Source organism: Lacrimispora sp. YZC11 (assembly GCF_057543815.1).
The window spans coordinates 519,044-634,386 of the sequence record NZ_BAAJYQ010000020.1 but is presented as its reverse complement, the minus strand read 5'-3'; the positions used below and the strand labels follow the sequence as shown (position 1 = coordinate 634,386).

General features: G+C 42.8%; 95 protein-coding genes and 1 pseudogene (2 of these 96 running past the window's edge). 27 read left to right on the top strand and 69 right to left on the bottom strand.

The features are described 5' to 3' along the window. The 4 genes in view from AC27IJ_RS24375 to AC27IJ_RS24360 are tightly spaced (at most 54 nt apart) and all read right to left on the bottom strand, a layout consistent with a single transcriptional unit that may run on beyond the window. Positions 1 to 418: the start of a carbohydrate ABC transporter permease gene (locus AC27IJ_RS24375; RefSeq protein WP_312441313.1), read on the bottom strand. The gene continues 422 nt to the left of window position 1, outside the view; the window shows 418 of its 840 coding nt (coding positions 1-418); it begins with the start codon at positions 416 to 418; the stop codon falls past the left edge of the window. After that, positions 418 to 1,353 (bottom strand): carbohydrate ABC transporter permease, encoded by a 936-nt coding sequence (locus tag AC27IJ_RS24370; protein WP_313256676.1) that lies wholly within the window; start codon positions 1,351 to 1,353, stop codon positions 418 to 420. The genes AC27IJ_RS24375 and AC27IJ_RS24370 overlap by 1 nt, the downstream gene beginning before the upstream one ends. 54 nt (positions 1,354 to 1,407) lie before the next feature. Then, positions 1,408 to 2,811 carry a carbohydrate ABC transporter substrate-binding protein gene (locus AC27IJ_RS24365; protein WP_312441310.1) on the bottom strand — a complete coding sequence of 468 codons (1,404 nt, stop codon included), beginning with the start codon at positions 2,809 to 2,811 and terminating at the stop codon, positions 1,408 to 1,410. Between the two features lie 32 nt (positions 2,812 to 2,843). Continuing rightward, entirely contained in the window at positions 2,844 to 3,860 is a 1,017-nt protein-coding gene (locus tag AC27IJ_RS24360; protein WP_312441308.1) for a LacI family DNA-binding transcriptional regulator, read from the bottom strand. A gap of 291 nt (positions 3,861 to 4,151) precedes the next feature. Between AC27IJ_RS24360 and AC27IJ_RS24355 the strand changes: the two genes are divergently transcribed. Further along, on the top strand, positions 4,152 to 6,587 hold the full coding sequence (locus AC27IJ_RS24355) for a glycoside hydrolase family 94 protein (RefSeq protein WP_487151169.1): 2,436 nt from the start codon (positions 4,152 to 4,154) through the stop codon (positions 6,585 to 6,587). Positions 6,588 to 6,872: 285 nt separating this feature from the next. Here AC27IJ_RS24355 and AC27IJ_RS24350 read toward each other — a convergent pair whose 3' ends face one another. The 5 genes from AC27IJ_RS24350 to AC27IJ_RS24330 form a co-directional block, all read right to left on the bottom strand. Beyond that, entirely contained in the window at positions 6,873 to 8,813 is a 1,941-nt protein-coding gene (locus AC27IJ_RS24350; RefSeq protein ID WP_487151167.1) for a vWA domain-containing protein, read from the bottom strand. A 13-nt stretch (positions 8,814 to 8,826) separates the two neighbouring features. Then, positions 8,827 to 10,062, bottom strand: a complete 1,236-nt coding sequence (locus AC27IJ_RS24345; protein ID WP_487151165.1) for a hypothetical protein — start codon at positions 10,060 to 10,062, stop codon at positions 8,827 to 8,829. A 1-nt stretch (position 10,063) separates the two neighbouring features. Then, positions 10,064 to 12,166, bottom strand: a complete 2,103-nt coding sequence (locus AC27IJ_RS24340) for a P-loop NTPase family protein (RefSeq protein WP_487151163.1) — start codon at positions 12,164 to 12,166, stop codon at positions 10,064 to 10,066. A gap of 288 nt (positions 12,167 to 12,454) precedes the next feature. Further along, entirely contained in the window at positions 12,455 to 14,248 is a 1,794-nt protein-coding gene (locus tag AC27IJ_RS24335; RefSeq protein ID WP_487151161.1) for an oleate hydratase, read from the bottom strand. A gap of 463 nt (positions 14,249 to 14,711) precedes the next feature. After that, positions 14,712 to 15,284 carry a TetR-like C-terminal domain-containing protein gene (locus AC27IJ_RS24330; RefSeq protein ID WP_487151159.1) on the bottom strand — a complete coding sequence of 191 codons (573 nt, stop codon included), beginning with the start codon at positions 15,282 to 15,284 and terminating at the stop codon, positions 14,712 to 14,714. A 625-nt stretch (positions 15,285 to 15,909) separates the two neighbouring features. Between AC27IJ_RS24330 and AC27IJ_RS24325 the strand changes: the two genes are divergently transcribed. Beyond that, entirely contained in the window at positions 15,910 to 16,848 is a 939-nt protein-coding gene (locus AC27IJ_RS24325) for a hypothetical protein (RefSeq protein ID WP_487151157.1), read from the top strand. Between the two features lie 159 nt (positions 16,849 to 17,007). Here AC27IJ_RS24325 and AC27IJ_RS24320 read toward each other — a convergent pair whose 3' ends face one another. Beyond that, positions 17,008 to 18,963 carry a collagen-like protein gene (locus tag AC27IJ_RS24320; RefSeq protein ID WP_487151155.1) on the bottom strand — a complete coding sequence of 652 codons (1,956 nt, stop codon included), beginning with the start codon at positions 18,961 to 18,963 and terminating at the stop codon, positions 17,008 to 17,010. Positions 18,964 to 19,340: 377 nt separating this feature from the next. Between AC27IJ_RS24320 and AC27IJ_RS24315 the strand changes: the two genes are divergently transcribed. Then, positions 19,341 to 19,976 (top strand): peroxiredoxin, encoded by a 636-nt coding sequence (locus tag AC27IJ_RS24315; protein WP_487151153.1) that lies wholly within the window; start codon positions 19,341 to 19,343, stop codon positions 19,974 to 19,976. A 72-nt stretch (positions 19,977 to 20,048) separates the two neighbouring features. Here the strand turns inward: AC27IJ_RS24315 and AC27IJ_RS24310 are convergent, their stop codons facing one another. The 10 genes and pseudogenes from AC27IJ_RS24310 to AC27IJ_RS24265 form a co-directional block, all read right to left on the bottom strand. Continuing rightward, positions 20,049 to 21,245, bottom strand: coding sequence for a dicarboxylate/amino acid:cation symporter (locus AC27IJ_RS24310; RefSeq protein WP_025230137.1), 1,197 nt, complete (start codon positions 21,243 to 21,245; stop codon positions 20,049 to 20,051). Between the two features lie 2 nt (positions 21,246 to 21,247). Continuing rightward, positions 21,248 to 21,962 (bottom strand): annotated as a pseudogene (locus tag AC27IJ_RS24305) (L-serine ammonia-lyase, iron-sulfur-dependent, subunit alpha); the annotation flags it as partial. 226 nt (positions 21,963 to 22,188) lie between these two features. Beyond that, on the bottom strand, positions 22,189 to 23,628 hold the full coding sequence (locus AC27IJ_RS24300; protein ID WP_313256684.1) for a carbon starvation CstA family protein: 1,440 nt from the start codon (positions 23,626 to 23,628) through the stop codon (positions 22,189 to 22,191). 145 nt (positions 23,629 to 23,773) lie between these two features. Beyond that, positions 23,774 to 24,517 (bottom strand): LytR/AlgR family response regulator transcription factor, encoded by a 744-nt coding sequence (locus AC27IJ_RS24295; protein ID WP_312441287.1) that lies wholly within the window; start codon positions 24,515 to 24,517, stop codon positions 23,774 to 23,776. Beyond that, positions 24,514 to 26,262, bottom strand: a complete 1,749-nt coding sequence (locus AC27IJ_RS24290) for a LytS/YhcK type 5TM receptor domain-containing protein (RefSeq protein ID WP_487151150.1) — start codon at positions 26,260 to 26,262, stop codon at positions 24,514 to 24,516. The genes AC27IJ_RS24295 and AC27IJ_RS24290 overlap by 4 nt, the downstream gene beginning before the upstream one ends. A 133-nt stretch (positions 26,263 to 26,395) precedes the next feature. Beyond that, the gene (locus AC27IJ_RS24285; RefSeq protein WP_487151148.1) at positions 26,396 to 27,430 is read right to left on the bottom strand and encodes a LacI family DNA-binding transcriptional regulator; all 1,035 of its coding nucleotides are present in this window, start codon (positions 27,428 to 27,430) and stop codon (positions 26,396 to 26,398) included. A 22-nt stretch (positions 27,431 to 27,452) separates the two neighbouring features. Then, complete coding sequence (gene malQ, locus AC27IJ_RS24280; protein WP_487151146.1) at positions 27,453 to 28,931, bottom strand: 4-alpha-glucanotransferase; 1,479 nt, start codon at positions 28,929 to 28,931, stop codon at positions 27,453 to 27,455. 127 nt (positions 28,932 to 29,058) lie between these two features. After that, a complete protein-coding gene (locus AC27IJ_RS24275) occupies positions 29,059 to 29,928 on the bottom strand; it encodes a carbohydrate ABC transporter permease (protein ID WP_487151144.1) in 870 nt (289 codons plus the stop codon). Then, positions 29,928 to 30,770: a carbohydrate ABC transporter permease gene (locus AC27IJ_RS24270; RefSeq protein WP_312441280.1), complete on the bottom strand. Its 843-nt coding sequence runs from the start codon at positions 30,768 to 30,770 to the stop codon at positions 29,928 to 29,930. Before AC27IJ_RS24270 ends, AC27IJ_RS24275 begins: the two co-directional genes overlap by 1 nt. A 194-nt stretch (positions 30,771 to 30,964) precedes the next feature. Further along, positions 30,965 to 32,362 (bottom strand): ABC transporter substrate-binding protein, encoded by a 1,398-nt coding sequence (locus AC27IJ_RS24265; protein WP_312441279.1) that lies wholly within the window; start codon positions 32,360 to 32,362, stop codon positions 30,965 to 30,967. A gap of 467 nt (positions 32,363 to 32,829) precedes the next feature. Between AC27IJ_RS24265 and AC27IJ_RS24260 the strand changes: the two genes are divergently transcribed. Beyond that, positions 32,830 to 33,582 (top strand): SIMPL domain-containing protein, encoded by a 753-nt coding sequence (locus AC27IJ_RS24260; RefSeq protein ID WP_312441278.1) that lies wholly within the window; start codon positions 32,830 to 32,832, stop codon positions 33,580 to 33,582. Positions 33,583 to 33,782: 200 nt separating this feature from the next. Here AC27IJ_RS24260 and AC27IJ_RS24255 read toward each other — a convergent pair whose 3' ends face one another. From AC27IJ_RS24255 to AC27IJ_RS24245, 3 genes are all read right to left on the bottom strand, one after another. Next, positions 33,783 to 34,694 carry a mechanosensitive ion channel family protein gene (locus tag AC27IJ_RS24255; RefSeq protein WP_312502543.1) on the bottom strand — a complete coding sequence of 304 codons (912 nt, stop codon included), beginning with the start codon at positions 34,692 to 34,694 and terminating at the stop codon, positions 33,783 to 33,785. A 71-nt stretch (positions 34,695 to 34,765) separates the two neighbouring features. Continuing rightward, positions 34,766 to 37,099: a 1,4-alpha-glucan branching protein GlgB gene (gene glgB, locus AC27IJ_RS24250; RefSeq protein ID WP_487151140.1), complete on the bottom strand. Its 2,334-nt coding sequence runs from the start codon at positions 37,097 to 37,099 to the stop codon at positions 34,766 to 34,768. 81 nt (positions 37,100 to 37,180) lie between these two features. Next, positions 37,181 to 38,230 (bottom strand): DUF3810 domain-containing protein, encoded by a 1,050-nt coding sequence (locus tag AC27IJ_RS24245; protein WP_312441275.1) that lies wholly within the window; start codon positions 38,228 to 38,230, stop codon positions 37,181 to 37,183. Between the two features lie 176 nt (positions 38,231 to 38,406). Here AC27IJ_RS24245 and lepB point away from each other — a divergent pair, with 176 nt between their 5' ends. Further along, on the top strand, positions 38,407 to 38,973 hold the full coding sequence (gene lepB, locus AC27IJ_RS24240) for a signal peptidase I (protein WP_312441274.1): 567 nt from the start codon (positions 38,407 to 38,409) through the stop codon (positions 38,971 to 38,973). 52 nt (positions 38,974 to 39,025) lie between these two features. Here the strand turns inward: lepB and AC27IJ_RS24235 are convergent, their stop codons facing one another. The 4 genes from AC27IJ_RS24235 to AC27IJ_RS24220 form a co-directional block, all read right to left on the bottom strand. Continuing rightward, a complete protein-coding gene (locus AC27IJ_RS24235; RefSeq protein WP_312502547.1) occupies positions 39,026 to 39,889 on the bottom strand; it encodes an NAD(P)-dependent oxidoreductase in 864 nt (287 codons plus the stop codon). Positions 39,890 to 39,914: 25 nt separating this feature from the next. Then, positions 39,915 to 40,358, bottom strand: coding sequence for a ribose 5-phosphate isomerase B (gene rpiB / locus AC27IJ_RS24230; RefSeq protein ID WP_312502549.1), 444 nt, complete (start codon positions 40,356 to 40,358; stop codon positions 39,915 to 39,917). A gap of 121 nt (positions 40,359 to 40,479) precedes the next feature. Continuing rightward, a complete protein-coding gene (gene aroC / locus AC27IJ_RS24225) occupies positions 40,480 to 41,610 on the bottom strand; it encodes a chorismate synthase (RefSeq protein ID WP_312441271.1) in 1,131 nt (376 codons plus the stop codon). 66 nt (positions 41,611 to 41,676) lie between these two features. Then, the gene (locus tag AC27IJ_RS24220; RefSeq protein ID WP_312441430.1) at positions 41,677 to 42,732 is read right to left on the bottom strand and encodes a lactonase family protein; all 1,056 of its coding nucleotides are present in this window, start codon (positions 42,730 to 42,732) and stop codon (positions 41,677 to 41,679) included. A 315-nt stretch (positions 42,733 to 43,047) separates the two neighbouring features. Between AC27IJ_RS24220 and AC27IJ_RS24215 the strand changes: the two genes are divergently transcribed. Genes AC27IJ_RS24215 through AC27IJ_RS24195 form a run of 5 tightly spaced genes read left to right on the top strand, consistent with a single transcriptional unit; the run spans position 43,048 to position 47,381 of the window. Next, positions 43,048 to 43,581, top strand: coding sequence for a helix-turn-helix domain-containing protein (locus tag AC27IJ_RS24215; RefSeq protein WP_312441270.1), 534 nt, complete (start codon positions 43,048 to 43,050; stop codon positions 43,579 to 43,581). Between the two features lie 17 nt (positions 43,582 to 43,598). Then, on the top strand, positions 43,599 to 44,675 hold the full coding sequence (locus AC27IJ_RS24210; protein WP_312441269.1) for an ABC transporter ATP-binding protein: 1,077 nt from the start codon (positions 43,599 to 43,601) through the stop codon (positions 44,673 to 44,675). Further along, positions 44,668 to 45,480 carry an ABC transporter permease gene (locus tag AC27IJ_RS24205; RefSeq protein ID WP_312441268.1) on the top strand — a complete coding sequence of 271 codons (813 nt, stop codon included), beginning with the start codon at positions 44,668 to 44,670 and terminating at the stop codon, positions 45,478 to 45,480. The genes AC27IJ_RS24210 and AC27IJ_RS24205 overlap by 8 nt, the downstream gene beginning before the upstream one ends. Beyond that, positions 45,480 to 46,271 carry an ABC transporter permease gene (locus AC27IJ_RS24200; protein WP_312441267.1) on the top strand — a complete coding sequence of 264 codons (792 nt, stop codon included), beginning with the start codon at positions 45,480 to 45,482 and terminating at the stop codon, positions 46,269 to 46,271. The genes AC27IJ_RS24205 and AC27IJ_RS24200 overlap by 1 nt, the downstream gene beginning before the upstream one ends. 12 nt (positions 46,272 to 46,283) lie before the next feature. After that, a complete protein-coding gene (locus tag AC27IJ_RS24195; protein ID WP_313256690.1) occupies positions 46,284 to 47,381 on the top strand; it encodes an ABC transporter substrate-binding protein in 1,098 nt (365 codons plus the stop codon). A gap of 159 nt (positions 47,382 to 47,540) precedes the next feature. Here AC27IJ_RS24195 and AC27IJ_RS24190 read toward each other — a convergent pair whose 3' ends face one another. Beyond that, the gene (locus AC27IJ_RS24190; protein ID WP_487151134.1) at positions 47,541 to 48,701 is read right to left on the bottom strand and encodes a tyrosine-protein phosphatase; all 1,161 of its coding nucleotides are present in this window, start codon (positions 48,699 to 48,701) and stop codon (positions 47,541 to 47,543) included. Between the two features lie 387 nt (positions 48,702 to 49,088). Between AC27IJ_RS24190 and AC27IJ_RS24185 the strand changes: the two genes are divergently transcribed. From AC27IJ_RS24185 to AC27IJ_RS24170, 4 genes are all read left to right on the top strand, one after another. Continuing rightward, a complete protein-coding gene (locus AC27IJ_RS24185; RefSeq protein ID WP_312502555.1) occupies positions 49,089 to 49,619 on the top strand; it encodes a GNAT family N-acetyltransferase in 531 nt (176 codons plus the stop codon). A 195-nt stretch (positions 49,620 to 49,814) separates the two neighbouring features. Continuing rightward, positions 49,815 to 52,247 carry an HAD-IC family P-type ATPase gene (locus AC27IJ_RS24180; protein ID WP_487151132.1) on the top strand — a complete coding sequence of 811 codons (2,433 nt, stop codon included), beginning with the start codon at positions 49,815 to 49,817 and terminating at the stop codon, positions 52,245 to 52,247. A gap of 67 nt (positions 52,248 to 52,314) precedes the next feature. Then, complete coding sequence (locus AC27IJ_RS24175) at positions 52,315 to 53,028, top strand: DUF1232 domain-containing protein (RefSeq protein ID WP_487151130.1); 714 nt, start codon at positions 52,315 to 52,317, stop codon at positions 53,026 to 53,028. A 201-nt stretch (positions 53,029 to 53,229) separates the two neighbouring features. Next, on the top strand, positions 53,230 to 55,746 hold the full coding sequence (locus AC27IJ_RS24170; RefSeq protein WP_487151128.1) for a cation-translocating P-type ATPase: 2,517 nt from the start codon (positions 53,230 to 53,232) through the stop codon (positions 55,744 to 55,746). A gap of 141 nt (positions 55,747 to 55,887) precedes the next feature. Here the strand turns inward: AC27IJ_RS24170 and AC27IJ_RS24165 are convergent, their stop codons facing one another. The 4 genes from AC27IJ_RS24165 to AC27IJ_RS24150 form a co-directional block, all read right to left on the bottom strand. Further along, a complete protein-coding gene (locus AC27IJ_RS24165) occupies positions 55,888 to 56,736 on the bottom strand; it encodes a DNA adenine methylase (protein WP_312441257.1) in 849 nt (282 codons plus the stop codon). Beyond that, positions 56,727 to 57,776, bottom strand: a complete 1,050-nt coding sequence (locus AC27IJ_RS24160; protein ID WP_487151125.1) for a DNA adenine methylase — start codon at positions 57,774 to 57,776, stop codon at positions 56,727 to 56,729. The genes AC27IJ_RS24165 and AC27IJ_RS24160 overlap by 10 nt, the downstream gene beginning before the upstream one ends. Before the next feature lie 81 nt (positions 57,777 to 57,857). After that, a complete protein-coding gene (locus tag AC27IJ_RS24155) occupies positions 57,858 to 59,090 on the bottom strand; it encodes a sensor domain-containing diguanylate cyclase (RefSeq protein ID WP_312441255.1) in 1,233 nt (410 codons plus the stop codon). 3 nt (positions 59,091 to 59,093) lie between these two features. Next, positions 59,094 to 59,639: a 4-vinyl reductase gene (locus AC27IJ_RS24150; protein ID WP_312441254.1), complete on the bottom strand. Its 546-nt coding sequence runs from the start codon at positions 59,637 to 59,639 to the stop codon at positions 59,094 to 59,096. Between the two features lie 411 nt (positions 59,640 to 60,050). Between AC27IJ_RS24150 and AC27IJ_RS24145 the strand changes: the two genes are divergently transcribed. Further along, positions 60,051 to 60,380: a metal-dependent transcriptional regulator gene (locus AC27IJ_RS24145; RefSeq protein WP_312441253.1), complete on the top strand. Its 330-nt coding sequence runs from the start codon at positions 60,051 to 60,053 to the stop codon at positions 60,378 to 60,380. 66 nt (positions 60,381 to 60,446) lie between these two features. Here the strand turns inward: AC27IJ_RS24145 and mgtA are convergent, their stop codons facing one another. Further along, positions 60,447 to 63,083 carry a magnesium-translocating P-type ATPase gene (gene mgtA / locus AC27IJ_RS24140; RefSeq protein WP_331667105.1) on the bottom strand — a complete coding sequence of 879 codons (2,637 nt, stop codon included), beginning with the start codon at positions 63,081 to 63,083 and terminating at the stop codon, positions 60,447 to 60,449. A 99-nt stretch (positions 63,084 to 63,182) separates the two neighbouring features. Continuing rightward, a complete protein-coding gene (locus AC27IJ_RS24135; RefSeq protein ID WP_312441251.1) occupies positions 63,183 to 63,305 on the bottom strand; it encodes a hypothetical protein in 123 nt (40 codons plus the stop codon). A 206-nt stretch (positions 63,306 to 63,511) separates the two neighbouring features. On the opposite strand from AC27IJ_RS24135, the gene AC27IJ_RS24130 reads away from it, so the two are divergent. Next, positions 63,512 to 64,681, top strand: a complete 1,170-nt coding sequence (locus AC27IJ_RS24130; RefSeq protein WP_312441250.1) for a tyrosine-type recombinase/integrase — start codon at positions 63,512 to 63,514, stop codon at positions 64,679 to 64,681. Between the two features lie 86 nt (positions 64,682 to 64,767). Here the strand turns inward: AC27IJ_RS24130 and AC27IJ_RS24125 are convergent, their stop codons facing one another. The 3 genes from AC27IJ_RS24125 to AC27IJ_RS24115 are packed head-to-tail and all read right to left on the bottom strand — an operon-like array spanning position 64,768 to position 67,163. Further along, positions 64,768 to 65,340, bottom strand: coding sequence for a DUF1697 domain-containing protein (locus tag AC27IJ_RS24125; RefSeq protein WP_312441248.1), 573 nt, complete (start codon positions 65,338 to 65,340; stop codon positions 64,768 to 64,770). Positions 65,341 to 65,368: 28 nt separating this feature from the next. After that, the gene (locus AC27IJ_RS24120) at positions 65,369 to 66,934 is read right to left on the bottom strand and encodes a diguanylate cyclase (RefSeq protein WP_487151121.1); all 1,566 of its coding nucleotides are present in this window, start codon (positions 66,932 to 66,934) and stop codon (positions 65,369 to 65,371) included. 16 nt (positions 66,935 to 66,950) lie between these two features. Further along, the gene (locus AC27IJ_RS24115) at positions 66,951 to 67,163 is read right to left on the bottom strand and encodes a nucleoside triphosphate pyrophosphohydrolase (RefSeq protein WP_312441246.1); all 213 of its coding nucleotides are present in this window, start codon (positions 67,161 to 67,163) and stop codon (positions 66,951 to 66,953) included. 465 nt (positions 67,164 to 67,628) lie between these two features. On the opposite strand from AC27IJ_RS24115, the gene AC27IJ_RS24110 reads away from it, so the two are divergent. Then, positions 67,629 to 68,597, top strand: coding sequence for an SIS domain-containing protein (locus tag AC27IJ_RS24110; protein ID WP_487151119.1), 969 nt, complete (start codon positions 67,629 to 67,631; stop codon positions 68,595 to 68,597). A 71-nt stretch (positions 68,598 to 68,668) separates the two neighbouring features. On the opposite strand, the gene AC27IJ_RS24105 is transcribed toward AC27IJ_RS24110, so the two are convergent. The 6 genes from AC27IJ_RS24105 to AC27IJ_RS24080 all read right to left on the bottom strand — a co-directional run bounded on the left by AC27IJ_RS24105 (position 68,669) and on the right by AC27IJ_RS24080 (position 74,529). Then, entirely contained in the window at positions 68,669 to 69,568 is a 900-nt protein-coding gene (locus AC27IJ_RS24105) for a PfkB family carbohydrate kinase (RefSeq protein WP_312441244.1), read from the bottom strand. Between the two features lie 27 nt (positions 69,569 to 69,595). Beyond that, complete coding sequence (locus AC27IJ_RS24100; RefSeq protein WP_312502569.1) at positions 69,596 to 70,402, bottom strand: histidinol-phosphatase HisJ family protein; 807 nt, start codon at positions 70,400 to 70,402, stop codon at positions 69,596 to 69,598. Next, the gene (locus tag AC27IJ_RS24095; protein WP_312441242.1) at positions 70,399 to 71,238 is read right to left on the bottom strand and encodes a carbohydrate ABC transporter permease; all 840 of its coding nucleotides are present in this window, start codon (positions 71,236 to 71,238) and stop codon (positions 70,399 to 70,401) included. The genes AC27IJ_RS24100 and AC27IJ_RS24095 overlap by 4 nt, the downstream gene beginning before the upstream one ends. Positions 71,239 to 71,252: 14 nt before the next feature. After that, positions 71,253 to 72,128: a carbohydrate ABC transporter permease gene (locus tag AC27IJ_RS24090; protein WP_312441241.1), complete on the bottom strand. Its 876-nt coding sequence runs from the start codon at positions 72,126 to 72,128 to the stop codon at positions 71,253 to 71,255. A gap of 70 nt (positions 72,129 to 72,198) precedes the next feature. Next, positions 72,199 to 73,557, bottom strand: coding sequence for an ABC transporter substrate-binding protein (locus tag AC27IJ_RS24085; protein ID WP_487151116.1), 1,359 nt, complete (start codon positions 73,555 to 73,557; stop codon positions 72,199 to 72,201). 264 nt (positions 73,558 to 73,821) lie between these two features. After that, positions 73,822 to 74,529: a GntR family transcriptional regulator gene (locus AC27IJ_RS24080; RefSeq protein WP_487151114.1), complete on the bottom strand. Its 708-nt coding sequence runs from the start codon at positions 74,527 to 74,529 to the stop codon at positions 73,822 to 73,824. Positions 74,530 to 74,788: 259 nt separating this feature from the next. Between AC27IJ_RS24080 and AC27IJ_RS24075 the strand changes: the two genes are divergently transcribed. Then, positions 74,789 to 75,385, top strand: coding sequence for a hypothetical protein (locus tag AC27IJ_RS24075; protein ID WP_487151112.1), 597 nt, complete (start codon positions 74,789 to 74,791; stop codon positions 75,383 to 75,385). A gap of 82 nt (positions 75,386 to 75,467) precedes the next feature. Here AC27IJ_RS24075 and hydE read toward each other — a convergent pair whose 3' ends face one another. Then, the gene (hydE, locus tag AC27IJ_RS24070; protein WP_312441237.1) at positions 75,468 to 76,505 is read right to left on the bottom strand and encodes a [FeFe] hydrogenase H-cluster radical SAM maturase HydE; all 1,038 of its coding nucleotides are present in this window, start codon (positions 76,503 to 76,505) and stop codon (positions 75,468 to 75,470) included. Positions 76,506 to 76,558: 53 nt separating this feature from the next. Beyond that, entirely contained in the window at positions 76,559 to 76,921 is a 363-nt protein-coding gene (locus AC27IJ_RS24065) for a VOC family protein (RefSeq protein ID WP_313258479.1), read from the bottom strand. A 302-nt stretch (positions 76,922 to 77,223) separates the two neighbouring features. Between AC27IJ_RS24065 and AC27IJ_RS24060 the strand changes: the two genes are divergently transcribed. Further along, a complete protein-coding gene (locus AC27IJ_RS24060) occupies positions 77,224 to 79,395 on the top strand; it encodes a glycoside hydrolase family 88/105 protein (RefSeq protein ID WP_487151109.1) in 2,172 nt (723 codons plus the stop codon). A 168-nt stretch (positions 79,396 to 79,563) separates the two neighbouring features. Here AC27IJ_RS24060 and AC27IJ_RS24055 read toward each other — a convergent pair whose 3' ends face one another. The 13 genes from AC27IJ_RS24055 to AC27IJ_RS23995 all read right to left on the bottom strand — a co-directional run bounded on the left by AC27IJ_RS24055 (position 79,564) and on the right by AC27IJ_RS23995 (position 93,858). Then, complete coding sequence (locus tag AC27IJ_RS24055) at positions 79,564 to 81,195, bottom strand: putative bifunctional diguanylate cyclase/phosphodiesterase (protein WP_487151107.1); 1,632 nt, start codon at positions 81,193 to 81,195, stop codon at positions 79,564 to 79,566. A 34-nt stretch (positions 81,196 to 81,229) separates the two neighbouring features. Continuing rightward, on the bottom strand, positions 81,230 to 81,355 hold the full coding sequence (locus AC27IJ_RS24050; protein WP_312502577.1) for a hypothetical protein: 126 nt from the start codon (positions 81,353 to 81,355) through the stop codon (positions 81,230 to 81,232). Positions 81,356 to 81,417: 62 nt separating this feature from the next. After that, a complete protein-coding gene (locus tag AC27IJ_RS24045; protein ID WP_487151105.1) occupies positions 81,418 to 82,575 on the bottom strand; it encodes a GGDEF domain-containing protein in 1,158 nt (385 codons plus the stop codon). Positions 82,576 to 82,665: 90 nt separating this feature from the next. Then, positions 82,666 to 84,003: a GGDEF domain-containing protein gene (locus AC27IJ_RS24040; protein ID WP_487151103.1), complete on the bottom strand. Its 1,338-nt coding sequence runs from the start codon at positions 84,001 to 84,003 to the stop codon at positions 82,666 to 82,668. Positions 84,004 to 84,133: 130 nt separating this feature from the next. Continuing rightward, the gene (locus tag AC27IJ_RS24035) at positions 84,134 to 86,680 is read right to left on the bottom strand and encodes a bifunctional diguanylate cyclase/phosphodiesterase (protein ID WP_312502584.1); all 2,547 of its coding nucleotides are present in this window, start codon (positions 86,678 to 86,680) and stop codon (positions 84,134 to 84,136) included. Positions 86,681 to 86,874: 194 nt separating this feature from the next. Beyond that, on the bottom strand, positions 86,875 to 87,051 hold the full coding sequence (locus AC27IJ_RS24030) for a helix-turn-helix domain-containing protein (RefSeq protein ID WP_312502586.1): 177 nt from the start codon (positions 87,049 to 87,051) through the stop codon (positions 86,875 to 86,877). A 318-nt stretch (positions 87,052 to 87,369) separates the two neighbouring features. After that, a complete protein-coding gene (locus AC27IJ_RS24025; RefSeq protein ID WP_312502588.1) occupies positions 87,370 to 88,071 on the bottom strand; it encodes an MBL fold metallo-hydrolase in 702 nt (233 codons plus the stop codon). A 23-nt stretch (positions 88,072 to 88,094) separates the two neighbouring features. Then, on the bottom strand, positions 88,095 to 88,283 hold the full coding sequence (locus AC27IJ_RS24020) for a hypothetical protein (protein WP_487151100.1): 189 nt from the start codon (positions 88,281 to 88,283) through the stop codon (positions 88,095 to 88,097). Further along, positions 88,280 to 90,460, bottom strand: coding sequence for a HelD family protein (locus tag AC27IJ_RS24015; protein ID WP_487151098.1), 2,181 nt, complete (start codon positions 90,458 to 90,460; stop codon positions 88,280 to 88,282). Before AC27IJ_RS24015 ends, AC27IJ_RS24020 begins: the two co-directional genes overlap by 4 nt. Before the next feature lie 246 nt (positions 90,461 to 90,706). After that, positions 90,707 to 91,372 carry a class I SAM-dependent methyltransferase gene (locus AC27IJ_RS24010; RefSeq protein ID WP_312441225.1) on the bottom strand — a complete coding sequence of 222 codons (666 nt, stop codon included), beginning with the start codon at positions 91,370 to 91,372 and terminating at the stop codon, positions 90,707 to 90,709. An 11-nt stretch (positions 91,373 to 91,383) separates the two neighbouring features. Further along, the gene (locus AC27IJ_RS24005; RefSeq protein ID WP_312441224.1) at positions 91,384 to 91,914 is read right to left on the bottom strand and encodes a PadR family transcriptional regulator; all 531 of its coding nucleotides are present in this window, start codon (positions 91,912 to 91,914) and stop codon (positions 91,384 to 91,386) included. A 98-nt stretch (positions 91,915 to 92,012) separates the two neighbouring features. Then, the gene (locus AC27IJ_RS24000) at positions 92,013 to 92,897 is read right to left on the bottom strand and encodes a VOC family protein (RefSeq protein WP_487151095.1); all 885 of its coding nucleotides are present in this window, start codon (positions 92,895 to 92,897) and stop codon (positions 92,013 to 92,015) included. Positions 92,898 to 93,231: 334 nt separating this feature from the next. Beyond that, on the bottom strand, positions 93,232 to 93,858 hold the full coding sequence (locus tag AC27IJ_RS23995; protein ID WP_312441221.1) for a flavodoxin family protein: 627 nt from the start codon (positions 93,856 to 93,858) through the stop codon (positions 93,232 to 93,234). Between the two features lie 258 nt (positions 93,859 to 94,116). Between AC27IJ_RS23995 and AC27IJ_RS23990 the strand changes: the two genes are divergently transcribed. From AC27IJ_RS23990 to AC27IJ_RS23980, 3 genes are all read left to right on the top strand, one after another. Then, positions 94,117 to 94,539 (top strand): MerR family transcriptional regulator, encoded by a 423-nt coding sequence (locus tag AC27IJ_RS23990; RefSeq protein ID WP_312441220.1) that lies wholly within the window; start codon positions 94,117 to 94,119, stop codon positions 94,537 to 94,539. Between the two features lie 186 nt (positions 94,540 to 94,725). Continuing rightward, complete coding sequence (locus AC27IJ_RS23985; protein ID WP_487151092.1) at positions 94,726 to 96,141, top strand: PQQ-dependent sugar dehydrogenase; 1,416 nt, start codon at positions 94,726 to 94,728, stop codon at positions 96,139 to 96,141. A gap of 32 nt (positions 96,142 to 96,173) precedes the next feature. Further along, positions 96,174 to 96,599, top strand: a complete 426-nt coding sequence (locus AC27IJ_RS23980) for an acyl-CoA thioesterase (protein ID WP_312441218.1) — start codon at positions 96,174 to 96,176, stop codon at positions 96,597 to 96,599. Positions 96,600 to 96,708: 109 nt separating this feature from the next. Here AC27IJ_RS23980 and AC27IJ_RS23975 read toward each other — a convergent pair whose 3' ends face one another. The 4 genes from AC27IJ_RS23975 to AC27IJ_RS23960 all read right to left on the bottom strand — a co-directional run bounded on the left by AC27IJ_RS23975 (position 96,709) and on the right by AC27IJ_RS23960 (position 103,449). Then, positions 96,709 to 100,437, bottom strand: a complete 3,729-nt coding sequence (locus tag AC27IJ_RS23975; RefSeq protein WP_487151090.1) for an SdrD B-like domain-containing protein — start codon at positions 100,435 to 100,437, stop codon at positions 96,709 to 96,711. Positions 100,438 to 100,729: 292 nt separating this feature from the next. Beyond that, positions 100,730 to 101,722, bottom strand: coding sequence for a hypothetical protein (locus AC27IJ_RS23970; protein WP_487151088.1), 993 nt, complete (start codon positions 101,720 to 101,722; stop codon positions 100,730 to 100,732). A gap of 109 nt (positions 101,723 to 101,831) precedes the next feature. Further along, positions 101,832 to 102,092, bottom strand: a complete 261-nt coding sequence (locus tag AC27IJ_RS23965; RefSeq protein WP_487151086.1) for a hypothetical protein — start codon at positions 102,090 to 102,092, stop codon at positions 101,832 to 101,834. 43 nt (positions 102,093 to 102,135) lie between these two features. Further along, the gene (locus tag AC27IJ_RS23960) at positions 102,136 to 103,449 is read right to left on the bottom strand and encodes an FAD-binding oxidoreductase (protein WP_487151084.1); all 1,314 of its coding nucleotides are present in this window, start codon (positions 103,447 to 103,449) and stop codon (positions 102,136 to 102,138) included. A 372-nt stretch (positions 103,450 to 103,821) separates the two neighbouring features. Here AC27IJ_RS23960 and AC27IJ_RS23955 point away from each other — a divergent pair, with 372 nt between their 5' ends. Beyond that, positions 103,822 to 104,691 (top strand): LuxR C-terminal-related transcriptional regulator, encoded by an 870-nt coding sequence (locus AC27IJ_RS23955; protein WP_487151082.1) that lies wholly within the window; start codon positions 103,822 to 103,824, stop codon positions 104,689 to 104,691. A 141-nt stretch (positions 104,692 to 104,832) separates the two neighbouring features. Here the strand turns inward: AC27IJ_RS23955 and AC27IJ_RS23950 are convergent, their stop codons facing one another. Continuing rightward, positions 104,833 to 106,083 carry an oxidoreductase gene (locus AC27IJ_RS23950; RefSeq protein WP_487151080.1) on the bottom strand — a complete coding sequence of 417 codons (1,251 nt, stop codon included), beginning with the start codon at positions 106,081 to 106,083 and terminating at the stop codon, positions 104,833 to 104,835. A gap of 386 nt (positions 106,084 to 106,469) precedes the next feature. Here AC27IJ_RS23950 and AC27IJ_RS23945 point away from each other — a divergent pair, with 386 nt between their 5' ends. Next, on the top strand, positions 106,470 to 107,459 hold the full coding sequence (locus AC27IJ_RS23945; protein ID WP_313153190.1) for a sugar phosphate isomerase/epimerase family protein: 990 nt from the start codon (positions 106,470 to 106,472) through the stop codon (positions 107,457 to 107,459). Positions 107,460 to 107,472: 13 nt separating this feature from the next. Beyond that, on the top strand, positions 107,473 to 108,624 hold the full coding sequence (locus AC27IJ_RS23940; RefSeq protein ID WP_487151078.1) for a Gfo/Idh/MocA family protein: 1,152 nt from the start codon (positions 107,473 to 107,475) through the stop codon (positions 108,622 to 108,624). Between the two features lie 221 nt (positions 108,625 to 108,845). Here the strand turns inward: AC27IJ_RS23940 and AC27IJ_RS23935 are convergent, their stop codons facing one another. Together AC27IJ_RS23935 and AC27IJ_RS23930 are read right to left on the bottom strand one after the other, a co-directional pair. After that, positions 108,846 to 109,226 (bottom strand): VOC family protein, encoded by a 381-nt coding sequence (locus AC27IJ_RS23935; protein ID WP_487151076.1) that lies wholly within the window; start codon positions 109,224 to 109,226, stop codon positions 108,846 to 108,848. A gap of 46 nt (positions 109,227 to 109,272) precedes the next feature. Continuing rightward, the gene (locus tag AC27IJ_RS23930) at positions 109,273 to 109,599 is read right to left on the bottom strand and encodes a cupin domain-containing protein (protein WP_312441208.1); all 327 of its coding nucleotides are present in this window, start codon (positions 109,597 to 109,599) and stop codon (positions 109,273 to 109,275) included. A 189-nt stretch (positions 109,600 to 109,788) separates the two neighbouring features. Here AC27IJ_RS23930 and AC27IJ_RS23925 point away from each other — a divergent pair, with 189 nt between their 5' ends. Next, positions 109,789 to 110,130: a winged helix-turn-helix transcriptional regulator gene (locus AC27IJ_RS23925; protein WP_312441207.1), complete on the top strand. Its 342-nt coding sequence runs from the start codon at positions 109,789 to 109,791 to the stop codon at positions 110,128 to 110,130. Between the two features lie 74 nt (positions 110,131 to 110,204). Here the strand turns inward: AC27IJ_RS23925 and AC27IJ_RS23920 are convergent, their stop codons facing one another. Continuing rightward, complete coding sequence (locus tag AC27IJ_RS23920; protein ID WP_312441206.1) at positions 110,205 to 111,488, bottom strand: MFS transporter; 1,284 nt, start codon at positions 111,486 to 111,488, stop codon at positions 110,205 to 110,207. Between the two features lie 906 nt (positions 111,489 to 112,394). Between AC27IJ_RS23920 and AC27IJ_RS23915 the strand changes: the two genes are divergently transcribed. After that, positions 112,395 to 112,595 carry a cold-shock protein gene (locus AC27IJ_RS23915; RefSeq protein WP_312441204.1) on the top strand — a complete coding sequence of 67 codons (201 nt, stop codon included), beginning with the start codon at positions 112,395 to 112,397 and terminating at the stop codon, positions 112,593 to 112,595. Between the two features lie 280 nt (positions 112,596 to 112,875). Here the strand turns inward: AC27IJ_RS23915 and AC27IJ_RS23910 are convergent, their stop codons facing one another. The 3 genes in view from AC27IJ_RS23910 to AC27IJ_RS23900 are tightly spaced (each overlapping or abutting the next) and all read right to left on the bottom strand, a layout consistent with a single transcriptional unit that may run on beyond the window. Further along, positions 112,876 to 113,625 carry an iron ABC transporter ATP-binding protein gene (locus AC27IJ_RS23910; RefSeq protein WP_487151073.1) on the bottom strand — a complete coding sequence of 250 codons (750 nt, stop codon included), beginning with the start codon at positions 113,623 to 113,625 and terminating at the stop codon, positions 112,876 to 112,878. Further along, positions 113,622 to 114,662 (bottom strand): iron chelate uptake ABC transporter family permease subunit, encoded by a 1,041-nt coding sequence (locus AC27IJ_RS23905; RefSeq protein WP_312502616.1) that lies wholly within the window; start codon positions 114,660 to 114,662, stop codon positions 113,622 to 113,624. Before AC27IJ_RS23905 ends, AC27IJ_RS23910 begins: the two co-directional genes overlap by 4 nt. Continuing rightward, positions 114,659 to 115,343, bottom strand: partial view of an ABC transporter permease gene (locus AC27IJ_RS23900; RefSeq protein WP_312441201.1) — the 3' portion only. It continues 329 nt past the right edge of the window; the window shows 685 of its 1,014 coding nt (coding positions 330-1,014); the start codon falls outside the window, past its right edge — the gene reads right to left on this strand; the stop codon is at positions 114,659 to 114,661. The genes AC27IJ_RS23905 and AC27IJ_RS23900 overlap by 4 nt, the downstream gene beginning before the upstream one ends.

Sequence of the window (115,343 nt, the reverse complement as noted above, 5' to 3'; positions counted from 1 at the left end):
AACTGTCCATCAGCCCCATTTTGCTGATCAACCTTAAAAAACCAAGGGTCGTTACCTGATTGGGAATCATCATAATCAGAACAATAAACAGATAAATCACATTTCGCATCCGGAATTCATAAGCATGGATGGCGTAAGCAGTCAGAGCCGAAACATATACCGCAAGTGCCGCAGAGCTTCCGGCTATCAAGAGGCTGTTGACGATCCCATAAATGACCGGAAGATTCTTATTATGAAGTACGTTATGTAAATTTGTGCCAAAAGACTTACCCGGTATAATTGAAAATCCCTTTGAAATCTCCGGATGAGACCTGGTGGCATTTATGATCAGACAATAAAAGAAGAAGAGGCATAAAAACGCCAAAAGGGATAAAAGCACATACGCAACGGCCTTCTTTATATTCATCATCTTACCCATTACCTTCCTCCTCCCCTCTTTTTCCCGGCACTGGTCAGTACAAAGAATACCACCAGGCTGAGTGCAGCCGTAATGACAAAGAGTATTACCGATAAGGCACCTGCCATGCCATAATTTTTACTGTAGAGATGGTTGTTTAAAAACATAATCAGGGTAGTACTTGTTCTGTCCGGGCTCCCCTTTGCATTTGTCAGCACCTGGGGCACATCAAACATCTGCAGACCGCCGATCAGGGAGGTGATCAGAACATATATGAAAATGGGTTTAATGGTCGGCATGGTTATCTTTGTGAATATCTGCAGAGATTTTGCACCGTCAATGGAAGCCGCTTCAAACAAGGAGGCATCCACACCAAGTATCGCAGCCATCAGAAGAATCGTTGTATTTCCAAACCACATCATAAAATTCATGAGACCGATCAGACCCCTGGTCCCCCAGACGGTTGCCAGAAAACGGATAGGACTGTTCAAAATCCCCAGCTTTATAAGCAGGTTGTTCATGGGGCCGTCATCTGAGAACAGAGCAAAAAACAGCATGGCAAAAGAAGCTGCCATGATGACATTGGGCAGATAGATAATGGTCTTAAAGAAAGTGCTTCCTTTTAACCTTAATCTAAAATCCGCAAACCAGACTGCCAGAATCAGAGAAATGATGATCTGGGGAATAAAACCGATGATCCAAAGGATCATGGTATTGCCCAGATACTTAAGCAGGTCACTCTGAAAAATAGATTCATAATTTTGCAGTCCTACAAAGTTGGGACCGATCTGTGTTAATCCGGAACGATAATTTTCAAACAGGCTGTTATAAAATGTATTTACCAGGGGGATAAAGGAGAATATCAAATATGTGGCAAAAAATGGTATCAGAAAAATATATCCCCATTTCGCATAGCTGATTTTTTTTCTGGTCTTTGCCTTTTTTTCTTTTACCATAGCAAAACCTCCTGTATTACGCAGGGCGGGATACCCCCGCCCTGCAGATCACAACTATTCTGTCTTTAATTCCGGATACTTCTCAGTAATTGCGGTGTGAAAATTCTTAATTGCCGTATCTTTGTCAACGGTACCATTAAAGTAATCGTGCATCGCTGTCTGGAATTCTTCATTAAGACCCTGGTCATAAGGGGAGATTTTACTCATATCAATTTTTTCAGCCGCATCACAGAACATCTGAAGAGGATTCTGCCCTCCAAGGAATTGGGACTTGTAATCACTCTTTGCCAATTCTTCCATGACAGCCTTGTTATTGGCAAAATCATTCTTTTCCTCTACGATCTTTTTCATCGTGGCATCATCACAGCAAATGGTTCTCATAATGTCCGCCACGATATCCGGATTATCGGTTCCGTTGGCTGCACAAAGCCAGGTACCGCCCCAGTTATAGGACTCCGGGCCAATGGTTGCTGCCCAGTCGCCATAGCAGCCATTTCCCACTTCCTGTTTTCCTCCATCCGCTTCTGCTGTTGCAAGGGAGTTCCCTGCCATTACAAAGTCCACGCCCCATGCAGGCATGAAGTATCCGAAAACTTTTCCTTCCGGTCCCTGGCCAGCCGCCCATTCTGCTGCCCAAAGGATGGTCTTCTGGTTATATCCCTTATCCGTATAATTTTTTGTCTGCTCTACCCATTTTTCCAGGTTAGGATCAATAGCCACTTTATTTCCATCGACCCACGGAGCGGAAACATTATTGGAGAAGGTACGATAGGTGTCATCAAAACCAGATACCATATAATATCCTTTTTCTTTCATCTTTTCCGCGGTTTTGTCAAAGGAATCCCAATCATTGATTGACTTCTGAACTTCTGCCGGGTCATCTGTTCCAAGCACAGCCTTAGCGATGGAACGGCGGTAAATGTAAAGTCCCGGGCAGCCCTGCCAGGAAATCCCCTTCTGCGCACCGTTTGCATCCTGGGCGATCACCTTGGTATAGTTATATTGTTTGGACATATCCTGGTCCGTAATGCCGATTCCCTTTAAATCAGTAGTGCTGTCGGAATTCACATATTTCAGGATATAATCCGCCTCTACCAGGAACATATCAACTTTATCATCTGCTTTTGCATCAGCCTGGTTTAACAGAGCCTCATCAAGAGCATTCTGATAGGCATTGTTTTCACTGGGAGTCGTTACAAAGTTCACCGTATATCCCGCAGGCAGCTTGGAGGCATAATAATCCTCATATCTTGCCTTAAATTCATCATTCCAGACATAGATATTAACGACTTTCCCCTCCGTGCTGCCGGTCCCCGTTTCCGCAGCCGCTTCCTTACTGGTAGTCTCCGGAGTTCCGCTTCCGCTCTGAGTGCTTTGAGTACTCTGGGAGCTGCAACCTCCAATCAGTGATGCTGCCATTGCAGCACACAGCAATCCACTTACTACTTTCTTCCTCATATTACCCTCTCCTTTTCTGATATGAACTATCATTAAATATTTGCACTTCCAACCGATTCCCCCTTTAACAGCTCTCCTTCCACAATGATCTGTTCTGTAAAAGTTGTCTTGGGTTTATCGATGGTGCTTATTAATTTTTTAGCGGCCTGCATACCAATGGTGGCCGTATCCTGGCGTATGGTGGTCAGTTTGGGATTCAATAACTGTGAGATCCGGCTGCCATCATATCCGGCAATGGAAATATCCTCCGGGACCCTTAAGTTCCTCACCCGGATTTCATTTAACCCGCCTATTAATGCCGTATCATCCGGATACAAAATACAGGTGGGTGGATCCTTTCTGTCAAGCAGTTCCCTGGTGTATGCCATGGCCTGGCTGACATCCAGATAATCTGCTTCCAATACATAATTGTCCGGTATATGCAGATCGTGACTCTCCATAAACCGGTAAAAGCTGGTCAGTCTTGCCTTTGTAACGGCCGTATTCATCTGTCCGTGGATATACGCAATCTTTCTGTGCCCATTTTCATAAATATACTCCATCAGGCACTGGATTCCCTTAATGTTATCGGATAAAACTGAGGAACAGTTTTCATGTAAGTGGTCAATGGTAACCACGGGAATATCGCCTCCCAAAAGGTCTATTACCTCCGGGTTGTCAAAATTTACACAGGCGATTACCACTCCATCCACATTTCTGTATTTGCAATGATCATAATAAGAGACCTTTTTCGTTCCTATCTGACTATTGATAAACGTGATATCATACCCCTGCTTCTCCGCTTCAACTTTAAAGCCTTCCAGCACCGCTGCAAAATACTCGTGAGTCAAGCCGCTGTTTGCCTCGTCAACAAACAAAACGCCGATGTTGTAGCTTCTGTTTGTCTTTAAAGATCTTGCAGCTGCGTTGGGATAATATCCCAGCTTTACTGCCGCTTCTTTGATCTTGGTTTTTGTACTCTCCCCGATGTCGCTCTGATCATTGAGTGCTTTGCTTACTGTGGCAACGGATACTCCGCAGTGTTTTGCCAGTTCTTTCATAGAAATCATATGTGTCATCCTTCTTACTTAATCGTTTTCGTAGTTCCAATATACTCCTTTCTTATAGATAAATCAATATAATTTTGTTTTTTATCTAATTTATATAAATTAACTTAACATTTTTTATGCATTATAACTAATTTCTAAATAGATGGACATTTATTTTTTTAAATACCTATTGTAATTTAAAAATGAATGAGTTATTATGGCGCTATAACTCCCTAATCCTTTACTTAATCGTTTTCGTAAAATATCGATTTTAGTAAGTTGGTTATCCAATCAGAAAGGAGTTATTTAATTATGAAATATGGATATTTCGATGACCAGGAAAAGGAATATGTCATTACAGCCCCTGATACTCCGCTTCCATGGATCAATTATATGGGCAGTGAGGATTTCTTCTCGCTGATTTCCAACACAGGAGGCGGTTACAGCTTCTATAAAGATGCAAAGCTGTTAAGACTGACACGGTACCGCTATAACGACGTCCCTCTGGACAGCAACGGACACTACTATTATATCAATGAAAACGGCACCATCTGGAATCCTGGATGGCAGCCCACCCAGACACCCCTGGATTTTTACGAATGCCGGCACGGGCTGGGAGTCACCCGCTACCAGGGAATAAAAAACGGCTTATCTGCCACTGTTACAGCCTTTGTTCCTTTGCATGACACCTGTGAAATCCATAAGGTGACCTTAAAAAATGAAAGCAGGGAACCAAAAGATTTTACCCTGTTTTCCTATGTGGAATTCTGTTTATGGAACGCCGTGGATGACATGACCAATTTTCAGCGGAATCTAAGCACCGGAGAAGTGGAAGTAGAAGGCTCTGTCATCTACCATAAGACAGAGTACAGGGAACGGCGTAATCATTACGCTTATTATGCTGTGAATGCAGACATTCAGGGCTTTGACACGGACAGAAATACATTTGTAGGGGTATACGGCTCCAACCAGCTGCCGGTTATGGTGAAAAATAACACCTCAGGAAATTCCATGGCAAGCGGCTGGTCCCCTATCGGCTCTCACCGTTTAACACTGCATTTAGAACCTGGGGAAGAGACAGGATTCATTTTCGTATTGGGCTATGGGGAGAATTCAAAAGATCAAAAATGGACCGCTCCCAATGTCATCAACAAAGAGCCGGCCAAGGCTGTTCTGTCAAAATATCAGACAAACCAACAGGTTGATGAAGCCCTTGCCGCATTAAAGCATTACTGGGAACAGCTGCTCTCCAACTATTCTGTTACCATGGCTGATGAAAAAACAGCACGCATGGTAAACATCTGGAACCAGTATCAGTGTATGGTTACCTTTAATATGTCCCGCTCTGCCTCCTATTACGAGTCCGGTACCGGCCGGGGCATGGGCTTTCGGGATTCCTGCCAGGATCTGCTTGGATTCGTACATATGATTCCGGAAAGGGCCAGGGAACGGATCATTGACATTGCTTCCACCCAGTTTGAAGATGGAAGCGCTTATCACCAGTATCAGCCTCTTACAAAAAAGGGGAATATGGACATTGGAAGCGGCTTTAATGACGATCCTTTGTGGCTCATCGCCGGTGTTTCGGCTTATATTAAGGAAACCGGGGATTTAAGTCTTTTGGAGGAATCCATCCCCTTTGATAACGACCCGGAGAAAAGCCAGCCGCTTATGGAGCATTTGAGACGGTCCTTCCGCTTTACCCGGACCCACTTAGGACCTCACGGTCTGCCTCTGATTGGTCGGGCTGACTGGAATGACTGTCTGAACTTAAACTGTTTTTCCACAGAGCCCGGAGAGTCCTTTCAAACTACCGGTCCCTCAGAAGGACCTGTGGCAGAATCCTTAATGATCGCAGGTATGTTTGCAAAATACGGAATAGAGTATGCTAATATTTGCCGCAAAATGGGATTGGAAACCGAAGCAGAGGAAGCGGAAGCTTCTGTACAGAAAGTGTACGATGCCGTGATTCAGTCCGGCTGGGATGGCAGCTGGTTTTTGCGCGCCTATGATGCATTCGGCCAGAAGGTTGGATCCAAAGAATGCAGGGAAGGACAAATATTCATTGAACCTCAGGGCTTTTGCGTCATGGGCGGCATCGGAATTAAGGAAGGCCATGCAAAAAAAGCTTTGGACAGCGTAAAAGAAAAACTGGATACCACCCATGGGATCGTCCTACTGCAGCCGGCATTTACCAGCTATCAGGAAAACCTGGGTGAGATTACCTCTTATCCCCCTGGCTACAAGGAAAACGCAGGCATCTTCTGTCACAATAACCCCTGGATCTCCATTGCGGAAACCATGATCGGAAGGGGCAACCGGGCTTTTGAAGTTTACCGGCGCACTTCACCGGCTTATACAGAGGACATCAGTGAAATCTACAAAGCAGAACCTTATGTTTATGCACAGATGATTGCCGGAAAGGATGCACCCCATTTCGGAGAAGCCAAGAACAGCTGGCTGACCGGAACCGCTGCATGGTCATTTGTATGCATTTCCCAGTATATTTTAGGGATCCGCCCTGGTTTCAACGGGTTAATCATAGATCCCTGCCTGCCGGATTCCATCAAGGAATTTTCCGCAGTCCGTAAATTCCGGGGAGCAAATTATTATATCCATGTGAATCATACCAAACAAAACGATAATGGAATTCTTTCCATTCTGGTGGATGGGAAACCTTTGGAAGGAAAGGAAATTCCTTATGTGGAAGGAAAAAAGGAATACCATATTTCCTTAACATGGGACTAAAGCTAAGGGGTTGTTTATGATTATAATTGATAATAATTCTGAAACACATCATTTATGCAGTCATATTTTATGAAGGAGTACTTTAGCTCCATCAGTTAATTCTTCATAATCGTTAATATAGCAAGCGCAAAAAGGAAGTCAATAAACTGGCTTCCTTTTTGAATTATCAATCCATCTGCCAAGGATCATCCTTTTCGTCTTTTTCTGGTTCTGCAAAGTATCCGCTGTAGGCTGCCTCCAAGTTCACCATGTCCTGACGTTTGATTTCTACTATAAGCTTATCCGTCAGCCCTTGAAAATAGACTGCATATTCTTTTTTACGGCTTTCAGCAGTTCTTTAGGAAGCTTCTCCACTTGTTCTCCTAAAATTATGCCGTGAGGCTCCTTGTAGCCGTCATTCCATACAAAGTTAAATGTGCTTTCGCTGGCTGTACTGTTCTTTCCGATTTGAAAAGCGTAAAGGGCAACATCTTTCGATAAAAGCTCTTGGACAGCATTCTTAGCCAGGCCGGGAAAACTGGAGGCTCCGTCAGTAATTTCAAAAATTATTTTTATATGCTTTCCCATTTTAAGCTGCCTTTCTTCTGCGGGAGTGATGCTCCCTGATATTTCTTTCAAGCAGCTTGCATCGTCTGTAGCGCCATCGGTGGAATTAAGCCTTACGATGGAACGGATTATATCCGCCGATTCTTTCTCTCCGGAGGTTTTGTCGTTAAATTCTTTCATATGATAATATTGACTTCCGAAAAACCATGTTTCGCTTAAGACTTCTATTTTCTGGTTTAATTGTTCAGCATTTCGCTTAAGATATCTGTTCAAATCATCAATTGACAGCAACGTTACGGCCAGCGCTTCTCTTGCAGATTCAATCTTTGCAGCATTCATGGAGCCTGAATTATCTATAACAAAAGAAATTTCGATTCGTTCCGGCAATTTATCTGCCTGGGTTTCCAGCAAATATCTGCTGAACACGGGAAGATTTTTATAATTTCCTTTTTTCTCCGCTTCTACAAAATCCGGATAGGCGGCAATAAAGCTGTTAACGTCTAGCTTGCCTTTTATTTGCCCGTCTTTTTTTACGCTGATTTCTTTTTTCGCATCTCCAATAAGTTTACTCCAGAATTGACGCATCTGCTCTCTTTCCAGCTTCATTTTATTTGAATAATACTGAAAAAGCTGCTGATCATTCTGGTTGATGCCGTAAGATGTTAAGTCGATCTTTCCAGTCATTATATTTTGAACTATTTCATTGTTTTTCTCCTGCTGGTCCAGCAGTTCTTCAAGGATCGTTTTTTCTTCTTCCTCCGTGGATTCCAATGCATCCCTTTTTTCTTTTTCCGATTGTTCAAAAGGGCTTTTTCTTTCACTTACCTGTTCCTGAGATGCGCCTTGGGATTTAAAAAAGTCCATTGCATCTATTTCTTCTTTCCATAATTGCTCAAATACAGGATAAATAAAAGAACGAATAAGGGAATCTCTTTCTAAAACACCCTCTTCGCTGTTTATCTGCCTTACTAATTGAGAATGAATGAAATCCAAAAAAGGCTGATTCAATATCCTTTTGCTGAATGGATTCTCACCCCATCCTTTAATATCAGGCGTTGTTTTATAAATTTCCTTAAGGATAAAACTATTGATAAATGCCTTGTGCTTCGGCATTTCTTCAATAGCCTTCATTTTATTGCCTGTCTGCTCCATATATGCAGCTATCTTTTTAAAATTAGCTTCATCTCTGTAAACAGGGCACATTTGCAGTACCCTTAAAAAGGAAGTCAGCTTATCCAGCCTGTGCAAAGCATCTAGTATTTCCTTTTTAACATATCCGGTTATAATATCCGGCAGATATGCGCGATCTTCTCCAAGGCCTTCTTTCTCAATGCGATGAAGGATATATCCGGTCATTCTGTCTTTTTCTTTCTCCCATCTTTTGCCTCTGTACAGATAGGCTTTCGTTTGTTTTTTCCAATCGGGATACATGGCAAGCTCATAATAAATATGCCATAAAATCTGATTTTCGTCTAAGTCCCTGTCCAAAAAGGCCGCCAGCGGAAGATATAATATGCCCTTGGACGGATTTAACAAAAATCTTTCAAGCTTTGGATCAGGCATATACATCAGGCTGGAATCCCCTGTAAACGTAGCTAACGTACGCTGCTCTCTCTGCAAAAAGGATTCCACATGTTTTGTTGACTCTTCTATCAGCTTCTGTTCATCATAATTAAGCAAGCCCATTCCCCTCCTACTGGTATAACGGCAAATCCCACAAAGCTTGCGGGGTATCGATTCTGTTAATATTTAGTGTGCATAATCCGCCTTCTACCCCCATCAGCAAATACTTTGATGGATAAAGCTTCAGCACGTCGGTTAAAAAGACCCCTTCCATAATTGAATCCTTATTGATATGCCATTTTCCGAAATTTTCCTCCAACAAATATAGAATTCCGTCTTCGCTTAATATTACGGCTGTTCCTTTTGAAGACTCTGCATCAAAAAGATTCCCTTTAAGGAAATTTCCTTCATCAAGAATGTTTATATCCGCCCCGTCAAGAGAAATGATATGAAGCTTACCATTATTCCCTATGGACAAAAGAGTATCCTTCTGCCCCTTTTCATTTTCGAGGCAATGGATTTTGCGTATTTCGCAATCTGGAATTTTAATTTTATTTACTATAGAAAGATTATGATAGTTCCGTTTTATAAAGTATATTTCTCCTGATTTGGTGCCGACGGCAAATTCATCAGCTCCTGTTTTCTCCATTCCGATTATGTTTGAAATTGGAAGAGAAGCGTCTTTATGGAGTATCAGGCGGTATTCTTCTTTTTCTTTAACAATTTCCAGCAAAACCAGCTCTTCCTGCTCTTTTTCCGCGGCTATTAAATTATTGCTTACGGACAGGCATTGACCTAACCAGCTCATTCCTGTTTCTGTCTCTATCTTTTTTATATGCATCTCCCCGCTTCCATTAGGGATTTGTTTAAAATTGCTGCATGATAATAAATAGCAGCCGCCTTTGCTTCCCAAAAGCAGAATTTCATTCTTATTAAGCCTGTGAAAGGCCGAAATTTTTTCTTTAATATCTTTAACAGGCGGACTCCATTCCTCCTGAATCCTTTCCTTGCCGGAAGGTTCCGTTCTTTTGCTTATCTGAAAAAACTGCAATGCACAATCTGTATTTCCGGCAACAAACATATCCTCGGAAAGCCTTAGAACACTTTGAAAAAATCCTTCAAAGCCACAGGCTCCCAGCCTTGTTATAGATTCTGTTTTTATGGCGTCTTTTGAATTTCCTGCATATGCCCTGTAATGGGGAATCATCTCCGTAAGAAGCTTTTCCTCCTTAGCTGAAAGCACATCAAGGCATTTTTCGAAATCATCTTCTAAAATGCCCGTTTCCCGAATTTTATTTAGTTTTTGCCTTAGGTCTTTTACCTGTTTTTTAAATTCTTCCTCATCAACCGATAAATTCAGCTTCATTTTAGCCTCCATTATTCTCCAAATGCTCAAGGAGAGCTTTTGAATGTTCTAAATGGGATAATTTCTGATCCAGCAGCTGATATTTTTTTGCATCAATCCTCAGCGTATCTTCCAGGTCCGATTGAAAAATATTTTTTAATTCTTCCGGTATATTTTTTCTTTGGGTACCCTTTCCAAAAAGAATATGAACTACATCCAAATGGCTCAAGGTCTGGGTTTTTGGGCGTACATAGCGATAAGGGCGGGTTCTGATTTCGTCGTAAGTGGTGGTTGATTCTCCTATGCCTTTGGTTTCAATCTTCCAGCCTTCCTCTGCCGGGAAAAAGCCAAAGCGCACCGCCTGAGAAAGAATATAATTCTGATCGTCGGAATAAGTGATAGAACTTATAAATCCGTCCCACAGGGCCTTGCTTAAATCCTTTTCTTCTCCTTGATTCCAATTGTCCAAAACGTGCAGAATATTTCTTATGGACAATACGGATTCTCTAAGCTCTAGCTCCTCGCCGGAAATTTCCTTCTGCTCTTCATCCTTCCATTTGCCCATAAATACATTTTGGGTAACACGGCAGAGCTGAGAAAACCGAAACAGCTCTTCAAGGGTCCGTTTGGGATCGGGAATTTGAATTGTTCCGTTGGCATTTGAAAGCCTTGCAATAATAACCCTGAAAAGTTCATTTTTTTCCGGGTCTGCCTGTTCTTCCATAGAGCCTTTGGTATTCTGGGAAACGTAATTATATTCGATAGTTACAAACCGGGATTTAAACGCAGAGTTAAGCTCATTTGTACCTTCGTAATTAACCATCTGGGTAGACAGATTTCCTGTTCCTATAAATGCAAACCCCGGCTTAATTAATACAGGGCCTACCCCTGTAATATAAGCCGTATGCCCTGCATGGCGCTGCAGTATATCGTTTAATCCAATGAGATTCTGCATTGCGATGGTGTTAATCTCGTCAATAATTACAGGCCGGCCTTCTTTTACCGCGATTAATATTTCCTTCTCAATTTTCTTGATTTCCGTACCGAAGGCACTGTTGCTTGCAACCAATAAATCGGAGAAGCTGTTCCATATCTGTATTTTAAGCTGAAGCTTTTCTTCTTCCGTCATCTGCTGAAGCTTATCTTCGTTTTCATGCAGCCACTGATAAAAATCTCCGATGATCATATCCAGATAATCATTATAGGATTTTTGAGAAAAGCTATGTTTGAGCGTCAGTGTCTTCTCCACAAACATATCTTCATAGGTCAGATTGTGAGAACCGGATATAAAGAGCGGCTGCAAAGATTCTATTTCTTCTTGCGTTCCATTTGTCAATATTTCCTTATAATACTGCTTTCGGTGTGTATATATCTCCTTGAATTTTTCAATAGCCTCTTTTTCCCCGGCCTTTGGATTGGCACAATACCATTTCTCCAATTGATCTTCAAGTTCTGCCTGAATTTTATTCTGTATTGAAAAGTCCATGGCGGCTTCCGTGGCAAGCTGGGTCTTTCCGCTTCCTAAATGCCCTACAATATAAACCGGCATTCCAAGGTTTAAAGAATCTATTACCTTTTCCTTTGCTTCCATTACATAAGGAGCCGTTACTAAGCGCTGCTGATGCTGAGTTTTTATATCACTCAGCAATTGACGGGTATGATAAAATTCCCATGCTTCGGCAGAGCTGTCCAAAAGCTTTTCTATCTCTTTTTTTAAACGCTCTATACGGTAAACCCTGTATCTCGTAGCGGAATTACTTCTGTGATGGGAATAATTATTGCTCTCATAGCTAACCCGCCTTTCCCATTTAAGAAAAAAAGTCTCGTACTCAATAAGAGTTTCAATTTCCTCTATTGTCAGACCCTGATTTGCTGTTTCCTTTTCAACATAGGCCCTGTATTTTTCAAAATATTCAATGTCTGTATTTTCATCTGCCACAGAGCTTTCGCTTATCTGTTCAAATCTTCTAAAGGCCTTGAAAAAGCTTTCTTGCCCGTCTGTAATTTTATTGTGCTCATCCTCTAATAACCGAGAAGCTTCCTTTCGCAGCTGCTTTTCATACTGCTCCTGCATGGCTTCAATAGAGGGAATACAGTGCGGTTCAATGTCGTGTTTATCCTTCATGGAAAATTCCCCTTTGCACGATATTTATAGTCAAATAAATTCAAATAAGTAACAAAAGCCTGTATTCACAATTCATCATCCCGGTTCCTTGGGAAAGGTCCGTTTTGATAAAGGCTCCTGTTACTTTTATTTGTACAGTAAACGAAATTGAAAACCGTTATAGGATTTTAGAACCTTTCTTACACGGAATCTGTACATTTTTTAACTTGACTGGCTATAAATTAAAATCCCGGCTTTTAAAAAACCGGGATTTTAACCTTTTTATCTAATTTCACAACTTTGGTTATTTTATAAAACCCCACAATCTTTCAGCATTACCTCAATGTCCGTTCCTGCTAATTGCTTCATAATCTTGCTTTTTTTAAGAGGGGGCAAGTCTATTTCCAGTTTTTCTCCGTCAAGCAGACATACGCCTGCGCTGAGAAGATAACGAATATCGTAACGGGAAGCAAATACTTCGGGAACACCCTTTTCCACTCCGGTTAAAACATATACGGCTTCCATAGCTGTACGTCCGGAATATTCAATGGTAAATACTGTATCGCGGCCGGGATCATCCAATGTTTCAGCGAACTGTCCAAGGAAAGCAAAGTTTACTGCATTCTTAGGCACTACAAAAGGACGGTCACCAGATTCACGTGGCATAAATTGAGAAGTTATGAACGGCATCATTACTGGGATAGCTGTACATGTATTGGCTAACTCCTCTATTTCATCAACAGGCACTCCTATATGATACAACCATTCTTTTGTGATTTCCTTGCCGGTACAGTCTCTCATGGGCTTTTTAATATAGTCTCCCGGAACATCGGAGAATAAACCGTATACCCAAACTACAACGTCTTTTTCAGGCTGTCCGTAGTACTGTTCCTGACGGTTTATTGTCCAGCTCATAAGCCATGAAGAATCCAATGCGGTAACTATACCGCCTGTTACTGTACGGCCAGTATAAGGTGAGCGTTTTGTAATCTTTTCAATATATTTGGGCACGCTTTCGTCATGGCATGTTACAGTACAGGATTCCCAATTAGATTTTTCAGGCTCTCCGCAGAATTTATCTGGTCTTCCGAATTCATCGCATTGATCAGCGATATTTTTCCAAAGTGTCCAGCATCCGCCAAGCTCTTTATTGAAAGGAGCAGGCGTATTGTCATCACCGTATCCGGAGCCTTCTGTCATGGAACCGTTTGTAATAAATACTAAATCATTTTCCGACAAGTCCACGGAAATGTCTGTTCCTTCTTTATCTACTGCAACAATCTTTGTAGCAACCTTCTTTTCTTGAGAAATTGCAAACTCTACATTGTTTACGGTAACTCCATATCTGAATGTTGCTCCATTTTCCTTCAAATATTTAACCATAGGCATTACGAAGGAAGTATACTGGTCATGGCGTGAAAACTGCAAAGCTGAAAGGTTAGGTAAACCGCCCACATGATGTATGAAACGGTTCATGTAAAGCTTCATTTCAAGTGCACTGTGCCAGTTTTCAAAGGCAAACATAGTTCTCCAATATGTCCAGAAATCACTGTCAAGAAGCTCGTCGGAGAATACGTCTTCTATGGTTTTGTTTTCAAGCTCTTCATCGGATGTTGCTACAAACATAGCAAGTTCTTTTGCAAGTTCCTGGCCTAAATTGAATTTACCGTTGTCATAGCGAACGCCGCGTTCTTTTGTAATACGGCAATTGCTGTAGTTGGGGTCTTCAAGGTTTGTATAATACAGATGATCCAATACAGTCATATTCGGATCCTCTGTGGATGGTAAAGAGCTGAACAAGTTCCAAAGGACCTCGAAGCACTGGCCCATTTCACGGCCGCCGCGTGCTACATAACCTGTGTTTTGCATAACTGCACCGTCTAAAGAACCACCGGGAATGTCAAGCTGCTCTAAAAAAACAATTTTGCTGCCGTCCATATGGGCGTCCCGAATCAAAAAGCAGCCTGCAGCCAAGGCACCGATGCCTGTACCGATTAAATAGGCTTTCTTATCTTCGATTCCTTTCGGCTTTCTTGCATGAACCAAAGCATGATATGTGCCGTTTGTAAGAGTAAGTCTTTCATCATGAGTTTTAATTTTCATTCTTAGCCCCTCTTTCAAGATTTTAATTTTAAATGTTAACTGAAGTAATGTATAGCAAAATAGAATAATAACAGCAACAAAATCCGTATATTTTAATGACTAAAATATAGAGGTTTTATATATTTAAGCCGTTTATGAAAAACAGGCTTTTGTTACTCCCTTCATGTTATTTTGCTGTAATAGAGTTTTGAGCGTTCACCTGGTCTTAACAATAGGCAATACCCCTTTAATTTTATGAACGCCGGCAACCTTATTTCCTACATCATATAACTTTTTTCACAACTTTTCATTAGACAAATAAGCCCCAGTGTTCAAAAATCGAACACTGGGGCTTATTTGTCTAGCATTTAGACCTTAAAATAATCAGATTCCGTAAGCGGCAAATGCTTCAGAAAAATCAGCTTGCCTATTTGCTTATTCTTAAGTTCGTTTACTTTAATTAACCATTTGATTTGGCAATATTTTAAATATTTAGTTTTCCACTCCTTTTAAGGGACAGTGTGATATGACCGTCAAAAAGCTCGCCGATGCGTCTGATGATTACATTGGGATCTTCTTTCATTCCTGAGCCTATCCAGCGCAGCACCATTTCAGTAAGAGCGCATTGATAGAAAGAGGCTATGAGTTTTTTATCTTTGGTGGAGGCTTGAATCCCTTCGCTTTCGCTTTCTCTTTCAACATAACGGTACATAACATTTCCGGCAACGCTGAAAATATAATTTTCCAATTCCTCTCTCTGCATGGAATTATATACATGATAAACGGCTCTTCTGTTTTCCATTGCAAATTTAGCCGCAACAAGAAAGCCTTCCTCCCATGAAAGGGTATCGTTATATTCATCAATGGCATTTTGAAGCTCCGACTGAAAAATTTCCGATAAAATTGCATATATATCTGGATAATGGTAATAAAAAGTATTTCTGTTAATATCACAGGCTTTAACAATATCTTTTACTGTGATTTTATTCAAGGGACGCTCATTCAGCATATTAATGCACATATCCCGAATCATCTTTTTTGTATATTGTTTTGCCAAATTATACCTCCAAAACCCAATATTTCACTTAATATTATAACATGAAAGCTAATATTTGCAAATATATTAAGCCTCCCCAATAATATTGCTCACGTAAGTTACAGCCACTAATTTTTTATACTTTGTATTTATAAAAATCAGATTGTAACACAATAAAATCCAGCTAGAATAAGGATTTCCCTAATAATGGACATTCTTTGTAACACTCAGGTATGTAGAAAACTTCATTTGTTACATACGAAAATCTTTGATAGTTGCAGACTTTGCCTGCAATCTGCGGCACGACGTGTTACGCCCTATTCCTGCCATAAATTCTGCAAGGGTTTATGGTAGCAAGGGAAGGCGTCCCTTATCGGGTGAGCGAAGCGTGGGGGTGAATACCTATCCATTAATTCATAGACTTTGTGGTAGGGTCAAGAGAAGGCTGTCCCTTGTCGGGTTTGGAAGCGGGGCGGAAACCGTCATCGGCATTGTGGGTATGTGGGTAAGAGACTGTTTTTAGAAGTGTGGAGAAATTGTTTTGTCTTAGTTCGTTCAGCAAAAAGTAATGTTGTATAATTCCAAGCCACTGCCAATATACATATAATTAAATACTATTACCAGAAAGAGCACGAGGTGCTGTTCTATGAAGCTTTTCAACTTTCCAGGCTTGAATTGCTATTACAGCAGTGTTGTAAGTGCAGCAAATGCTTTTGGTATTCCTATTATTGACGCATTTGCAACTTTGTTTTCGGAAACCGATTTTGATTTTAATCCCTGTAGTAAGTCGTTTTCTTCCAAACGCCTACTTACAAACCTGAACCATCTGGGCGCACATTCGGAAGTTTTTGCCTGCGGTATGCCAAAAGAAAACAAAAGCAGTTTCCTACAATGTGACAAAGAAATGTATTTCATCATTGGAATGGACCCGTTTCACATTCATTGGACCCCGTCTTTTGGCAGGTTCAACGGCTATCACTATTTTCTTGCCAAGCCTGCGGGCGGCAATGACTTTTTGTGCTACGATCCGACTTACGGAAACCAGAAAGAACCAATGACACAGGAGGTAATTGTTACACACGCATTTGACATTACTAGCTTTTGTCGTTCCCAGAAGAATTCTTTGGAAACAGATGATTTGGCCGAGCTTTTAAATGTTGCAGAGGGAGATACTCTCTCATTTTGGCAGTTGCTTTCCCAAATGGAAGCGGGTAAAATACCACCCGATGGAGTGAAAGACTATAGTACATATTCCATTGCACCTCCTAGCGGAAACAAACCAAACACTGACCGCAGGGTTGCCGAAAAAGCGGCCAGATATGTGGATTGTCTGATTCACAGCCGGCTGCTTTATGAATATTACCTCCAAAATCGCAAGCTTTTCCTTTTAAATGAGCTTACAATTTTTAACGCCGACTATTTCAACCGTTGGCAGGCAGTGAAAAACGGCCTGCTCAAGGCTTCCGTCCTCAGGAACAATGCCGCAGTGCTGGAGAAAACAGAGGAGCTGTTTTCCAACCTGATACATTGTGAGAGGGAAGCGGCAAAAGCAATTTGCCAAAAGAACGGGAAAAACACGTCTTGAATGGACTTTCAAAGCCCGTTTCAAGACGTGTTTTATTTATTATTTGTTTAACCTCATGATTAGCAGAGCTTTAACAAAGTCTTTGATGAGGTCATTGATGAAGCCTTTAATAAATCCATTGGCAAAGCGTTTGGGAGATGCCTCCCGCTTTGTATGCCGCTAAAGATTTGTCATGTCCATAGCTCCGACGCAGGGAGCGGGAATGACCTGTATGGATGTTCCATTTGGATTTAAGATTAGTACTCCATTGCTATAGGTTGATTCATATACATTTCCGGTCTCAGGGTTGACCGTTGCCCCGCCCGGAAGCCCTCCGTTATATTGGAACGGACCAAAAAGATTAAGCAGGTTTCCGTTCTCATCAAATAGCATCGAAGATCCGCTGTAATTGCTTCCGTTTACAGTAACTTGATGATTAACAGGGTCTACGGTTAAATCAGCATTATACAGGCTCGTTGCCGGAAAAGCCTGTTGAGTTAAAATTGTGTTGGTGTTTCCGTCCAAAGTGGTCAACAGTCCCAGGTTGCTTGGCTCAGTAGAATTAGGATTATGGCTCAGGATATAGACTCTGTTTGTGACTGGGTCTACCGCTACTTTTTGCAGTTCCGTAAATCCAGTAAGTGTTTGAACTATCTGGTTTGTGGAAGCGTCAATTACCTGTACATCGCCTGAGGCTGCTTCGGCAACATAGACCAGATTGGTAGTCGGATTCACTGCTATGCTGGTCGCCGGCGACGCCAATGGGATTTGTGTGATTAACTGATTGGTGGCGCCGTTGATGACATTTAGAACGTCACCGCTATCTCCGACATAAACGAGGTTTGTATCGGTATTTATAGCAGGAGAGCCTTCGAAGGTTCCCGGTATGGTAGCAATAATTTGGTTAGTGAAAAGATCAATCACCTGAATTGAGCCATCTTGTTCTGTGACATATGCAGTTTTAGTAACTTGATTGATCGTTATCTTCTGTGGTGTTGAGCTCAGTTGAATGGAACCCAGTTCTTTTCCGGAGGCTCCACTCCAAATATCAATTGTGCCATTGCATTGGTTGACCGTATAGAGGTTGGCGTTTGATGGTTCATTATTTACGGCAGTTCCTCCAGCCGGTCCGGTTGGTCCTGTTGGTCCTTCTATTCCCTGCGGTCCGGTTGGGCCAGTTGCTCCGGTAAGTCCGGTGGGACCAGTCGGACCAGTTGCTCCGGTGAGTCCTATGGGGCCAGTAGGTCCGGTCGGACCAGTCGGGCCAGTTGCTCCGGTGAGCCCGGTGGGGCCAGTCGGGCCGGTTGCTCCTGCAGCTCCGGTCGGGCCAGTCGGGCCAGTTGCTCCTGCAAGACCACTAGGTCCGGTCGGGCCGGTTGCTCCGACAGCTCCGGTCGGGCCAGTAGGACCAGTCGCTCCGGTAAGTCCTATAGGGCCGGTCGGGCCGGTTGCTCCGACAGCTCCGGTCGGGCCAGTAGGACCAGTCGCTCCGGTAAGTCCTATGGGGCCGGTCGGGCCAGTTGCTCCAGCAAGACCGCTAGGTCCAGTCGGGCCGGTCGGACCAGTTGCTCCAGCAAGACCACTAGGTCCGGTCGGGCCGGTTGCTCCGGCGGCTCCAGTCGAGCCAGTCGGGCCAGTTGCTCCGGTAAGTCCTATGGGGCCGGTCGGGCCGGTTGCTCCGACAGCTCCGGTCGGGCCAGTCGGACCAGTCGGGCCTGCAAGACCACTAGGTCCGGTCGGGCCGGTTGCTCCGGCGGCTCCAGTCGGGCCAGTCGGGCCAGTTGCTCCAGCAAGACCGCTAGGTCCAGTCGGGCCGGTCGGACCAGTCGGGCCCTGAGATCCTTGGGCGCCAGTTGCACCAGTTGGTCCAGTAGGTCCTTGTAGTCCCATCGGTCCCCGGGCACCAGTCGGGCCAGTCGGACCAATAAATCCCCGTGGTCCCATTGGTCCCATCGGTCCAACAGGTCCTTGTAGTCCCATCGGTCCTTGAGCGCCAGTTGCTCCGGTTGGTCCAGTAGGTCCGGTAGGCCCTGGTACACCTTGTGGTCCTGTTGGTCCCACGCAGCATCTACAGCCTTGCGATTTATCAAAACAGCAATTTTCATTATGACTCCTACAATTACAAAAATTACTCATTAAAATATCCTCCTATAATGGTGCAAATTATACTTTTATACTTATAAACCATCTGTATAAATTTAAAGTATAAATTTAAGGTATAAATATAAAGAGCTTTTCCTCTCTTTATATATTAATATATGCATTCCCTCTCTCTTCGATAAGACAGATCCCTTTCATGAACGGATCTCAGTTCCACTCATTCGTTTCCTTCTCTCTTCGATAAGGCCGATCCCACTCATGAACGGAACTCAGTTCTGCTCACACGCTTCCCTCCCTTCGATAAGGCCGATCCATTCATGAACGTTACCTAGATAAATGATAATTCTCTATGACTTCATATTTTTTTACACTTATTATATGAGCCAGATTCGCTCCCCAAGTGTTACCAGCACTTGTTTGATGGACTGTGTTTTTATCTATCCGAAATGTTAGGTATAAAAAAGAGACCTAACATTTTTTTAGGTCTCTTTCACTCTTTTCTATATTTTCCATCCGTAAGCAATGTATTTACGCCTGTATGCACGACCGAATTTATCGCTTTTGCACAGGCGAACGACCAGTTTGAAGCATTAAATGCAAAACTGATAGGTTTAAGCATAGACAGTAACCCTTCCCATCTGGCATGGGTAAATCAGATCCGTTTATTAACCGGCGTTCAAATTCCGTTTCCAGTCATCGCCGACCGTATGGCTGAAGTTGCAAACCTTTATGGAATGATTGCCCCGGATGTTAATAAGCAGGAAACCGTTCGAAATGTTTTTTTCATTGACCCGAATCAGATCATACGCGCAATCCTGGTTTATCCTCTAACAAACGGCAGAAACATTTCTGAAATACGTCTGTTAACTGCTCTTCAGACAACAGACAAATGCGGTGTAGTAACTCCTGCAAACTGGATGCCTGGCAATTCTGTAATGGTACCTCCGCCTGGTACTTATAGTCAATCGTTGGAGCGGCTCAATGAAACCGGAACATCGGAACTAAATTGTATTGATTGGTTCTGGTGCTATAAAAATGAGCCTTGTTAATTATGCTGTAAAATAGTTCAAATACCCCCTGCAGCCAGGAAACGGCTGAAGGGGGTATTTTATGAATTGTTTTTATGAAATTCCTGATTCTATTTTTTCTCTTTTTATTCCATGCTTTTCAGCGAATCCGGTCAGAATCATGGTCAATGCACCGTCACCGGTTACGTTGCAAGCTGTGCCGAAGCTGTCCTGCAATGCGAAAATGGTCAGCATAAGGGCTGTTCCTGTTTCACTGAAGCCTAAAACTCCTGTTATAAGACCAAGAGATGCCATAACTGTTCCTCCTGGAACGCCCGGGGCACCAATGGCAAATACACCTAATAAAACGCAGAACAATACCATGGTTCCGTAGGATGGAAAGGCTCCGTATAGTATTTTTGAGACAGTCATTACAAAGAATACCTCTGTTAAAACGGAGCCGCACAGATGAATGTTGGCAAACAGCGGAATGCCGAAATCCACCATATCATCACGTAAAGTAGGCTGAGACTTTTTTGCACAGCGGAGTGCCACGGCCAGGGTAGCGGCCGATGACATAGTACCTACGGCGGTGATATAAGCAGGTCCGTAATTTCTGATGACATCCATAGGATTCTTCCCGGAATAAATACCGCCGATTGCATAAAGCAGTGCCAGCCAGATAAAATGGCCTATCATGACGATAAGGACAACCTGAAAGAATACTGGAAGCTGCTTGGTAATGGTTCCCTCGTAGGAGAGGGCACAAAAGGTAAATGCGATGAATACAGGCAGCATAGGGATAACAATTTTTGTTACAATGGAAAGCACGATTTCCTGAAATTCTTCCAATGCTTCGGTAATTACCTTTGCCTTTGTCCAGGTTGCGGCCAGACCCAGGAGCAGGGAAAATACCAATGCGCTCATTACCGGCATGATCTGCGGAATATCCAGCTGGAACACGATTCCAGGAAGTTCCTTGAGTCCGTCTACATCGGTAGCGATGGACAGATGGGGAATCATGATATAGCCGGCCGTCATTGCGAAAAATGCCGCCCCAATGGAAGATATATATGCAACGGTAACTGCTACGCCCAGCATTTTGGAAGCATTATTACCCAGCCTTGTGATCGAAGGAGCGATAAAGCCAATGATAATGAGAGGAACACAGAATGTAATAACCTGATTTAATATGTATTTCACTGTCACGACAAAATTCATGACATGTTCGCCTGCTACCTGTCCAATCAGAATCCCCAGAACTACCCCCAGAAGTAATTTAAAAGGTAAACTACTTATTATTTTTTTCATACCTATTCTCCTATCATGATTTTAATAATTTCCTCGTTGGTTTCCTTCATACCCTCTTTCCCCAATCTACCAACATTTTTATGCCTCCACACCTTTGGTAACGATGCCGTCACCATCAAGAAGCTGCTGCCCCTGCATGTACATGCTGTAACCGAAAATACCGGCATCAATGGAAGAAGCGATCTTTGCTGCACAGGAGGCCTTTGCCCCATCGCATACAATACCTGATATAATTGCAAGTGCATTAACCATCGTATGTATGACTTCCTTATAGCCCCCTCCGCATAAATAAGCAATAGCTAAAGCCCTTCCTCGGCAATGGCCCAAAATGTTTCCGTCTTTCTCAATGAGAACGATATTGGTATGGAAATTGGCAATGCGAACTTTACTGTAAGAAGAGTCTTTATACAGAGTGACTATAATGTCAAAGGTAAGTCCGCTTTTAATGTGTTCTATCCTGACCTCCGTTCCTTCCATAAATTCTTTCATCTGCATGATCTGTTCCTGCGTTACTGCCCCAATGACCTCCAGCTCTTTCTCTGGCTTCCCTGCCACGCTACCGGCTGTCACTACAGCAGGAATTCCCTTTAAATGGCCTGTGTTAGGAACAATCACAGATTTCACATTTTTTATGATGCTTCCACTTACCCCTACTACCACTCTGTCTGGCATTTCCCCCAGCGTTCTCCTTGCTACGGCAGCAGCATAGGCCAAAGCGTTTTCTAAGTAACTTTAATGTACCATAAAAACATATGTATGTATAATTTAATTATTTTATGATAATGTTTAAAATTTATAAATCAACAGAAGAAAGGGTAAGTTATAAGAGGGCTATCTGGAGTCTTTCTACTTAACATTAAAAAGAGAGCTTATTCAAGATGCAAATTTCTCTGCTCTTAAATAAGCTCATATGGAATTATTAATTCTCTAACCCCTTAAAAGATTATGCCGTGGCCTTTTCCTCTTCTGAGGCATTGGAAGTATCTTTGCCTTTGCCAAGAATACAGGTATAAACGAATACTCCAAAGCATACCGCTGCAAACAGGATGCCTGCCGGATAAGCAATGCCGGTGGAAAGCTGGAACCCTTCTTTCGCGATCAGAATGTAAGTGAAGGATACTGCGGACATAAAAGTTGCCGGAAGTACTGTGATCCAGTAAAAACGTTTCCTCTGGTATAAATATACGCTTGCGGACCAGAGCGCAATCATGGCCAGGGTCTGGTTGCTCCAGGAGAAGTACCTCCATACAATCTGTACATCAAACTGAGTCAGAACGGAGCCGACTGCAAGAAGAGGAATGGTAAGAATCAGCCGGTTTTTTACAGGCTTCTGGTCCATCTGGAACCAGTCGGCCAGCGTCAGCCTGGCACTTCTATAAGCGGTATCTGCTGAAGAAATGGGACAGGCAATGACTCCGATCATGGCGATGACCGCACCCACAGGCCCCAAAAGTTTGAAGCAGATTTCATAGACCACGCTGGATTGTCCGTTTCCCAGTGCAGTTAAAAGACCACCGGTACCGTCGTAAAATGCAACACCTGCAGCCGCCCAGATCAGAGCGATCACACCTTCTGCCACCATTGCACCGTAAAATACCTTACGGCCATCATTTTCATTGGTAAGGCAGCGTGCCATAAGCGGAGACTGGGTTGCATGAAAGCCGGAAATAGCACCGCATGCAACAGATATGAACATGGTCGGCCAGATGGGAGTTTCTGACGGATGAAGGTTTGACAAGGTGATCTCAGGAATATGGTAACCTTTAAAAAGAATGGCACCTCCTACCCCCAGCGCCATAACAATCAGACAAATGCCGAAAAACGGGTAGATCTTGCCGATGACCTTGTCGATAGGGACAAATGTCGCAATAAAATAGTAAATCAATACTACAGCAAGCCAAAACCGAGAATCAAGTATATCCGGTGTCAGCATGGCTAAAAGATTTGCGGGACCGGTTGAAAAGGCAACCCCAACCAGAACCAGAAGGATCACGGAGAACACCCGCATGACCTGCTTCATGGTATTTCCCAAGTATGTACCCGTAAGCTCAGAAACACTGGCTCCTTTATGGCGCATGGACATCATGCCCACCATATAATCATGGATGCCTCCTCCAAAAAGGGTGCCAAGGGTGATCCACAGGAATACGCTGGGCCCCCAGCAGGCTCCGGCCAGAGCACCGAAAATTGGCCCAAGACCTGCAATGTTTAAAAGCTGGATCAGGAAAATCCTGGGTGTTCCCATTGGTACATAATCACTCCCGTCTGTCATAGTCAGAGCAGGGGGCTTTCTGTCATCCGGGCCGAAAACCTTTTCAGCCACCTTGCTGTAGGTTAAGAATCCGATGATCAGCAGTGCCAGACACGCAAAGAAACTTATCATATTCATACCTCCTGTAAAATATTATGAAAACCATTCCTATTACCGATTATACAATAATATGTACAAAAATAAATGATATTTGCATGAACGTAAGTGCTAAATGCACAAAAAGCAGAATGGCTGTCATAAACCGGATGGAAGTATTTTATATTCCGATAAGCTGTCTTAAATGTTTGACCTTTTCCCTGCCTACAGGAAGGATATTTTGTTCAAAACCCTGCATCTTAACCGCCATACTGTTGCCGGCCCAGGGAAACATTTCTGCGATGTAGTTTAAATTTACCAGATAGCTCTTATGGATACGGCAGAAGCTGTAGGGCACCAGACGTTTTTCGTATTCTCCCAGCAGCTGGTTTTCCGTGTAATCCTTTGAGACGGTATGTATGATACAGCTTCTTAGGCAGGTTTCAATATAAACGATCTGGCTGATGTCCAGCAGTGTGATAGTACGGTTCACGCAGATTGGCATCCGGTTGGCTGGAAAAGGCGGGAACCTGTCTTCCAACTGGATTTTTTCTTTTTGCAACCTGGCCAGATCCCGGCTGCATTTTTCAAGGACCAGCCGTACTCTTTCCGGATCAAAGGGTTTAAGGATATAATTACTTACCCCCAGTTCAAATGCCTTCACCGCATATTGGGAGTAGGCCGTAGCAAAAACAATCTGTGCCTCCGGCAGCATGCACTTTACTGCCGATGCCAGTGTAGTTCCTTCCATGTCATTTAAGTTAATGTCCAAAAACAGAAGATCAAAGGACTGGTCCTCAAGAAGTTCCAGAGCTGCTGCTCCGCTGCCGGCCTCTTTTATCAGACTGTCCGGCAAAATAGATAAAATCTGATGAATCAGCTCTTTTCGGGCAGGACGCTCGTCATCGATCACTGCAATTTTCATGATGATTCCTCCTTTCCATTGTTCTTATGACTTATGGTTGCAGCAAGCTCTTCCACATACCTGGATTCTGAAACCGCCGCTGGGATTAGAAAATAGACCTTGGAGCCATTCTCCGAGCTATGTATGTGAAGTCCGTTCTCCTGCCCGTAGATGCTCATTAACCGCTTATGGACGTTCTCCAGGCCCACCCCCCCATAGCTCTGTCCTGCATACAGCCTTGTAAGAATTTCCTGGGGAAATCCCGTTCCATTGTCGGAAACCGCTATTTCGATCTGGTCGCTGTTTGCATGGGCCTGAATGGACACCAGACGGTTTCCCATTTGATCAGCACCGTAACGAACGGCATTTTCCACCAGCGGCTGAAGAATAAAGGCGGGAACCATACAGTTTAAGTCCTCCTTAATGTTGATTTCCACACATAGTTTTTCTTCAAACCTCGCTTTTTCAAGATCCAGATAGCTTGAGATGTGATAAAGTTCCGTATGCAGATTCAGCATATACTGGTCATTTTCCAGGGTCTGCCGGTAGTAGGTAGAGAGGGAGCGGAGAAGTTCCCTTGCCCTGTCCGGGTTCTCCCGGCTGACGTAAGAAATTGTATTGAGCGCATTGTATAAAAAATGTGGGTTTACCTGGGACTGCAAGGCCTTAAACTCCGCCTTGCGCCGCAGCTTTTTCTGGTATTCCAGATAAGAAAGCTCCAGCTGAGTGGAGAAAAGCCTGGCCAGTTCAGAAGCAAGACTTAAGTCAGATCGTGAATTATGCCAATGCTTTTTGACCACCATAGTCAGGCTGCCGATAATATGATCCATTTCGATCAGGGGAGCGGCCACAATCATGTGGTTTTTTAATATGGGATAAAAGGGATCGTCTTTTTCTGCATAATCAAAAATAGTGGAATTCCGGTCATGTAAAGATGCAAGAATAGGAGCCAGGATGGAATCTCCTTTTAAGGCGCATAACCCTGCATCGGATTTCATAGCCAGAATCTTACGGTTATCCGTGAGCAATATAGCGGCACAGGACGTGGAGCGGTAAATAATTTCCGTGGCAGCCTCCATATCCTCTGTACTGTATAAGCCCTTACGCAGATGGGGCAGGCTTTGCTCCACAATTCCCAGAGCAAGGCGCATTTTTTCCGCAAACTGGCTGTCTTCCTCCATAAATACCATGTTAAAGGTTCCTAAAAAGATGATCATGCCCAGGGCATTCATGATGATCATTGGAAATGCGATCACCTTCACCAGCTGTATAGCCGCCGGAAAAGGCCTCGAGATCAGGAGGATAATTGCCATCTGTCCCGTTTCGACAATCGCGGTAAGCAGAAAGATTCCGGCACTGTCTATTTTTCTCATTTTAAAACGGCGGGAGAAAATACAGCCTGCAAGGCCTTCCATTAGAGTAGATAAGGCACAGGAAACGGCTGTAAATCCGCCAATATCAAAAAAGTAGCGGTGCAGCCCTCCGATCAGGGCCGCCCCCATACCGACCCAGGGCCCCCCTAACAGGCCGGCCGCTAATACGCCGATCACACGGGTGTTAACAATGGCTCCCTGTTCATGCACTCCCGTATAGGTGGAAATAATGCTGACGAGACCGAATATGGCTGCCAGGGCTGCCGTGCATCCGGCAGAATTTTTATCATACAAAAGCATGCTGCGTACGATGGGTATTTTGGTCAGCAAAGTGGCGATGAGCACCAGGAGGCCAATATTTAACAGGAGACTGAAAAACATGGTATCAGGCATGGAAAATCCCTCCTTGATCAAATGTGAGATATAATAAAATTATATCAAATAATAAGTAAAAATGCAGCACAATTGACAAATTTACTCATAATCTTGCATTTAATCTGGAGGGATTGCTTATTGATATGGAAAATTATTTTACTCTTCTTGTAGACTCTCCTTCTACCAGCTCGGCCCTAAAAACCTTTTTCTGATGCTCTGCCTTATTCTTGATCACATCAAATAAGATCTTGATGGTGGCCTTTGCCATCTCTTCCACCGGCTGGCGGATGGTGGTGATGGACGGGTTATAATAGCGGGCAATATCAAGACCGTCATAACCGGCCATACAATAATCTTCCGGTATCCGCATGCCATGCTCAAAGATGGCTTTGCAGGCACCGATGGCAATGCTGTCTGAGATCGCATAAACAGCCGTAAATTCCGGCTTTTCATTCAGAACACGGTTCATCATCCGGTACCCGTTGTCCATGGTATAGCATTCCTCACATTCCTCTGAAAATATGATCAGAGATGGGGAAGGGGTGATGCCGTTATCTGAAAGAGCCTTCTTGTATCCTTCCAGACGGAGGCGGCCGATGCTCTCATCATCAGAAGGAGCGGTCAGGATAAGGATTTTTTCATGACCAAGTTTACATAAGTAATCCGTCATTTTGTAGCTTTCCGCGTAGTCATCTACGGATACGCAGGAAAAATCAGGAGATTCGCCCAAGTACTCTGTCATTCCGATGGTACTTAACACATAAGGAACGGTTAGCTGTTCCAGCTCTTCTCTGCTGTGGGAAAAATATCCTCCAAGGAACACGATTCCCCTTGGCTTCTTTTCCTTGATCAGTTCCAAAGCCACATCAACCTCGTCCTCCTGCTCATCGACCCTCTGCAGGATGAATGAGTATTTCTTTTTCTGGATCTCCTCCTCGAAGATACGGATCATCTTGCTGAAAAAGGGATTGCCGATACCCTTGATCAGCACCGCAATAGCCCTGGAATCGGTACGTTTTAAATTCCGCGCGCTGTTATTGGGAATATAGTTGTTTTCCTTAATCACCTGCATGATCATGTTCTTTGTCTCTGGATTGATATCCGGATGGTTATTGATGGCCCGGGATACGGTACTCACACCTACCCCGCACAATCTGGCTATATCCTTTATATTAATGGAGTCCATCAGAAATACTCATCTCCTTTCGTCACGCCCTGCCGTAAAGCCTGGCAATTTTTCTGCATTTTTCCGCAAGCTCTTCTGTTATTTCCCCGGAAACCATACGCCATCTCCAGTTTTTCCCCAGGGTGGAGGGCACATTGATCCTGGCCTCCCCGCAAAGACCCAGATAATCCTGAACCGGTATCACCGCCAGTCTGGCAACACTTGCAAGGGCCAGACGGACAAAATCCCAGTGGATCTCTTCTCTCGGCGTTCTTTCGTTATTCATATAGTCAATGGAAAGCTGGCGGTCCTCCGGGGACAAGTCTTCATACCAGCCCCTGATGGTATTATTGTCATGGGTTCCCGTATATACCACGCAGTTCTGCGTATAGTTATGAGGCAGATAATCGCTTTCCTCTCTGGAGTCAAATGCAAATTCCAGCACTTTCATCCCTGGGAAGCCTGTATTCTTAACCAGTTCTAAAACCGATGGGGTCAAAAAGCCAAGGTCCTCCGCTATGATATCCAGTATCCCGAATTTCTCCCGCATCTTGTTGAAGATATCAATTCCAGGGCCTTTTTCCCAGGCACCATGAACGGCATTCTCACTTCCTGCAGGAATGGAATAATACTCATCAAAGCCGCGGAAATGATCCACCCTCACCACATCGTAAAGGCGGAAGCTGTATTCCATTCGCTTCATCCACCATTCATAGCCCGTTTGTCCATGGTAATCCCAGCGGTAAAGGGGATTTCCCCATAACTGCCCGGTGGCGGAAAATCCGTCCGGCGGACAGCCTGCGACCGCAACAGGCTCACAGTTTTCATCAAACTGGAACAGCTCCGGATGAAACCAGGAATCCGCACTGTCAAATGCCACATATATAGGAATGTCTCCGATGATCCTGATGCCCTGTTCTCCTGCATAGGACTTTAACCGGCTCCACTGCTCCTCAAATTTTATCTGAAGGAAGCCATAAAATCCGATCTCATTTAACAGCTCCTTTTCATACCTGGAAACTGCATCTTCTCTTCTGAGGCGGATATCCTCATCCCAGCAGATCCAGCTTTTTCCTTTAAAATGATCCTTAACTGCCATGTAAAAACAGTAGCCGGCTGTTTCTTCCCCAAGAAGCTTCCCCGGCTCATCTGACGTATGTCCCTGCTCCTTCCACCGTCCATAAGCCTTTCTTAACAGGGGAAAACGGTTATAATACATTTTCTCATAGTCAATATCTCCCGGATCATCTCCAAAATCCACGGCCTCGCATTCTGCTAAAGTAAGCAGTCCCTCAGCAACCAGCTCATCTAAGTCAATAAAATACGGATTTCCCGCAAATGCGGAGAATGACTGGTAAGGAGAATCCCCATAACCTGTGGGCCCCAGAGGCAGTATCTGCCAGTACTGCTGACCTGCTTTTTTTAATAGATCAATAAATTCATATGCCTCTTTTGAAAATGCTCCGATCCCGTATTTTGACGGTAGGCTTGCAACCGGGAGCAACATACCACATTCCCGCATAATCAGTCTCCTTTTTCTGTTTATTTCTGCAAGCAATGAACCAGGTGCAGGGATGCTTGCATTCCTGCATCCGGCGAATGCTGCAGGGGCCAAATACTCCGTAATTTGCTGCGGGATATTTGACTTCCTAGCCCTTTACCGCACCTGCAGCTACGCCCTTTATGATATATTTCTGACAACTTAAATAAAATACAATGATAGGAAAAATCGCCAGAACCAGCATTGCCATCATGGCTCCCATATCAATGGAACCATATCCGCCTTTTAAGTTCTGAATAACCATTGGTATTGTACCTTTTTCCTGGGGAAGAATCAAGCTTGGAAGTAAATAATCGTTCCAGATCCACATGGCATTTAAGATGGCAACGGTCACTGCCGTAGGCCTTAACATGGGGAATACCACATGAAAATAAGTCTGAACGGGGGAACAGCCGTCGATCATAGCCGCCTCTTCGATTTCAAGGGGAATGGCCTTAACAAAACCGCAGAATAAAAATACCGCCTGCCCGGCGCCAAAGCCCAGGTAAAGAAGCACAAGGCCGTACATGGAGTTTAAATACAAGTCATTTGCTGTCTTTGACATGGTGAACATGACCATCTGGAACGGCACGATCATGGCAAATACGAAGACGTAGTATAAAATGTTTGTAAATGCGGATTTCACTCTGGTTAAAAACCAGGCCGTCATGGAGGTGAACAGGATGATCACTGCCACAGAGGTTACCGTAATAAACAGGGACCTGCCAAATGCCGGGAAAAGCCCTGTTTTCCGGATGCCTTCCGCATAGTTGGTAAGCCCCACATAGGTGCCTGCCTTTGGAAGCTGAAACGGTGCATCGCTGATAAACAGCTTGCTCTTAAAGGAGTTTATGAAAACCAGGACAATGGGGAACAAAAATGTCAGGGAAAGAACTGCCAAAGCGGCCGTTAAAAATGCTCCTGTGGTTTTTCCTACTTCCATCTGCTGAATTTCTGTATTTCTTCCCTTTCTGCTCATCAGTTCTCCACCTCCTTACGCCTTGTTAATGAAAGCTGGGTCAGGGATATGACCGCAACCATAAGAAAGAACACCGTGGCCTTTGCCTGGCCCACCCCTTCCCAGCCAACTCTGCCGTAAAAGGTATTGTAAATATCAAGGGCCAGCATGCTGGTCTGCCTTCCCGGTCCGCCTGCCGTCAGCGCAAGGTTCTGGTCAAACAGCTTAAAGGAATTTGTCAGGGTCAGAAACAGACAGATGGTAAAAGACGGCATGACCATGGGGATCATGATGCGTTTTAATATCTGGAATCCGGTAGCCCCGTCGATCCTGGCGGCCTCAATCAGTTCTCCAGGAACATTTTGAAGTCCGGCAATGTAAATGATCATCATATACCCGATCAGCTGCCAGTTCATTAAGATCACCAGACCCCAAAAGCCGTACTTGGCACTAAAAGAAAGGGTAACGCCAAACCTTGCAAGAATACCGTTTAACAGAAGCTGCCAGATATAACCCAGCACAATGCCTCCGATTAAGTTGGGCATGAAAAATACGGTCCGGAACAGGTTGGTTCCCTTAATACCTCTTGTGAGGACATAGGCCAGAAGAAACCCCAGGGTATTGATGGTCACCACCGACACAAGGGTGAACTTCACGGTAAATACCAGCGCATTGAGAAAATTCCTGTCCATAAATATTTTCTTATAATTTGAAATCCCCACCCATGACGCATCCTTTACCGTAGTGAATTCCGTAAAGGATAAATAAATGCCCATGATAAACGGGTACAGGAATGCAATGGTAAATGCAGCCAGTGTGGGAAGAACAAATATTGGAAAGTACCGTTTCATTGACTTTTGCATAGCAGATCTCCTTTCTTTATTACTGTCCATGCTTTTTGGACAGGGCCCGCCCCGCTTTATCGGGCGTAAAGATATACCCGCAGGGTATTCAATAATCCCCCGGGTGAGCTGAGGGTAGTTGAATTTCTTATATAAAAATGGGTGAGGCATTTCCCCCGCGCTCACCCATTTCTTTTAAAACTATTTTAATTTTATTATTTTGTCATAGCTTTTTCGTTTGCCCAGTCGGCCTTCATTTCATCCACCACTGCCTTCCATTCCTTGCCTCCCTGAGCATATTCAAGAAGGGATGCTCCGAAGTTATCCTTAAAGGTCTGGCTTGGGAAAGAGGTAAAGTTCCAGGACACAGAATATAAGTCTTTGTTGTTCATATACCGGTCGATCTCCTTTGCCAGAGGATCGGTTGGCTTTTCATCTGCCGCAAAGGTATCAAAAGGAGCGATAAAGCCCAGCTTGTTGGTCACATAATCTTTACCTGTATCAGAAGTGAATAGCCACTCCAGGAAGTCAAGAGATGCCTGCTGGTCCTCTTCCTTTGCCTGGCTGTTGATGGAGAAGAAGTTTTCTGTTCCAATACAAAGTCCCTGTTTCTCCTCACCGTTTACTCCGGTATAGATAGGAAGGAATTTCACATCCTCTTCCTTTACAGTGTTTCCGTCAACACCAGACACCTGTCCCCAGCCCCAGTTACCGTTCTGAACCATGGCAACCTTGCCCAGAGCAAATTCCGCCATGGAATCCTCAACGGTCTTTGCGCCTACCATTTTCGGATCTGTACAGGAGTTGTTAATGTATAAGTCAAAAATATTCTTGTAGTTGTCTGCATACTTAAAGTCAAGAGCATCCTTATCGGATACGTTGTCATCCTTATATTCATAGTAAACCGGAAGGTTTGCCAGATGGGTCTGCCATCTCCAATCCTCGCCAGGAGCAAAGGAAGTGGAAGCAAATACGCCTTCGATTCCAAGATCTGCTTTTCTTGCCTGCATATCTTCTGCAACTGCTTTAAGAGAAGCAAAGCTGTTGATCTCATCCATGGATTTTGCTTTTGCGCCGTCAAGGGCAAAATACTTCTTCATGATGGCATCATTATATATAATTCCATAGCCTTCCACTACGTAAGGAATGCCGTAAACTCCATCTCCATCCTTTACAGCCATATCTTTATCAACCAGATGTCCATAGATTGTGGAATCCTTTAAATCCTTGCAGTATTTTGCCCAGGACTTATAGCCGATAGGTCCGTTGATCTGGAACAGTGTAGGCGGTTCCTTCTTAGCTACTTCTGATTTTAATGTCTGCTCATAAGTGCCTGCTGCCGCTGTCTGAACCTTCATGGGAACGCCGGTTTCCTCTGTATACTTCGACGCAAGCTCCACCCATGTGTCTGCAACCTCCGGCTTAAAATTCAGATAGTAAACCTGGCCTTTGGCTACTGATGTATCACCGGCCTTTGCAGCAGTGGTTTCCGCTGCCTCGGTTTTTTGTTCTGTCCCCGATGTTTCCGCTGCCTTGTTGGAAGAACATCCCATAAGTGTTCCGGCCGCCATTGCTGCAGCCAGGGTAAGTACTGCCAGTTTCTTTAATTTCATAATATCCTCCTTCCGTGCATATGCACCTTCCGGTTGATGGATCGTCCACTCAACCCCCAATTTTTTCCTGCATGCCTCCCATACAGAAACTTGTTGCACCTGCTTGTTCCCAGGCTTTATCTTTCCTGATCATTGGAAACCAGTTTGTTGGTAACGATATCGGTAACGTTTCCAATAACCTTATGGCTATAAGATATCACAATGCACAAAAAAATGCAATAGATTTAGCGAAACTTTCTCTTTTCGTTAATACATTGCATTTTTATTTATTTTTTTATGCACTTTGTACAAGTTATGTCAGCCTATCAGCATTTTCCCATCATTTTTTAATCTTTATGCCTATTTTTTCCATTGTCATATTTTCGTAAATAAAACCTAGGAAATTCGACCTGGAATGTTAAGAGAAAAGAAATACTAATTCCTCATTTTTCCTGTAGAATATAAAATATGAAAAGGAGGAAATATTTATGAGAAAAATGAATAAGCCATTGGCGGCCGCTCTCGTTGCCGCAACCGTACTAAGCATGACCGCATGTGCCCAGACAGGAACCGCTTCCGTTCCCGGGACCAATGTGACTACCATTAGCAATAAGGAAACCAATACCATACAGGTAAGCAGCACAGAGGGATTAAAGGTAGTTCCCGATATGGCCCAGGTTAATTTTGCAGTGCTCACCCAGGCCGGAGATCCCAAAACCTGCCAGGAAAAAAACAGTGGAGATACGAGCAGCGTCATAGCATTTTTAAAGAATTCCGGCATTGACGAAAAATCTATCCAGACCTCCAGCTATGGCCTTGAGCCGATCTATGACTGGAGCAACTCCACCCAACAGATCACCGGATATCAGATGCGCACAAGCATAACCTTATCCGACCTTCCCCTTGACCAGGTGAGTGCGATTCTTTCTTCCAGTGTAGATGCAGGTATTAACTGCATTGACAGCGTAAACTATCTTTCCAGCAAATACGATGAGAATTACAGGGAAGCTCTTAAAAAGGCCGTTGATGCAGCCAAAGTTAAGGCAGAAGCAATTGCAGCCGCCAGCGGAGTTACCCTTGATGGGATCGCTCACATCGAGGAGCTTAATACCTATCCAAATATCAGATACTCTTCCACCGTTGCAAAGGAAGATGCCGCAGCAGGAGCCAAATCCGTAGTTGTGGAACCAGGACAGATCGGCGTAGAAGCCCAGGTGACCGTGACCTTCCGGGTAAAGTAATAAAAGCAGAGGCGTTCCAGTCTAAAGGGACTGCCAAAGATAGATTCATTAATAAATGAAATGCACCAGATGTTAGATAAAAGTATATCTAGCATCTGGTGCATTTCATCATTTATAAAGCTTATTATCTATGCCATCAATAATATCCTAATGCATAAGCGGCAATTGCAGATTCATTCTGGATGGCCCCTTTTTTTGTATCAGGAATGGCGGTCCTCCACCTGCACTTCCAGCCGGCTGCAGGGAATCTCAATTCCGGCCTCTTCTAATCCAATCTTCAACTTTTCTAAAATCTCCCATCTGGCGGGCCAATAATCGTCCAGGGAAGTCCAGCCCCGGCCTCCGATGGTAACGGCATTTTCTGTTAAGTCACTGACAAAAATTTCTATGGGTTCCTCTTTCATGATTCCTTTCTGACTGCGGAAAATGCTTTCTAAAATTTCCTTTGCCTTCTTTAAATCCGAATGATACCCGATCCCCACCAGGACATCCAGCCGCCTCTTATCCATGGCGGTCACATTGGTCAGCGGGGAATTAGAAAGGGTGCCGTTGGGAATGACCACCTGCTTATTATCGCCTGTGTTCAAAATAGTGTACACAAGCCCAATGGTACGAACCGTACCTTCTCCATCCTTGGATACGATATAGTCCCCTACCCGGAACGGCTTCATAAGTAGGATCAGCACCCCGCCTGCGAAATTGGCCAGGCTTCCCTGGACTGCCAGACCAATGGCAATACTTGCGGACCCCAGCAAAGCCACGATGGAAGCCGAATTCACCCCGATCTGCCCTGCTATGATAAAAGCCAGGAGGCAGTACATGACGGCGTTTAAAACGGACAGAAGGAATTTCCTTAGGCTGACCTCCATATCCACTCTCTTAAAGGAGCGGTTCAGCATATGGTAGAGGATCTTAATGATCCTGGAGCCAATGAAAAAAATCACCAGAGCGATTAAAAGCTTTATCCCGAATGCAATCAGCCCGGGGGCCCAGCTCTTTAAGGTTTCCAGCACGGCATTAGGCTTTAGCTGGTTTAAGTTTTCCTGTACCTCCTGCTGGAGATCCGCCAGGGACTCTCCCGGAAGCACACCGGAAACCATATGGAATATCATTTAAAAACCTCCTGATCCTTTTAATTTTTATACGAATGAATCTGCCGGATATGCAGGCATATCCGTTTGATTTATAAATCCTGGGTTGAAAGTTTTTTTCTTTCAGCCTTTGCCTTTTCAGTATATGTGGGCTTCTTGGCCTTCTTCCCTGTCAAATTCGGTTTCATTTTTTCAGGGGTACAGGTAAAGACCATGATACTTAAGGGAGCCACGTTTATTTCTATGGAATCCGGCCTTTCATCCGCCTCCTTTTTCTTAGAGGTTTTTGCCCGTAGATTTACCCGGCCCTGTCCTCCGAAGGCCTTGTCATCACTGTTTAAAATCTCCTTATATTTACCTTCAAAGGGAACTCCTACCGGGTATTTCCCGTGATGCATTGTATCGAAATTACAGAGGAAAAGAAGGGTCTCTTCCTTTTTCTTTGTCTTTCTTAAAAAGCCTACGATGCTGTCCTTGGAAGCCGTACATTCCACCCACTCAAAGCCGTCCGGATCATAATCCAGCTGATACAGGGCCGGCTGGCTCTTATAGAGATGGTTTAAGGCCTTCACGTAATCCTTTGTCTGCTTATGAAGGGGGAATTCAAGGATCTCCCAGTCAAGACTCTTATTTTCATTCCATTCACTGATCTGTGCAAAATCCTGACCCATGAACAGAAGCTTTTTACCGGGATGTCCCATCATAAAGCCGTAGGCAGCCTTTAAATTCGCCGCCTTTTCTTCCAAGTCCTCCCCCGGCATCTTACCTATCATGGAACCCTTTCCATGAACCACCTCGTCGTGAGAGAATACAAGGATAAAATCTTCACTGTAAGCATAGAGCATGCTGGACGTCATCTCTCCATAATGGTGTTTCCTGAAGTAAGGATCAAATTGCATATATCCGGTGAAATCATTCATCCAGCCCATGTTCCATTTATAGTCAAAGCCCAGACCTTCATTTTTTACATCAGCCGTGATCCGGGGCCATGCCGTGGATTCCTCCGCAATCATAACGGCCCCATCCTTTCGGCCCTTGAATATGGAATTCAGATGCTTTAAGAACTCGACAGCTTCCAGATTTTCATGGCCGCCGTAAATATTGGGAATCCATTCTCCCGGGTTTTTGCCGTAATCCAAGTACAGCATGGAAGCCACCGCATCCATACGGATTCCATCCGCATGGTACTTGTCCGCCCAGAAAAGGGCATTGGCGATAAGGAAATTGCTGACGCCTGGCCTGCCGTAATTATAAATCAAAGTTCCCCAATGGGGATGTGCCCCTTGCCTTGGATCCTTATGCTCATAAACACAGGTTCCGTCAAAGCTGGCAAGCCCAAAGCTGTCTCTGGGGAAATGAGCCGGAACCCAGTCTAAAATCACGCCGATACCCTGTTTGTGCATGTAATCCATGAAATACATAAAATCATCCGGCGTACCGTAGCGGCTGGTGGGCGCATAATACCCGGTCACCTGATATCCCCAGGATGCATCAAGGGGATGCTCCATGATGGGAAGGAGTTCCACATGGGTGTAGCCCATATCTTTAACATATTCCGCCAGTTTTTCTGCAATTTCACGGTAATTATAGAATTCGGAGCCAACAACTGCCTCTCCGCTTTCATCAAGCCCCACTTCCTTCCGGAGCCAGGAGCCTAAGTGCACCTCATAAATGGACATGGGATTTTGCTTGGAATCAGTCCCTGCCCTCTTTTTCATCCATTCCTGGTCACTCCAGGAATACTGGTTAATGTCCCAGATAATGGAAGCATTGTCAGGACGGAGCTCACAGTAATTGGCGTAGGGATCGCTTTTAAGCTGGGGTGTCCCGTTCATATGCTTTATCTCATACTTATATATCATTCCTGCCTTTAAGCCGGGAATGAACAATTCAAAAATACCGGAATCCCCAAGCCTCCTCATCTGGTGGCGCCTGCCATCCCACAGGTTAAAGTCCCCTACCACGCTGACACGCATGGCGCAGGGAGCCCACACGGAAAAGTATGCCCCTTCCGCTCCGCATGCAGACATGGGGTGCGCCCCCATTTTTTCATAGATGCTGTAGTGAATTCCGGATTCAAACTTTTTGATATCTTCCGGCCTGTAGAAAGGCGGAAAGGAATAGGGATCCTGACATTCCTCTGACGTTCCATTGTCATAAGTGACCAGCAGGGTATAAGCTGCTGCCGTTTTGCGCGGTATGAGAGCCGCAAAAAAACCGGCTTCATCCGCTAGCTCCATGGGGTATTCCTTACCGCTTTCCCTAAACCGGACAGTCACCGATTCAGCCGTAGGAATAAATGCCTGGATAAGCAGCCCCTGCTCCGTAACGTGCGGACCCAGAATCTCGTGGGGATTCGCTGCTTCTGAATATACAATTTCTTCAATGCCGGCCCAATCCATCAAATCATACAATTTACCATCCATACATGACTCCTCCTGGTCCCTCTTTATGAAAATATTTTATCACCAGGGCCTGTAATTTTCAAGAGTTTACCAGGAAGAGACTTATTTAGACCTTGCGTAGGCCAGCATTAGATCAACCATTCTGCCATAGCTGGCTACCCCATCGGACTGGTTGTTGAGCTTTAAATAAGTATCGTTCATCCGGTTGGAAACCTCGGCAGTCTTCCCCTCGTATTTCCCCCAGAATTCATTGTTGTACCTTAAATCCGCCCAGGCTTTTTCACTGAGCAGTCCGCAGACTTCTGCGTATGCCTCCCGGTCCGCTTTTGCCAGGGCATTGGTTGCATAAATCCAGCCGGTCAAGTTCCCGCTGTAGCGGAATGCGTTATCATCAGAGCCGATGCAGGCCAGGTATCCGATGAAGTTGGCCTCATCCTCCCTCATGAACCCTCTTAGATGAGACAGCTCATGGCAGACGGTATGAGGAATGTTGTAATCCGGCATGGACCGGTTATAGGTGGCCTCCACCGTAAAAGGGGAATACTGGCCGCAAAGCTGCTGAACCGAAAAGAAGTAAGACCACAGGAGAGGCTTGGGAGGCGGGTAATAGCCTGCCAGCTCCGGATAAACCTCTCCCAGCCTTTTCATGGCTTTCACGCTTTCCTTTTCCAGGCTTTTTAAGTCCGTTTCTTCTGCTAAGCCTTCTCTGCATATCCGGTTTACCTCATCCGTAAGCTGAAGACAGAGGCTCTTTAGTTCCTCCAGGGAAGACAATCTCACCTCCAGCCCTGAATAGCTGGAAAACGGTTTCCGGTAATAGTTGATCCCGCAGTCAACCGTAAATAGTAAAAAAAGGCCGGTAACAAGAAACACGGCTCTTATGAGGATCTTTTTCCCCTCCTTACGGTGGATAAAGACGTAATAAACGACATACAGGATAAGCAGGCAGGTGCCGGTCTCCACAAGGGCAAAGGGAAATCCCCCGGACAGCCTTCCTATGCTTCCTACCATAAACCGGTAAACCCGTCTGGCATACCAGTCCCCAAATCCAGGAACCTTTCTTGCCAGTATCTGAAGCAGCAATGAAATTGCAAACATTAACGCAGAAGCTGCAATAAGCCTTTTATCCTGATTCCGGCTTCTCCCTCCCATAATCCGGTTCCCCCTGGTGTTAAATTTTTATCTAAAAACATGGTATCATGATTTTATGGACAATCCGTAGAGTATTTGTGAATATTTTCTTACCATTTTGTAAAACCCCTTGCGTTATAAATGAAACTCATTTAAACTTTGTAATGGAACCACCAGGAAGGGAAAGAAGAGATCATATGAAAAGAGACGATAACATGCCAAAAGAACGGGAACCGTTCAGCTGGAGGGAAGAAATAATCAGTTGGATCAAGATCATCATTACTGCAGCTGTCATTGCATTTTTGCTCAATAATTTTATCATCGCAAACAGCAGGGTACCCAGCGGATCCATGGAAAAAACCATTATGACAGGGGACCGGGTCATCGGCTCCAGGCTATCCTATTATTTTGGCGATCCGAAGCGGGGAGATATCGCTATTTTCCATTTCCCTGATGACCCTACCGGTAAGACCTATTACGTAAAACGTGTCATCGGCCTTCCGGGCGACATCATCGATATACGGGATGGAAAAGTTTATTTAAATAATTCCGAAACACCACTTGAGGAGTCTTATCTTCCGGAGCCAATGGAACCGGAGCCTGACGCCCATTATGAAGTGCCGGAAGACTGTTACTTCATGCTTGGAGACAACCGGAATTTCTCCGCAGATGCAAGGAGATGGAAACATAAATACGTGGAAAAGGACAAGATCATCGCAAAGGTTCTGTTCCGGTATTTCCCTTCTATTAAAAAAATTGAATAATGAAAAAAACGCAGGCCGGAGCTGCTTTTCCGCCTGCGTTTTTATATGTCTCTTACCACTGGTAATATTTGACCAAAGCCTGTGTTCCCTCGTCTTCATGACCGGATGCAGCCATGGTTTCATACATGGAAAGTACGTGATCAAGCACCCCAAGCTGCACACCGGCATCCTTCGCCTCCTCGGCTGCAAGCTTCATATCCTTGATAAAATGCTTGATAAAGAACCCTGGGGCAAAGTCCCCGGAAAGGATCCTGGGAGCCATTGCATTTAACTGGGCGCTTCCGGCCGCTCCGGTAGCGATGGAATCCACCATGGTCCCTACGTCAAGTCCATTGGCCTTTGCATAAACCATTGCCTCGCAGACACCTGAGATGGCCCCTGCTATGGCAATCTGGTTGCACATTTTGGTGTGCTGGCCGTTTCCGGCCTTTCCCTCATATTGGATAGCCTTTCCCATTGCCTCAAAAACAGGGAGGCTAAGATCATAGGTGTCCCTGTCTCCCCCTGCAAGTATGGTGAGGGTTCCTTCCCTTGCGCCGGTATCTCCCCCTGTCACCGGGGCATCTAAGGCCTTTAGCCCTGCCTTTTTTGCTTCCTCATAGATCCGCACAGCAAGCTTGGGGCTTGTAGTAGTCATGTCAATCACACAGGTTCCCTTGTCCGCGTTTGCAATGATCCCGTTTTCCCCGAAATAAACCTCTTCCACATCCTGAGGATAACCTACGATGGTGATGACCGCATCCCTGCCTTTAGAACAGGTTCTCACATCCTCACACCAAATGGCTCCCTCTGAAATGACATCCTCTGCCTTGCTTCTGGTTCTAGAGTATACCGCCACTTCATATCCGGCCTTCATCAAATTGCGTACCATGGACTTTCCCATAATTCCAATTCCAATAAATCCAATCTTCTTCATATGTTCCCCCCCTTTCGTAATTTTTCTAGTTTCTTTTTTCGATATCCATTACCATATCCACACGACGCTGGTGCCTTCCGCCCTCGTACTTGGCATCCAGCCATTCTTCCGTGATCATCTTTGCCATTTCCACGCCAATGACACGGGCCCCAAAACAGAGCACATTGGAATCATTGTGCATTCTGGAAAGCTTTGCAGTATAGGGTTCGCTGCAGACACAGGCCCGGATCCCTCTGACCTTGTTGCAGGCAAGGGAGATTCCCACTCCTGTTCCGCAGATGGCGATTCCAAGATCAGCTTCTCCGTCTGCAACGGCGCGTCCTACCTTTTCGCCATATTCCGGATAATCACAGCTTTCAGTGGAATTGGTTCCAAAGTCGATCACCTCATATCCTTTACTCTCTACAAACTCCTTGATGTAATTCTTCATTTCTATGGCCGTATGGTCATTTCCCATTGCAATCTTCATCGTCATTCTCCTGTCATTCTGTCATTGCCGGCAAACATGCAGGCATATTTGTCCGGCTCATTGCCCGCGTAAAATATATCCGGCACTTAACATATCATAAATGCCGGATTTTATCAAGTTTCTAAGCTTCTTCACCTACCCCGGCCGCCTGCCGGCCGTAAAATGCAAGAATCCTGTCCATTCTGGAGGCCATGTTTGCAAGCAATAAATCTGCGGTGGTAAGCGCTGTCATGGCTTCCACCACCACCACTGCCCGCGGAACAACAATGGGGTCATGACGCCCCTTGATCTGGATCTCGGTTTCCTCTCCCAGACGCGTCACAGTCTTCTGGGGCTGTGCCACAGACGGGGTGGGCTTAAATGCTGCACGCAGAACCACCTGGGAACCATCGCTGATCCCTCCAAGGATTCCTCCTGCATGGTTGGTGGTCTTTTCCACACCCTTCCCCGGATCCTTACAAAAACCATCATTATTCCGGGATCCCAGGGCACGGGCTGCTCCAAAGCCGTCTCCGATCTCAAAGCCCTTGACCGCTCCGATGGACATGACCGCCTTTGCAAGAGCCGCATCATATTTTTCAAATACCGGATCGCCGATTCCGGCCGGAACACCGTCAATGACGCATTCCACCACGCCTCCCACAGAATCCAGTTTTCCCATCATCTCTTCCAAGTATTCGGAAGCAAGGGCCGCTGTTTCCTTATCAGGCATATAAAGGCTGTTATTGTCCCGCTCTTTTATGTTGAAATGCTCTGCCTTTACCTCATAAGGCCCGACGGACCTGGTGTAAGCGGTCACGGTAATTCCCAGACTCTTTAAAAAACAGGCGGCAACAGCGCCGGCTGCCACCCTCCCAATGGTCTCCCTACCGGAGGAACGGCCGCCGCCCCGGTAATCCCTGATCCCATATTTTTCATCAAAGGTAAAATCCGCATGGCCAGGACGGTAAACTTCCATTATGTTTCCGTAATCCCTGGAGCGCTGGTCCGTATTCCATATCACCATGGAAATGGGCGTTCCCGTTGTTTTTCCCTCAAAAACTCCGGACAGGATCTCCACCTGATCGGCCTCCTGGCGCTTTGTGGTAAATTTGCTCTGGCCCGGCTTTCTCCTGTCTAAGTATTCCTGGATATCCGCCTCTTCCAGTTTAAGTCCCGCCGGACAGCCGTCTAACACTACGCCGATGGCCTTTCCGTGAGATTCCCCCCAGGTTGTCACCTTCCATATTGTCCCCAGTGTTGATCCTGCCATGTATGTCTCTCCTCTCCTCTCATTTGCCCAAGTATTTTGAGCATAGAGGTATGCCTGTAAGGTGTCTTAATTGCTAACTTTTACGATCACGCAGCTGTTTGGCTCATTGACCCTGATTTCCTTGCCGTTCATGACCAGAAGCCCCTTCGTATAATCAACCGTAAAGAATGTGATACTGCCTGTCTCATGGTTGATGGAAGCAATGTGCTTATCATCCGGGAAAATGCAGATATCCTTGGGATAACTGCCGCTTATGGGAAGACAGCATAAGGCTTCTAAAAGCCCTGTGTCCTTGTCCCGCTTGTAAACCGAAACAGAATTGTCCCCGGCATTGCCGCAGAATAAATACTTTTCATCAATGGATATGCGCATGGAGCATGCCGAAGTAAGCTGGCTGTGCTTGGGTCCGGTTGTTGAAACTGTCTGTATCTTCTCAATCTTTGGCTGGCGCTCCCCTGTTTCATAGGTGAACACATCGATCACATTCTTTAACTCGGAAATGAGATAGAAAAACCTTCCGTCAGAGCTGAAGCGGAAGCATCTTGGAGCAGATTCCAGCTCGCAGTGCAGGGCATCCACAAGAATCATCTCCTCATCATTCTCGTTAAAACGGTAAATCTTAACCTGGTCAATTCCCAAATCAGCCACCATGATAAATTTTCCGTCAGGAGTTCTCCTGGTACAGCTCACATGGGGACGGAAGTTTCTCTCCGCCACGCTGCCAAGGCCCTTATGGAATACTCCGGTCACGATCTCTCCTACAGAACCGTCCTTATTCAGCCGCAGCACGGTGGACTTTCCATCATGGTATCCTGATACAAAGATATACTTGTCCTCTGCATCGGTAGACAGATGGCAGCCCCTCATTCCCTTTATATTGGCTGAATTAAGCCTTGTAATCGCCCCATTCTCATGAATGCGGAAGGATACGACCCCTTCGTCTGCGATGGAGTACAGCGTCTTTCCATCATTAGAAGCGATCACATAAGAAGAATTATCAACTTCCACCTCGCATCTTGGAATAAAACGGCCCTCTTTCACATCAACATCGTATACGGTGATCCCCTTAGCCTGTCCGTTGTAGGAATAAGAACCTACATAAGCCATATACTTGCCTTTCATCATACATTTCCTCCTGATATATTCCTTGGCATAACTCTCTGAATTGAAGCAATTCCAGGTGCCGCCCGAATCCAAAAAATCAGCCGTTCGACAAGCTTTTCGGCGAATCGAACTTCCTTGTATAACCTAAAACTATCATATCATAAATTTCCTTGTTTGTTAAGGAAAAACTTCCTTAAAAACTATTGACATACATTGAAAAAACAGTATAATGTATCTTGCTGCCTGTTTATCATTACTAAACTTTTTAGTTATATCTATCGTCAGTTAGTATAGGTAAACTTTCAGCTTATCATTAGCAAAAAGGAGGAGCATATGGATATCGGTGCAAAACTAAAGGAGCTTCGGGTCTTAAAGGGGCTAACCCAGGAAGAACTGGCTGACCGGGCAGAGTTGTCAAAGGGGTTCATCTCCCAGCTGGAAAGGGACTTGACATCCCCCTCCATTGCTACCCTTTTGGATATATTGCAATGCCTTGGGACCTCTGTCGGTGAGTTCTTCAATGAAAGCCCGGAAGAACAGATCGTATTCGGAAAATCCGATTACTTTGAAAAACACGATATAGAGCTTAAAAATGATGTCAAATGGATCATTCCCAATGCGCAGAAAAACATGATGGAGCCGATCCTTCTCACCCTGGAGGCCGGCGGAGAAACCTATCCCGACAATCCCCACGAAGGAGAGGAGTTCGGCTATGTGCTACAGGGTAATATTTCCATTCATATAGGAAACAAAACATACAAAACTAAAAAAGGGGAATCCTTTTACTTTGTATCAGATAAAAAACATTACTTAAGCAGCAAGGCCGGCGCTACTCTCATCTGGGTAAGCTCCCCGCCAAGCTTTTGACAGGAGGATAAAGGGTCATGGGTCAGCCATTAATTAATTTACGGAATATTACAAAAAGCTTTGACGGTACCATGGTACTGGATGATTTAAACCTCTCGGTAAAGGAGAACGCGTTTGTTACTCTGCTAGGACCCAGCGGCTGCGGTAAGACCACAACCCTTCGAATCATCGGGGGATTTGAAAGTCCTGACCAGGGACAGGTGATTTTTGATGGGCAGGACATCACAAACCTGCCTCCCAATAAGCGGCAGCTGAACACAGTTTTCCAGAAATACGCGTTGTTTAACCATATGTCCATTGCGGAAAACATTGCCTTTGGCCTGAAAATAAAAAATAAACCAAAAGCTTATATACAGGATAAGATTAAATATGCCTTAAAGCTGGTCAACTTAGACGGCTTTGAAAACCGCACGGTAAGCTCCTTAAGCGGCGGCCAGCAGCAGCGGATCGCCATTGCCAGGGCAATCGTAAACGAGCCAAGGGTCCTTCTCCTTGACGAGCCTCTGGGAGCTTTGGATTTAAAGCTTCGCCAGGATATGCAGTATGAGCTGATCCGTCTGAAAAATGAGCTGGGCATCACCTTTATTTACGTTACCCATGACCAGGAGGAAGCCCTGACCATGTCAGACACGATCGTTGTCATGAACCAGGGTTATATCCAGCAGATGGGCTCTCCGGAAAACATCTACAATGAACCGGAAAATGCCTTTGTAGCTGACTTTATCGGAGAAAGCAACATTGTACCCGGAATTATGGTCCGGGATGAGCTGGTGGAGATCTTTCATGCCAGATTCGTCTGCGTGGATAAGGGCTTTGGAACCAATGCCCCGGTTGACGTGGTCATCCGCCCGGAGGATATCGACCTGGTGGCTCCGGAGGAAAGCGCCCTGACAGGCACTGTGACCCATTTGATTTTCAAGGGCGTCCACTATGAGATGGAAGTGACCTCGCCTGATGGCTTTGAATGGCTGGTGCACAGCACGGATATGTTCCCGGTCGGACAGAAGGTGGGCATCCACGTTGACCCCTTCGACATTCAGATCATGAACAAACCGGCTTCTGAGGATGAGGAGGCTGTAGGAATCAATGAGTAAAAAATTATTATCCGGCCCATATATCATGTGGATGATCGGCTTCATCCTGATCCCTCTGGCGCTGATTGTATTCTACGGACTGACGGACCGGTCCGGGGCCTTTACCCTGGCAAACGTCCTCTCCATAGCAACGCCGGAGCATGCGAAAGCCCTTTGGCTCTCTCTTGGGCTTTCCTTTATCAGCACGGTCTTATGCCTGATCCTTGCTTATCCTCTGGCCATGGTTCTGCGTTCCAGGGGAATGGGTCAGGGAAGCTTTATCGTTTTTATCTTCATCCTTCCCATGTGGATGAATTTCCTTCTTCGGACCCTGGCATGGCAGACTTTGCTGGAAAAGAACGGCGTCATAAACGGAATGCTGAACGCGCTCCATCTGCCCAACCAGAATCTGATCAATACATCGGGAGCCATTATCCTCGGCATGGTTTACAATTTTCTGCCGTTTATGGTTCTTCCAATTTACAATGTACTGATGAAAATTGACGACAACGTGATAAACGCTGCCAGGGACTTGGGAGCCAACACGGTTCAGGTTTTGTTCCGTATCCTGTTTCCCTTAAGCATTCCCGGCATTGTGAGCGGAATCACCATGGTATTCGTTCCGGCTCTTACCACATTCGTTATCTCAAACCTTTTGGGAGGAAGCAAGATTCTTCTGATCGGCAATGTGATCGAGCAGGAGTTTACCAAGGGAAGCAACTGGAATTTAGGCTCCGGCCTTTCCCTGGTTCTAATGATTTTTATTCTGATCAGCATGGCACTTATTGCCAAATATGATGAGAACGGGGAGGGCACGGCATTCTGATGAACAGAAAAACTGGATTTATTAAACGTTTCATTCAGGATTTTTACCTGGTGATCATTCTGGTGTTTTTATATGCCCCTATTGCCACCATGGCAGTGCTCTCCTTTAACAGCTCCAAATCCCGTACCCAGTGGGGCGGCTTTACCACCAGATGGTATACCGAGCTGTTCTCAAGCAGCACCATTATGACAGCCCTTTACAATACGCTGCTGATCGCATTCCTGTCTTCCCTGATTGCGGTCATTATAGGCACCGCGGCAGCAATTGCCATTAACAGCATGAAACGGGTCCCCCGGTCCCTTCTCATGGGTATTACCAATATACCCATGCTGAACGCGGATATTGTTACAGGAATCTCTCTTATGCTGGCATTTATCGCCTTTGGGTTTTCCCTGGGCTTTCAGACCATTTTGATTTCACATATTACCTTTAACATACCGTATGTCATTTTAAGCGTCATGCCTAAGTTAAAGCAGACAGATAAAAGCACCTATGAAGCCGCCATGGACTTGGGAGCCACATCAGTCTCCGCATTTTTCAAGGTCGTGTTCCCGGATATCCTTCCGGGCGTGCTTTCCGGTTTCCTCCTTGCATTCACCATGTCCTTAGATGATTTTATCATCACGCACTTTACCAGGGGAGCCGGCATCAATACTCTTTCTACCTTAATTTACAGCGAAGTGCGCCGGGGGATCAAGCCCTCCATGTACGCGCTGTCAAGCATCATCTTTATCACGGTGCTGGTGCTGCTTCTCATCACCAACTTTGCACCAAAGCGTAAAAAACAATAGGAGAACAAATACATGAAAAAAACTTTATCTAAGATCATGACAGTCGGCTCCCTGTGTGCTCTTTCCCTCTCCCTTTTAAGCGGCTGCGGAAAATCCGCCCCCAAGTCAGGAAGCGCTGGAGAGGTTTACGTATACAACTGGGGGGAATACATTGACGAATCCGTTATCCAGGAATTTGAAAAAGAAACCGGAATCAAAGTCGTTTACGACATGTTTGAAACCAACGAAGAGATGTATCCTGTCATCGAGGCAGGAGGCGTAAAATATGACGCGGTGTGCCCTTCCGATTATATGATTCAGAAAATGATCGAAAACAATCTTTTAGCGGAGATCAATTTTGACAATGTTCCAGATGTAAAAGAGATTGATCCCAGATATCAGGAGATGTCAAAGAGCTTTGACCCGGAAAACAAATACTCCGTTCCATACTGCTGGGGAACCGTAGGAATACTTTATAACACCAGCATGGTAGATCCGAAAGACGTTCCGACCAAATGGTCCGACCTATGGGATGAAAAGTTTAAGGACAATATCCTCATGCAGGACAGCGTGAGGGATGCCTTTATGGTGGCATTAAAATCCCTTGGCTATTCCGCCAACACCACCAATGAGGAAGAGATCAAGGAAGCAAAGGAACTGCTGATCAAGCAAAAGCCTCTGGTTCAGGCTTATGTCATCGACCAGGTCAGGGATAAAATGATCGGCGGCGAGGCTGCACTAGGCGTCATTTATTCCGGAGAAATGCTCTACATCCAGAATGAAGTAAAGGACCTTGGTCTTGACTACTCCTTAGAATACGTGATCCCTGAGGAAGGAACCAACCTCTGGCTGGATTCCTGGGTCATTCCTGCCAATGCGCCTAACAAGGAAAACGCAGAGAAATGGATCAACTTCCTCTGCCGCCCTGATATTGCCAAAAAGAATTTTGAATACATCACCTATCCTACTCCAAATAAAGGTGCCTTTGATTTACTTGATCCGGAATTGCAGAACAACAAAGCCGTTTTCCCGGACGTGGACTCTTTAAAGAGCAGCGAAGTGTATAAGTATCTGGGGGATGAAGTGGATTCCCGTTACAATGAAGCCTGGAAAGAAGTAAAATCCAATTAAATGGTCTCAAGCATTAAAAGGCACGAGACATCATATTACCGCATGATTATAAATTAACACAAAAGGCAGATGCTTAAAGGGTGTCTCACAGAGACATGTACGATACCCTTTACTCACCTGCCATTTGTGCTCTCATGAAAGCCAGTCTGTTCGTCTGCCTCAGTTAGAAAGATTGACTCTGAGTTTTTCTATTTCATCGTCAGTTAAACCTATTGACTTGATATAACTCTCTGCTGCTTTGGACAAATCTACCCCTTTAAGACTGCTTCCCTTGGGAATACCAGCCATCTGCCTCATGCTCTCCAGGATGTTATTGTTCCCAATCCGGTCATATTGACCGGGTGCGACAGGCACATGGAAGAAATTCACGAAACTATCCATATAGTCAACTTTAATCTCCCAATATTTCGCACTCATTAGGGCTTCAAGCAATGCGGCAACGAAACCGGTCCTGTCTTTTCCCTCTACACAGTGGATAAGGTAAGGACCTTTCTTTTCGCCCATTTCCCGCAAAACAACTGCAAGTTTCTGTTTGAAATCTTCCGATTGCGAATCAAGTCCCATACCCAGTGCGTACACATTACCGATATCATTCAGTCCCTTGTAATATGCTAGATTACCGTTGGCATCGGTTCCTAAATGAGCGGCCACCTCTTCGGCTGTTTCTGAAAGATTAAATATGACCTTAACTCCCGCAGCCTCCGTAAGCCGCATAGCGTATTGGTTTCTTCCAATTTCCGGATTTATCGGGTTTGATGACCTGTATAGCCTACCTGGAGCTATACTGCCATAAGTTACTTCACGGAAATTGGCAAACACCTCATCACTGATATAGTCATCTCTGTTGTTCGTACGTTTTAGTTGACGTATTTCGTATTCATCTAAGTATCCGCCCTTTTTTGAAAGGGTGATCGTTACATTATCATTAACAGCCGTCCCGTATGTATCTGCAAAGCTGCCGAGATTTATTGCCAATATGATATCCTCATTCACTTTATCCTCAGCTGACGATGCAACGATTACAACCTTCTTACTGTCCACATCACTATAGGAGGAACATACCGGAACCTCTAATAACTGTCCTCCAATTGTTACATCCACGATGTCGCCATATTGGAATAATTTTAGAAAATCGGGGTTTTTAATGCCGATATATACATTGCCATACTTCTCATGCACTTTTGAAACCTTAACGGACAACTGATTCTGCGACTCTTGTATTACACCTGCATTTTCATAAGCCATGGTGTAAACAGGCTGAGCACCACTTAAGAATACAGCAATAAATAAGCCAATCGAAACACAATTTCTCCTTTTCATTAAAACGCCTCCATATATTATATTTTATAAACCTCACACATCAAGAATACCACAGAACAAGCATGATGTTAAGTATAATTACGCATCAGTCTTCCCGTTGTTTATGCCGGTATGTATCCCCCAATAAATGTGGTGCTGCTGTCATATTCATCGAATAAAAACCATTGCAATTTATCTGAAATAATATAAAATTATGGCTAGATGAGAGAATTAGACAAAATAACTATTTTGTCTAAGACTGCTCTGAAAAGAGCGAAAATTTTTGCTCTTTTTTTAATAAAGCTTTGACTTCATTTCATGTTGATAATCCTCATATATATTTGCGGATATGCTATAATTATTATATATATATAATGGCTGGTTTTAAAGAAAGAAAAGGGGATCAAAGTGGAAAACATCGTTACAGACAGACTGATCATTAGAAAATTTGAACAAAGCGATTGGCAGGATATGCATGAATACTTGTCTGACAAGGAAACCGTTGCATTTGAACCATATGATATTTATTCAGAAGCTCAGGCCAAAGAAGAAGTAGCCAGGAGATCAAATGATGATTCTTTCTATGCGGTCTGCCTGAAAGGAACCGAAAAATTAATAGGGAACCTGTATCTGGGCAAAGAGGACTTTAATACTTGGGAGTTAGGATATGTGTTTAACAGGAAGTACCAGGGCCAGGGCTATGCCACAGAGAGCGCTAAGGCTCTCCTTGACCATGCCTTTACACATTTAGGGGCAAGGCGCATCATAGCCATGTGTAACCCAAAGAATGACCATTCCTGGAAGCTGCTTGAACGCTTACATATGAGACGGGAGGGCTTGCTTTTGCAAAATATTTATTTTAAAACCGACATCAATGGTGAACCTTTATGGCTGGATACTTTCGAATACGCTATATTGAGATCAGAATGGTACCAGTGATATTAGTTTCAGAGCAGTCTGAGCCGGCTGAATGATTAAATTCAGCCGGCCTTATTTATTTGCCTACCATTGACTATAATATACAACGGGAAAGGAACATTTGTTTAACTCGCTGAAAAAACGGGAAACCTATTTGGAAGACTTATGGACCAGTTAACGACGGAATTATATATTAATTGTAATGGTGATCATCTTATGAAAGATAGAAAAGGCAAAGGGTTGTTAATAAATAAAACTTACAAATCTTTAAAGCGCTGCAATCCTGATATCAGTATAGGACTAACTGCAGAACAAGTCCGTAACCGTATAGATGCAGGGGCTGTGAATGTACAGAGAACGGGTCTGACCCCGACAACCTCCAGCATTATATCAAAGAATATTTTTACACTATTCAACTTCATCAATGTTTTCCTGGCGGTAATTCTGGTAATTGTCGGACATCTGGAAAATATACTTTTTCTTGGAATCGCCGTAAGCAATACGTGTATGGGTATTTTTCAAGAATTGAGGGCAAAACGCGGATTAGATAAATTATCTATATTAGCCAAGGCACATGTAACCGTAATCCGGGATGGAGCTGAGTATACAGTGGCACAAGATGAGATTGTACTCGACGATATTGTGATACTGGCTATCGGTAACCAGGTTTGTGCAGATGCCATGGTTGTTTCTTCGGAACGGCTTGAAGTAGATGAATCCCTTCTGACCGGAGAGGCAGACAGAATTCAAAAATCAAAGGGCGATACTCTTCTATCAGGCAGTTATGTGACAAGTGGACATGGTTATGCTCAAATAATTGCCATAGGGGAAAACAGTTATGCTCACTCTCTGACCGTTGAGGCCAAAAAAAGCAAAAAGCAGGTCCCACCACTTCTGCGTACTTTAAACCGCATTATCATGATTTTGACTATTGTAATACTGCCGCTGGGTACCACGTTATTCTATATGAAATATTTTTTGCTTGGAGATACGTTAGAGACCGCCGTTCTTGGTTCGTCAGCATCTGTATTGGGCATGATACCGGCAGGGCTTATCTTATTAACTGGTGTCACTATGACTGTTGGAGCGCTTAAACTGGCAAAAAGAAAGGCGCTTGTTCAGGAGTTACACAGTATAGAAACTTTAGCCCGTACGGATGTGCTGTGTTTGGATAAAACAGGAACCATAACAGACGGATCACTACAGTTTGAAAGGTTGGAACTATATTCCGATGTTTCTGAAAAAGAGGTTGAATTAGTCATATCTGAACTAATGGGGACGTTGGAAGATAAAAATGCAACAGCCGCCGCATTGACCAAAGCATTTGAAAAAACTGAAAATTGGGCCGCTGACATGGTTTTACCTTTCTCCTCGGAGCGCAAGTGGAGCGGTGCTACCTTTAAAGAAAAAGGCAGCTATATCGTTGGTGCGCCAAATATCGTATTTAGGGGCAGTAATAAAGACTTTTTAGAACAGGCCAATGCAAAAGCCGCCTTGGGATTCAGAGTATTGTGCCTTGCATACTCTCCTCTATCTATCGCGGAAGAGAATCTGCCAGAGGAGCTAAGCTGCTTAGCTCTTTTGATTCTTTCTGACCATCTGCGGGAGAATGCTAATGAGACTTTCCGGTATTTCTCACAGGAAGGTGTGATTCTTAAAGTGATTTCCGGCGATAATCCCCGTACAGTCCGAGCGGTTGCAGAGAAGGCTGGAATCTCAGGATCAGAAAATATCATTGATATGAGCCTGGTGGAAAATGAAGCTGACTACGCAGCTATCGCCGAAGAATATACCATATTCGGCCATGTGACACCGCAGCAAAAGCGTGAGCTAATCCGTGGCTTGAAGAAAAATGGCCATACAGCATGTATGACCGGAGACGGCGTAAACGATATTCTGGCAATGCGCGAAGCCGATTGCAGCGTTGCAATGGTCGGCGGAAGCGATGCTGCCCGCTCCGCCTCTGATTTCGTGTTAATAACTGACGATTTCAGTGTCATGATTGACGTTTTAAAGGAAGGGCGAAGGGTTATCAACAACATTGAAAAAGTTGCAGCGATTTTTCTTTTAAAGACAGTTTACTCTGTTTTGCTCACCATGATTTATATTTTTATTCCATATCCCTATCCGATTGCGCCGCTGCAAATGATGCCGATTAATGAACTTACGATTGGCATACCGTCATTCTTTTTGGCACTGCAGGCAAATTACTCCCGACCAGAGGGAAAGCTGCTTACTAATATTTTAGAACACACAATTCCTGCTGCAATAACAGTTGTTTTTAATTCACTTTATATACAATTAGCGAGCATTCTCTTTCATATCCCCACAACGGAATCTTCAACTATGGTCGTCTTCCTAATAGGGGTAATGGGATTTTACCAGCTGGCACAGTTAGCAAAACCGTATACGCAGCGCATTCAATGGCTGTTGATTGGACTAATTTGCAGCTTTATCCTATGCTTCGCACTTTTGGGCAATTTGTTTATGTTATCCAGTTTGTTTAGCCGGAACGTATTTTTTTATATGCCGCTTGTGTATTTCAGCTATCATGTTCATAGCTTTCTGGGTAATGTCTGCCATAAGGCGGTTGAGGCATTTCATATATTAAAAGCTGCCGGCTGGCTAAAGAGGAGTGCCCGTGAATAAGATATGCAGGTGAAAGCAGCAGCAATGCATGGTAAAATCTTATTATTAGCCATTATTTTCTCTCGCAGTGAATATAGATATAGCATCAAATAAACGAGGGGGAATATGTATCAAAGAATATCCGGAATTTAATGGCATACCAGATGATGGTGCCTCACAATTAGGAGCTATTATAAATGCAGCTGTTACGTTACAATCCCTCTCTTTACGGAAATTAAGTACACTGAGCGGAATTTGCACATCTAGTATATCAAGAATAATAAGTGGAAAACAGTCTGCAAACATACATCACCTGCAACAATTTTCCAAATGTTTAGATATACCTATTGAACAATTATTACAGGCTGTTGGTGTCGAAGTCAACATGAATACATCTTCAAATTCAGAATTTATCATCAGGATAATTCAAGATATACTGAAATCCAATGGCATTGAATTAGATGATGTTATTATTGATATGCAAAAAGAATTAAAAAAATGTGAGCAGTACGCAAAGACAGAAGCAGGAAAAGAAGTAATACATTCTGGCTTTTATTCTAAGATTAAGGAATTGAATGGAGAGGGTATCATTATTGAACAATTAAAAAAGCTTTATGAATTGTTTTGCTCAGATGATATTGATTCAAGCGTTCAGCCTGTGATTGGCAGCACATTGCTCTACTTAATACTTACTCCTGATGTTATACCTGATTATGTTTTTCCTATCGGTTATTTAGATGATGCAATCGCGGTTTCCATGACGGTAGACCGTCTTTCCAATGATTTCAATATTACGATATAGTTATTTCAGTTTGGCCGGTATTTTTATACCGGCCTTTTTTATATCTAATGCATTCTGTTTATCCCAGTGTTCCGGTTTTGCAACATTACGTGCTGTAATCGCAACCGTTGTTGCTATTTATTCAATCACTTTTGTTTGACAGTAACATTGTTGCGCAAAAAGAATATAGTGTTGATATAAAAGCATAAGGAGTGTTGTAAAATGGAGCAAATCAATGCCCCTGCAATGGGAGCGCCTCATGAGAACTTTTCTCAAACCGGCCTGTCTTCCATACAGGTCAAGGCAAAGTTGGATCAATTCGGTGAAAATACCTTTAAAAAAGAAAAAATAAATGGCTTTACAATTTTTTGCAGGCAATTTATCAATCCATTAAGTTTTATACTAATGTCTGCGGCCGGCCTTTCGGTTTTCATGGGGGAATATTCGGATGCTGTTGTAATCATGGTTATTGTTCTTTTGAACTCGTTTTTAAGCTTTATTCAGGAATATCGTTCAAGTAAGGCAGTTGAACAGCTTTCACGATTAATTGAGCGCAAAGTTTTAGCAATCAGGAATAATGAGCAGGTTGTTATAGATGCCAGCCAGCTTGTACCTGAAGATATAGTTATATTGCGAGGAGGGGATGTAGTTCCAGCAGATTTAAAAATTATAGAGTCTTACAACCTTTCAGTAAATGAATCTCAACTAACTGGTGAATCAGTCCCTGTAAGCAAGGGAAACAATCCCATAGATGCAAATGACAGCCTGCTTTTCACCGGCAGTGTAATTGAAAGAGGACATTGTAAATGCGTTGTTTTTGCCACAGGCAATCAGAGTGAGCTGGGGAAAATCGCACAGTTATCCAATGATACAAAGAAAGTAACACCTTATCAGAAATCCCTTACGGAATTCAGTATTTCTTTGCTGCGTATGATTGCTGCTACAATTGTTCTTATGGTGACAATCAAGGCTTTTACCATACACAATGTCAATGATTTTGGAGAAGTATTGATTTTCGCTGTCGCCTTAGCTATGACAGTAGTGCCGGAAGCACTGCCAATGATCACCACAATCAATCTTTCCTACGGTGCTTTGCAGCTGGCGAAACAAAAAGTAATAGTGAAAAAGCTGACGGCTATTGAAGGCATGGGCAGGATCAATCTTCTTTGTACGGATAAAACCGGTACCCTGACCGAGGATTACCTTACTGTCTCCAATGTGGTATCAGAAGATGTAATGCTGTTTCAATCATTCGCCTATGTTTCTATTGAAGATTTACAAGCAGAAAACAAAAAATATATCAATTCTTTTGACCGGGCGTTCTTACAATATGTACCGAGAGAAATTATGAGACAGGCAGCGTTTTGGATACAACTTCAAAACCTTCCCTTTGATCCTGCTGCAAGAAGAAGGAGAGTGATTGTTCGGAATCCAGAGGATGGCAAATCATATTTAATAGTTGTCGGTGCACCTGAAACTCTTATTGAGCTTTCAAAGCATACGAAAAACCTGCCATACAAACAGTTAGCAGCAGAATCCGGAAAAAAAGGTTTGCGCCAATTAGCCATTGCTTACAAAGAAATTAATTATGGTCCGGATTATGACATTTTGAAGGACGAAAAAGATTTGGAATTCCTGGGCTTTGCTGAATTGCTTGATCCTCTTCGTCAAACGGCAAAATCGACAATAGACAAAGCAAAGCAGCTGGGAGTGGACGTAAAAATCTTAACAGGTGACAGCATAGAAATAGCAGAATATGTCAGCAAAGAACTGGGACTTACAAATGATGGCGATAAAATCTACGCAGGCGATGATCTTGAAAGAATGACAGATATGCAATTTGAGACAGCATTAAAAGAATGCTCTGTTTTTGCAAGGGTTACACCGGAGCAAAAATATAATATTGTCAAACGTCTTAAGAAGCATCATGTAGTGGGTTATCAAGGGGATGGCGTTAATGATGCACCTTCGCTTAAACTGGCGGATGTATCAATCGCAGTCCATAACGCGACCGATGTGGCGAAGGATTGTGCGGACATTGTTTTGCTGGAAGATGATCTGGGCGTGATTTTAGATGGGATTCAATACGGCCGAAGCATTTTTGTAAATATCAATAAATATATTAAACATGCCATGATCGGTAACTTAGGCAACTTCTTCTCCATGATATTCTTTTATGTGTTTTTTGCTGCAGATATACCAATGCTGGCAATTCAGCTCCTGATTGGTAATATCATTCAGGATATGCCTTTAATGACCGTGTTTTCTGACAGCGTGGATCCGGATGAAGTACGTAAGCCCCAGGCTGCCAGTCAGGTTAAGTCATTGATCAATACTTCTTTAGGACTGGGTATTTTTACAGCTGTTTATTATTTATTGTTCTTCCTGTTTACCGGTACTGAATCGACACCTTTGACACAAACCACGCTATTTTTGTTTTATAACTTCACCCAGCTTCTGATTATTATTTCTGTGAGGAGCAAAAAACACTTTTTCTGGCAGGGAGCAAAACCTTCCCGCTTGTTATTAGGCACGATTGCACTATTTATCGCTGTTTCCATCGCGCTTGTATATACCCCTTTCACTGCGGGATTAATGGGTTTTGTGCCTTTACCATTAACAGATTTTACGGTTCTCACAGGAGTTACTGTAGCCTTTATCTGTCTGCTTGATCTGGCAAAAGTAGGGTTGAATCAATTGAAAAGCAAGGTTTTTACCTGTAAATCGATCGTACCGTAAAATATTGTGCAGGTTTTAGCAGTTTAACTTAAGATGGCATATGTTTATGTACTTCTTTTTTTAAACATAAATTAAGGGGAGTCTTTTAATGACTCCCCTTAAAAAATCCATGATCAAATTTGTTCTGATACATAGACTTCATTAATAATTGGTAATCAGCACCTCAACCGTGACCGCATTCCGTTCCTTAAACTGATAGCTGCAGTTAGAATAGGTGTTATCGATATAATGAACCTGATATCGTTTGCTCCACTCGATCAAGAGGTCATTGGACAATCCTTTATGATACAGGACGTTGGATAGGGCAAACTTGGTTCCCTGCTCATGAAGCCGGTCCAAAAGCTCCAAAAGTGCCCGTTCCTCTCTTTCCTTCCAGTCCTTGAACCCCCGGTTTCCATCGTTGTAATTCCCCGTGGAGATCAGATAAGGCGGGTCGCAGTAAACCAGGTCCTCCGGTCCCAGGCCCGTATAATCCAGTTCCGCAAAGTCCAGGTTTGAAAACTCAATGTTTTTCTCATGGAGAGCCTGACAGAACTCCGTTAAATTCTTTTCAATGCTGCCGTTAAAGGAGCTTCTGTTCCTCCCAAAGGGGGAATTGAACTCATGGCTGTTATTAAAGCGTATCTGATGGTTAAACGCATAGCAGGCCAGCACAAACAGCTCTGTTAAATCCTTTGTTCTGTTATAATCTGACCGGAGGGCATAATACCCTTCCTTGTTCTGCTGGGTCAGCTCATATTTTGAGATCAGGCCCTGAATCCTCTCCAGGATATCCTTGATATCCGTAGAACGGAACATCTGATACAGTTCGATCAGATACGTGATCTGGTCATTGCAGATGATCTGCTTAGCGTCCACATTGATCCCTACGTTAAAGCCTCCGGCAAAGACATCCACAAATGTACGGATATCCTTTGGAAACGCCTGAAAGATGGGCTCCAGAATCTTGAACTTCCCCCCAGTATAATTCAGAGGACTCTTTATGTGCATGGCGGCACCTGCTTTTCCATGTAAAACAAAAGCTCCCTTAACCGTTCTGTTTCCTTCACCTTCCGGCTCTTATATCTACGGTAAGGGATCTCATAGATCCGGAAGGTTTCCGGCTTTCCGTGCTTTTTCATTGCTTCCTCAATCTCATCTACCGTCATAAGCCCGTCCGTGCTGTAGCTTAATATGATATGCTTAAACTGTGCATTCTCAAGAAGTTCCTCAAACGCCGGAACCGCCTTATTCTTCATGCAAAACTCTGATTTCTGCCCTTCGTCCGGACGCTGTCCTGTAACTCCCCGCACCATTGGATAGTCATATCTGGCGGCTGTCTCAAGGACATGGTAATTGGAAAGATACTGGCGTGCATTATAGGGAGGATCAATGTAGAGGATGTCCCCCTCTATGCGTGTTAATAAGTCCACTCCGTTTTCATTGAAGGAGCGGTTCTGCTTTCCATTGTGTGTTACGGGAAGCCGGTACAGCTCATACCGTTTATAACTCCGCCTCTCCCAAGCCTTGTGGAATGCACCATAGGTTCCAGAGGTATTGGAAACAAAAGGGATCCCCTCCACAATGCAGGCGACCAGATAATAATACTCGTCCTCACTTAAAAGACCGGCAGTCTTCCAGTCTTCCACAGTGCACCTGGCAAAATCAATGCGCAGGGCATTCTCATCATTTAAATACATACGGCCGCCTGTGGGCGCATAGGTGTTCTGAAAAAACCGGCGCTCCTTAGACAGTTCCTCCAAATCCTTTTTTTCCCTGCCGTTAAAAAAGTCCACAGGATCCATGATCCCGGTTTCTTCCTGCAAACGGGCAAACTCCGGCACACTGTCATTCTCAACGGTAGCCCTCTGCAGCACATAGGAAAAGTACAGCAGGTCATTGGAACAGACCTGGTACCACTGTTTAAAATATCTGGCAACCGTTGCGGTTCCAGAAAATATATCACAAAAGCTCTCCGCTCCCGGCGCCTTTTCATCAATCACATGCTTAATCTGGTCCAGCAGCAATGTCTTGCTTCCAATAAATCTCATCCTTTTCTTGCTCCTATTTCATTTTAACCTGCCTATCATTATAATGTAAAATCATAAAAAACACAAGAAAAGTTGAGCTTTCTAAATTCCTTCGCCGTCTGATCCGTTATTTATCTGTTTCCGCTGCCTTTTAAAGCGGTACATCCTTTCATCTGCCATATTTAAAACGGCCTCCGGAGACATGTCCGTCCCCTTTGCAATGTAAATCACACCATAGCTGATGGACATTGGATAGGCCATCTCAACATCAGAAAGCTTCTTATCGATAAGATTCATCTTCTCCTCTGCCAACTGTTCCTCACAGTCGTGAAACAGCACGATAAATTCATCGCCTCCGAACCGGCAGGTAAAGTCAATATCCCGTGCAAACTCCTTCAGAGCTTCCGAAACATATTTTATATATTCATCTCCCTGCAAATGGCCGAACTGGTCATTGATATTTTTCAGCCCATCCATATCGATCATGCAAAGAGAAAAAGGAATGCCCTTTTGGATATAAGAGTCAATGGTACGCAGGCCGCTGCGCCGGTTATCCAATCCGGTCAGTTCATCCTTATAGGCCATGACCTCTAAGAAGGCTTCATTTTCCCTCTGATATGTAACATCCGTCACAAGATGGACCACCGCCTTTTTCTCCTCCCACAGCAAGGAATAGGATTTAACCTGGAAGGTCTTATTGCGGGCGCATTTGAATTCATACCGCAGCTCCTGTTCCAGATCGGTATAGGACTTGAGGCGGGCCATTAAGAGACAGTCCCCTCCCCCGCAGGCAAATTGCCCTGTCCCAGGATCATAAAACCGCCTTCTGGCTGATTCATTGGTATATAATATCGTCCCGTTCTCTTCTTCAATAACAACAACCCATTCTTTCAGGCTGTCCATGATGGATATCAGCAGCCTATTGAACCTTTTGATCTTTTCCGCCTGCTCTTTCAACTCATTTTCCCTTTTCTCCAGCTGGACCACCATTTCATTAAAAGCCTGGGAAAAGTCTCCCATAAAATTCACCCGCTGCTTATAATCTCCCTTGATCACCTGGCCGGTCTGCCACGTTAAATGCTTTAAGGCGGCATAAAGCTGTTTTAAATCTCCTGCCTGAAAATTATGACGGTCAGGCAGGGGAATGTCTAAATTCCCTTCCGCCAGGTTCTTAAGAAACTCGTTGGATTCCATTAGACAGTAAGAAAGATAGGAAACTGCCTGCTCCAGGTCTGAAGACACCTGTGTTTTCTCTTCCATCTCCCCGGAAACCGGCTTATTTAATATGATATTGCGGATCTGCTCCAAAAGAACAGAAGCATCTTTTTCTGTCATCCACTACACCTTCGTCTGATGATCGACACTGGCCTCAAATCTGCATACACGTGAACCACTGGCCCAGCAATCAACTTCTTTTACCACATATTCCTTTCCCGTGTATTCTTTTAATACGCCGGAAAGAAACCCCTCGTCATAATTACAAACCAGATCCCCCGTCACGGGAAGTCCGGAACAATCCAGATCTTCTCCAACAGTAAGAACCACATATCCAGTATGGGGATCAAACTTTTCAATTCTTAATATACCTATTTTATGTACCTCCAGGATCTTTTGCAGGGAGGCAAGGAAGTCATTCAGCGGAAGAGTCAGATCAAGCATGTGTAAGGCAAATTCTCTTCCGGAATGCTCTCCGGCACTTCGGAAAATCTCTCTTGCCATTTCTTCGCCGAATCTTTGCGACAATTCACTTCTTAAGGAATACTGGAACAGCCGGTACATCATGACGGGCATCCCTTCCCCCAGATTCTTCCTCCCTTCTGCTATATTCCCTATCATGTTCCAGGAAAAATTCTTCTCTTCCCCTGTTTGAAAAATATTGAACATATGCCTCCTCCTGTATCTTCGCCTGCACAGCCCGATTGCTCCTCCTGGGTCAGTTACTTGTACATTCATAATTTAAGCATATCTTGCCTGATTATTACCATTTTCCGTCTGTTTTTTCATTTAACTACCCGATTAAAAGGGGTACCTTTTGATCAATATGGGTTATCTGCCAAATGATTAAAGTCAACCATATTATATTATAATAAAAATTCCGACAAATTTCAACAAAAAAATGGTAACAGAAATTTTATGTAACCAAAATGAACAAGTAACAAAATAATATAAGGAGAAGCCATCTTGAAAATTTATGCCAATCCATGTTAAAATAAAGGAATATCCAATGAAAGCAGGAAAGAGGGTGATGATACGAAGATACAAGAATCTGCCGAAAACTATCTGGAAACAATCCTGATGCTTAAGAAGCGCAACGGCCATGTGCGCTCCATAGACATTGCCGAAGAACTGGATTTTTCCAAACCAAGCGTCAGCGTGGCAATGAAAAATCTCCGGGAAAACGGGTACATCGGGATAGACGAAAACGGCCACATCATTTTGCAGGAAAAGGGACTTGAAATTGCAGAAAGGATATACGAGCGCCACACCTTGCTTTCGGAGTGGCTGATTGCCCTCGGGGTGACCCCCAAAACTGCACTGGATGATGCCTGCCGGATCGAGCACGTAATAAGTACGGAAAGCTTTGCGGCCATTAAGGCTCACGTAAATAGCGGCAAAGAAGCATAAAAAGGAAAACAAAAAGAGCAGTCTGGCAAATAAAAGCCGACTGCTCTTTCAATGATTGGAGGAAGATTACATCCATTCCTTATATCGGTGCATATATACCTTTTTCATCATCTGCACGGCTGCAAGATAACCGGCCAGGATCAAAGCAAGCCAGGGAACGAAGTGTACCGGCAGACGATACATATCGAGACCAATGGAAAAACCCGAAAATCCAATGAACAGAGCAAGGACCGCAACTATAAATGTGGAAAGAAACAGGGGCATAGAGGACCTGCTTTGCACAAAGGGCAGTTTCTCTGTACGGATTAAGTGGATAACCAGCACCTGGGATACGGTACCGAATACGAACCAGCCGCATTGGAACAATGGAGAAAGCTCCACTTTATTTGCGCCAATGGCCCACCACATAACCGCAAAGCATAAAATATCAAAAACAGAGCTAAGGGGACCAAAGAAAGCCATAAAGGATTTGATGGACTTTGTATCCCATTTATGAGGCTTCTTTAAAAATTCCTTATCCACATCGTCAAATGGAATCCCCATCTGGGAAAAATCGCACAGCAGGTTCTGGGTCAATATCTGCACCGGCAGCATGGGCAGAAACGGCAGGAATATACTGGCAACGATGACAGAGATCATATTTCCGAAATTACCGCTTGCTGCCATCTTAATATATTTGATGATATTTCCAAAGGTTCGGCGGCCTTCGATGACTCCTTCTTCCAGGACCATTAAATCCTTTTCCAGGAGTATGATATCGGCTGTTTCCTTGGCAATATCCACAGCGCTGTCAATGGAAATCCCTACATCAGCCTGATGCAGGGGCGGCGCATCGTTGATGCCGTCTCCCATATAACCCACCGTATGTCCTGCGCTCTGGAACGCTTTTACTACCCGTTCCTTCTGGGATGGAGATAATTTTGCAAACAGATTGCATATGCTTACCGCATGTAAAAGCTCTTTATCATCCATCTGCTCCACATCCCGGCCTGTCATTAAGGTAGATGCGTCTACGCCCACCTTGCCGCAGACCTTTGCTGCCACGCCCTCGCTGTCCCCGGTGAGGACGACCGTTCTCACCCCATGGTCACGGAGAGCGGCAATGGCGGCGCCTGCGCTCTCCTTTGGCGGGTCAAGAAAACCTACGAAACCTATTAAAACCATATCCCGCTCATCATCCACGCTGAATACCCCAATACCGGGCACCTCATTCTTCTGTGCAACGGCAATCATGCGCAGACCGTCATTATTATACTTTTCATAGGTCTCCATGGCAATGCGCCGGGTTTCCTCATCCATGGGAAGAACCGTCCCGTTCATCTCCACAAAGGATGAGATCTCCAGAATCTCCTCCACAGCCCCTTTTGTGATAAGCTGGAGCTTTCCCTTCTGATCCGTTAAAACCACGCTCATCCTGCGCCGTGTAAAATCAAAAGGGATTTCATCAATTCGGCGGTAAGAGCTTAAAACAGTCTCCAGTCCGTTCTGTTCGGCACGGTTTATGATCGCTAAGTCAATGAGGTTCTTTAAGCCGGTCTGAAAATAGCTGTTTAAGTATGCATGACGCAGGATCCTGGCATCCTCATCCCCACTTAAATCCATGTATTTTTCCAGGACCACCTTATCTTCGGTCAGGGTACCTGTCTTATCGGTGCAGAGCACATCCATTTCTCCAAAGGTCTGTATCGCTCCAAGAGTGCGGACGATTACCTTGTGCCTGGACATGGAAACCGCACCCTTTGCAAGGGTGGAGGTCATGATCATGGGCAGCATTTCCGGCGTAAGGCCAACTGCGATACTGATGGAAAAAAGAAGCGCTCCTGCCCAGTCACCTTTTGCAATGCCATTGATCAAAAACACCACCGGAATCATGACAAGCATTCTTCTGACCAGAAGTCCGCTGACCGAATCCACTCCCCGCTCAAAACTGGTCTTGGCCTTATCACCTGACAGGGATTGGGCCATGGAGCCGAAAAAGGTGTTATTGCCGGTTGCCAGAACCACAGCCGTGGCGCTTCCGCTTACCACATTGGACCCCATAAAGCCGATATTCTGCAAATCCGTCAAAGAGTCGCCGGGCATATTGTCCCCGTCAGAAAACTTCTCCACAGGAGCGGACTCGCCGGTAAGGGCTGCTTGGGCCAAAAAAGTGTCTTTGGTAGATAAAAAACGCACATCTGCCGGAAGCATATGTCCTGCGGAAAGCTTGACTACGTCTCCCGGAACCACCTCATCCATGGGGATCTCGGTAAGTTTCCCATCTCTCCATACATCTGCCTTGTTGGAAATCATCTCTGAAAGCTTCTCAGCGGCGGCATTGGAACGCTGATTCTGGACAAAGGCAACCAGACTTGAGACAAGCACCAGGAAAATAATAATGGAAACGGTGAGATAGTCAGGTCTTGAGGAAGCAATAACATCTGTGAAATAATTAACAGCTGCAATGACGAGCAAAATCACATTAAAGGGATTGATGACCGACTCTCTCAGCCTGTGAAGCATTGTATCTTTTTTTCCTGCCGTAATTACATTTGCCCCGAATTCATCCTGTCTTTCCTCAGCCTCCTCATTGGTTAGGCCGGTCTTTGTTGCGGAAAGGGAGGATAAGAGCTTTTCTTCCTCAAGAAACGCATAGGCTCTGAGCTTTTTTTCCGTGTCGTATCTGTTTTTCTCGATCTGTGTGCTGATTGTTTTCTTTCTCATGAATTTCATTGGAATCATCCTTTCTATATTATGATTCCCCAATGAAAATAAAATAGCAATAAAAAAAGCCGTCCCAATAGACGGCGTGAAAGGCATAGACTAAGAAAGCCCATCTGTATCAACAACAATGGACAAAAGCCCGTTAAAAGCACCGGCATATTGGTTTATATTTTCATACTGGGGTTTGAAGTCACATATTGGACTTCGGGGGCTGCCTTCCATTGTTTCACTTCCTTTTAATAATTTTAGTTTATATTATACATCCAGTGTATTCGATGTTGTGGCAAAAGTCAACCATACTTGAGCACATCTGTTATTACCGCTTGTTTTGTGGATTTTACAGTTGCTTTTTTGGTAATATTTGGATCATTTGCCGTTATCAGAAACATCTTATAATAAATACATGATAAGCAAAGGAGTATTTTACAATGCCGCGAAGAGGAGAAAATATTTATAAACGCAAAGACGGGCGCTGGGAAGGAAGGACTTTAAAACTGGATGGAAAGTATCGGTATTTCTACTCCAGAACCTACAAAGGCGTAAAAGAAAAAATGAAGAATTTCCAGGAGATCCAGGAATCAGTTAAGGAAAAACTTGCCATTGACGGAAACGATGTCTGCAGTTTGTTTGAGGCATGGCTGGAGGATGCTTCCCTTCGGGTTAAACCCTCCACTTATGAAAGCTATTACCGGTGCATGGATAAATACGTGATTCCATTTTTTAAACAGGAAAAGAACCTGCAGATAACAGAAGATTCTGTTTTTTGTTTTGTAAAAGCCATCAGAGAAAATAACGGATTGGCAGATTCATCCAAGAAAAAATATCTTACCATCTTCAAAATAGCTTTAAAAGAAATCTTAAAGGGAGCGCCCGAGGGCTTTTCCATCATTGAACAGGTGAAAGTCCCGAGGCCGGAAGACAAGGAGGTTATGGTCTTTTCGATGAAAGAGCAGAGGATCATAGAAAATGCCGCACTGAATTCCAAAGACAGGCGCGCGACAGGAATTATATTAAGCTTTTATACCGGCATCCGCCTTGGAGAATTGTGTTCCCTTAAATGGGGAGATATTGATATGGAAACCGGTACTCTGTCCATTGCACGGACCGTATCCAGAATAAAACATTTTGAAGAAGGTGAAAGCAAAACATCTCTGCAGGTGGGTGCTCCAAAAAGCCGCAAGTCTTTAAGGAAAATGCCTCTGCCGGACTTTCTGTTAAAAATGGCAGAGGAGCGGGGATTTTCGAATGCAAAACCGGACCATTATATCTTTTCCGACGGGGATACTCCCTTAGATCCCCGCAGTTTTCAAAAGCTTTACAAGAAACTATTAAGGGACGCTCACGTCCAGGACCGTAAATTCCATGCCATCCGCCATACCTTTGCCACCCGTGCCCTGGAGCTGGGAGTGGATGTGAAAACCATCAGCGAACTGTTGGGCCATTCCAGCGTTTCCATCACCCTTAATGTGTATTCCCATTCCCTGATGGAACAAAAAAAGGCTGCCATCGAAAAATTTAACCATATGTATCTTTTAAATATGGAAACCGCCGCCGCTGCCCTGCCTGATCCTGGCCCGGCTTTGAAAAGTCTTACATAAAACGTACATTTTGCAGCAGCCTCGTTTTTTGATAATAAAAACGACCCGGCGGTGTTACGGGTCGTCATAGTTTCAAAAAAGCGAGGCTACTCCCCGGAGATCCTTGCCGCCACCAGGGAATAAAGCTTTTCCATTGTTCTCCAGTTCCGCACCGTTGCCGGTCCGCCAATCAGTGACAGATTGCCTGCAAGCTTGGAATTGCGGATGCTGTGGCAAAGCAGAAGATAAATATCCCTGCCCTGTATCCTGTAATCATCAGACTCCCCTGCAAAGGGCTTTAAGCGTTCCGCTTCTGCCTCCGGCGGAGCCTGATGAAAAAGGCAGACATAAAAGCTTTCTCCTTCCGTATTCAGAGCCTCCGCTTCTTTCCTCTCCTTCTCTGTATAAGGACAGTTTCTTATTATTTGTTCCAGCTGATTGGAGGTTCTTAAAATCACGCTTACGGAGAAACCGAATCTTTCCCTGATTTTATTCTCAAGCTTCTCCTTTAGCTCCTCTTCCTTATCCTCTGACTCAAATATGACATTGCCGCTTTGAATATAAGTCTCCACCCGGGTCAGGCCTGCCTCTTCCAGCAGCTGTCTTAACTCAGCCATTTTTATCTTGTTTTTCCCGCCCACATTGATTCCCCTGAGCAGTGCGGTATAAATGGTCGTCATGGTTCTTCTCCTTTCCGGGCCTTAATTTCTATAAAATAACATTGGCCTGATTGCGCCCTTCTGACTTTGATTTATAAAGGGCCTCATCCGCCCGCCTTAATGCCCCGTGAAAATCCTCATCTCCTTCCTTAAAGAAGGAAAATCCGACGGATACGGTGATCCCTATCTCTTCATGGTGTTCCAGTATTTTCAAAGAAGACACAGAAGTCAAAAACTTGCTTCCAAAATCCAGTACATGCTTCTCTTCTATTCCATTAAGAATGACAACGAATTCATCACCGCCCCAGCGGATAATCTTATCCGTGCTTCTTAAGGTGCTTTTCATCACGTTTACAAATTCAGCCAGAGCCATGTCCCCTGCAAAATGACCGTATTGATCATTGATCCCTTTAAAATGATCCACATCGCACATCATAATTCCGGGACTTAAGCCTGTCCGTTTATATTCCTTAAAGGCATTGGTCAAATCGTTTGTCCCGCTTCTTCTGTTCCCTGCCTTTGTAAGGACATCCTGGTTAAGCTCAGATTCCATTGCCTTTTTCGCATGGCGGTAATATATTTTTTCCAATAAGGAAATGGAAAACAGGCTGACGATCAATATAACAATAAGCAATAAAACCAAAAGAAGGGTGATCCTGGATACCAGTTCTTTACTTTCCTTACTCGTCTGGTCAACATAAGGCTGTAAGTCATCCAGATAAACTCCCATGGCAACTACCCAGTCATAATCCTTATAAAGCTTGGCATAAGCCAGCTTTTTTGATACCTTATCGCTGCCTGGTTCCTTAAAATAGTAAGAGAAATACAGCTCACCATCCTTATTAATTCCCTGAAGCTCAGTCAAATATGGATAATTTCCTGCGATATCCGTCATATCCGTTGAAAGATAGATCCCCTCCGTATCAGGTAAGTTGGGATGGATTCTCCGGATGGCATAATTTTTCCCTCCCTGATAATTCTGTATCTCGTTTACCCATATATAGGAATTTCCGTCAAATTTTGAATTTCTGATCACATTTGCAATATCAGACTTAACAAGCTCATTTACGTAGCTTTTGGTAAGCCCGAAGAGATATGCATAATCTCCGTGAAAGAAAACCCGGTAAGAGGATAAGCCGGAGGTATTGGCTTTGAGAGTATCCTTCCAGGTGTCTCCTGCCAGATTTCCCGGGTCATAAATTGCTTTATTTGCCTGATTGTCCCACAGGACCACAATCATAGATTTATAATCAGGATTATCCCGGAAAAACCGGATGAAGAAATCATTGAATCCGCTGTCCGGAAGATCCTTTTTCATGTTAATGATATCAGACGTTCTGGAAACAAAGGTTTCCACGTATGACGATTTGGATGCCCGCCTAAGTTCAATTTCAGAAATCAGGTTATTGACCGTATCCTTTAGGAAATCTTTCTTAATGTTATAGATCGCTTCCTCTGATTTTTCAATATAAATATCGCCGACCTTGTCAATGGAAAACAAATAAAAGCAAACCATAACAGTGCAGATAATGCAGATGATTGTGGATAGAAATATAGTATATTTGCGCCTGATAACGCATTCCTCCTTTTTGGAATGTATATTTTTGCATATCATGTAAGCACTTTTTCATTTACTCATCCACATATTCCAGAAAAATCCTGTTATTAAATCCGCCCCTGTTTTTTGCCTTTTTTTCCCGAGCAGCCTCCAGTTCTGCTTTCGTATATCCTCTGGCACTGCAAAGAGAATATAACACTTCCAGCACATCTGCCAGCTCTCCCAGGCTCTTATCCTCCTGATATTCCTTTACCTCTTCGTTAAGCTTTTCTTCCAGTTTTACCATATATTCTTCATCAGCCAGAATACGGCATACCGCTTTTTTTCCTTCTGCTTCAATTACCTCCGGTATCCTGTCCCTGACTAACTTATCATATCTTTTAATGGCAAATCCCCTCTTTCCAGTTAATAATTTAACGGGTCTTATGTTCTGCGAAAGATACGCTTAAAAAACAGTATAGCACATTCATGGAAAATTGTCGTCTGTTCCTGTTAATATCACTGCTAAAAGATCCTGAAATTTTCCTTAAGTTTTTAATAAAAATCAAACAGTATTCTGCATTCCACATATAACTTCTTACGGCGTTCCTCCGCTTTCTATTTGATATTTTACACAATGTATTATAACATCATACACACATCATTCTATCATAAAGCAGAACTTCTTTTATATATTCGTTGACACTTGTTATATGATGTTATATAATGTATTCATAGATTAAGTAAATTAACATATTGGAGGTAACATATTATGACAGTCAAAGAAATTGTTTCTGCAATCAAGGCTGAACGTCCAAACATCACTGCTGTCTGCTTTGTCGGTTGTGGTGCTTCCATGTCAGAATTATTTCCCGGTAAATATTTTCTGGAAGCAAATTCCAGAAGACTTCGCGTGAGCATTTACACTGCCAATGAATTTAATTATTCTCCCCCCGTATCCGTAGACGAATCTGCGATCGTGGTCACCTGCTCACTAAGCGGAACGACTCCTGAAACTGTAGTAGCCTCAAAAAAGGCCATGGAGTTGGGCGCTGCTGTTGTCTCTGTAACACATGTGGAAGGCTCTCCCCTTGCCAATGCTTCCCATTACCAGATCATTCATGGCTTTGAAGCCAGCTATGCGGAAAAGATGGAGAAAATGACCGGCGTCCTTGCGCTTTCTGCGGAAATCCTTAATGCCTATGAAGGTTACTCCCATTACGACGCGATACAGGATGGACTTTCAAAGATTTATGGCCTGATTGAAACTGCTGTTTCCATGAGCCTGCCTGCTGCAAAAGCTTTTGCCGTGAACTACAAGGACATGCCTATTTTATATGTCATGAGCTCCGGGGCCACCCAGATGGTTTCTTACTCCTTCTCAAGCTTTCTTATGATGGAGATGCAGTGGATCCATGCAAGCTCCTTCCATGACGGCGAATTCTTCCACGGGCCGTTTGAAATGGTTGAAAAGGATGTTCCTTATCTTCTTCTGATGAATGATGGGCCCACACGTCCCATGGATTCCAGGGCCCTCACCTTCCTGCAGCGGTTTGACGCAAAGGTAACGGTTGTGGATGCAAAGGATTTCGGCTTAAGCTCCCGCATTGACAAATCCGTTGCGGAATATTTCAATCCCATACTTATCAGCGGCGTACTGAGAATCTACGCGGAGCAGCTGGCTATCATACGCAATCACCCTCTTACAAAAAGGCGGTATATGTGGAAGCTTGATTATTAAATAAATACGTCCCTGTAAAGCACTGCTTAAAAAAAGCAGGTGTCTTATAGGGACGTTTTATATGCTGTGGATCACTCTTCAAATCTTTTTCCAAATCCAAAGGAACCGTCCTTCTGGCAGTTCTGTGAGGAATAAACGGCAGCCTTATAAAGACTGGTCATTATGGTCATATCCTTATACTCCTGTGCCGAAGTGATGCCGGATTCTCCGGAATTTTCCGGAAAATCAACCGCATATTTCATTCCCTCTAAATAGCTGATCAAAAAGCATGTAAGAAAGGAATCCCCTGCGCCCATGGTATCCTTTGCCCTGATCAGGCACGGAGACTGTTCATATATCTTTCCGTCCACATATACAAATGCTCCTTTTGCTCCCCTGGTGGCTATGACGATATGCCTGCAGCCATAGGAAATGATGGTTTTTATCTGATGAACGATCTCCTCCTTTGTCATGTCTTCCCCGCAGGAGATACAGGCACAGTCTATATAAGGACAGGTCTCTTTTAAATACTCAGAGGAAGCATGGCCGGAAAAATCCATGGAAAGAAAGGCTGCCGCTTCCCTTAGATTGGGAAGCTGGGCCTCGATATAGCTGAAAATACTGGTATGCACCATGTCATAGCCTGTAATATATTCCCTGTCCATATTGGTCAGTTCCAGAGGATGTTCTTTGGAGACTCCGCCCTTATTGCTTCCGATGAATACCCGGTCACCGTCCACCAGCTTAGCCTTTGCTGCACCGTTTTCCCCTTTCCAGAAGCGGCATCTGGAAACGTCAAGCCCAAGAGCCGTAACCGTTTCATATACATGGCGGGCCTCTCCGTCATCTCCAAAATTCCCCATATACGCAGATTCATAACCAAACAATTTCGCATACACCGCAAAATTCAAGGCATTCCCTCCCGGATACATGGTCAGGATATGCATGTATTTATCCACCACATTATCACCCAAGCCTAATACTCTGATCATCGTTCGTTCTCCTTTTTCGTTTTGGTCCTATATTTTTACCGGTAAGCCCCGACGCCTTTCAAACCGTGTGACCTCCTTAAAACCTGCTTCTTTTAAGAGCTTCTCTGCCTCATGAAAATCAGCCCCCACATCCTCCGGCCTGTGGGCGTCTGACCCAACCGTTACCACCGTTCCTCCAAGCTGCGCAAACAATCTCACCGTTTTTAATGCGGGCATGGATTCTCCAGTTCCCTGCCTGATGCTGGAAGTGTTGATTTCAATGCCCTTTCCTCTGGAAACCAGATTTCTAAGAACCCTTGTGATTTCCTTCTCATACTTATCATAATAATCAGGAAGTCCATTTTTTACCGAATGTCTTTTAATCAGATCCAGATGTCCCAGACAGTCGAATTCCCCAACCTCCGATAGCCTTATCAGATGGCGGTAATATGCCTCTGCAATATGGGGCATGGTCCTTTCTGTATACTCCATCTGGCTGACATCTACGTTCTCAATCTTGTGAAGAGAGCCGATAATAAAATCAAAGGGATATTTGCTAATGACTGCAAATGCATTTTCAGGACACAGATGCATCTGACCGATCTCAAGTCCCCGCCGTATTACCAGCCGCCCTTCAAATTTCTCCCTGCACATCTCCAGCGACCTCCAGTACTGTTTTAAGTATTCTTCGTGAAAATACTCCTTTACGACTCCATGGGCATAAAACTCATAATGATCCGTAAAGGCTATCTCATCCATCCCCTTTTGTATGGCGCTTTCGCACATTTCCTCCATGGGTACCCCCGCATCCGGAGAAATGCTATGAACATGATAATCCGCTGTCAGCATAGTCATCCCTTTACCGCTCCCTGGGTGAGTCCTCGTACAAACTGCTTCTGCATACACAGGAATAAAATGATCATAGGAAGTGAGGCAATCAGGATCCCGGCCAGCATGACCACGTAATCCGACTTTAAATCTCCCTGAAACGCCATAAGCCCAAGAGGAATGGTCATGATGGATTTGCTCTCCAGAAATACATTGGCAAACAGGAATTCGTTCCATACAAAGTTTAGGTTTACGATGGCACAGGAAGCAAGAACCGGCCTGCTGACAGGAACGATGATCAGGAAAAACCGCTGCAGGCTGTTGCAGCCATCTACAATAGCCGCTTCCTCCAATTCCCTTGGGATAGAGATAAAATAAGACCGGAGCAGGAACATTGTAAATGGAATGCGGAATGCCACGTAGGGCAGGATGATCGCCCATTGAGTATTGTAAAGCTTTAAGGATTGCAAAATTTTGTAAAGAGGAACCAAAGCAACCTGTTCAGATAAGGCCATGCCTCCCAGTACCAGGAAAAAGAGAAAGGTGCTGCCCGGAAGCTGAAATCTGGTCAGACCATAAGCCAGAAAGGAGCTGATGAACAGGATAAAAAGCAGGGAGACCGCACTAACCAGAATAGAATTCTTAAAGTAGCTAAAAAGGCCTTTATTCCATGCAGTCACATAGTTAACGGCCATCCACTTTTTAGGCAAAGCCAGGGAATTCAAAAACATCTCCTGATTCGTCTTTAAAGAGTTTAAGATCAGCCACAAGACCGGAAAAAGAATGACACACACCAAAAAAACCAGGAAAATATGCAGCAATATCTTTAATAAAAAAACCTTTGAATTATTAGAATGTTTCATTCTGCATTCCTCCTTTATATCTCGCCGGACCTTGAGGCCTTCAACTGTATGACAGATGCGGTCAGGGTGATGGCAAATATTAATACTCCTGTAGTGGCCGCCATGCCCATATCGTCATGCAGGAATGCATTCTGATAGAGAAACAGGCCAAGAACCTGAGAATTATTTCCTGGACCTCCGCTGGTGGTTGAATAAACCTCGGTAAATAATTTAAATGCACCGATAATAGTAATAATGGAGCATACCAAAAGCTGCTCCTTGGCAAGCGGAAGGGATATGCTCAAGGCTCTCCTTACCGGACCTGCCCCGTCGATGAGTGCCGCCTCCAGATAATCCACCGGCACATTTTGGAAAGCAACCACCATTAGCAGCGTGATATATCCGGTAAACTGCCACTGGCTCATGGCTATGATACAGAAGATGGCCAGTCTTTTATCCCCCAGCCAGGTTTGCTGGAACTGAGAAAGTCCCACATTTTTTAAAAATGTATTTAGGAGGCCAACCTGTGGGGAATAAATGAAATTAAACATTAGGCCTACAGCGGTCAGGGAAATCAGTGATGGAATAAAGTAAACATTCCTATAAAATCCTCTTGCCCTGCCGGTAAGCCTGCTCTCCAGCAAAAGAGCAAGAACCGTTCCAAAACCAACCTGGACGATCAGCGATATGATGCAATAATACAGGTTGTTGCGTATCATAATCGGAAATACTTCATTCATAAATAAACGCTTGAAATTATTGAGTCCCACAAACTTCATGGTGGAGGAGTAGGAAGATAACCGGAAAAAACTGTACACGCAGTTGACTATGATAGGAATGTATACAAAGCCCAGCACCATGAGAAGCCCCGGCAGTATATACAGGTATGGTACGAATTTCTTTTTTTTCATCTGGATCCCATCCTTTTTCGTGAACAGGGAGCGTGATACGCTCCCTGTTAAGCTATATTCGTATATTTATTTAGCGTACCAGTGACTGTGCTTCCTTTGCTGCTGCCTGAACCTTTTTCATGGCCTCCGCCGGAGTCACGTCTTCGTTGGTGATATCTGAAATAGCGGTAAGGTATGTGTCGCATACGGTTGAATACAGGGAACTGTCAAACCATGGCCCCATTTCCTTTGCAGAAGAAATCGCCTTATATGCATCGATCAAAGAGGGGTCCTTTAAGTTTGCGTCAACACCCTTGGAGGCATTGAACCAGCCAATCTCTTCCGCCTGGGCAGCGCCCACTTCCGGCCCAAGGAACCACTTTAAGAACTGGACGCATTCATCAGGGTATTTGGTCTTTGAAGAGACGACAAAGCCCTCTGGAGAACCGGAAAGAAGATCCGTATTGCCGGAGCCTTCTACAATCGGGAAATGAAACATTCCCCAGTTCAAATCCTTATTTTCCTGCTTAACATTTGTAATTTCTACCAGCTCTGCATACAACATGGCGGTCTGTCCCTGAGTAAATCCCAATCTTGCCATATCATGAGTCTGCCCATTGACTCCGGCGTTCATGTAGGGTACCAGCTGTTTATAATATTCAAGGGCCTTCACATATCCGGGATCCGTAAATTCCCCTGTCTTCGGATTATAATCTTTAGCCCTTACATCGTCTGCCACGAGCATCTGATTTAATGTTCCCACATAGTGGCATGCCGGCCATTGGTCCTGATTGCCTTCCGCGATGGGCGTGATCCCGTCCGCTTTCAGCTTATCACAAAGGGTTAAAAATTCATCCCATGTCTTAGGGATTTTAAGGCCTTCCTTTTCAAAAATATCCTTATTGTAAAAGAACAGTTTGCCGTCCAGGCGGAAGGGAACACCGTAAATCATTCCGTCATCAGTCGTATACTCCACCATCTGGGTGGTCAAAAGAGAATCTTTCCACGCCGTATCCTTTTCCATATACTGCGTCAGATCCAGAATCAGGTTTTCACGGATAAAACGTTCGGAGAACTCGCCGCCCCAGCTGAAAAAGATATCAGGGCACTCATCAGAGCCGACAACTACTTTGATCTTCTCTTTATACGGCTGGTTCTGAGCGCTTGTAATCTGAATATCAATGTCCGGATGGGCTGCTTCATATTCCGCTGCCTTTTTTTCAATAAATGAGTTGCACGGATCATCAGGGAACCGGTGAAACAGCTTAATAACCTTTTTATCCCCCGCTGAGGCTGCTGCCGTTTTATCCCCGGAATCGGACTGGGAAGATTCGGATGTGGCTTTGGATGAAGGGGATTGCTCATTGGTATTGCCGCTGCAGGCTGTCATGGACATAGCCATGATGCAGGATAAGCCTGCTAACATTGCTTTTTTAAAGCTTTTTTTCATAATTTATTCTCCTTTCTTGTATCCGGTAAAATAGTTGTCGCGGTTATGTATTGTATGCATACATCTTATTACAACTAGATACATTATATTATGATATAACATATTTTGCAATAGCTTTTTTTATTTTATTGTCTGTTTCCTCCCATGGCCTAACCATATGCCGGCTTTTTATAGTAAAAATGACGAATATTTTAGAAAATAAATTTTATTTTCCTAAATACTTCGTCATTTAAGCAATCAATTATGAAATTTACTTTGTTACGTTTACGTAAAGATCGTCAGCTTATACCGCTCCGGATTGATGATCAGCTTGCTGTAATGGATGACCTGGCCCTCCTCATCCATTACCTGATCCTTATGCAGAAGGAGAACCTGGCCTTCATTCACTCCTAAATATCCGGCTTCCTCTTTCGTCGCATAGCAAATTTCCACTGTCTTCACCGCATGGGTGGGTACGGTATCATGCCTGCGCAGGATAGAATAAACAGAGCCTGTTAAATCTTCTCCCATCAGATAGGAGTACTTTGACGGAAAATATCCTTCTTCCAGCATGACCGGCTCCTTGTCGCTCTTGCGGATCCGGATAATCTTTAGAACACGTTCCTTATCATTTATATGAAGATACCGGCTTATGGAAACGGAGGCGGATGTCCATTCCAGGGAAACCATCTCTGTGGATGCTGTCTTTCCGTCATTTTCACATATCTCTGTAAAACTTAAAAGCTTATTCATAACCCGGTTCAGCTTTTTTGCAGCCACAAAGGTGCCTATCCCCTGGTGCTTTCTGAGATATCCTCCATCAACCAGTATTTCAATCGCTTTTCTGACCGTAATCCTGCTGACGTCATAATTCTGGCTGAACTCAAGCTCCGTCATAAGTTTATCGTTTTCTATTAATTTACCTTCCACAATCTGCTGTTTAATATCATCCGCAAGCTGCTGGTACAAAGGGGTGATTGAATTCTTATTCATGTTACTCCTTTCTGAACTCTCTCATTTATTTGTATCATACATCTTATAATATCACGTCAATCTCAAAAGGACAATTCTATTTCTTCCTATATTTTGTCCCAATTCCTGTATGGACCTGGCCAGATGTATTACCCAGGATTGGTACGCGTTCATTCCCTTCCATTCTATTAAGATTATTTTTTCCCGTTGGAGATTGCGGAATATTTCCCGGCGTCAGCATATAATATTAATTAATTCACATGCTTTTCAGGGGGGTTTTATGAATACTACTACTACAGGCAGAAGGGGAAGCATCACTAAAGTCGGGAGCATCCTGCACATTGAAAACGCCCTGGTAGAAGATGTGTATACTTCCAACAGCAGAACCGGTTATGTCATAGTTTCTTACGCGGCCCACGGCCGGAATGAAATGGTCTATATTGAACTCCTTCAATTGAACGTGGATTGGGATACGATCTTAATCAATCAATTTGGCGACCCTATCAGCTTGTGCGCCATCAGAAGGGATATGTGGGTCAATGCCGAGTTCTCCTCTGCCATGACAAGAAGCACTCCTCCTCAATCGAAGGCTTACCGGATCGTTGCCTTTCTACCGAATCCCCTTTTTCGCGTAACGACGGACCGAATCGTATCCGTTGATGTTCAAAATGGCTTCCTCAATACCGGCAATCCTGATGATGAGACGGACCAGATGAGATTTGTCATTTCCCGGGCTACGGAAATACTGGATCAGAACGATAATCCCATTGGCATAAGCTCCCTTCAGCCCGGACAGCTGGTAAGGATCGAGCATGCCAACTTCCAGACCGCCAGCATTCCTCCCCAGACCACTGCTTATCGCATTAAACTGATTTAATATAGTGTAATATTCCATCAATTATAAAGACGCAACCGCCCCTCCATACAGGCAGGCCCGGTTGCGTCCGCCGTTCTCCGGCTCATTCTTTATAATCGCCTCTTTTTTCTACCACGTTATAGCCAATGGAGGCAACACGGTTTCTCAGACAGACATTACATTCTGCAGCTTCCTCTCCGGTACAGATCTTGTTGTCATACAATTCATATTTTTTCCGGACACCAATGGGAGATAAATTGGGCATCAGAACATTGGCTCCTGATAGGATCCCTTTTTCCCTTCCCTTTGGGTCAAGGGTCCCTAATGCTGTGGTGGAAGGCAGCAGCGCATTCGGCAGCATCAGCCTTAAAATCCCTATGAGAAACAGTGTGAGATCAACACTTCCCGCAGGGAAACCGGCAAAGGGCGTATCCTTATGAGGAATAAAAGGCCCAATGCCCACCATCTGGGGAGACAGCTCTCTGATAAACTCCAAATCCTCAGCAAGACACTTTGCGGTCTGGTAGGGGGAACCAACCATGAATCCGGTGCCCACCTGATAGCCGATCTTTTTTAAATTCCTTAAGCATTCCTTCCGGTTTTCTAAGGACAGGGAATCAGGATGAAGAAGGGAATAATGTTCCTCATCAGCTGTTTCATGGCGGAGGAGATAGCGGTTTGCCCCCGCTTCATAATATCTCAAATACTGGTCATAGGTTTTTTCCCCTATGGAAAGGGTGATGGCACAGTCCGGATACTCCTCCCGGATGGTCTTTACAATATCCATCATGATCTCATCTGTAAATGCAGGGTCTTCCCCTCCCTGAAGCACAAAAGTCCGAAAGCCGAGTCCGTACCCGGACTCACAGCAGGAGAGGATCTCTTCCTTGCTCAACCGGTACCGGCTGGCATTTTTATTGCTTCTTCTTATGCCGCAGTAATAGCAGTCATTTTTGCAGTAATTCGTAAATTCGATCAGTCCCCTGATATAAACTTCCTTCTCATAATGATCCTGACTGTAGGTCCTTGCCAGGGAAAATAAATATTCACTGTCTTCTTTATCATAATTTTCCAGCAGGTAAATGAACTCGTCCTTATCCAGGTTATGAGTTTCATACAGCTTATCAATCAAATGCTTCATTTTCTTTGCTCCTTGCTCTGTAGTTTCCGCCGCTGCCTGGTTTTTTCCATCCTTTACCCCAGATTTTCCACAAGCTGTACTCTCATGCCATTGGGATCTTTTATAAAGGCAAACCTCACGTGGGGATTTGGCTGTACCGGATCTCCCAAAATAACCGCACCTTTTTCCTTTGCCAGGGAAAGGGTCTGATCAAGAGACTCCACTTCAAAACCCCAGCTGATATCATCTCCCACATGAATTTCCCTGTCTCCGCCGCATATAAATTCGATTTGTGTTTCCCCTTCGCCCAAAAATGCAATTTCAGTACCAGGGCCGGCAGGGAATCTTCTGGTTACCTTCAGACCGATGATCTCTTCATAAAATTTGATTGATTCTTCTAAATTCCTAACGTTTAAAGTGCTCCAGCAAAACTTCATAATAATTCCTCCTGTTTTAATCATTTTTTCGTATTTTATATTAGCCTGTGCAAAAAGGATATCTGTGCTTATTCATACCAGAATGACATGTTTATTCTATCATTTTCTATATAATAGTTAAAGTCAATTTTACAACATTTTTTTCCATTCGATTCCAACCTCCATTTCAGTAGCCAAAAGTATGATTTTATTAAAATAAGTCCCGATTACATAAGATTTTTAATACTTTAATCTATTATAATATAAAACATAGAATCCAAAAGCTTTATATGGAACGAAATTTTTAACAGGAGGGAACCCTTATGAAATACGAAAGTAACAAAACCTGCGATAGCAATTACTTCCATTTGGAAGAAAGCGCCTTCCACGTATATGGAGAGCAAGATCGTGAAGTAATTGCACTGATGGCCAACCGTTTTATCGGGCATAACCCCCAGGCGCCTTATCAGTACCGGCTGGATTTCACATCCGGCATCACATGTAATACAAAAGGTTGGTATCAATTTGATTTTAGCAGCCGCTTTTCTAAGGCCGCCGTTGGAGAGGTCTGCTATGGAGCAGGAGATTTATATAGCCACAGCCAAACCGTCTCCCAATTTCAGATCCAATGCTGCGGGCCAACTGTTTTATGGGTAAATGGAGAAAAAGTATTTCACTCCCTCCCCCCTCAGGAAGGCTTGAAATCCTGCTGTACATTTTCCATTCCCCTAGAGGCAGGCCTTAACCATTTTCTCTTGGAAACCGAAAAAACGGAAATCGGCTTCGGCCTCTCTTTCCGCCATGCACAACCCCAATGGCAGCCTTCCCATTTTACGTCACCTTTGGCTGAAAGGAAGGGACAGGCAGGCTTTGTCTATTGCCCTCCTATTGGCCGGGGGACAGCAGATGCCTCTGCCCTGATTGACGGTTCTTTTGAGGGACTTCCCTGGTTCCCAAGGCAGGAGTATGAGGCGCCTGTCTCCTCCTGCCCCTTATCCCGGATCTTCGGCCTGGACAGCCAGGGAACTGCCGCCGCCAAAAGCAGCTTTTTCCATGGGGATTCCGGCAAGGTCCTGATCAAAGGAATCTCAAACCAGCCGCTTAAGGTCTATATCAACGGAGATCTGTCCCTGGATTGGATGGAAGGGGCCTTTGAAAAGGAAGTCTCTCTGCCCAGAGGTATGTATGAGGTAATACTGCTTTACAAAAAGAAAGCAGGACTGGAAACAGGTCTGGCAGTTGAATTTCAGGATGCTGGCGGAACCCTGCCCCTTCGCACCGGTGTAAAAGGATATGAGGGAGAATGGATCTATACCGGTCTTTTTGGAAAAGAAATCCCCCCCATCAGCTATTTTACAGGCATGGATAAGGTGTACCCCGGATCAAATGGCACCTGCTACTGGCAGGCAGACCTGCCAGATTCCTTTGTACGGATATTCGCGGAGCAAGAATTATACGGAAAATGGACCTATCCCTGTGGCGTGACTCTTTATGGCCTGTTAAAAGCGGGCGAATATCTTGGCCGTCCGGACTGGCTGGAATATGTACAGGAGTATGCCCGGATGACAGCGGCGGTGTATGATTATTCCATTTATGATAAATCGGTATTCGGATATCCGGGAGTGAATACCCAGCTTTGCTGGCTGACCGAGTTGGATGACTGCGGCTCCTTTGGCTCCTTTCTGCTGGAAGCCAACCGGCGTTGTCCCACGAAAGAGGCCCATGCCCTGGCGGATGTGATTGCTGATTTTATGAAAAACCGCCAGCGAAGGGAAAAGGATCAGGTGTTCTCCAGAAACGACAGCACCATGTGGATCGATGATATGTACATGAGCATCCCGTTTTTATGCCGTTACTACCAGCTAAGCGGAAAAGAGGAATACTTAACAGAAGCTTGCCGCCAGGCGAAGTTATTCAAGCAGTACTTCTTTATGCCGGATCAGAATCTGATGTCTCATATTGTGGATCTGGAATATAAGAAAATGAATAAAATCCCCTGGAGCCGGGGAAACGGCTGGGTGGTGCTGTCCTTATCAGAGCTGCTGCTGGTTCTCCCAGAAGATCACCCGGACCATAGCGCGGTGGCCGGATTCTTCCATGAGATGGCGGAAGGCATTTTGCGGGTACAGGATGAAAACGGCCTGTGGCATCAGATTCTGGACGACCCTTCCACCTATGAAGAAGCTTCCTCCACTTCTATGTTCATCTGTGCTCTTTCCAGGGGAATCCGCCTGGGGATTTTAAGCCCAAAGCTGTGCCGGGAAAGCATTTTATCCATTCAGCGGGCATGGAAAGGAATGAAGCAAAGGGTAATCAACCGGAAGGGCGACCTTTACGGTGTCTGCCAGGGCTCCGGATGCTCCTTCAGCCGCTCTTATTACCAGCAGCTTGGATGGCGTTTCAACGACCCCCATGGAATTGGAATTGCTATTTTGGCGGGAGTCGAAAAGCTCATGCTTGACGATTTCCTTCAGCATAACCATATCCCTGAATAAATAATATATGCTCCTCTTATGGCAGAAAGCTTTTCCTATTTAAGCGGTCTGCCATAAGGGGAGCATGTTACGTCACAGGCTGCGCCCTCTGATATTCTTTATCCATTCATAGTGCTTATTAACAGCATGATATTTAAAACCATGCCTAACATACCAGCGCCTCTCTCTTCATTTCCTAAATTCCTGAGCGTTCAATTGTCCAGTGTTTTTTTCAAGCAGCAGAAGCAATTCATCCTGAGGCAGGGGTTTGCTGAAATAGTATCCCTGAATCTTGTTGCAATCATACTTTTTCAAATATTCCAACTGCCCTTCTGTTTCAACCCCTTCCGCTATAATAGATAATCCCAGCCTGCGCCCGATCATAATGATCATATTGGTAAGTGAGGTATCCTCTCCGTTATTTGTAATTGTATCAATAAAAATTTTATCGATTTTCAGCGTATTGATAGGAATTTGCGTCAGATAGCTTAAAGAAGAGTATCCTGTGCCAAAATCATCAAGAGCTATTTTTATTCCTTTTGACTTTAATTCTCTAAGCTTGTCCTTGATTCCATCATAAGATTCAATGAGTACGGATTCCGTTATTTCCAGTTCAAGGGATCCAGGCTCCACCCCTGTTTCCGAAAGAGTCTTCATTACCTTTTCTGTGAAATCCTGCTGCATCAGCTGAATGATGGAGACATTCACTGAAACCGAAATATCCGGGTGGCCCTGGTCGTGAACCTTCTTTAAAAACTTACATGCATTGAATAAAACCCAATCCCCGATGGGATTAATTAAATTGGTTTCTTCTGCTATGCTGATGAATTTTAAAGGAGAAACCAGGCCCAGCCTCTCACTGTTCCACCGGAGCAGGGCTTCCATGGAATTGATCCTTCCTGTGGTGACATCGATCTGGGGCTGATAGCAGAGGCTGAATTCTTCACGCTCCAGGGCCTTCCACAGCTCATTTTCCATGATCATCCGTTCCTGGATCTGCATGTCTATATCCTGACTGTAAAAGGTATACCTTCCCCTGGCGGTGGATTTGGCTTTGTACATTGCAATATCCGCGCACTTGAGAAGCATATCCACATCATTGCCATGGAGGGGATACAAGGCGATTCCCAAGGATACGGTAACATTCAGAACACTGTCGGAGACCCGGAAAGGAATGGCAAAAGAATGGAGGAGCACCTTGGCATAGGTTTCTATTTCCTCCAAGGTTTCGTATTGATGAACAAATACTACAAACTCATCCCCACCTATCCTATAAATGGATCTGCTCTCATCGGATAAGCCCATCAGCCTTTTACCGATTTCTGAAATCAGCAGATCCCCTGATACATGCCCCAAGGTGTCGTTGATGTACTTAAAGTTATCAATATCAATGAACATCAGCGCCATTTTGTTGTCAGGGCAATGATCCATATGCCGCTTCGCCGTCTCGTAAAAGGCTGCCCTGTTAGGAAGGCTGGTAAGACGGTCCTCAAATGTCATCTGCTTCAGCTCCTGGTTCATGGACTGGATTTTTAATAAAGATATCCTTAATAAAAGATAAAGCACAGTGGCTGTTGCTAGTACAAAACCCCCTCCCTTTATCATGCTGACGGCCGCCGACATCTGTCTGTCCATTGTGAGCTTCAGCAAAAGCCGGTCAGAAAAAAGGATCCATAAGGTTCCGGCAAATATGTATAAAACGGAAATCTCCATGGCAAGCTTTCCTGGGTGGAAATCCCCGGGGCAATTGAAAAACCGGCTTAATTTATCACGGATATGAAATCTGTTTAAGAACTTTTTGGCTTTCTCCCGTCTATTCATAGCACTCTCCCTTCCAAACCAAAAGCTCCGCCAGCTACTCTATTCTGTTTCTTTCCCTGACCTCAAGCACCCTTTTTTTCAAAGGATCTACAATCCGCATAACATCATACGTCTTTTCAAAAATCTTTATTTGATCAAATAGAGCTTCATATTCTTTCATTCCTGATACCTCCTGATTTTTGCTATTGTGCCTAACCATGGCCCATGTTCAGAGTGCGGCAGCTAAAAAACACAGATTGCATTGCGAACCTTTTTTGCCTCATACAGGGCCCGGTCGGCATGAATAAAAAGCCTGACCGTATCAACCTGACCTGATATTGATGCAAGCCCGAAGCTGGCCGTCAGCATCAGCTTTGGATAGTCCTCAAAAAACAGAAGATTCACCCTGGCTTTAATCTCCCCGCAGATGGCCTCTGCGTCTTCCATGCTTTTGCCACAGAACAATAAGCAGAACTCATCGCCCCCGTAACGAAAAGGCGTCATATCCAAAAGGAATTCTTTTAAGATATTGGCAAATTCTATTAAGCAGCGGTCTCCCACGTGATGTCCCCAGGTATCGTTAATATTTTTAAATTTATCTATGTCTACAATTGCAAGAATATAGTTCCGGTCTGATGCTGTATCTTCTACATATTTCATTTCAGCCCGGAACGCTTTCCGGTTGTATATTCCGGTCATTTCATCCATATGGACGCTCTGCTGCAAGAGCTGCCGCTCAATCTCCTTTTGTATGCCTGCGCTGTTTTTTCTGCGCTCAAACCGGATCACTGCCATACAGGCAATGGAGAAAGCGATCAGGACGGAAAGAGAAATCAGAAAATCTCCCATCCGGTGGGTGTTCTCAAAAATGCTGATCTTATCTATATCCCATTCCAGAAACAGTTCGGAAATGATGATGGAACTAATACTGGCCAGTGCTGTAATGCATGTGATGCGATAGTCCGCATAGATTGCTGTCAGCATAATGGCGATTGCAAAAATATAATAAGTTGCCGTAAACGTGCTGTGTACCGTAAAGAGAACAAAACCGATCCCTACAAAGATAAGTGAAATCGCATAAATTTTATGGTTCTGGGAAAAACGCTTTGATCTCATGATCATCGTTTCGATTGCAATGCAAATAAAGTTTACTCCGCTTGGAATGATCAAAAATTTTATAAAAAATCTGTATACCGTTGTTGTCAGCATATCTGAATTAACCAGGATCATTCCCATTGCAATCTCAACCAGTAACGAAAAAACAACCAGGACAACGGAGGTTTTATAATGAAGCTGAAGCCAGCTTTCATCGATTTTTGTATATTCTTCCTGTATTGCCCTGATATACATGTCATCTAAATGTTCTTCATCAATAGCAAACTCAAAGCGCTCAAGCCCCACGTGCTTACCTCCAGGTATCATATATGATTATAATATATAACAATACAAAATTAAATCAATCTCAATATGAAACCTTTTTTCCGTCATTTTTTATTTGGGCTTGTTTTCTTTTTTATTGATATACATTTTTTTATCAGCTTTTTTGATGGATTCATATATGGTTTCCACGGATTCTATTACTTCTACCCCATAAGATATGGAAATATGGAATCCGAACCGGTTCGTATCGCTTAGATTCTGGTTCACACTGCCAAGCAGCTTAAGGACAGGATTTTCGCTAATCTCTTCTATCACCACGATAAATTCGTCGCCCCCAAATCTCACCACAAAATCATTCTCACGCAGCATATTGCTTAAAGTGCTTGTTATGAACTTTAATACATTATCTCCGGTTTCATGCCCATAGGTATCGTTAATACCTTTAAAAGAATCAACATCAATCATTGCAACAACAAACTGCTGTTTTTTTATCTCATTATTTTCACTCTTAATCCAGTTATCAAAGAAAAACCTTGTATATGCACCAGTCAGGGAATCATAATTGGCATAATTTAAGCAAGTATCCCTGCTGTTCTCCATGTTCTCGATCATGCGGTTTGCCGCCCTTACGAGACTCATATATAGTACAATGAAAATCAATGATAACCCAAGGAAAAACCCAAGGATGCTAAACAGGGATACCCGGTTAATATTTGCATAAACATCATTTGTCGGTTTGCTGATAAAAACCAACAGGTTTTCAACAACCGGCTTTGCCACACACATATAATTCTGCTGTCCCAAGTGTCTGTCATATAATTTTTCCGGCTTTATATCCTCTAACAGCGGGCTGCCGGATTCTAATATCTTCACCTTAAATCCATCGCTGGATAACTGGAAGATTTCCTGTGAAATATCTATTACTATAATATCATAGGCGATCAACTTTTTTTGATATAAAATAGGGGAATACACGATGATATTTGAGCGGTCCCCTTCTTCTTCATATTTATAGCTGGTCTCCGTTGAGCGGTCAAACAAATTTAAGTAGCGGTCCGCCTCCTTTCCCCCCGGATTATACAGGGCCAGGGGGACATCCCCTACACATCTGACCGCAAAGCTAAGATTTCTAATGATCTTGATTCCATCACTATATTTAGGGTATGTCAGTTCCTCAAGCTCCGACCAGCTTATTTTCCCGTTGTTGTAATCCAATATCAAGTCCCTTACAGGGGTTCTGCTGGATATGCTGTTTGCGCTCGTTCCGCAATTATCGAATAATGCAGTGATTGTCTGCCGTTTTGACTCCGCAAGTATGCCGTAATTTTCTTTTACTTGTCTTTCCAGTTGATAACTCATTGGAAGAAAAACAATGAGAAACAATATTATTATTAAAATTGAAATAAACAAAAGATATTCCTTTTTGATGTTTAAAACAATCTTATTCATCACCCACCACCCTTCTTGAAATGAGCTTATTTTATCAGCCTCTTAAGAAACGGTCAGCCTCCCCCAGAACCAGCTTTGCGAACGGACCCTGTCCCATCCCAGCGCTCATGGTGAGCTGTTTTATCTCCGCCTAAGTTGCTTCTGATCCTTCCCTAAACCACTTTTCAATACTTTTTGCATCACCAGGCTTTGCAAAATAATACCCCTGGATATAATCGCATCCCATCTCCTTTAGAATCTGCCTTTGCTCAATCGTTTCCACCCCTTCGCATACCACCTTTAAGTTCAGGCCGTGGGCCAGCTCTGTGATGCTTTTTATCACCTGTTGCTCTGTTTCGCTTTCAAGAGCTCTTCCTAAAAATGACTTGTCAATTTTTAATATATCAATAGGAAGAACCGTCAAATAGTTAAGGGAGGAATACCCTGTGCCAAAGTCATCCAGCGCAATGCTGACCCCAAGGGACCGCAATTTTTTAAGAATTTCAATATTATTTTGGGAAAATTCCAAAAGAACACTTTCCGTAATTTCAAGTTCCAGCTGGTTTACCGGAAACCGGGTCTCATCCAGAACCCTTTTTACCTGATCATAGAAATTCTCATTGCGCAGCTGATGTACAGAGATATTTACGGACAGCTTTCCAAATTTATAACCGCTGTCAATCCATGCCTTTCCCTGCTTACATGCATTTTTTAATATCCAGCTGCCAAGAGGAATGATCAGTCCCGTATATTCGGCCACCTCTATGAACTCAAGAGGCAGGATCATGCCCAATTCTTTTGAATACAGCCTTGCTAAGGCCTCTACCCCTCTTATCTCATCCCTTAACAAATCCTGCTGCAGCTGATAATAAATAAGAAGGTCATCATTTGCCAGGGCTTCCCTGATACATACCTCCACATTGGATTTTCTGATAATTTCATCATGCATCTGTGCGTCGTAGATGCAGTACTGGTTCTTTCCGCTTTCCTTTGCCTTGTTAAGAGCCGTATCTGCGTTCCGAAGCACATTATTTGCGGTCTGGCCGGCTTCAAGACCATGGACAACGCCTATACTGACCGATAAATAAACGGATTTATCCATCAGTACAAAGGGGGCACCAAAGATGCTTAGGATGTTCTGGCAAATCCGTTCCACCTCTCCGATGTCCTCATGATCCCTGATGAGAATTAAAAACTCATCCCCTCCGAACCTTGCCACCATATTTTCCTGGCCCAGGATCTGTGACAGCCGGTCGCCTACCTGCTTAAGCAGCTGATCGCAGAAATCAAGCCCAAGGAGATCATTGTGGATTTTGAAATTATCCAAATCAATCATAAGAATGGAATACCTGCACAGTGTCTCTCCTATGTTCCTTAAGGTATCTTCAAGGGTGCTCATAAACCGTACCTTATTAGGCAGCCCTGTCAGCGTATCATAAAATGCCATGTATTCCATTTTTGATTCTTTCTGCTTCCGGTCATCAATATTGGATACAGCCCCTGCAATCTTGCCAGGAAGGCCGTCACCGTCAAAATAGACCTTTCCCTTATTTAAGACCCAGGTATAGCTGCCATCCTTATTTTTGATGCGGTATTCCCGGTGAAATTCCCGGGTCTCTCCCATTAAGCAGGAATCAAAGGCAGCCAGCACTGCCTGATAATCCTCCTGATGAATGGTTTCTTCCTGTAAGATCCCCCGGAGTCCATGCCCTTTGGGGGCATTTCCGGTAATATCAATCCATTTATCGGAAGTAATGATTTCATCGGTCATGAGGTTCCATTCCCAAAGCGCATCATTCGCACTGTCAAGAGCCAGGGTATAGCTTTCCTTCAGCCTTTCCAGCTCCTTGTGAAGGCTGGCAAGATGCTGAATGTTTTCATCCTTTTTAAAGAGCCCCATCTGCACATAGATAAGAACTCCCATAAGAATCAGTATCAGCACCGAGATAAAGCCTATGACCGCTCCGTTGGCATTGATGCTATTTCCTTCCTTTGACAGCTTCATTGTCCAGTAAGTATCCATCACAGGGATCTGGACAATGTACGAATCTCTGTCCATCCAGGGGGAATCCCCCCAGATGAGCCCTCCTTTTTCATTATAGATGCTGATGTGGTAGGAATCAGGTACCGCCTCCCGGATCACCTTGTCCATATAGGTATTAAAGTTAAAAACCACAACAAAAAATCCGTTAAACTGATCGTCCTTATAAAGAGGATATCGTATCACAAGCCCCATTAAATCCCTGGTGTTCTTTAGGATAAAAGGGTCATTGATCGTAATTGCCCTGTTTTTGATCGCCTTGTCAAGTGCTTCCTCCACCTCCGGACGTCCGCGCAGGGAGGCACCCAGGGTATAATCATAAGCACCGGGATACACCATATCCGTGACCGTATCCTTATCTTTGTGCTGTATGTAGAGGATGTCCTGGTTTTCCTCCATGTATTTGGCTGCCAAAATGTCAAACTTGTACTTATCGATTTTATCATCAATTTCATAATTATAAGCAAGGGAGGTTAATACGCCTTCTGTTATTGCAATATGCTGCTGCACAGAATAGGACACAGATTGTCCGATGCTTGAAAGAAGATAATTGTTTTCTGACTGCTGGGAACGCAAAAGAACGAAAACAATCGTCATGAAAATGATAAGCATAATGACCGTCTGTACGGCTATATATCTGGTATACTTATTTCTCATTACAGCCACCTCGGTACTGGTTTATTTCTCCATAACCGGGAATTTCATTGATTCTCTTTCACAGGTTATATACATCTGAATCATTGAAACACAATCCCCCTATGGAGTATATAAAAATAATCTGCTATGAATAAAGTATACAGCAGATTATTTTTTTCCACATACTCAATTATGTAGTATATTTGAGTTTTTTGTCAGAACTCCTTTGTATCCAGTTCTGTTTTTGAATGAATATCAAGTTTACTGTACACACTTCTGAGAATCGTTCTGACAGTTGCTTTAGATATATACAGCCTGTCAGCGACCTCCCTTGCAATTACCCGATCCCTTGCAAGCCGCGCAATTTCCCTTTCCCTTGGGGTCAGGGGCAATGCCCCATTTTTCCAGCTTCATTTTCCATTTAAAGATTCTGTCATAATAAATTATTTTCCTATAATTTACCATAAAAATCGACATATTTCAACATATTGTAACATGCCAGACATGAAAATGCATTTGAATGATATCTCTGAAACACACTTTTATTTATACTTTTAATATAAAAAAGAGGCCGTGTTTACTGGTCATAATTACCCCATTAAACTCAGCCTCTTGATCTCTGAAATTAATCAATATACTATTCTGTAGGTCTTGAAAGTGTACCTTTCATGGTCAGGCCGTTTCAGACCGGGATTCTTATAATCTAAGCCTTATTGTCTCCGGTTTTCAAATACCCCTCCGTGATAACAATAATAATGGTCTGCATCCAGAGATATAAGATTATTAAGCGAAGCTTTGGCCGCATCCAAATCCAGGGTATAATGCGGATTTGCGATGACCAGCTGATTGCCCTCAATGACTGCGGCATCTCCTGTGATAACGGAATTGCTCTTCTTTAGATATAAAGAAATATGTCCCGGCATATGCCCCGGAGTATCTATGATCTCACAGCCGCCGCCCCAGTCAAAATGTTCCCCGTTCTTAACCTCTATATCAACGGAAACAGGTTTGATCCCTCTCAAGGATTCACAAAATTGAATTCCAAAAGGCTTTTGTTCTTCCGGCAGCACATGAAGCATTTCTTCCGCCTGCAACAAGCGCAGCGATTTTTTCTTGCCTGAGATATACCCGCTTTCCGTATGGCCTGACACGACCTTAATCCCAGGATATTTTTCCTTTATTTCAAATAAAGCTCCCATGTGATCGTCGTCATGGTGAGTGATCAATACCTTTGTTAAGGAACTTGGATTAACACCCTTTGATTTCATCTCCGCCTCTAATAAAGGAAGGAAACCGGGATATCCGCAGTCCACAAGAACAACATCATTGGCGCTTAACAACAAAACCGGATGAATTATCCGGGTTTCATTATGATATTGAAAATTTATATCCATCATAATTATCTGATCCATTTTACATTACCTCACAAAATTTACTAGCGGACTGCAGACTTGTATTGATTATATAACTTGTCTGCCTTTTCAGCAATGAGAAGATATTTTTCCCTGATCTGTTCCTGATCGGATAAAACGAGATACTGCTCCTGCCGCAGCATGTTAATCAAATCTTCAACCTGTGTATAGTAAAGAGCATTCCCATAATCTCCCGACAATTTCTCCCTCACGATTTTCTTTCGTCCAATAACGGACTTGCCTCTCCCTTGCAGAACAGGTTGAGCCTGTGAAGAGCCCTTGTGCAGGCGATGTATAATAACTTTTTATCATCCTGGCTGTGATACGTTTCAGCATCAGCGTCACAGATTAAAACAGCATCAAACTCAAGCCCTTTTGACATATACACCGGTATAATAAATACGCCTTGTAAATCTGTTGTGCTTTCGCTTTTTATTAATTGGACATCAGCTTTATCCTTTAAGCACTCAAAGAGGAAAATAGCACTTTTTTCAGTTTTACAGATTAGTCCGATTGACTGGTACCTCATTTCCAGACAGGATTTCACTTCTGATACAATCATATCATGATACGATAATTGGTCTTTAGCCGCGTATATCTCCGGTTCATCTCCTTTTCGGTTGAAGCTCTTTATCTCTGTACTTTGATCAAGGAATCTTAACCCATAATTTAAAATTTCATTTGTACATCGGAAGCTTTTGTCCATAGTAACAAGGGAAGATTTTTTCTTATTGAAGATTTTTCTGATCAGTTGGTAGAGGGATAAGTCTTCCCTCTTTTCCAGGGTCTGGTTAATATCCCCCAGGATCGTAAATTTCGCTTTTGAAAACAGAAGGTGAAAGATTTCAAAATGGAGGGGATAGTAATCCTGTGCTTCATCAATTACTACTTGCTTAATGGCTTTATATTTATTGATCCCGTATATTTTTAAATTCAAATAAGTGAGAACCGTTGCATCATCATAGTATAGCAAATTGGTATCTAAATTTTCCTGGGTAAATGTTATAATGTGGTCCATGCAGCCGGGAAGCTCTATGCCTTTTGCCAGGCTGTAAAAATATTCTTTGTCATGGAACAGCTTTCTATAAACATCCTTTATATCAAGTTCCATAAATTTCAGCATTTCATCATTAATCAGTATTTTCTCTGATTTTTTTAAGCGGTATTTCTTTGACTCGCTGATCAGCTCCAAGATATATTCCCCTATCAGCTTTAATCTCATACCCAGAGGAGTTTCGTTTCTACCGGATAATACTTTCTCTTTTATCATTTCTCCGCTTATGATACACTCACCGCCATAGCAGACATCCTCAAAGTTCATCCATTTGTGGGGCAGATCATCAATAAACCGATCCAATATCTCCAAAAACTGGCGGGATGTTTTGAATTCAATACTGCTTTTTATAATATCCCTGTATTGAGTATTTGAGATCAGGTTTTCTAAAAATTGATTTCTCGATTGAACATGCTCATTCTTCAGTACAGAAGCAATGATATCTTCAAATACAACCGAAACAACATGATCTTCTCCAAGCTCGGGCAATACATTGGAAATATACTGCTCAAATAATGAGTTTGGCGAAATAATTAAAATATTATCAGCGGACAGTTTTGAGGACAGGCCCTGGTACATAAGGTAGGCTGCCCTGTGAAGAGCAATGGATGTCTTGCCGCTTCCTGCCACTCCCTGTACCATCATTAAATCATTTTCCATATCCCGGATGACAATGTCCTGTTCCCTTTGAATGGTTTCTACAATCGTTTTCATCTTAGGAGAAGTATTCTGGGACAGCAGCTTCCTTAAAAATTCATCCACAATCTGTACATCAGCATCGAAATAATACTCCAGTTCCCCTTTGCTGATTTCATACTGGCGCTTTAAATTGACCTCTCCTGTGATCCTTCCGCCAGGGGCATCATAAAATACCTGTCCCAATACAAACCGGTAAAAGACGCTTGCTATGGGTGATCTCCAGTCATAAATAAAAAATTCGTTTGTATCATCTTTCTTTAAAGAGGTGCGCCCGATGTAGATATCTTCGAATGTATCTTCATCATCGAACTTAAAATCAATCCGGGCAAAATAAGGGGATTGGATCATGTTCTCCAACAACAGGATTCTGTTTTCTACCGCTTCATAATCGGCGATTTTATCTGTGATCGGATTTGCATACTGGTTTAAGTCGGCAAGGGCTTCAAAGCCTTCGCTGCTCCATAGATTTGATATGGAGTGAGACGTATTCTCACGCAGCTCTTTCTTGGCAGAAATTATGGCCGACTTATTCTCTTCATTGCGCTCTCTTGCTTGATCCAGCTGTTTTTTCGCTAAAGCAATGGTTTGTTCTAACCTGCTCTTTTCAAATTCTAATTCCGTCCGGTTATCTTCCATAACAAATACCACCTCTCTCATAGAATCGGCAGAAAACTTATTTCCTAAACCGTTATTCAAAATAGTCTAGCACAACCAGAATCAGAAAAACAGTCTTGTTGTGGCTGACTGTATGTGTTATAATTAAGGTAGAGAGAGAAAGGTGATTGCCGCAGACGCACAATCACCTTTCTTTTCCTATATGTTATTTTTTATAAAAACATAAGTCCCGGCCTGTACAGCAAAGGTTATTACATGACGCTGCTGTTATAAAGCTGCTTTCTTTCCTGCTATACATAAGCCGAAAAACTCCCTGCTGACAGCAGTATTTTTCAGCTTTGACTGACTGAGCAAGTTTGTTATTTCATCGACCGTATATGAGGCATTGAAAGAAGTCAAAAATCCCGGACGGATTTCCTTCGGCCTGGTTGAGGAATAAATAAACCACTTGATCAGAGGATTCACATCACGGCGCATGTCTGTGATGCAGAAAAGTCCCTGGGGCTTTAAGACTCTGTCTATTTCATTAAAAACCTTTACGGGATCTTCCCATTCATGAAGCGATCCGTTGGAAAAAACAGCATCAAAGGAGCTTTCAGAAAACGGTATCTGCATACAGTTGCCTTCCACATAGTCAGTTCTTTTTTCAAAACCGTAATCCCTCGCATTCTTTTCTGCGAGCCTGATCATTTCCCGGCTTATTTCACATCCGGTAAGAGCTGCATCTGGAAATCTTTTAAGCCATTCCAGACCCACATACCCGGGACCGGGGCCGATCTCCAATACATTCCCTTTTGTAATCCCTGCTTTGATGAAGCTGTCTACATTGTTCCAGCCTTTATCCCGCATGATCCTGGCAAAATTATCGAAGATTTCAACCGTTATTTTATCCTGAATGCCTTCATTTGTTTCTATGATTCTTTGCTTTCTCATGATCTCTCCCCCTATAAACTCAAACGATTAAACGATTCTTCCGCCCAGTCCAGCTCCGCCCGGTAATGGTGTTCATGATGGCTAAATATAATATTTACCATTGTCCGGTCCTCTTCAGGCACAAAATGCATGGTCTCTTCCCTATGTTTTTCAATATTGGATATTGCTGTATTAAGCTTATGGATATAAGCAGTTAAATGGCTTAAAATCTCTGTATTTTCAATGTAATCAGAGAAGTAAAATACACCGTCTGAAGGAAACGTCGGCCGGTATTCAAATTCAACCAGTCCGGCGATCATTTTCTTAAATGCCACCATTCCTTTATCCGTAATCGTATAAATCGTTTTTTCCGGCCTGCCCCCCGGCTTTTCCCTGTTTGCAGAAAGCAGATCATCTGTTTCCATCTTTTCCAGATGATAATAAATCGTCGGCAGCTTGATCTGTGTAAAATCGGATAGCTGCTCTGCAATGATCTTTTTAATCTGATAGCCGTGCTGCGGGCCGAATCTTTGAAGTAATCCAAGAATATAAAGAGGGATCATAAAATTCACCTTTCCAAACAATTAATTAGTCAGTACTGACTATAATTATACTCAGCACTGACTAATTGTCAAGAATAATATTGAGAATGGCTTTTTTCCTATTTCCCTAACCGCGCCTTTTCAAGGACAGCAATATCCAGCTTTTTCATCTTCAGAAATGCCTCTGTAATTCGTTTCACTTCTTCCTGGGTTCCGTTTGTCAAAATATCCTCCATGTTCTCAGGCACGATCTGCCATGATAAGCCAAACTGGTCCTTCACCCAGCCGCATTGCTCGGCCTCGGGAACAAAGGAAAGCTTATCCCAGAAATAATCGATTTCCGTCTGGTCTGCACAAGGGATCATAAAAGAAAATGCTTCATTAAACGTAACATCCCCGCCTTGTCCATGATCCATGGCGATAATCTGGTTTCCCTGGATATTCAGTTCACTATAGTTTATTTTTGCCCTATTATCCATAGCCTCTCCCGCCTGATAATAGTTTACATACCCTTTTGAGGATCCATCAAATACGGAAAGGTAATAATTCAGGGCTTCTTCCGCACTGCCGCATACACTTTCCGAAAACAGCAGGGTTGGTCTGATTCTCTGATGCTCTTTCATATCCTCAACCAGCATGATCTGCCAGCTAAGACCATATTTGTCCTGGATCCAGGCATACCGCTTGCTGAATGGATACTCTCCCAATGGCATAAGTTCTGTTCCTCCGGCCGATAAACTGGAATGCAGTATGTCAACCTCCTCTGGGCTGCCGCAGGCAACCATAAGAGAAATGGAAGGGTTAAAGGAAAAATAAGGCCCGGCGCTAATAGCAGAAAATCTCATACCGGCAAGCTTAAAATCAACGGTTTGCGCATCACCTGACGGAGTATCGGTGAGTGTGCCGGTATGAATGATCCCTGAGTCCTCAAAAAGCTCTACATACCATTTGGCTGCCTCAATGGCTTCTTTGTCGTACCATAAATGTGGAATTATTTTCTGCATAGTGCTGACCTCCTAAAATTTTTATCTGGCTGACGCATATTATAAACGATTTCTACGAATGAATGCGCCTTTTTCACTACCAAGAGCATAATGCTCCTTCTTCATAAAGGTAATCCAAAAATACCTTTGCCATAAAAGACATTTTCGCAGGCAACCTTTCATTGTATCCGTTTCATTAATGCTATCATACCGTATCACATATTACAATTATCCCATTATATTTTTAAAATAGAGTGCAGTCCTTTTTCAAGGAATGCACACTGATTTCAAAGTCAAATGGAATGATTCCCTTCTGAATAATCCAGCACAGACCAAGCTGAGCCAATTCGATTTATTATCGTATGAAATTAGTCATAACATGGTCTTCTTCTACAGGAGCAGGTATATTCTCTTTTTCTGCATCAATGATCTTTAGCAGCCAGGCCATTGATCTGGCATTTTTGCGGATAGTCTGGATTCCTTCCTCGTCCTTAATAATTTCCCCTTTATCCATACCGTATGCTACTGTCCAGTATTGGGACGGCGGCATAACGGTCTGGGCTAAGTTAAGATAGTTATTAAGCTGATGTACTACATCTACACCGCCTGCGCGTCTTACAACTGAAATGGAAGTTGCAACTTTATATTTGAAATAACCTGAGCTTGTGAAAAATACCCTATCCAGAAAGGCCTTCATTGTTCCTGCTATTCCTGCATAATATGTTGGGGATCCAAGGATGAAACCGTCTGCCTCCCGCATCTTTTTTGCAGTCTCATTAACAATGTCATTTTTGAAAACACAGTGATTTCCTTCGGAAGTCCAACAGTATCCGCAGTGAATGCACCCGTGGATATCTAGATGACCTATTTGAATGATCTCAACTTCTATCCCCTGCTGCTCCAACTCATCTGTCATTATCTTGAGTGCCTGATCTGTATTACCGTTTTTACGTGGACTGCCATTAATTGCTATCACTTTCATAAATCCACACTCCTTTCTTTACTATACGGAAAGTATAGACCCTACACTTAGATGTAGGTCAATAGTATAAATAAAAATTATTATTACATTATTCGACAATTTTTATAATCACTCCAGACTTAGATTTAACATAGTCTATTATAATTATCGAAGAAAAGGAAATTATAATATGACAGATTCTATATTTTTCATTATTATCCTTGACCTAGAGCTAAGTGTAAGCAGTATAATATATAAAAACTATTTGAGGTGATAAACGTGAACTATACCATAGCACAAGCTGCTAAAAAAATGAATTTAACAATATACACATTAAGATACTATGACCGTGAAGGGCTGTTATCTAACGTGAAAAGGGATAAATCAGGCAGCCGCATTTTTACAAAGGATGATATGGAAATGCTCTCGCTTATATGCTGTCTTAAGAATACCGGTATGCCTATTAAGAAAATAAAGCAATTTACAGACTGGCAAAATGAAGGCAACCAAACCCTTCATACCCGTAACGATATGTTAGAAAATCATAAAGAAGACATTTTAAAGCAAATCGATGATTTAAAAAAACATCTTTGTTCGATTGACCGAAAGCTGGATTATTACCATGATGCCTGCCAGGCCTATGATACGAACTCACCTATTCCAACCTGCTGCGAATATACGGGTGATGAATCAGAATTTTAGTCTGCATTTAGGCTCACCATCGTCTTTTCATTGTTTTTCGCCGGAACCGTTTTATAGATTCCTCAAGCCTTTGAAAATCCAAAAAGATGATACATGAAGCGGGGATTCCTTGATGTAAAATCTTGTACTATTATATTAATTCTAATCATATTTTATTAATAAAAAGATTAGAATGGGGTTAGCACATTGGTAAAAGTTAAGGTTCATTTACAGCCATTAGTAGGTAATATAAATTTACCCACTGTTTTAAAAACAGCCATACTTCCGGGTGACAAGGCAGAACGATTATTTATTGCAACCCAAATCGGAGAAATCTTTTACATAGGAGACGGAGCTATAGAAACTTTTTTAGATATCCGCCCTAGAATTTTAGAACTGGGGGGTTCTTCCGGCGGGTATGATGAACGTGGATTACTGGGATTAGCATTTCATCCCGACTTTTATAAGAATGGCCTGTTTTACCTTCATTACTCAGTTGCCGGAACGCAAGGTCCAGGTGCTCTTCCTTCATTTTTTAAGCCTGACCCATGCGACCCTGCAACCTTAAACTTAAAGTGGACAAATAGAGAAACGCAGTATAATCACATTGATACCGTTGAAGAGTGGATCTTACAATCCAATTCCCAACCTCAAAAACGCCGTACATTACTTAGTATAAGACGGCCATTCCTAAATCATAATGGTGTCAACAGCTTAAACTTTTCACCAGAAACAGGAAAGCTTGTTTTAACAACCGGAGATGGCGGCGCAGGCTACGATCCATTTAATTTAAGCCAGGATGATATGGAAATTGCCGGTAAAATAATAGAAATTGACGTGGGGGAGAATACATTTAATGATAATCCGCCCGTTATCACACGCTTTCAAGAGCTTCCTGTACCCTTTCAGGATACGCTTACGGTTATTGCCAAAGGAGTCCGCAATATAACAGGCATTTCATTTCAAAGGTTTAACGATCAATATATCAAATATGCAGGCAATGTGGGACAGGATCTGGTAGAGTCGATTTTTTCATTTGTTGATTATAAACCCATACCGGTTACCAAGCTTATCCAATCTTCTATGATGAATCCCCAGCCTGATCAAGAAGGATTTGTTAACTTTGGCTGGCGTAGCTGGGAGGGTGCTCTCCCTACTTCAATTATAAGTAACTGCTCAGCTAACCCGGCTTTAAATGAGAAAATAATTGCTTATTACGATGAAACAATAACAACATCGGTAAAGCGCTTACCGCCACTCATCAGTTATTTTCATCAAGATCCACGGCCCGATAAATTTGGGGCAACTGCGCTTACAGGAGTCCAGCCATACATGGGAAATGAAATCCCCGATTTAACGGGAAGCATTGTGTTTACTGATCTTGCCAGGAACGAAGACTCTCCGCCGCCTGTCAGAGGGGCTTTAGCTTATACCACGGTAAAAGCAGGTTGTGAACTCCAGGATTTTAGTGTTATTGAAACTGATTATGATTTTGGTTCTAAATCAGCCTATTTTGTTGGCTTGGGAACGAATCTGGATCAAACCAGGCTATATTTAGGGGTCTATGGGTCTATGAAAGTAACTGATTTAAACCAGGGTACTATTTTTGAAATTATTCCATGAATATTAAATACCAATAAGAAGGAGAGATACTTATGATTATCAAGCCATATACCAGAAAAACCCATTATTATGAAACCGACCAAATGGGGATTATACACCATGCCAACTATATTCACTGGATGGAAGAAGCACGGGTGGATTTTATGGATCAAATTGGCTTCAGCTATGATCGCGCAGTCAGCACTGGAATCGATTTTGCACTATTAAGTATTTCCTGCGAATACAAATCTATGGTCCGATTTGGTGAAACTGTTAACATTCAGGTCTCGATTTCAGCCCTCTCTGTTTCTAAAATGACTGTCCAGTATCAAATGACGGATGCAGCCACCGGCAAATTAAGGACAATCGGGGAAAGCACACATTGCTATTATGATGCAAACAGGAAGCGCCCGGTTTCTTTAAAAAAGTCTCTGCCTGATTTATATGATTTATTTACTTCTCTCTGTGAATCAGAATAAGTTTGATATGGCTTAAATGTTGAGCATAAAAATACCGCCAACCGTAATTCAACGGTTGACGGTATAAACTTATCTTATCCACTGAATCTTAACAGGAAGACCAGCAAGATCAATCGTCACAACATTTTATAATTTGAACACAAGCTGTCGCGGTATTATTGTCAAGATCTGGATCTGGTGTTGTTGAACTGACTTGTGCTGTATTAATTATTTTACAAGAACATGTTTGCCGTATACATCCTTTTATAAGAACGACTCTTGATGTGCCTGCTGGTATTGTGCCTAAGTTAATACTTCCAGGCCATGGCTGGAAAGCAAAACCATCATCCAGTGAATACACCGGCTTTTTAAGAATGTTTGCCAAGCTATCTGTTAAAACGACATTCAGAGCATCTGCTGGGCCTGCATTTGATACCACGATTGTAAACTCCACCAATTCTCCGCGGCAAGCCTCTTTCTTATTTGCAAATTTCTTCACAGAAACGTCTGCTTCTGTTTCTTCAGCTGCCGCTACTGCTACACATATTGATGATACGTTGTTAAACAGATTAGGATCCGGCGTTGCTGAGATTGCAATTGCCGTATTATTAATACAGCCTGAAGCTGATTCTGCTACTGTACCTCTAATGATAATTGTTCTTGATTCTCCAGCCGGCAATGCCCCTATATTAAGGGAGCCCAGCCATGGATTAAAGGTTGCCCCTCCATCGACTGAAAATATCGGTTCTGTAATGCTTGCTGAGATATTATCATTTACAATCACATTTTCTGCAGTATTTGGTCCTGCATTGGATACTACAAGAGTGAAGGTTATCATTTCACCTGGAGCCACTGGATTGGGGCTTGCAGTTTTTGTAATTGAAACATCAGCCCGTGCAGGAGCTAATATTGGCGTCTCTGTCGTTGAAGTGTTGTTCTCCGGATTTGGGTCTGGTGTAGGGGAGCTGACGGTTGCTGTATTTATAATAATGCCTGCTGCCGTTGGGCTTACAGTTCCTCTTATTACTATAATTCTTTCCGCTCCTGCCGGTAATGTTCCTAAATTAAGAAATCCTGGCCATGGATTAAATGTTACTCCTCCATCGATTGAGTACTCTGGATTAAGAATAGAACTTGGTATACTATCCATCAAAAGAACATCCTCTGCAGCATTTGGACCAAAGTTATTCACTACAATTGTATAGCTAAGCGGCTCTCCTGGTATCGCAATCGCCTGATTGCTTTGTTTTTCTACAGCAATATCTGCTTCGACAGCTGATACTGGAGTTTCTAGCGTTGAAGTGTTATTCTCCGGATTTGGATCTGGTGTCGTGGAGCTAACGATTGCTGTATTGGAAATCACGCCTGTTGCGTCAGGGCTTACAGTTCCTCTTATTATGATAACTCTTTCTGCTCCTGCCGGTAATGTTCCTAAATTAAGAAATCCCGGCCATGGATTAAATGTTACTCCTCCATCGATTGAGTACATTGGATTAAGAATAGAGCTTGGTATACTGTCCATTAGAAGAACATTCTCTGCAGCATTCGGACCAAAGTTATTAACTATAATTGTATAGCTAAATGGCTCTCCCGGTATAGCAACTGCCTGATTACTTTGTTTTTCTACAGCAACGTCTGCCTCGACAGCTGATACTGGGATTTCTAACGTTGAAGTATTATTCTCTGGATTTGGATCTGGTGTCGTGGAGCTAACGATTGCTGTATTGGAAATCACGCCTGTTGCGTCTGGGCTTACAGTTCCTTTAATTATGATAATCCTTTCTGCTCCTGCCGGTAAAGTTCCTAAGCTAAGAAATCCTGGCCATGGATTAAATGTTACTCCTCCATCGATTGAGTACATTGGATTAAGGATAGAACTAGGGATACTATCCATTAAAAGTACATTTTCTGCTGCACTTGGGCCAAAATTATTAACTGTTATCGTATAGCTAAACGGCTCTCCTGGGACTGCAATTACCTGATTACTTTGCTTAACTACAGCAACGTCTGCTTCGACGACTGCTACCGGAGTCTCTAAGGTTGAAGTATTATTATCTGGATTTGGATCTGGTGTAGGTGAGCTGACCGTTGCTGTGTTCGTAATGACGCCTGTTGCTGTTGGGCTCACAGTTCCCCTAATAAGAACAATTCTTACCCCTCCTGCCTCTATTGTTCCTAAGTTAAGGCTTCCGGTCCATGGTTGGAAAGTTACTCCGTCATCTATTGAAAACTGTGGATTGAGTATACTAGTAGGAATACTATCCGTTAGAAGGACACTTTCTGCATCGGCTGGGCCAAAATTTGAAACTATAATTGTATAGGTGAACAACTGCCCTGGGACTGCAGTCTGATTATCACTTTGCTTTACTACAGCAATGTCTGCTTCGCCTGGTAATTCTTCAACCATAAGAGGAACTGGGTTGGATTCTTCTGAAAAGTTACCTGGTATGCCACCCTCAACAGGTGTATATGAGTAATCGATAGTTGCTGTATTTATAGCAGGATTCGGATTCGGAATGCCTTCAACTCTTACCTGAAACGTCACTTCCGTGACGGATCCACCTGGAATATCCGGCAGCGGAAAACCTATATTAGGATCAACTCCCAGCTCAGGAACTCCATTAACCGTTACACTTCCAGGTATGAATAATAAACCATTTGGTACATTATCCCTAAAAAATACATTAGTCAGAGGACTGGTACACGTATTTGTTAATTTAACTGTATACGTTACGATATCGCCCACATTTGCAGTAAACGTGCTGCTTGATTTAACTGGGGTAAATATTGGTACTAAGATTTCCTGTAAAGCCACATCATCAATTGCATAATCGTTCCCTACAACAGCTTCTCCTTCACTGAAGAATTCTACTGTAATTTGAGTGTTATTCATAGAATTAATGACAGTTCCTATTTGTTTCCACTCTGGTGCGTTTATATTAACTGGAATCTCAACTCCTAATGCTTGCTGAAACAGTACATTACCGTTTTGATCCAGGATTCTGACACCTAACTGTGCTGGCGGAAAGCCTGTTACTTTAAAAAGATTAAGAATCCATGTGCTGAATAAAAAATTAGTATTTGGTGTAACCGGTACTGTAGACCTAAAAAATACGGCTCCTGGGTTAAACCCATTTACTACCATCATTCTTCCGGTTTCATTTCCTGTCGTATGGTCAGCGATACGCCACCAAGCCCCTATAACATTGCTCATTGCATCTGTCATAAGATTTTGTACCGTATATTCTCCATCAATTGGTGTAAACTTAGTTGGATCCGGTACTACATACGTAAAATCTGGTGTAACATTGGGATATGGTGCGACCGCAGGTCCTGTATTCGCTGGTGTCCCTGGCGGAAAGAATCCAAACGTTCCGTTATCTGCATCTGTAATAAGATTAGTATTGGATACAGTTGTACATGGGTCTAATATCGTTGTAATCGGTGTATAAATCACTGGGCCATTTAGTATATTTTGGTTGGTTATATCTGCTCCTGTTACTGTTATTAATATTGTGTTAGGTGTTAAACAATCCAAGTTTGTCGACCCTGCGGGTGGATTCGCGACGAAACTAATGGGGGGTGTTGCAGCTGTAGGAACTGGCCCTGCTACTGCCAGGGTAAAATTACCTGGTGTTGGTACTCCCCCCGCAGTACCAAACGCCTCTACGATTCTATAGCTGCCATTTGGAACATTAATAAATGCATAATTTCCTGCAGCATCCGTAAGAACTACAAGCCTGACACCTGTTGTTGTATTCTGTAATACGACAGGTACATTCGCTATTCCAGAATCTCCAGCATCTATCGAAGCACTTCTATTTCTATCAAATATAATTTGACCTGATACTGTTGCCATATCATCACTCCTTTATATGAATTCTGTAATACTATAATATTCTGCCAAGCTCTCTTTGGTGACATCCCCGTCCTTTTGTACTTACTCCAACTTTTCATACTTCACGTCTTATTCTCCTTGTTTTGGTAAAAAAAAGAGAACCTTTTTACAGTTCTCTCAGCTTTACTTTTGACTATTTCATTTGATACCACTAAAAATCCTTTCGCTGCCATAAATGACTAAACGGTTCAGTTACTTTAAGCGCATCCTTTCCTTAATATGTCCTATCTTCTCCGGTGGACATTGCTACTATCTACTGGAATTTACCTGAAAGGAAATTGGCTATGGTACCTACATCTTTATTGTTTCCGGAATCATTTATTTCCTGGTCCAGCTCATTATCATTTGTAAACGACCCATCAGCCCCTTGAACGTAAACAGTGGCTATAGGTTCTCCAGACGCCCCATCATAGTTGTCTTCAACAATAATAATTATATCCTTCCGTCCATCCTTATTTACATCCTGAAATGAAACTGCTTTAACATCTACGCTATAAGGAAGAGCTGCATAGAAATTATAAAGAACATCTCCATTTTCATTGGTTAAATAAAATACTACAGGTATATGGTTACCACCTGTTAATTTTCCTGATACGAATTTAACATTGCCCCATGAATTTAAATCCACCATAAAAGTTTGATCTTTGATAAGCTCTAAGCCGTTAATATTTTTAAGATTATACGGAGTAAACTCAAACGTGCCTTCCGGAAGGCTCATGATTGTATCTCCTGATCTCTCTGTTATTGTAATCGTAGCAGCAAGGGTATTATCAGGTTTCAATAAAAGTTCAACGGTTCCCTTATTTTCCCTCGAATCATTAACAAGCTGGCACTCTGCTGTATCATTGATAACAGTTCCTTCAAAATCTGCGCTATCCATATTGTATGCCGGGCCTTTGCCCACTGCACTGATCTCCCCTTGTATCTTTCCATCCTCAATCTTTGAAATTATAATAGATACTCCGCCATTGTCAGGAAAACCAAAATCTGTATTTCTAACCCATGTCTTTTTAAGGTATTGCTTATAGTCAATTGTATTACTTGTTGATGCAGCCGTTGTAGCCGCTGCAGTTGTTGTTATGGGTGTACTCTCTTCTTGAGATTCGGCCGTTGCACTATTTTCTGTAGAAGCTTCCAAGGACGGCTTCTCATTTTGTTGCAGTTTATTGGTTGAATCATTTTTCCCACAGCCTATAATAATGAGAGAGGTTGTGATAATTGTGAACAGTATCTTTTTTTTATTCATTCTTACCTCCGATGGCAGTTCTGTTAGACTTTGTTGATATATAGGATCCTGCGTATATGAAACAATTCATATTATATCATTATCTCTTTCAGCTTTCTATCTTTATTTGTTAATGCTCTGTCCGGCAGTTGGCGCTGTACCTTATATATTTTTTCAGAGGTAATATATCCATTGGAAATATCGTTTCCGGGCAGTCCTCTATTATATTTTCAATATCATCAATCTTCGTCCAACGAATATCTGTTGCCTCATCTGTTTTAATAGCAGGCTCTCCTTCCGCACACCAAATAAATGCCATCATGATTAAAGAATAAATCAAGTAGCTTTTTGCCCTAAAATATCCAGGCAAAAAATGAGATACCGTTTTCACGGTATCTCAATAGCCAATGAAACTGCCTAAAATCAAGCCTCTGTTAGTCTGGACGAATACTCTGCTTAAAGTGGAATATATTCTCCGGGTCGTATTTGCATTTAATCCGCATAAGTTCCTGATAATTGGTACCATAATATGCGTTGGGCCAGTCTTTTATAAAAACATCAGGCCAATTGACGTAAGTTCCATTCACAAATTTTAACATAGCTCTTCTGAGACTTTCTACCCAATGTATATTTGGCTCTTTTTCATTATCAGCTTTCCAGCGTGTTATGTACTGCATGATATAGTTTGCATCACGATGGAAATAGGCCGTTCCATCTGGAGGAATATCCCTGACCGCCCCTCCCAGACTTTGAAATTGAACCGAGTTATCTTTGTTTGGGGAAGTCTCCATAAAGCAAAGCAGGGTTTCTATTGCCTCATCAGGTAAACTATGATATACAAAAGCTCCCGTGTTTTTAAACTTATGAGGACCTAGCCCGCCATCAAACTTTATTACTGCTTCAATATATGGGATTGTCTGAATTTCAATCTGAATTGGATTGCCTGCGGCAGTTAATGGTTTTAGTAAGCATCTCAGTTGATCTTCATTGCCTAAAAATTCACCGGCTGAAGAAATACGGCCATCTTCTTTGGTAAACAGGTCTATAATTGATGTCAGCCGTTCATCAACAAACGGTGCCCAGGCCTGCCATGCCTTAATGACTTCTCTGGCATCCGACCAATCCCAGGTAATATCATAAACAGCAACATCTGAAATAGGATGAACATTAAAAACAAATGATGTTACTATCCCGAAGTTTCCACCCCCGCCTCCCCGGAAGGCCCAAAAAAGATCAGGATTCGTGCATCGGTCAGCGCATACTACTTCCCCCTTTGCATTAACCATCCGGACTGCTATTAAGTTGTCACAAAGCAGGCCCATCTCTCTTGTCAGCATGCCAAATCCCCCTCCTAGCGTAAGTCCGGCAATGCCAACAGTCGGGCACGTTCCTCCCGGAATAGTAACTCCCCTATCCCATAAGGATTCGTAAATCGGCAGCAGGGTAGCTCCGGCCCCGATCGTTGCTTCCATATTCGTTTCATCAAGAATGACTTTGTTCATTTCGCTTACATCTATGACAATTCCGTCATTCAATATTGAAAAAGCTTCATAACTGTGCCCTCCACTGCGGGCACGTATTGGAATACAGTTCTCTCTTGTCCATTTTACCGCATTAATAACATCCTGGATCTCTTGGCAGAATACAATAGCCAGGGGATACTTTGAGAATCTCGTGTTATAATCCCTACGGGCAATCTCATAACATGGATCATCTGGGAAAACAATTCGGCCAGTAAGCTTCGTCATTTTGGTCCTTTGCCTCCAAACAGCTTTTTTATTCATTATATATAACATATGCCTTCTATTTTGACTTTAATAATTATTTTAAGGTCCACAGGGATAATAATTATAAATCTGTAGGTCATAGAAGCCGGCCTAAAACTTAGCCTATCTTCTTCCCATGTTTTTTTACATTTTTCCTAATAAAATGCAATTTTATATTTATTATTTTGTTTGATATTGATAAAAATATAGTATTTTTATGAGGCTTATGATATAATGTGAGAAATTAATATATTAATTTAAAAAACTTACCGTTTTATTTTATAACTGATTCTTATTTAAATCTTTCACTCAAAAACTTACTATTTTTAAAATTCACAAAGGCGGTAAGCTTCCATGAATGAAAAATCTACAAACAGTAGCGAATGGGTATTTACTCCGAATCTTTACAGCAATCATATTCCTGATGATTTTTCTTCGGTATCTTCTTCCTCTGAATTATTTAGATTAATCATTGATATTATTCAGGATGGCATCAGCGTATTAGATCCAACTTTAAATATTAAATATGCTAATACTGTTATGAAACATTGGTACTATAGCAAATCGGAATCAAACATGGAAAAATGCTATCAACGTTTCCATAACATTAATACTCCATGCGAAGTATGTCCTTGTATAATGGTACTGGAAACAAAGCAGCCTCAAATGGAAGTGGTTCGATACCAATTAGATAATAAAGATATCGGTTGGCAGCAACTTTTTGCGGTTCCTCTTTTAAGCAGAGACAATGAAGTTGTTCTAATTATAGAGTATGTCCGTGACATTACACTCCGCAAAATCGCCGAGGATAACTTCCGTGATCTGGAACAACAAAAGAATGTCTTGATAGATGCCTTAAAAAACCGTGAACACAGCAGAGATGAATTTGAAAAAATTATTATCAACAATATTGAACGATATGTAAAACCCTCTTTAAATTATCTTAAAAAAGTAGTGAAAGAAGAAGATATTCATATGGTAAGTGGTATTATTGATGAAATCATTTTACCCCTGACAAAAACCCGGCCTTCACAGGTAAGCATGTTAACACCCAGGGAATTGCAGGTTGCTTCGTTAATTAAGCAGAATTGTCCAAGTAAAGATATTGCAGATAGATTATATATCACCAAGAAAGCTGTTGACTATCACCGTGCAAATATCAGAAAAAAAATAAATTTAAAACGTGAAGAAAATTTGCAGGTGTATCTGGAAACTCATCTATAATTATATTGAAAAATATTAGGCGGAACGTATTGATTTTATTATTATAGAAATACAAATATACAACCCCTTGGTTATTATATCGGATAAGCAAGGGGTTGTATGATTATGATTTTTGACCAATAAGACCATCTCTTCCGGGAATTAAGTATGCTTTTCTTTAATCGATCCTTTTGTATGAATCATATTCAGATACTCTTGCGTATATTTCTTATCAAAAGTCGCACATCCTACCTTGGTCTGCTGAATCAGCATCTCTACGCAGTGGTCGCAAAGTGTACACCATTTTATTGATGCATCGTCATTTTTCTCCATCTTCGTTGGGAGATATGGATCCGCATAAGACTGACGTCCAATAGCTATAGCGTCAACAACACCCTCATTAATATTCTTTTCTCCCCAGAAACGGAGTGTATTCTTTTCTTTTTTAACTGCATGGAAGCCTTTTCTGCCATCTCTGTATATTGAATAGCCGGAACCTATTACAGCGGTTTCAGGTCTCAGAGCATTACGGCATGCCTTCTGTAAATAAAAATGTATGTATGCATAGTCAGGAGTACGTACGTCAGGGTGAGCCAAATCCAGAGTGATGGAGGGGGAGCCTGCAGACTGGAGTATGAAGTTTGCACCATGAGCTTCCAATGTTTTAATTAAATCTATTGGCTCTGTCAGATCCATGCATGCGCTGTCTGAATTCAATGTACCGAATCCGCCCGGGAATCCTTCATAAATAGAAATTTTTGAACCTAATACAAAGTTCGGATCTGGAATAGCAGCTCGTACTCCGTCATAAATATTAATTGCAAACTGTTTGCGGTTTTCCCATCTGCCGCCATATTTCCAATTCTCTTTGTTATAAGGTCTAAGGATCTGAGAACCCAAATAACCATGACAGAGCTTGAGGTCTACTCCATCAGCACCAACTTCATAAGCGTATTTTGATCCCTGTATATATTGATCGATTACCTCATCGATTTCCTTTTCACCAACCAGCTTTGCATCCTCATAGCCTGGCAGCGGCTCTTTTGTAACACGTATTCTTGTTGAAAACTCCGGATTGCTTATCTCACCTGAATGTGTGATCTGGAACAATAAAATAGTATCAGGGTTGATTTTCTTCAAATGGGCAACGAATTTCATCAATGCCGGTAAATTATGTTCTCTGATTGAAAGCTGATCTTTACGTGATCTGTGATCGTACTGAGGTGTAATGGCTTCCAGAACAACAATACCAGCTTTTCCTTCAAACAATCTCTCATAACGCGCATAAGTTTCTGGACTTGGATCACCATTTGGTAATGCATCGCAGCATTCCATAGCATTGATTACGATACGATTTGGAGCTACTCTGTTACCAATCTTCAAGGGCTTAAAAAGTGGACTTAACTCTCTCATTTTATAACACTCCTTTTGATTTTTTTTCGATGGATCGAATCCATCTGACAATTATAGTTTAAACCAAAAGAGAAAAAGGACAACGCCTATAAAACGCCTGTAAAATACTAATGGAAACCTGGTATTTTTATGAATTTCCGTTTTACTATATTATTGAATAAGCTGGTTTTAAGCCAGTTAAAAAGCAGAATTTCGTGAAATTATCTGGTCCTTTAAGTTATGTATCATAACCTTTGATGTGTAAAAGCATCTGGAAGATCATGATCAATACCAGGTTTATATTAGTATTAATCATGTATTTTTCAGGAATTACGAATCACGATTTTGTATTATAACATTATGTTATATAACTTTTTAATATTTAATAATCTAAAGGAGGCTATATCATGCGCAGAATGGTAACATTATTCACAGGTCAGTGGGCGGATTTGGAATTTGACATTATGTGTCAGAAAGCGAAGCAAATGGGATATGACGGCTTGGAAATAGCGTGCTGGGGCAATCATTTAAATCCATCAAAAGCAGCAACGGATGAAAGTTACGTTCAATCCATCCTGGATACTTTGAAAAAGTATGATTTAAAATGTGAAGCCCTCGGAGCACATATCATCGGCCAATGTGTAGGAGACGGGCCGGATGTAAGACTGAATAATTTTGTTCCTAAAGAATATTGGAATAAACCTGAGGAAATTCGTAACTGGGCCGTTCAGGAGATGAAGTATTGTGCAATTGCGGCGAAACATATAGGTGCGAAGGTTGTTACAGGCTTTACAGGATCTCCCATATGGAAATACCTTTATTCCTTCCCTCAAACAACAGATGCAATGGTTGAAGAAGGCTTTGACGAAATCGTTCGCTTGTGGACTCCGATATTGGATGTATTCAAAGAAAATGGTATTAAGTTTGCTTTGGAAGTTCATCCCGGCGAAATCGCATTTGATTATTATACCACGGAAAAAATACTCCAAAAATTTGCTGACCGTGAAGAATTCGGCCTCAATTTTGACCCTAGTCACCTGATATGGCAGGGGATCAAGCCGCATATCTTCCTGAATGATTTCATTCATAAAGTTTACCATGTGCATATGAAGGATGCAGCCGTAACTTTAGATGGAAAATCAGGTTTGCTAGGCTCACATTTTGATTTTGGTGATTTAAGAAGAGGGTGGAATTTCCGCTCATTGGGACATGGAGATGTAAACTTTGAAGAAATAATTCGCGTTTTAAACCGATATAACTATCAGGGCCCTTTATCGGTAGAATGGGAAGATAGCGGTATGGAAAGGGAATATGGCGGAGCAGAAGCCGCAGCCTTTGTAAAAAAGGTTGATTTTGCTCCTTCTAATGTTAAATTTGACGATGCGCTTAAAAGCTGAGGAGGGTTATATTATGAAACGCAATATCATCCGTTATGGTATGGTAGGGGGGAGCCTAAACTCTTTCATTGGCAGAGTACATAAAAATGCTATTAATTTCGAAGTCAATGCAATGCTGACTGCCGGGTGCTTCAGTTCAAACAAGTCAAACAATCTGGAAACAGGAGATTATTATCATTTACCAACAGACAGGGTTTACGCAGATTATAAAGATATGGCTGAAAAGGAAAGTCAAAGGAAAGATAAAATCGATTTTGTGTGTGTTGTTACACCAAATTCAACTCATTATGATATAGCAAAAGAGTTTCTGTTACACGATATTAACGTAGTCTGTGAAAAACCACTTTGCTCTGAAATCAGCCAAGCAGAGGAATTGAAAAAGATTGCCTTTGAAAGAGGATTGTTATTTGCTGTGACATACACTTATTCCGGTTATGGAATGGTAAAGCAGGCAAAACAACTTATTAAAGAGGGTGGCATCGGCAAGGTCATCAACGTAAATGCGGAATATTTGCAGGAATGGCTTATAGATTCAATCGGCAGTGATGCTTCTCAAACGGCCAAATTATCTGGTTGGAGGACGGATCCTGAAATTGCGGGTATATCCAATTGCGTTGGGGACATCGGAACTCATATTGAAAACACCGTAGCGTATATGACTGGTTTAAGAATCAAACGTGTCGCTGCCAAACTGGATTATTTCAATCAGCCTTTGGATTTAAACGCAAACATGCTGGTTGAGTTTGATAACGGCGCTAGCGGCGTTTATTCCTGTTCGCAGGTGGCTGTAGGCTATGCAAATGGCTTAACGATAAGAATTTTCGGCACCAAGGGTTCCATTGAATGGAGGCAGGAACAGCCGAATCAGCTAAAGGTCACGTTAAAAGGACAGCCGTCAGCTATTTATGAAAGAGGTACAGGATACATCACCGGAAGAGCTGCCCAACTGAACCGTATCCCTAGCGGACACCCTGAAGGCTATTACGAAGCTTTCGCCAATGTCTACAAAACGTATCTTGGTGCCATTTTAAAAACTATTAACGGAGAAAAACTAACAGCAGAAGATTTGGATTTTCCCAAAATTGAAGATGGTGTTGAAGGCGTAAAGTTTATCCATGCTGTTGTAGAAAGTGCTGGAAATGATTCATCGTGGTTTATCATTTGATCTTAATTGGATCCAAAAAAAGTTAATTTCATCGCATTGATAGACAGTAAGAATTTCGGGAGCTAAGTGATTCTTACTGTCTATCATTATATAGTTAACAATTCTGAACCTGAGATAGTATATGAGCCCACTTTCCTGCCCGAGACTGCGCCCATGCTATTCACGAAAAAAGGGCGTGAAAGTTATCACTCTCATGTCCTTAATTTTAGCAAATAACATTTTTAACCTCGGAACTCAATGAATTCGCCGTCAGGGCCTTGAAAAACAACTCTTTTCCAGCTTTTTTCCTGAGGTGATCTGGGCTCGGGAATATGTGGCTCAGTTACGACAGGGATCCCTGCATTCTTAAGCTTTTGATAATCTGAATCAAAATCATCGCTAATGAGACAGAAATGATACCCCTTATTCTCCTTTTCATGAGTCCAGTGTTCAAACTCTAACACGGTATCGCCCAACTGAAGATAAACAACCTTTTCAAGGTCCGGTACCCCGGGAACATCGTGTTCAAAATATTTTTTAAATCCAAAGTTTTTTTCATAAAAGTCGATCGACTTTTGTCTGTCTTTTACCGAAAATGCAACATGATCTATTCGTGTAAACATGAAACAATACCTCCTGTGCTCAATCTTAAATTTTTATAAATATAGTTTAATCCTTATTAGAAAGGTCAATTTTAATCTGCAGCACAACCCAATTATCAGAACTGGTATTATTGAATCCGTGTGTCTCACCATTCGGTGAGAAAATTATATCCTTTTCTTTCAGAAGTATTTCTTCATTGTTTATTGTAATTGTGCCTTCACCAGAAATTACATAAAAGACTTCATCGATATCCGAATGCTTATGATCAGGAGTTGTTTGTCCTGGGGCATAAAGCAAAAGTCCTGTATCCAACTGGCCTTCTTTGAAAATTGCCTTACGCGCACTTTTTTCAGCTGCAAAATCAAGAATATCGCCAATATTAATTTTTTTCATTATTTTTACTCCTATCTATTTGAAATAGTATTCAGCTATCATTAGCAATTTAAACCCAAACCATCTGACTTAAAAGGTACTGCTGTACAATTACTATAATATCGTTACAAACTTTTTGCAAGAAGGCACTATTTTGTGTTATACTAACCATATAGTAAGTGAACACAATAATTGATAGGAGTGATAATAATGCCATGTGATAAATTATGCCCTATTGAGCATACTGTCAACTTGATCGGGCACAAATGGAAGGTACTTATCCTGAGGAATCTATTCAATAACGGTACACAAAGATTTATTGAACTCAGTAAAGGAATCAACGGAATAAGCCAGAAGATGCTGACACAACAGCTTCGGCAGTTGGAGGCCGATGGGATAATTTGTAGAAAAGTTTATCCAGAGGTACCACCAAAGGTCGAATATTCTCTTACGGAGCTTGGACAATCTTTAAGTCCCATTATGGAGGAAATGAATCGATGGGGAATAGAGCATCTTAAACACAGTGATCTGAATCAGCAAAATAATGGGTAATTGTCTTTATCGAAACAAAGGGAATGCCGGTGTAAGCTTAACACCGGCATTCCCTTTGTTTTGACCTATATACGTTAGTCAACATCCCTATGCTCTATAGCGAATTCAGGATCACGGATACGACCAACGATGATAATTGCCACAATGAAAATAGTAAATGTAAACACAAATGGCAAGCGGCGGTCAATACTTGATAACCAACCAGCAAAGTAGCCAAATGGTGAGGCAAAAGCAATGGTAAAGGACATAATCAAAGCATTAATACGAGCCCGCTCCTTGGGATTAATGTTTAACTGGAGCAAGGCATCCTTACGAGGCACTACTAGGGCACTTGCTACTGCCGCAACAAAGACATAAATGATAATAAACGGTATACTACCAATAGGAGTCAGTATCAGAAGAATCGAGCTCGCGGCATACAATACCAAACCGATCCACATAGGTATCCGGAATTTCACAAATTCCAAGCGGTGTTGTATTCCAATCATGAAAAGCAACATCACAGCCGCATTCAAAATGGGGAAAAAAGCCAGATAACGATCTGCTATGCCTAGCCTTTGTGTTACATACAAGCTAAAGAAGTTGGTACTGACAAGATTCGTTATATGTAATATCACAGAGACAATCAGCACTTTCATAATCTCTTTATTCATTAGAACTTTGGGTATTAAATCCTTGTATTCATATAACATCTGTAAAACAGGGGTATCTTTCGTCTCGGCCATACGAATCTTTCCTTGCCGGGTTTCATCACAATACCGATAAGTAATAATCACCTTAATAAGCATATTCACAGCAAAAACAAAATATAAAACACGGACAACCGGAACCACGGTAAAGGAATTTATCAACAATCCCGAAATTGGAGCAAAAAAGATTGCAACTAAACCGCCGATGTTCACCCAGGTGTATATTCCTAATAAATCCTTGGATTCTGCATCTTCAATCAATAAACAAAACCATGCCGTCTGGTTAATCTGCTCAAAACTGTTAAATAAAACAGCAATTAAAAAGAGCCAAAAGTTACCCGAGATTGACCATACCAGGCAAGCAATACACCAGCCAAAGAAATCACCCATCATGGTTGTAAATTTGCGCCCCAACTTATCGGTGATGATGCCACCAAGGAAGGAAAAAAATACCTGGACAAACATAGCAACCGACAGAATCAGTCCGATTTGAACGTCCGTTATTCCCTGCGTGTACATATATAGTGTGGCAAAAGGTGTGATTAAGTTAAACGGAATACCCCATAGAGGTTCCATCAAAATTAGAGTTCTTGGATTTCCTTTGTTATGTTTTAATAATTCAATTAGTGGGTGCTTCCGCAGAGTTTTTACTTTTTGTACTGTATTCACTGGTTTCTCCATTCTACGACTGATTCTATATTCATGACTGTTCCGTCAATTTCTAAGGAAGAGAACGAAGCGACGAGTAAACAATATTGTACTAGCTATTTTTCCACGCCTCGGTTCCGGGATGAAATCCTGTTAATCTGAGGTTTACATATCAACACCCACTGTTATCTACACATGATAGCTTGCTTCATTTTTTTGGGTTAATAAGACACTAGTCTTCAGATGCATCCCTTATAGAAGCTTCATTTTATAGTAGCACTAATTTATATTTATTGCTACCTATAAATACCGCAAATATGGTATTAAAATAAAATCTTGTTATAAATTGTTATAATAAAATCTAGTGGTACTTAACAAAACCTGTATACAGTTGTCAAATCATAGTCGTTGACAACATAAGGCGGGCCCGGAATTGTACTGAACTCCAAATATTGGTCTGTTCTATGAATGCTTTGACCTATCATACCCCCAACCACAATCCACCAGGCCACTTACCAGGCATTCCATGGATTGTATAACCCTTAACTCTTCTGCTGTAAAACAGTCTCTTAAATCATCTTTCCGATTCCATACTTTTCCCGCAACTTCTTTGCGTTTGTACCACAAATAATATTATGAATAGCAATTAAAGTAAAAAATAAATCAGATTTTGTTGTTAATTAATATAATTTACGTTTAGGAAACAAGGGACTACGAAAATTACATAACTATTTTATTAAAGAAAGTAGTTTTTTGATAATTTTCTCTTGACACATTTAAATCGTCGTGTTATACTAAGCATGTATTTTAAATAAGGTCTTGATTTCGCATGTATACGTAAGTCATTATTCTATTGATGATTTACATATATATGCGATTTTTAGTTCTATCAAAAATACAATATTAATATTTAAGGAGGTATCTTTCATGACTAAAGGTACAGTAAAATGGTTTAATCCACAAAAAGGCTTTGGTTTTATCTGTGACGAGCAGGGCAACGATATATTCGTTCATTTCTCCGGTCTCGCAATGGACGGTTTCAAAACATTAGATGAGGGTCAGTCTGTAACATTTGATGTAACAGAAGGTAATCGCGGATTACAGGCCGTTAATGTTCAAACTGCATAAACCTTGTGATAAGAAAGACCGCTTATAAGTGGTCTTTTTTTTTTATGTCTTCTACGTCCATAATTTATTAAAATCTATCTTCCAAACTCATCTGCTCAACTGGCTCAAAATTCAGCCGGAATCCATGGCTCTGCATGGACCGCACCGCAAAGTACCCGGCCTGCTCACCGGAGACTGCGGATCACTCGCAAAGTTTAGCGGAACCTAATTCTGATGAGCAAAAGTAAACGGCCAAAGGAATGCCTGCCGGATTGCACTACCTTATAGTTTAAAACACTGTCTAATAAATCGCTATCGGTCCATAGGGCCCATCAATAATTTCTATTTTCGTTTCAAAAATATCCGTCAAAATTTTTGAATCCATAATCTCATCTACGGTGCCAAAAGCGGCAATTCGTCCATCTTTCATAGCACAAATCCGATCAGAATATTTGGCCGCAAAATTAATATCATGCATAACCGTCAGAATTGTTCTTCCAAATTCATTAGCCGCATGTTTCAAATGCTCCATCATTTGAACAGAACGAGCAACATCAAGATTGTTCAAAGGCTCGTCCAAAAGTACATATTCCGTCTCCTGGCACAAAACCATTGCCACATATGCCCTTTGCCTTTGACCGCCAGAAAGTTCATCTAAATATCTATTTTCCAAATCAGTCAAGTCTAAAAAATCGATATATTTAGAAATAATAGCTTCATCCTCTTTCGTTAATCTTCCTTTTGTATAAGGAAAACGCCCAAATCCAGCCAGCTGCCTGACAGTAAGCCTCGTTACAAAATGATTTTCCTGCCGCAAAATAGTCAAAACTTTTGCTAAGTCCTCTGATTTTGATTCAGTAACATCCATATCTGCCACCTTAATGTGACCTTCTTCCATATCCAAAAGTCTTCCAATCATCAAGAGTGTCGTAGATTTTCCAGCACCATTGGGTCCAATTAAAGAAGTAAGACCTGCTTTTGGTATTTTAATATCCAAAGGTCCTATTTCTACCTCATCATACGACTTTCTGGCATTATCAATAATTATCATAAAGTACCCTTCCTTAAAATTACAATTAAAAATGCTATTCCGCCAAACATCTCGATAATAACTGAAACTACACCTTGAGCCTTGAATATATGGTACATAAAAAAGTATGCACCTGTTATTATCAAAAATCCAATCGCGAGAGCCATTGGAAAAATATATCTGTGATCATACGTTGGCGCCGCTTGATAACTCAAAGTTGCAACTAAAAATCCATAAAAAGTAAGTGGTCCAACCAAAGCCGTAGAAATTGACATCAAAACAGAAACTAATATTAGAGCATAAATTACGTGAGCCTGATGTTTGACACCCAAAGAAGTAGAGCAATCCTTTCCAAGTGACACAACATTTAACTTCTTAGAATAAGAAAGAAGAAGTACTGCTACAATTATTACAACTGGAATTGCAAGAGGAAAATATTTCGAATCTGCATTATTGACAGAACCAAACAATCTTGCCTGTAAAATATCAAACTCTGACGGTGCAAGAAGTCTTCTCATAAAAGATGATAAAGACTTCAGCCCAGTTCCCATAATTACTCCAACTAAAAGCATAAGCTGTAAATTTCCATACTTTCCGGAAAGCAGCCAGCCATAAAGGATCAAGCACATCAAGACCATAACAACAACTTGAAATACAAAGGATTCAATACCACTAAAATTTATAAAGGCACTGGCACCAAAGAAAAATATTGTACTGGTATGAATGGTTGAGTAAAGTGCTTCAAAGCCTAAAAGCGAAGGGGTTATAATCCTGTTACTCGTAATCGATTGAAAAGTGACTGTCGACAAACTCTGACAAACTGCAGAAATAATCATTGCAGTAAGAGCGAACGTCCTTCTTCTGACAACCGGGAGAAAAGAAGGAGAATCAATTGGAACCGGATTATTATAAACCAAAAGGCCATAGGAAGCAAGAACGCCCAAAACAATCAATGTTATCAACAAAATCCAATAATTTTTTTCTTCTTTCTTAGAACGAAAAGCTCTCGCTGATCTGTTTTCATGATGAAGGCCGGTATTGTATTCTATTCTGTTCATCTTAGCCTCCTTTGCCTCAATAAAATAACAATAAATACAATTGACCCCACTGTTCCAAGAATCAAAGAGACAGGTACTTCAAAAGGCATTATAATTGTTCGGGAAATAATGTCACAAAGAGTTATTACACCCATTCCCAACACACATACCCAAGGCAAATTACTCCTAAGATTATCTCCTCTATACATTGAAACAATATTGGGTACAATTAAACCTAAGAAAGGTAAATTTCCAATAACGGCTGTAACAATTCCAACAGCAAAAGAAATAAGGCCAGTCCCCAGAATAACTATCTTGTTATAATTTACTCCAAGACTTGTAGCAACATCTTCCCCCAGACCGGCTAAAGTCAGCTTATCAGCACAAATAAAAATAAGGCCAGTAACTATAATAATCAGCCATAAATATTCGTATCTTCCGATTTGAACCGCTGCAAAAGAACCTACAAACCAGCTTTCAATATTTTGCGTCATTTGGAAGGTAAGTCCCACAAAAGTAGAAAATGCAGAAATAACTGCTCCAAGCATCATCCCAATAATCGGTACAATCAAAGAAGAGCGAAGTTTAACTCTTTTTAAAAACAAAAAGAAAATCATAGTTCCTATAAAAGAGAACACGATTGCCCCGGTCATTCTTAAAACTAAAGTTGGTGCCGGAAATAATAAATAGACAAGAAGAAGT

What these genes read in the sequence shown, in the direction of transcription:
- AC27IJ_RS24370 (WP_313256676.1), bottom strand. Translation starts at nt 1,353, where the DNA reads ATGGTAAAAGAAAAAAAGGCAAAGACCAGAAAAAAAATCAGCTATGCG.
- AC27IJ_RS23930 (WP_312441208.1), bottom strand. Translation starts at nt 109,599, where the DNA reads ATGAAAAAAATTAATATTGGCGATATTCTTGATTTTGCAGCTGAAAAA.
- AC27IJ_RS24275 (WP_487151144.1), bottom strand. Translation starts at nt 29,928, where the DNA reads ATGAGCAGAAAGGGAAGAAATACAGAAATTCAGCAGATGGAAGTAGGA.
- AC27IJ_RS24000 (WP_487151095.1), bottom strand. Translation starts at nt 92,897, where the DNA reads ATGCAGAAAATAATTCCACATTTATGGTACGACAAAGAAGCCATTGAG.
- aroC (WP_312441271.1), bottom strand. Translation starts at nt 41,610, where the DNA reads ATGGCAGGATCAACACTGGGGACAATATGGAAGGTGACAACCTGGGGG.
- AC27IJ_RS24065 (WP_313258479.1), bottom strand. Translation starts at nt 76,921, where the DNA reads ATGAAGTTTTGCTGGAGCACTTTAAACGTTAGGAATTTAGAAGAATCA.
- AC27IJ_RS24055 (WP_487151107.1), bottom strand. Translation starts at nt 81,195, where the DNA reads ATGAATAGACGGGAGAAAGCCAAAAAGTTCTTAAACAGATTTCATATC.
- AC27IJ_RS24220 (WP_312441430.1), bottom strand. Translation starts at nt 42,732, where the DNA reads ATGAAAGGCAAGTATATGGCTTATGTAGGTTCTTATTCCTACAACGGA.
- AC27IJ_RS23950 (WP_487151080.1), bottom strand. Translation starts at nt 106,083, where the DNA reads ATGAGAGAGTTAAGTCCACTTTTTAAGCCCTTGAAGATTGGTAACAGA.
- AC27IJ_RS24345 (WP_487151165.1), bottom strand. Translation starts at nt 10,062, where the DNA reads ATGAAGCTGAATTTATCGGTTGATGAGGAAGAATTTAAAAAACAGGTA.
- AC27IJ_RS24335 (WP_487151161.1), bottom strand. Translation starts at nt 14,248, where the DNA reads ATGAAAATTAAAACTCATGATGAAAGACTTACTCTTACAAACGGCACA.
- AC27IJ_RS24340 (WP_487151163.1), bottom strand. Translation starts at nt 12,166, where the DNA reads ATGAAGGATAAACACGACATTGAACCGCACTGTATTCCCTCTATTGAA.
- AC27IJ_RS24215 (WP_312441270.1), top strand. Translation starts at nt 43,048, where the DNA reads ATGGATATCGGTGCAAAACTAAAGGAGCTTCGGGTCTTAAAGGGGCTA.
- AC27IJ_RS23995 (WP_312441221.1), bottom strand. Translation starts at nt 93,858, where the DNA reads ATGAAAGTGATAGCAATTAATGGCAGTCCACGTAAAAACGGTAATACA.
- AC27IJ_RS23980 (WP_312441218.1), top strand. Translation starts at nt 96,174, where the DNA reads ATGATTATCAAGCCATATACCAGAAAAACCCATTATTATGAAACCGAC.
- AC27IJ_RS24005 (WP_312441224.1), bottom strand. Translation starts at nt 91,914, where the DNA reads ATGATCCCTCTTTATATTCTTGGATTACTTCAAAGATTCGGCCCGCAG.
- AC27IJ_RS24190 (WP_487151134.1), bottom strand. Translation starts at nt 48,701, where the DNA reads ATGAAAAGGAGAAATTGTGTTTCGATTGGCTTATTTATTGCTGTATTC.
- AC27IJ_RS24165 (WP_312441257.1), bottom strand. Translation starts at nt 56,736, where the DNA reads ATGCACATAAAGAGTCCTCTGAATTATACTGGGGGGAAGTTCAAGATT.
- AC27IJ_RS23935 (WP_487151076.1), bottom strand. Translation starts at nt 109,226, where the DNA reads ATGTTTACACGAATAGATCATGTTGCATTTTCGGTAAAAGACAGACAA.
- AC27IJ_RS24235 (WP_312502547.1), bottom strand. Translation starts at nt 39,889, where the DNA reads ATGAAGAAGATTGGATTTATTGGAATTGGAATTATGGGAAAGTCCATG.
- AC27IJ_RS24245 (WP_312441275.1), bottom strand. Translation starts at nt 38,230, where the DNA reads ATGGGAGGGAGAAGCCGGAATCAGGATAAAAGGCTTATTGCAGCTTCT.
- AC27IJ_RS24105 (WP_312441244.1), bottom strand. Translation starts at nt 69,568, where the DNA reads ATGATCAGAGTATTAGGCTTGGGTGATAATGTGGTGGATAAATACATG.
- AC27IJ_RS24320 (WP_487151155.1), bottom strand. Translation starts at nt 18,963, where the DNA reads ATGAGTAATTTTTGTAATTGTAGGAGTCATAATGAAAATTGCTGTTTT.
- AC27IJ_RS24090 (WP_312441241.1), bottom strand. Translation starts at nt 72,128, where the DNA reads ATGAAAAAAAAGAAATTCGTACCATACCTGTATATACTGCCGGGGCTT.
- AC27IJ_RS24040 (WP_487151103.1), bottom strand. Translation starts at nt 84,003, where the DNA reads ATGAATAAGATTGTTTTAAACATCAAAAAGGAATATCTTTTGTTTATT.
- AC27IJ_RS24360 (WP_312441308.1), bottom strand. Translation starts at nt 3,860, where the DNA reads ATGATTTCTATGAAAGAACTGGCAAAACACTGCGGAGTATCCGTTGCC.
- rpiB (WP_312502549.1), bottom strand. Translation starts at nt 40,358, where the DNA reads ATGAAGATTGCAATGGGAAATGACCATACGGCCATAGAAATGAAGAAT.
- AC27IJ_RS24325 (WP_487151157.1), top strand. Translation starts at nt 15,910, where the DNA reads ATGAAGCTTTTCAACTTTCCAGGCTTGAATTGCTATTACAGCAGTGTT.
- AC27IJ_RS24125 (WP_312441248.1), bottom strand. Translation starts at nt 65,340, where the DNA reads ATGACGACCATTTATACCGCACTGCTCAGGGGAATCAATGTGGGCGGG.
- AC27IJ_RS24115 (WP_312441246.1), bottom strand. Translation starts at nt 67,163, where the DNA reads ATGGTAAAACTGGAAGAAAAGCTTAACGAAGAGGTAAAGGAATATCAG.
- AC27IJ_RS24100 (WP_312502569.1), bottom strand. Translation starts at nt 70,402, where the DNA reads ATGACTATGCTGACAGCGGATTATCATGTTCATAGCATTTCTCCGGAT.
- AC27IJ_RS24300 (WP_313256684.1), bottom strand. Translation starts at nt 23,628, where the DNA reads ATGATAAGTTTCTTTGCGTGTCTGGCACTGCTGATCATCGGATTCTTA.
- AC27IJ_RS24110 (WP_487151119.1), top strand. Translation starts at nt 67,629, where the DNA reads ATGACAGTCAAAGAAATTGTTTCTGCAATCAAGGCTGAACGTCCAAAC.
- AC27IJ_RS24365 (WP_312441310.1), bottom strand. Translation starts at nt 2,811, where the DNA reads ATGAGGAAGAAAGTAGTAAGTGGATTGCTGTGTGCTGCAATGGCAGCA.
- AC27IJ_RS24255 (WP_312502543.1), bottom strand. Translation starts at nt 34,694, where the DNA reads ATGATATTCCATATGGTTTCCGGTGTGCTTCCGGGAGAGTCCCTGGCG.
- AC27IJ_RS24205 (WP_312441268.1), top strand. Translation starts at nt 44,668, where the DNA reads ATGAGTAAAAAATTATTATCCGGCCCATATATCATGTGGATGATCGGC.
- AC27IJ_RS24160 (WP_487151125.1), bottom strand. Translation starts at nt 57,776, where the DNA reads ATGAGATTTATTGGAAGCAAGACATTGCTGCTGGACCAGATTAAGCAT.
- AC27IJ_RS24210 (WP_312441269.1), top strand. Translation starts at nt 43,599, where the DNA reads ATGGGTCAGCCATTAATTAATTTACGGAATATTACAAAAAGCTTTGAC.
- AC27IJ_RS23945 (WP_313153190.1), top strand. Translation starts at nt 106,470, where the DNA reads ATGCGCAGAATGGTAACATTATTCACAGGTCAGTGGGCGGATTTGGAA.
- AC27IJ_RS24025 (WP_312502588.1), bottom strand. Translation starts at nt 88,071, where the DNA reads ATGGATCAGATAATTATGATGGATATAAATTTTCAATATCATAATGAA.
- AC27IJ_RS23925 (WP_312441207.1), top strand. Translation starts at nt 109,789, where the DNA reads ATGCCATGTGATAAATTATGCCCTATTGAGCATACTGTCAACTTGATC.
- mgtA (WP_331667105.1), bottom strand. Translation starts at nt 63,083, where the DNA reads ATGAGAAAGAAAACAATCAGCACACAGATCGAGAAAAACAGATACGAC.
- AC27IJ_RS24135 (WP_312441251.1), bottom strand. Translation starts at nt 63,305, where the DNA reads ATGGAAGGCAGCCCCCGAAGTCCAATATGTGACTTCAAACCCCAGTAT.
- AC27IJ_RS24010 (WP_312441225.1), bottom strand. Translation starts at nt 91,372, where the DNA reads ATGAGAAAGCAAAGAATCATAGAAACAAATGAAGGCATTCAGGATAAA.
- AC27IJ_RS24035 (WP_312502584.1), bottom strand. Translation starts at nt 86,680, where the DNA reads ATGAGAAATAAGTATACCAGATATATAGCCGTACAGACGGTCATTATG.
- malQ (WP_487151146.1), bottom strand. Translation starts at nt 28,931, where the DNA reads ATGCGGGAATGTGGTATGTTGCTCCCGGTTGCAAGCCTACCGTCAAAA.
- AC27IJ_RS24180 (WP_487151132.1), top strand. Translation starts at nt 49,815, where the DNA reads ATGAAAGATAGAAAAGGCAAAGGGTTGTTAATAAATAAAACTTACAAA.
- AC27IJ_RS24260 (WP_312441278.1), top strand. Translation starts at nt 32,830, where the DNA reads ATGAGAAAAATGAATAAGCCATTGGCGGCCGCTCTCGTTGCCGCAACC.
- AC27IJ_RS24150 (WP_312441254.1), bottom strand. Translation starts at nt 59,639, where the DNA reads ATGTTCAATATTTTTCAAACAGGGGAAGAGAAGAATTTTTCCTGGAAC.
- AC27IJ_RS23960 (WP_487151084.1), bottom strand. Translation starts at nt 103,449, where the DNA reads ATGACGAAGCTTACTGGCCGAATTGTTTTCCCAGATGATCCATGTTAT.
- AC27IJ_RS24195 (WP_313256690.1), top strand. Translation starts at nt 46,284, where the DNA reads ATGAAAAAAACTTTATCTAAGATCATGACAGTCGGCTCCCTGTGTGCT.
- hydE (WP_312441237.1), bottom strand. Translation starts at nt 76,505, where the DNA reads ATGAAGCATTTGATTGATAAGCTGTATGAAACTCATAACCTGGATAAG.
- AC27IJ_RS24170 (WP_487151128.1), top strand. Translation starts at nt 53,230, where the DNA reads ATGGAGCAAATCAATGCCCCTGCAATGGGAGCGCCTCATGAGAACTTT.
- AC27IJ_RS24085 (WP_487151116.1), bottom strand. Translation starts at nt 73,557, where the DNA reads ATGAAAAAAAGCTTTAAAAAAGCAATGTTAGCAGGCTTATCCTGCATC.
- AC27IJ_RS24080 (WP_487151114.1), bottom strand. Translation starts at nt 74,529, where the DNA reads ATGAATAAGAATTCAATCACCCCTTTGTACCAGCAGCTTGCGGATGAT.
- AC27IJ_RS24295 (WP_312441287.1), bottom strand. Translation starts at nt 24,517, where the DNA reads ATGAAAATTGCAGTGATCGATGACGAGCGTCCTGCCCGAAAAGAGCTG.
- AC27IJ_RS24015 (WP_487151098.1), bottom strand. Translation starts at nt 90,460, where the DNA reads ATGGAAGATAACCGGACGGAATTAGAATTTGAAAAGAGCAGGTTAGAA.
- AC27IJ_RS24050 (WP_312502577.1), bottom strand. Translation starts at nt 81,355, where the DNA reads ATGAAAGAATATGAAGCTCTATTTGATCAAATAAAGATTTTTGAAAAG.
- glgB (WP_487151140.1), bottom strand. Translation starts at nt 37,099, where the DNA reads ATGGATGGTAAATTGTATGATTTGATGGATTGGGCCGGCATTGAAGAA.
- AC27IJ_RS23955 (WP_487151082.1), top strand. Translation starts at nt 103,822, where the DNA reads ATGAATGAAAAATCTACAAACAGTAGCGAATGGGTATTTACTCCGAAT.
- AC27IJ_RS24060 (WP_487151109.1), top strand. Translation starts at nt 77,224, where the DNA reads ATGAAATACGAAAGTAACAAAACCTGCGATAGCAATTACTTCCATTTG.
- AC27IJ_RS24270 (WP_312441280.1), bottom strand. Translation starts at nt 30,770, where the DNA reads ATGCAAAAGTCAATGAAACGGTACTTTCCAATATTTGTTCTTCCCACA.
- AC27IJ_RS24265 (WP_312441279.1), bottom strand. Translation starts at nt 32,362, where the DNA reads ATGAAATTAAAGAAACTGGCAGTACTTACCCTGGCTGCAGCAATGGCG.
- AC27IJ_RS23915 (WP_312441204.1), top strand. Translation starts at nt 112,395, where the DNA reads ATGACTAAAGGTACAGTAAAATGGTTTAATCCACAAAAAGGCTTTGGT.
- AC27IJ_RS23970 (WP_487151088.1), bottom strand. Translation starts at nt 101,722, where the DNA reads ATGAATAAAAAAAAGATACTGTTCACAATTATCACAACCTCTCTCATT.
- AC27IJ_RS24310 (WP_025230137.1), bottom strand. Translation starts at nt 21,245, where the DNA reads ATGAAAAAAATAATAAGTAGTTTACCTTTTAAATTACTTCTGGGGGTA.
- AC27IJ_RS24355 (WP_487151169.1), top strand. Translation starts at nt 4,152, where the DNA reads ATGAAATATGGATATTTCGATGACCAGGAAAAGGAATATGTCATTACA.
- AC27IJ_RS24120 (WP_487151121.1), bottom strand. Translation starts at nt 66,934, where the DNA reads ATGATATGCAAAAATATACATTCCAAAAAGGAGGAATGCGTTATCAGG.
- AC27IJ_RS24285 (WP_487151148.1), bottom strand. Translation starts at nt 27,430, where the DNA reads ATGGACTCCATTAATATAAAGGATATAGCCAGATTGTGCGGGGTAGGT.
- AC27IJ_RS23910 (WP_487151073.1), bottom strand. Translation starts at nt 113,625, where the DNA reads ATGATAATTATTGATAATGCCAGAAAGTCGTATGATGAGGTAGAAATA.
- AC27IJ_RS23905 (WP_312502616.1), bottom strand. Translation starts at nt 114,662, where the DNA reads ATGAACAGAATAGAATACAATACCGGCCTTCATCATGAAAACAGATCA.
- AC27IJ_RS24155 (WP_312441255.1), bottom strand. Translation starts at nt 59,090, where the DNA reads ATGACAGAAAAAGATGCTTCTGTTCTTTTGGAGCAGATCCGCAATATC.
- AC27IJ_RS24130 (WP_312441250.1), top strand. Translation starts at nt 63,512, where the DNA reads ATGCCGCGAAGAGGAGAAAATATTTATAAACGCAAAGACGGGCGCTGG.
- AC27IJ_RS24290 (WP_487151150.1), bottom strand. Translation starts at nt 26,262, where the DNA reads ATGCCTGATACCATGTTTTTCAGTCTCCTGTTAAATATTGGCCTCCTG.
- AC27IJ_RS23940 (WP_487151078.1), top strand. Translation starts at nt 107,473, where the DNA reads ATGAAACGCAATATCATCCGTTATGGTATGGTAGGGGGGAGCCTAAAC.
- AC27IJ_RS24145 (WP_312441253.1), top strand. Translation starts at nt 60,051, where the DNA reads ATGCTTAAGAAGCGCAACGGCCATGTGCGCTCCATAGACATTGCCGAA.
- AC27IJ_RS24095 (WP_312441242.1), bottom strand. Translation starts at nt 71,238, where the DNA reads ATGAAACATTCTAATAATTCAAAGGTTTTTTTATTAAAGATATTGCTG.
- lepB (WP_312441274.1), top strand. Translation starts at nt 38,407, where the DNA reads ATGAAAAGAGACGATAACATGCCAAAAGAACGGGAACCGTTCAGCTGG.
- AC27IJ_RS24075 (WP_487151112.1), top strand. Translation starts at nt 74,789, where the DNA reads ATGAATACTACTACTACAGGCAGAAGGGGAAGCATCACTAAAGTCGGG.
- AC27IJ_RS23975 (WP_487151090.1), bottom strand. Translation starts at nt 100,437, where the DNA reads ATGGCAACAGTATCAGGTCAAATTATATTTGATAGAAATAGAAGTGCT.
- AC27IJ_RS24200 (WP_312441267.1), top strand. Translation starts at nt 45,480, where the DNA reads ATGAACAGAAAAACTGGATTTATTAAACGTTTCATTCAGGATTTTTAC.